Annotated in this window: 106 protein-coding genes; 27 read left to right on the forward strand and 79 right to left on the reverse strand. The window is 70.5% G+C overall.

The genetic code is table 11. From position 1 onward, the window contains the following. Nucleotides 1-146: 146 nt before the first annotated feature. Nucleotides 147-1,451, reverse strand: coding sequence for an aspartate aminotransferase family protein (locus VKT83_11910; protein ID HLY23158.1), 1,305 nt, complete (start codon nt 1,449-1,451; stop codon nt 147-149). An 82-nt stretch (nt 1,452-1,533) separates the two neighbouring features. On the opposite strand from VKT83_11910, the gene VKT83_11915 reads away from it, so the two are divergent. Beyond that, the gene (locus VKT83_11915) at nt 1,534-2,559 is read left to right on the forward strand and encodes a Gfo/Idh/MocA family oxidoreductase (protein HLY23159.1); all 1,026 of its coding nucleotides are present in this window, start codon (nt 1,534-1,536) and stop codon (nt 2,557-2,559) included. A 7-nt stretch (nt 2,560-2,566) separates the two neighbouring features. On the opposite strand, the gene VKT83_11920 is transcribed toward VKT83_11915, so the two are convergent. The 5 genes from VKT83_11920 to VKT83_11940 form a co-directional block, all read right to left on the reverse strand. Then, nucleotides 2,567-3,409 carry an ABC transporter permease gene (locus VKT83_11920; protein HLY23160.1) on the reverse strand — a complete coding sequence of 281 codons (843 nt, stop codon included), beginning with the start codon at nt 3,407-3,409 and terminating at the stop codon, nt 2,567-2,569. Continuing rightward, complete coding sequence (locus tag VKT83_11925; GenBank protein ID HLY23161.1) at nt 3,406-4,368, reverse strand: ABC transporter permease; 963 nt, start codon at nt 4,366-4,368, stop codon at nt 3,406-3,408. The genes VKT83_11920 and VKT83_11925 overlap by 4 nt, the downstream gene beginning before the upstream one ends. A 42-nt stretch (nt 4,369-4,410) precedes the next feature. Then, nucleotides 4,411-6,012, reverse strand: coding sequence for an ABC transporter substrate-binding protein (locus VKT83_11930; GenBank protein HLY23162.1), 1,602 nt, complete (start codon nt 6,010-6,012; stop codon nt 4,411-4,413). Between the two features lie 117 nt (nt 6,013-6,129). Next, a complete protein-coding gene (locus VKT83_11935; GenBank protein HLY23163.1) occupies nt 6,130-6,699 on the reverse strand; it encodes a hypothetical protein in 570 nt (189 codons plus the stop codon). Further along, nucleotides 6,696-8,216, reverse strand: coding sequence for a gluconokinase (locus tag VKT83_11940; GenBank protein ID HLY23164.1), 1,521 nt, complete (start codon nt 8,214-8,216; stop codon nt 6,696-6,698). Before VKT83_11940 ends, VKT83_11935 begins: the two co-directional genes overlap by 4 nt. Nucleotides 8,217-8,317: 101 nt before the next feature. On the opposite strand from VKT83_11940, the gene VKT83_11945 reads away from it, so the two are divergent. Together VKT83_11945 and VKT83_11950 are read left to right on the forward strand one after the other, a co-directional pair. Then, nucleotides 8,318-8,470: a hypothetical protein gene (locus tag VKT83_11945; GenBank protein ID HLY23165.1), complete on the forward strand. Its 153-nt coding sequence runs from the start codon at nt 8,318-8,320 to the stop codon at nt 8,468-8,470. Next, nucleotides 8,463-9,836: an amidase gene (locus VKT83_11950; protein ID HLY23166.1), complete on the forward strand. Its 1,374-nt coding sequence runs from the start codon at nt 8,463-8,465 to the stop codon at nt 9,834-9,836. Before VKT83_11945 ends, VKT83_11950 begins: the two co-directional genes overlap by 8 nt. A gap of 18 nt (nt 9,837-9,854) precedes the next feature. Here VKT83_11950 and VKT83_11955 read toward each other — a convergent pair whose 3' ends face one another. Further along, a complete protein-coding gene (locus tag VKT83_11955) occupies nt 9,855-10,349 on the reverse strand; it encodes a J domain-containing protein (GenBank protein ID HLY23167.1) in 495 nt (164 codons plus the stop codon). Nucleotides 10,350-10,483: 134 nt separating this feature from the next. Here VKT83_11955 and VKT83_11960 point away from each other — a divergent pair, with 134 nt between their 5' ends. Further along, entirely contained in the window at nt 10,484-10,624 is a 141-nt protein-coding gene (locus VKT83_11960; GenBank protein HLY23168.1) for a hypothetical protein, read from the forward strand. Between the two features lie 95 nt (nt 10,625-10,719). After that, nucleotides 10,720-11,673: an NAD-dependent epimerase/dehydratase family protein gene (locus VKT83_11965; GenBank protein HLY23169.1), complete on the forward strand. Its 954-nt coding sequence runs from the start codon at nt 10,720-10,722 to the stop codon at nt 11,671-11,673. 20 nt (nt 11,674-11,693) lie between these two features. On the opposite strand, the gene VKT83_11970 is transcribed toward VKT83_11965, so the two are convergent. The 11 genes from VKT83_11970 to pstS form a co-directional block, all read right to left on the reverse strand. After that, entirely contained in the window at nt 11,694-13,265 is a 1,572-nt protein-coding gene (locus tag VKT83_11970; protein ID HLY23170.1) for a long-chain-fatty-acid--CoA ligase, read from the reverse strand. Nucleotides 13,266-13,294: 29 nt separating this feature from the next. Then, complete coding sequence (locus VKT83_11975) at nt 13,295-14,494, reverse strand: dihydrolipoamide acetyltransferase family protein (GenBank protein ID HLY23171.1); 1,200 nt, start codon at nt 14,492-14,494, stop codon at nt 13,295-13,297. A 40-nt stretch (nt 14,495-14,534) separates the two neighbouring features. Continuing rightward, the gene (locus tag VKT83_11980) at nt 14,535-15,542 is read right to left on the reverse strand and encodes an alpha-ketoacid dehydrogenase subunit beta (GenBank protein HLY23172.1); all 1,008 of its coding nucleotides are present in this window, start codon (nt 15,540-15,542) and stop codon (nt 14,535-14,537) included. Continuing rightward, entirely contained in the window at nt 15,539-16,522 is a 984-nt protein-coding gene (locus VKT83_11985) for a thiamine pyrophosphate-dependent dehydrogenase E1 component subunit alpha (GenBank protein HLY23173.1), read from the reverse strand. Before VKT83_11985 ends, VKT83_11980 begins: the two co-directional genes overlap by 4 nt. Then, nucleotides 16,519-16,809, reverse strand: coding sequence for an Lrp/AsnC ligand binding domain-containing protein (locus VKT83_11990; GenBank protein ID HLY23174.1), 291 nt, complete (start codon nt 16,807-16,809; stop codon nt 16,519-16,521). The genes VKT83_11985 and VKT83_11990 overlap by 4 nt, the downstream gene beginning before the upstream one ends. A 27-nt stretch (nt 16,810-16,836) precedes the next feature. Beyond that, nucleotides 16,837-18,174: a M20/M25/M40 family metallo-hydrolase gene (locus VKT83_11995; GenBank protein ID HLY23175.1), complete on the reverse strand. Its 1,338-nt coding sequence runs from the start codon at nt 18,172-18,174 to the stop codon at nt 16,837-16,839. A gap of 92 nt (nt 18,175-18,266) precedes the next feature. Further along, nucleotides 18,267-18,932 carry a phosphate signaling complex protein PhoU gene (gene phoU, locus VKT83_12000; GenBank protein ID HLY23176.1) on the reverse strand — a complete coding sequence of 222 codons (666 nt, stop codon included), beginning with the start codon at nt 18,930-18,932 and terminating at the stop codon, nt 18,267-18,269. 1 nt (nt 18,933) lies between these two features. Next, nucleotides 18,934-19,752 (reverse strand): phosphate ABC transporter ATP-binding protein PstB, encoded by an 819-nt coding sequence (gene pstB, locus VKT83_12005; GenBank protein HLY23177.1) that lies wholly within the window; start codon nt 19,750-19,752, stop codon nt 18,934-18,936. 86 nt (nt 19,753-19,838) lie between these two features. Then, nucleotides 19,839-20,699: a phosphate ABC transporter permease PstA gene (pstA, locus tag VKT83_12010; GenBank protein ID HLY23178.1), complete on the reverse strand. Its 861-nt coding sequence runs from the start codon at nt 20,697-20,699 to the stop codon at nt 19,839-19,841. After that, nucleotides 20,696-21,628, reverse strand: a complete 933-nt coding sequence (gene pstC / locus VKT83_12015; GenBank protein ID HLY23179.1) for a phosphate ABC transporter permease subunit PstC — start codon at nt 21,626-21,628, stop codon at nt 20,696-20,698. The genes pstA and pstC overlap by 4 nt, the downstream gene beginning before the upstream one ends. A 52-nt stretch (nt 21,629-21,680) precedes the next feature. Further along, nucleotides 21,681-22,769 carry a phosphate ABC transporter substrate-binding protein PstS gene (gene pstS / locus VKT83_12020; protein HLY23180.1) on the reverse strand — a complete coding sequence of 363 codons (1,089 nt, stop codon included), beginning with the start codon at nt 22,767-22,769 and terminating at the stop codon, nt 21,681-21,683. A 153-nt stretch (nt 22,770-22,922) separates the two neighbouring features. Here pstS and VKT83_12025 point away from each other — a divergent pair, with 153 nt between their 5' ends. Genes VKT83_12025 through VKT83_12035 form a run of 3 tightly spaced genes read left to right on the forward strand, consistent with a single transcriptional unit; the run spans nt 22,923 to nt 24,082 of the window. Then, nucleotides 22,923-23,153, forward strand: coding sequence for an aquaporin (locus VKT83_12025; GenBank protein HLY23181.1), 231 nt, complete (start codon nt 22,923-22,925; stop codon nt 23,151-23,153). Nucleotides 23,154-23,170: 17 nt separating this feature from the next. Then, nucleotides 23,171-23,680, forward strand: a complete 510-nt coding sequence (locus VKT83_12030) for a hypothetical protein (protein ID HLY23182.1) — start codon at nt 23,171-23,173, stop codon at nt 23,678-23,680. Between the two features lie 15 nt (nt 23,681-23,695). Next, complete coding sequence (locus VKT83_12035) at nt 23,696-24,082, forward strand: arsenate reductase ArsC (GenBank protein ID HLY23183.1); 387 nt, start codon at nt 23,696-23,698, stop codon at nt 24,080-24,082. Between the two features lie 43 nt (nt 24,083-24,125). On the opposite strand, the gene VKT83_12040 is transcribed toward VKT83_12035, so the two are convergent. Together VKT83_12040 and VKT83_12045 are read right to left on the reverse strand one after the other, a co-directional pair. Beyond that, nucleotides 24,126-25,523: an ATP-binding protein gene (locus VKT83_12040; protein HLY23184.1), complete on the reverse strand. Its 1,398-nt coding sequence runs from the start codon at nt 25,521-25,523 to the stop codon at nt 24,126-24,128. Between the two features lies 1 nt (nt 25,524). After that, nucleotides 25,525-26,274, reverse strand: coding sequence for a response regulator transcription factor (locus VKT83_12045; protein ID HLY23185.1), 750 nt, complete (start codon nt 26,272-26,274; stop codon nt 25,525-25,527). 389 nt (nt 26,275-26,663) lie between these two features. Here VKT83_12045 and VKT83_12050 point away from each other — a divergent pair, with 389 nt between their 5' ends. After that, a complete protein-coding gene (locus VKT83_12050; GenBank protein ID HLY23186.1) occupies nt 26,664-27,038 on the forward strand; it encodes a reverse transcriptase-like protein in 375 nt (124 codons plus the stop codon). On the opposite strand, the gene VKT83_12055 is transcribed toward VKT83_12050, so the two are convergent. Together VKT83_12055 and VKT83_12060 are read right to left on the reverse strand one after the other, a co-directional pair. Next, nucleotides 27,019-27,636 (reverse strand): DUF47 family protein, encoded by a 618-nt coding sequence (locus VKT83_12055; protein HLY23187.1) that lies wholly within the window; start codon nt 27,634-27,636, stop codon nt 27,019-27,021. The genes VKT83_12050 and VKT83_12055 overlap by 20 nt on opposite strands. An 11-nt stretch (nt 27,637-27,647) precedes the next feature. Beyond that, nucleotides 27,648-29,456, reverse strand: coding sequence for a glycerol-3-phosphate dehydrogenase/oxidase (locus VKT83_12060; protein HLY23188.1), 1,809 nt, complete (start codon nt 29,454-29,456; stop codon nt 27,648-27,650). A 111-nt stretch (nt 29,457-29,567) separates the two neighbouring features. Between VKT83_12060 and VKT83_12065 the strand changes: the two genes are divergently transcribed. The 3 genes from VKT83_12065 to VKT83_12075 are packed head-to-tail and all read left to right on the forward strand — an operon-like array spanning nt 29,568 to nt 32,474. Continuing rightward, a complete protein-coding gene (locus tag VKT83_12065) occupies nt 29,568-30,935 on the forward strand; it encodes an aspartate aminotransferase family protein (protein ID HLY23189.1) in 1,368 nt (455 codons plus the stop codon). Between the two features lie 13 nt (nt 30,936-30,948). Next, nucleotides 30,949-31,533, forward strand: coding sequence for a peroxiredoxin (locus VKT83_12070; GenBank protein ID HLY23190.1), 585 nt, complete (start codon nt 30,949-30,951; stop codon nt 31,531-31,533). Continuing rightward, nucleotides 31,509-32,474 carry a DMT family transporter gene (locus tag VKT83_12075; GenBank protein ID HLY23191.1) on the forward strand — a complete coding sequence of 322 codons (966 nt, stop codon included), beginning with the start codon at nt 31,509-31,511 and terminating at the stop codon, nt 32,472-32,474. Before VKT83_12070 ends, VKT83_12075 begins: the two co-directional genes overlap by 25 nt. Nucleotides 32,475-32,498: 24 nt before the next feature. Here the strand turns inward: VKT83_12075 and VKT83_12080 are convergent, their stop codons facing one another. From VKT83_12080 to VKT83_12115, 8 genes are all read right to left on the reverse strand, one after another. Then, complete coding sequence (locus VKT83_12080; protein ID HLY23192.1) at nt 32,499-33,269, reverse strand: ABC transporter ATP-binding protein; 771 nt, start codon at nt 33,267-33,269, stop codon at nt 32,499-32,501. Further along, a complete protein-coding gene (locus VKT83_12085; protein ID HLY23193.1) occupies nt 33,266-34,039 on the reverse strand; it encodes an ABC transporter ATP-binding protein in 774 nt (257 codons plus the stop codon). The genes VKT83_12080 and VKT83_12085 overlap by 4 nt, the downstream gene beginning before the upstream one ends. Continuing rightward, nucleotides 34,036-35,022 (reverse strand): branched-chain amino acid ABC transporter permease, encoded by a 987-nt coding sequence (locus tag VKT83_12090; GenBank protein ID HLY23194.1) that lies wholly within the window; start codon nt 35,020-35,022, stop codon nt 34,036-34,038. Before VKT83_12090 ends, VKT83_12085 begins: the two co-directional genes overlap by 4 nt. Nucleotides 35,023-35,026: 4 nt before the next feature. Next, complete coding sequence (locus VKT83_12095; protein HLY23195.1) at nt 35,027-35,926, reverse strand: branched-chain amino acid ABC transporter permease; 900 nt, start codon at nt 35,924-35,926, stop codon at nt 35,027-35,029. A gap of 126 nt (nt 35,927-36,052) precedes the next feature. After that, nucleotides 36,053-37,300, reverse strand: a complete 1,248-nt coding sequence (locus VKT83_12100) for an ABC transporter substrate-binding protein (protein ID HLY23196.1) — start codon at nt 37,298-37,300, stop codon at nt 36,053-36,055. A 91-nt stretch (nt 37,301-37,391) separates the two neighbouring features. Beyond that, the gene (locus VKT83_12105) at nt 37,392-38,735 is read right to left on the reverse strand and encodes an aminotransferase class III-fold pyridoxal phosphate-dependent enzyme (protein ID HLY23197.1); all 1,344 of its coding nucleotides are present in this window, start codon (nt 38,733-38,735) and stop codon (nt 37,392-37,394) included. A gap of 151 nt (nt 38,736-38,886) precedes the next feature. Then, the gene (gene phnA / locus VKT83_12110) at nt 38,887-40,125 is read right to left on the reverse strand and encodes a phosphonoacetate hydrolase (protein ID HLY23198.1); all 1,239 of its coding nucleotides are present in this window, start codon (nt 40,123-40,125) and stop codon (nt 38,887-38,889) included. Further along, entirely contained in the window at nt 40,122-41,111 is a 990-nt protein-coding gene (locus tag VKT83_12115) for a cysteine synthase family protein (protein HLY23199.1), read from the reverse strand. The genes phnA and VKT83_12115 overlap by 4 nt, the downstream gene beginning before the upstream one ends. Before the next feature lie 142 nt (nt 41,112-41,253). On the opposite strand from VKT83_12115, the gene VKT83_12120 reads away from it, so the two are divergent. Genes VKT83_12120 through VKT83_12135 form a run of 4 tightly spaced genes read left to right on the forward strand, consistent with a single transcriptional unit; the run spans nt 41,254 to nt 44,837 of the window. Next, nucleotides 41,254-42,636 (forward strand): glutamine synthetase family protein, encoded by a 1,383-nt coding sequence (locus VKT83_12120; protein HLY23200.1) that lies wholly within the window; start codon nt 41,254-41,256, stop codon nt 42,634-42,636. After that, the gene (locus VKT83_12125; protein HLY23201.1) at nt 42,636-43,403 is read left to right on the forward strand and encodes a glucose 1-dehydrogenase; all 768 of its coding nucleotides are present in this window, start codon (nt 42,636-42,638) and stop codon (nt 43,401-43,403) included. Before VKT83_12120 ends, VKT83_12125 begins: the two co-directional genes overlap by 1 nt. A gap of 2 nt (nt 43,404-43,405) precedes the next feature. Beyond that, nucleotides 43,406-43,900 (forward strand): arsinothricin resistance N-acetyltransferase ArsN1 family A, encoded by a 495-nt coding sequence (locus VKT83_12130; GenBank protein ID HLY23202.1) that lies wholly within the window; start codon nt 43,406-43,408, stop codon nt 43,898-43,900. Between the two features lie 28 nt (nt 43,901-43,928). Then, a complete protein-coding gene (locus VKT83_12135) occupies nt 43,929-44,837 on the forward strand; it encodes a chromosome partitioning protein ParB (GenBank protein HLY23203.1) in 909 nt (302 codons plus the stop codon). 32 nt (nt 44,838-44,869) lie between these two features. Here the strand turns inward: VKT83_12135 and VKT83_12140 are convergent, their stop codons facing one another. After that, entirely contained in the window at nt 44,870-46,393 is a 1,524-nt protein-coding gene (locus VKT83_12140) for a PQQ-binding-like beta-propeller repeat protein (protein ID HLY23204.1), read from the reverse strand. 180 nt (nt 46,394-46,573) lie between these two features. Between VKT83_12140 and VKT83_12145 the strand changes: the two genes are divergently transcribed. Beyond that, nucleotides 46,574-47,530, forward strand: coding sequence for a YihY/virulence factor BrkB family protein (locus tag VKT83_12145; GenBank protein ID HLY23205.1), 957 nt, complete (start codon nt 46,574-46,576; stop codon nt 47,528-47,530). 96 nt (nt 47,531-47,626) lie between these two features. Here VKT83_12145 and VKT83_12150 read toward each other — a convergent pair whose 3' ends face one another. Genes VKT83_12150 through VKT83_12170 form a run of 5 tightly spaced genes read right to left on the reverse strand, consistent with a single transcriptional unit; the run spans nt 47,627 to nt 53,755 of the window. Continuing rightward, on the reverse strand, nt 47,627-48,580 hold the full coding sequence (locus VKT83_12150; GenBank protein ID HLY23206.1) for a branched-chain amino acid transaminase: 954 nt from the start codon (nt 48,578-48,580) through the stop codon (nt 47,627-47,629). Nucleotides 48,581-48,628: 48 nt separating this feature from the next. Continuing rightward, nucleotides 48,629-51,463: a non-homologous end-joining DNA ligase gene (gene ligD, locus VKT83_12155; GenBank protein ID HLY23207.1), complete on the reverse strand. Its 2,835-nt coding sequence runs from the start codon at nt 51,461-51,463 to the stop codon at nt 48,629-48,631. Continuing rightward, on the reverse strand, nt 51,460-52,191 hold the full coding sequence (locus VKT83_12160) for a DUF72 domain-containing protein (GenBank protein HLY23208.1): 732 nt from the start codon (nt 52,189-52,191) through the stop codon (nt 51,460-51,462). The genes ligD and VKT83_12160 overlap by 4 nt, the downstream gene beginning before the upstream one ends. Nucleotides 52,192-52,196: 5 nt before the next feature. Continuing rightward, the gene (locus tag VKT83_12165; GenBank protein HLY23209.1) at nt 52,197-53,033 is read right to left on the reverse strand and encodes an ABC transporter permease; all 837 of its coding nucleotides are present in this window, start codon (nt 53,031-53,033) and stop codon (nt 52,197-52,199) included. After that, nucleotides 53,030-53,755, reverse strand: coding sequence for an ABC transporter ATP-binding protein (locus VKT83_12170; protein HLY23210.1), 726 nt, complete (start codon nt 53,753-53,755; stop codon nt 53,030-53,032). Before VKT83_12170 ends, VKT83_12165 begins: the two co-directional genes overlap by 4 nt. 26 nt (nt 53,756-53,781) lie before the next feature. On the opposite strand from VKT83_12170, the gene VKT83_12175 reads away from it, so the two are divergent. Next, nucleotides 53,782-54,699, forward strand: a complete 918-nt coding sequence (locus tag VKT83_12175) for a DMT family transporter (protein HLY23211.1) — start codon at nt 53,782-53,784, stop codon at nt 54,697-54,699. Nucleotides 54,700-54,732: 33 nt separating this feature from the next. On the opposite strand, the gene VKT83_12180 is transcribed toward VKT83_12175, so the two are convergent. Both VKT83_12180 and VKT83_12185 read right to left on the reverse strand, forming a co-directional pair. Next, the gene (locus VKT83_12180) at nt 54,733-55,563 is read right to left on the reverse strand and encodes an arsenite methyltransferase (GenBank protein HLY23212.1); all 831 of its coding nucleotides are present in this window, start codon (nt 55,561-55,563) and stop codon (nt 54,733-54,735) included. Nucleotides 55,564-55,622: 59 nt separating this feature from the next. After that, entirely contained in the window at nt 55,623-55,994 is a 372-nt protein-coding gene (locus tag VKT83_12185; protein HLY23213.1) for a helix-turn-helix domain-containing protein, read from the reverse strand. Between the two features lie 147 nt (nt 55,995-56,141). On the opposite strand from VKT83_12185, the gene VKT83_12190 reads away from it, so the two are divergent. Further along, complete coding sequence (locus VKT83_12190) at nt 56,142-56,834, forward strand: helix-turn-helix transcriptional regulator (protein ID HLY23214.1); 693 nt, start codon at nt 56,142-56,144, stop codon at nt 56,832-56,834. A 36-nt stretch (nt 56,835-56,870) separates the two neighbouring features. Here the strand turns inward: VKT83_12190 and VKT83_12195 are convergent, their stop codons facing one another. Together VKT83_12195 and VKT83_12200 are read right to left on the reverse strand one after the other, a co-directional pair. Then, the gene (locus VKT83_12195) at nt 56,871-57,257 is read right to left on the reverse strand and encodes a RidA family protein (protein ID HLY23215.1); all 387 of its coding nucleotides are present in this window, start codon (nt 57,255-57,257) and stop codon (nt 56,871-56,873) included. A 33-nt stretch (nt 57,258-57,290) separates the two neighbouring features. Next, nucleotides 57,291-57,812, reverse strand: coding sequence for a DinB family protein (locus tag VKT83_12200; GenBank protein ID HLY23216.1), 522 nt, complete (start codon nt 57,810-57,812; stop codon nt 57,291-57,293). Nucleotides 57,813-58,016: 204 nt separating this feature from the next. Between VKT83_12200 and VKT83_12205 the strand changes: the two genes are divergently transcribed. Next, nucleotides 58,017-59,132 (forward strand): alanine--glyoxylate aminotransferase family protein, encoded by a 1,116-nt coding sequence (locus VKT83_12205; protein HLY23217.1) that lies wholly within the window; start codon nt 58,017-58,019, stop codon nt 59,130-59,132. A 22-nt stretch (nt 59,133-59,154) separates the two neighbouring features. Here the strand turns inward: VKT83_12205 and VKT83_12210 are convergent, their stop codons facing one another. The 10 genes from VKT83_12210 to VKT83_12255 all read right to left on the reverse strand — a co-directional run bounded on the left by VKT83_12210 (nt 59,155) and on the right by VKT83_12255 (nt 70,322). Further along, complete coding sequence (locus tag VKT83_12210; GenBank protein HLY23218.1) at nt 59,155-60,033, reverse strand: ABC transporter permease; 879 nt, start codon at nt 60,031-60,033, stop codon at nt 59,155-59,157. Further along, on the reverse strand, nt 60,030-60,833 hold the full coding sequence (locus tag VKT83_12215) for an ABC transporter ATP-binding protein (GenBank protein ID HLY23219.1): 804 nt from the start codon (nt 60,831-60,833) through the stop codon (nt 60,030-60,032). The genes VKT83_12210 and VKT83_12215 overlap by 4 nt, the downstream gene beginning before the upstream one ends. 12 nt (nt 60,834-60,845) lie before the next feature. Further along, entirely contained in the window at nt 60,846-61,868 is a 1,023-nt protein-coding gene (locus VKT83_12220; GenBank protein HLY23220.1) for an ABC transporter substrate-binding protein, read from the reverse strand. A 91-nt stretch (nt 61,869-61,959) separates the two neighbouring features. Continuing rightward, nucleotides 61,960-63,447, reverse strand: coding sequence for a M81 family metallopeptidase (locus VKT83_12225; protein ID HLY23221.1), 1,488 nt, complete (start codon nt 63,445-63,447; stop codon nt 61,960-61,962). A gap of 45 nt (nt 63,448-63,492) precedes the next feature. Then, complete coding sequence (gene opp4C / locus VKT83_12230) at nt 63,493-64,443, reverse strand: oligopeptide ABC transporter permease (protein HLY23222.1); 951 nt, start codon at nt 64,441-64,443, stop codon at nt 63,493-63,495. After that, a complete protein-coding gene (locus tag VKT83_12235; GenBank protein ID HLY23223.1) occupies nt 64,443-65,417 on the reverse strand; it encodes an ABC transporter permease in 975 nt (324 codons plus the stop codon). The genes opp4C and VKT83_12235 overlap by 1 nt, the downstream gene beginning before the upstream one ends. Nucleotides 65,418-65,439: 22 nt before the next feature. Further along, nucleotides 65,440-67,137 carry a peptide ABC transporter substrate-binding protein gene (locus tag VKT83_12240; protein HLY23224.1) on the reverse strand — a complete coding sequence of 566 codons (1,698 nt, stop codon included), beginning with the start codon at nt 67,135-67,137 and terminating at the stop codon, nt 65,440-65,442. Nucleotides 67,138-67,213: 76 nt separating this feature from the next. Then, nucleotides 67,214-68,182 (reverse strand): quinone oxidoreductase, encoded by a 969-nt coding sequence (locus tag VKT83_12245; protein ID HLY23225.1) that lies wholly within the window; start codon nt 68,180-68,182, stop codon nt 67,214-67,216. 33 nt (nt 68,183-68,215) lie between these two features. Next, nucleotides 68,216-69,637: an aldehyde dehydrogenase family protein gene (locus VKT83_12250; protein ID HLY23226.1), complete on the reverse strand. Its 1,422-nt coding sequence runs from the start codon at nt 69,635-69,637 to the stop codon at nt 68,216-68,218. A 34-nt stretch (nt 69,638-69,671) separates the two neighbouring features. Beyond that, a complete protein-coding gene (locus VKT83_12255) occupies nt 69,672-70,322 on the reverse strand; it encodes a DUF3105 domain-containing protein (protein ID HLY23227.1) in 651 nt (216 codons plus the stop codon). Nucleotides 70,323-70,556: 234 nt separating this feature from the next. Here VKT83_12255 and VKT83_12260 point away from each other — a divergent pair, with 234 nt between their 5' ends. Then, on the forward strand, nt 70,557-71,072 hold the full coding sequence (locus tag VKT83_12260) for a hypothetical protein (protein HLY23228.1): 516 nt from the start codon (nt 70,557-70,559) through the stop codon (nt 71,070-71,072). 95 nt (nt 71,073-71,167) lie between these two features. Here the strand turns inward: VKT83_12260 and VKT83_12265 are convergent, their stop codons facing one another. The 4 genes from VKT83_12265 to VKT83_12280 form a co-directional block, all read right to left on the reverse strand. After that, a complete protein-coding gene (locus tag VKT83_12265) occupies nt 71,168-71,908 on the reverse strand; it encodes an SDR family oxidoreductase (protein HLY23229.1) in 741 nt (246 codons plus the stop codon). Further along, complete coding sequence (locus VKT83_12270) at nt 71,901-73,049, reverse strand: mandelate racemase/muconate lactonizing enzyme family protein (GenBank protein ID HLY23230.1); 1,149 nt, start codon at nt 73,047-73,049, stop codon at nt 71,901-71,903. The genes VKT83_12265 and VKT83_12270 overlap by 8 nt, the downstream gene beginning before the upstream one ends. Beyond that, the gene (locus VKT83_12275) at nt 73,046-73,954 is read right to left on the reverse strand and encodes a polysaccharide deacetylase (protein HLY23231.1); all 909 of its coding nucleotides are present in this window, start codon (nt 73,952-73,954) and stop codon (nt 73,046-73,048) included. The genes VKT83_12270 and VKT83_12275 overlap by 4 nt, the downstream gene beginning before the upstream one ends. Before the next feature lie 124 nt (nt 73,955-74,078). Next, a complete protein-coding gene (locus tag VKT83_12280; protein HLY23232.1) occupies nt 74,079-75,470 on the reverse strand; it encodes a mercuric reductase in 1,392 nt (463 codons plus the stop codon). Nucleotides 75,471-75,596: 126 nt separating this feature from the next. Between VKT83_12280 and VKT83_12285 the strand changes: the two genes are divergently transcribed. Next, a complete protein-coding gene (locus VKT83_12285; GenBank protein ID HLY23233.1) occupies nt 75,597-76,685 on the forward strand; it encodes an isocitrate/isopropylmalate family dehydrogenase in 1,089 nt (362 codons plus the stop codon). Between the two features lie 2 nt (nt 76,686-76,687). Here VKT83_12285 and VKT83_12290 read toward each other — a convergent pair whose 3' ends face one another. After that, nucleotides 76,688-77,539 carry a helix-turn-helix domain-containing protein gene (locus VKT83_12290; GenBank protein ID HLY23234.1) on the reverse strand — a complete coding sequence of 284 codons (852 nt, stop codon included), beginning with the start codon at nt 77,537-77,539 and terminating at the stop codon, nt 76,688-76,690. Nucleotides 77,540-77,630: 91 nt separating this feature from the next. On the opposite strand from VKT83_12290, the gene VKT83_12295 reads away from it, so the two are divergent. Both VKT83_12295 and VKT83_12300 read left to right on the forward strand, forming a co-directional pair. Then, the gene (locus tag VKT83_12295) at nt 77,631-78,062 is read left to right on the forward strand and encodes a glyoxalase superfamily protein (protein ID HLY23235.1); all 432 of its coding nucleotides are present in this window, start codon (nt 77,631-77,633) and stop codon (nt 78,060-78,062) included. 90 nt (nt 78,063-78,152) lie between these two features. Further along, nucleotides 78,153-78,848, forward strand: coding sequence for a peroxiredoxin-like family protein (locus tag VKT83_12300; GenBank protein HLY23236.1), 696 nt, complete (start codon nt 78,153-78,155; stop codon nt 78,846-78,848). A gap of 37 nt (nt 78,849-78,885) precedes the next feature. Here VKT83_12300 and VKT83_12305 read toward each other — a convergent pair whose 3' ends face one another. Beyond that, nucleotides 78,886-80,634: a M28 family peptidase gene (locus tag VKT83_12305; protein HLY23237.1), complete on the reverse strand. Its 1,749-nt coding sequence runs from the start codon at nt 80,632-80,634 to the stop codon at nt 78,886-78,888. A 195-nt stretch (nt 80,635-80,829) separates the two neighbouring features. Here VKT83_12305 and VKT83_12310 point away from each other — a divergent pair, with 195 nt between their 5' ends. Further along, nucleotides 80,830-82,500, forward strand: coding sequence for a M28 family peptidase (locus VKT83_12310; protein ID HLY23238.1), 1,671 nt, complete (start codon nt 80,830-80,832; stop codon nt 82,498-82,500). An 18-nt stretch (nt 82,501-82,518) separates the two neighbouring features. Here VKT83_12310 and VKT83_12315 read toward each other — a convergent pair whose 3' ends face one another. The 12 genes from VKT83_12315 to VKT83_12370 all read right to left on the reverse strand — a co-directional run bounded on the left by VKT83_12315 (nt 82,519) and on the right by VKT83_12370 (nt 96,457). Further along, entirely contained in the window at nt 82,519-83,664 is a 1,146-nt protein-coding gene (locus VKT83_12315; GenBank protein HLY23239.1) for a benzoate/H(+) symporter BenE family transporter, read from the reverse strand. Between the two features lie 52 nt (nt 83,665-83,716). Beyond that, nucleotides 83,717-84,619 carry an ABC transporter permease gene (locus VKT83_12320; GenBank protein ID HLY23240.1) on the reverse strand — a complete coding sequence of 301 codons (903 nt, stop codon included), beginning with the start codon at nt 84,617-84,619 and terminating at the stop codon, nt 83,717-83,719. After that, a complete protein-coding gene (locus tag VKT83_12325; GenBank protein ID HLY23241.1) occupies nt 84,612-85,532 on the reverse strand; it encodes an ABC transporter permease in 921 nt (306 codons plus the stop codon). The genes VKT83_12320 and VKT83_12325 overlap by 8 nt, the downstream gene beginning before the upstream one ends. A gap of 18 nt (nt 85,533-85,550) precedes the next feature. Further along, on the reverse strand, nt 85,551-87,182 hold the full coding sequence (locus VKT83_12330) for an ABC transporter substrate-binding protein (GenBank protein HLY23242.1): 1,632 nt from the start codon (nt 87,180-87,182) through the stop codon (nt 85,551-85,553). Between the two features lie 19 nt (nt 87,183-87,201). Further along, complete coding sequence (locus tag VKT83_12335) at nt 87,202-88,803, reverse strand: thiamine pyrophosphate-binding protein (protein ID HLY23243.1); 1,602 nt, start codon at nt 88,801-88,803, stop codon at nt 87,202-87,204. A 185-nt stretch (nt 88,804-88,988) separates the two neighbouring features. Then, nucleotides 88,989-90,206, reverse strand: a complete 1,218-nt coding sequence (locus VKT83_12340) for an ABC transporter permease (GenBank protein HLY23244.1) — start codon at nt 90,204-90,206, stop codon at nt 88,989-88,991. Next, nucleotides 90,203-90,994 carry an ABC transporter ATP-binding protein gene (locus tag VKT83_12345; protein ID HLY23245.1) on the reverse strand — a complete coding sequence of 264 codons (792 nt, stop codon included), beginning with the start codon at nt 90,992-90,994 and terminating at the stop codon, nt 90,203-90,205. The genes VKT83_12340 and VKT83_12345 overlap by 4 nt, the downstream gene beginning before the upstream one ends. Next, nucleotides 90,994-92,628, reverse strand: coding sequence for an efflux RND transporter periplasmic adaptor subunit (locus VKT83_12350; protein ID HLY23246.1), 1,635 nt, complete (start codon nt 92,626-92,628; stop codon nt 90,994-90,996). The genes VKT83_12345 and VKT83_12350 overlap by 1 nt, the downstream gene beginning before the upstream one ends. Next, complete coding sequence (locus tag VKT83_12355; GenBank protein HLY23247.1) at nt 92,625-94,067, reverse strand: TolC family protein; 1,443 nt, start codon at nt 94,065-94,067, stop codon at nt 92,625-92,627. Before VKT83_12355 ends, VKT83_12350 begins: the two co-directional genes overlap by 4 nt. Then, on the reverse strand, nt 94,064-95,251 hold the full coding sequence (locus VKT83_12360; protein HLY23248.1) for a HAMP domain-containing sensor histidine kinase: 1,188 nt from the start codon (nt 95,249-95,251) through the stop codon (nt 94,064-94,066). The genes VKT83_12355 and VKT83_12360 overlap by 4 nt, the downstream gene beginning before the upstream one ends. Further along, a complete protein-coding gene (locus tag VKT83_12365; GenBank protein ID HLY23249.1) occupies nt 95,244-95,987 on the reverse strand; it encodes a response regulator transcription factor in 744 nt (247 codons plus the stop codon). The genes VKT83_12360 and VKT83_12365 overlap by 8 nt, the downstream gene beginning before the upstream one ends. Beyond that, the gene (locus VKT83_12370; GenBank protein ID HLY23250.1) at nt 95,984-96,457 is read right to left on the reverse strand and encodes an SHOCT domain-containing protein; all 474 of its coding nucleotides are present in this window, start codon (nt 96,455-96,457) and stop codon (nt 95,984-95,986) included. Before VKT83_12370 ends, VKT83_12365 begins: the two co-directional genes overlap by 4 nt. Nucleotides 96,458-96,658: 201 nt before the next feature. On the opposite strand from VKT83_12370, the gene VKT83_12375 reads away from it, so the two are divergent. Next, on the forward strand, nt 96,659-98,407 hold the full coding sequence (locus VKT83_12375; protein HLY23251.1) for a hydantoinase B/oxoprolinase family protein: 1,749 nt from the start codon (nt 96,659-96,661) through the stop codon (nt 98,405-98,407). Continuing rightward, nucleotides 98,404-100,614, forward strand: coding sequence for a hydantoinase/oxoprolinase family protein (locus VKT83_12380; GenBank protein ID HLY23252.1), 2,211 nt, complete (start codon nt 98,404-98,406; stop codon nt 100,612-100,614). Before VKT83_12375 ends, VKT83_12380 begins: the two co-directional genes overlap by 4 nt. Here the strand turns inward: VKT83_12380 and VKT83_12385 are convergent. The 11 genes from VKT83_12385 to VKT83_12435 form a co-directional block, all read right to left on the reverse strand. After that, nucleotides 100,611-101,477, reverse strand: a complete 867-nt coding sequence (locus tag VKT83_12385) for an NAD(P)-dependent oxidoreductase (protein HLY23253.1) — start codon at nt 101,475-101,477, stop codon at nt 100,611-100,613. The genes VKT83_12380 and VKT83_12385 overlap by 4 nt on opposite strands. A 571-nt stretch (nt 101,478-102,048) precedes the next feature. After that, on the reverse strand, nt 102,049-102,870 hold the full coding sequence (locus VKT83_12390) for an SDR family oxidoreductase (GenBank protein HLY23254.1): 822 nt from the start codon (nt 102,868-102,870) through the stop codon (nt 102,049-102,051). After that, a complete protein-coding gene (locus tag VKT83_12395) occupies nt 102,867-104,363 on the reverse strand; it encodes a tagaturonate epimerase family protein (GenBank protein ID HLY23255.1) in 1,497 nt (498 codons plus the stop codon). The genes VKT83_12390 and VKT83_12395 overlap by 4 nt, the downstream gene beginning before the upstream one ends. Before the next feature lie 16 nt (nt 104,364-104,379). Then, nucleotides 104,380-105,798, reverse strand: coding sequence for a DUF362 domain-containing protein (locus VKT83_12400; GenBank protein ID HLY23256.1), 1,419 nt, complete (start codon nt 105,796-105,798; stop codon nt 104,380-104,382). Further along, nucleotides 105,777-106,574: a 5-deoxy-glucuronate isomerase gene (gene iolB, locus VKT83_12405; protein HLY23257.1), complete on the reverse strand. Its 798-nt coding sequence runs from the start codon at nt 106,572-106,574 to the stop codon at nt 105,777-105,779. Before iolB ends, VKT83_12400 begins: the two co-directional genes overlap by 22 nt. A 47-nt stretch (nt 106,575-106,621) precedes the next feature. Beyond that, nucleotides 106,622-107,866 (reverse strand): enolase C-terminal domain-like protein, encoded by a 1,245-nt coding sequence (locus tag VKT83_12410; GenBank protein HLY23258.1) that lies wholly within the window; start codon nt 107,864-107,866, stop codon nt 106,622-106,624. 5 nt (nt 107,867-107,871) lie between these two features. Further along, complete coding sequence (locus VKT83_12415) at nt 107,872-108,675, reverse strand: ABC transporter permease subunit (protein HLY23259.1); 804 nt, start codon at nt 108,673-108,675, stop codon at nt 107,872-107,874. After that, on the reverse strand, nt 108,672-109,589 hold the full coding sequence (locus tag VKT83_12420; protein ID HLY23260.1) for an ABC transporter permease subunit: 918 nt from the start codon (nt 109,587-109,589) through the stop codon (nt 108,672-108,674). Before VKT83_12420 ends, VKT83_12415 begins: the two co-directional genes overlap by 4 nt. A gap of 6 nt (nt 109,590-109,595) precedes the next feature. Continuing rightward, on the reverse strand, nt 109,596-110,720 hold the full coding sequence (locus VKT83_12425; GenBank protein HLY23261.1) for an ABC transporter ATP-binding protein: 1,125 nt from the start codon (nt 110,718-110,720) through the stop codon (nt 109,596-109,598). Continuing rightward, a complete protein-coding gene (locus VKT83_12430; protein ID HLY23262.1) occupies nt 110,717-111,928 on the reverse strand; it encodes an extracellular solute-binding protein in 1,212 nt (403 codons plus the stop codon). The genes VKT83_12425 and VKT83_12430 overlap by 4 nt, the downstream gene beginning before the upstream one ends. Before the next feature lie 170 nt (nt 111,929-112,098). Then, nucleotides 112,099-112,799 (reverse strand): LarC family nickel insertion protein (locus VKT83_12435; protein ID HLY23263.1); only part of this gene is annotated, 701 nt, incomplete at its 5' end.

Here is a 112,799-nt window from a genome sequence, read left to right on the forward strand (position 1 = left end):
GGATCCGTCGGGTGCCGCGCACCAGGCTCTGGTGAATCTGCATGGGGCCAGTATAGCCATGGCCCAGCGGTTGATAGCGCCGAGTCCGTCGCGACACCCTTCAACGAGGGTCTTTCGGATCTATCTGAACCTGTACAGGCGCGGGGCTATCGCGCGGCCGCGCGCACCTCGCCGAGGGCCTCGCGCGCGGCGGCCACGGTCCGACCGACGTGGTCGGCCGTGTGGGCCGTGGACACGAGCCAGCGGCCGCTCGGCAGCACGCGAACGCCGCGCCTGCGCATCGCCGCGGCGAACACCTCGTACGCGGCGGCGCCCGCCGTCCGCGCGGTGGGCGCGTCCGCGATGCACGTCCGATCGGTGATCCACATTTGGAACACGGGCCCCGGGCCCTGCGTGAGCACCGGCACGCCGTGCTCGGCGCCCGCCTCCCGCAGGCCCGCCATGAGGGTCTGCGCGGTCGCGGTGAGGCCCGCGTACGGTGCGCCGCCGTCCGCGGCGAGCGCGTCGAGCGTCGCCCGGGCCGCCGCCATCGCCGGCGGGTTTCCATTATATGTCCCGCCGTGCAGGGTACCGCCGCGAGACAGCACCGCCATCAGGTCGCGCCGGCCGCCCACGACGCTCAGCGGGAATCCGTTCCCGACCGCCTTCCCAAAGACCGTGAGATCGGGTGTGACGCCGAGCAGAGACTGCGCGCCGCCGAGCGCCACGCGGAAGCCCGTGATGACCTCGTCGAAGATCAGCACCGTCCCGTCGCGGGTGCACCACTCACGGATCGCCGCCAGCAAGCCGGGGGCGGGCGGAATGACGCCGGTGTTGCACAGAATAGGCTCGAGGATCACCGCGGCGATCTGGCCGCGGTACCGCGCCGCGGCGTCACGAACCGCGGCGACGTCGTTCCACGGCAGCACGAGCAGCTCCCGAACCGCCGACGGCGGCTGCCCCGCGCTGCCGGGGCGCGCCGGGGCGATCGGCTCGTCGGTGTCCGAGCGGTCAGCGACGTGAATCGCGTCGAACCAGCCGTGATAGTGGCCGTCGAAGCGCACGACCGGCCAGCGGCCGGTCGCGGCGCGGGCGATCCGCAGCGCCGCGTGCGCCGCCTCGGATCCCGAAGACGTGCAGCGGATGACCTCCACCGAGGCCACCGCCCCGCTGATCCGCTCGGCGACCTCCGCTTCGAGCGGATGCTGCCCGGCGAACACCAGCCCCTCGCGCACGGCGCCGGCGATCGCCTCCGTCACGCGCGGATCGGCATGGCCGAGAATCACCGCGCCCATGCCGAGGACGTAGTCGATGTGCCAGCGTCCGTCGGCGTCCTGGACTTCGGCCCCCCGGCCCCGCGTCACAACGAAGGGCGCGGGGCGCTCGGCGAGCCGAATGTTGCTGTTGACGCCACCGGCGAGGTGGCGCCGGGCCCGTGTCATGTACTCTTCCGACCGGTCGGGCCGCTCCATACGGCGCTCCTTCCATCCGGCGGCGCCCGGCGCCTGCGTTCGCGCGGAGGACTGCCCCGGTCGCGCCCCGTATGTCAGCCGCATGACACCCTCACGGCTCGGCGTGGGCATCCACGGCGCGGGAAACGTGAGCACCCAGTACATCGAGGCGTTCACGCGCAACCCCCACACCGAGATCCGGATGATCACGAGCCGGACGGCGGATCAGGCCCGGCGCCGGGCGGCGCAGTACGGCTTGGCGTGCGACGCCGGCGACCGGCTCGACGCGCTGCTCGAGCGCGACGACGTGCACATCGTCGCGATCTGCACGCCGAATCACCTCCACGCGGAGGAGGCGATCCGCGCGGCCCGCGCCGGCAAGCACCTCGTCGTGGAGAAGCCGATCGCGCTCACGCTGCCGGAGCTGCGCGCGCTGGTGAGCAAGGTCGAGGAACACCGCGTCAAGGCCACGGTGGGCTTCGTACTGCGGTGGAACCCCCTCGTCCGGATGGCGCGCCGGCTCGTGCACGACCGCGCGCTTGGCGACCTCATGCTCGTCGAGGCGGACTACATTCACCGCGTCGACCCCGCGCGGCCCGGCTGGGAGTGGAAGGGCCGCGCGGCGACGAGCGGCGGCACGCTCATGATGGGCGGCTGCCACGCGGTCGACGTGCTGCGGTTCTGCGCCGGCGAGATCGAGAGCGTCTCCGCCTACGCGACGCAGGTCGCCCGCCGGGACTTCGACTACCCGCCGACGATCACGGCGTCCCTCCGCTTCGCCAACGGGGCCGTCGGCAAGGTCAGCGTGACGTTCGAGGCGTTCAGCCCGTACCTGTTCAACCTCAGCCTCTACGGCAGCCGCGGCACCCTCCGGAACAACCGCCTGTTCGCGGCCGCCCTCGACGGACAGACCGATTACGTGACGATTCCGACCGTGCTGCCCGACAGTGCCGACGTGGCCCACCATCCGTTCCAGGCGGAGGTGGACGACCTCGTGGCCGCGATCCTGGAGGACCGGCCGCCGCTGGCCGCGCTCGCGGACGCCGCCCGCAGCCACGAAGTCTGCCTCGCGATCGACCGCGCCTGGACGGAGGAGCGCCGGGTCGCGCTGCCGCTGCCGCCGGAGTAGACGCGACTTAGCGGTTGTGGCGGCGGGGATCGAGGAGATCCCGAAGCCCGTCGCCGACGAGGTTCAGCGAGAACACCAGCACGAAGATGGCCGTCCCGGGAAAGAACGCGTACCACGGCGCCTGGAACAGGAAGTTGCGCGCGCTCGCCAGCATGACGCCCCACTCCGGGGTCGGCGGCTGCGCGCCGAGCCCCAGGAAGCTGAACGACGCCTCGTACAGCACCGCGTACGCGAACCCCAGCGAGACCAGCACCACCAGCGGCCCGATCAGGTTCGGCAGCAGCGTCCGCACGATGATGTAGGGCACCGGCGCGCCGATCGCGTGGGCCGCCACCACGTACTCGCGCTCCCGCTCCGCGATGATCGCCGACCGGGCCACCCGCGCGAAGTTCGGCAGCGACGCGATCGCAATGGCGAGCACCACGCTCGGCTCGCCTGGGCGGAGCACGGCGACGATCGCGATGCCGAGCAGCAGCACCGGAAACGAGAAGAGCACGTCGATGACCCGGCCGGCCAGGCTGTCGTAGGCGCCGCCGAAGTAGCCCGTCGTGAGGCCGAGGGCGCTGCCGGCGACTGCCGCGAGCAGCACCGAGACGCTGCTGGCGAGGAGGGTCAGCCGGGCTCCGAAGAGCAGCCGGCTGAGGACGTCCCGGCCGAACTCGTCCGTGCCGAGCGGGTGCGCGGCCGACGGCGCCGCGAGTGTCGTCTCCATGTGCTGCGCGTCCGGCGGGTATCCGGCGAGGAGGCCGGCGCCGAGCGCCGCGAGGCACAGTGCGACCACCGCGCCGAGGCCGAACGTCAGACTCCAGCGCTTCGTGAGCCAGCGCAGGGCCCGGGCGGGCTGCCTCACTGCGAGAGGGTCGCCCGGCCCAGGCGCACGCGCGGGTCGAGCACCGGGTAGAGCAGGTCCACGATCAGGTTGACCAGTACGAACGCCGTGGCGATCAGCAGGATGATCCCCGTGGCCACCTGGTAGTCCCGGTTGAGGATCGCGTTCAGCACGAGGCGCCCGATGCCCGGCAGCGCGAAGACCGATTCGGTGATCACGGTGCCGCCGAGCAGGTAGCCCATCTGCACCCCGAGGACGGTCACGAACGGGATCAGGGCGTTGCGCATCGCGTGGCGCACCAGGACGACCGGCTCGGTCAACCCCTTCGCCCGCGCGGTGCGGGTGAAGTCCGCCCCGAGCACCTCGAGCATGCTGGCGCGGAGATACCGCATGAACTGCGTCGAGGCGAAGGTGCCGAGCGCGATCGCCGGGAGGATCATACTGCGGAGGTTCGGGACGAGGCCGCTCGCGAGCGGGGTGAAGCCGCCCGCGGGCAGCCATCGGAGATACACGCTGAACACATAGATCAGCATGATGCCGAGCCAGAACCCGGGGATGGACAGCCCGCCGAAGCCCACCGCGGTCGCGGTCAGATCAAACCAGGAGCCGGGCCGCACCGCCGACACGATGCCGGCCGGCACGGCGATCGCGACCGCGACGAGAAGCGCCAGCACGGCGAGCTCCACCGTCACGGTGGACGCCCGCGCGACCAGCTGCAGCACGGTCAGATGGCTGAAGTACGACTCGCCGAGGTTGCCGCGGAGCGCGTTCGCCGCCCACAGCGCGTACCGGACGTAGATCGGCCGATCGAGTCCCCACTGGTGGCGCAAACCGGCCACGACGTCCGGCGTCGCGTCGGTCCCCGCCATGATCTGGGCGGGATCGCCCGGGATGAAGTACGTGACCAGGAACACGAGCACGCTGACGCCGACGAGCGTGGGAACGACGCTCAGCGATCGCCACAGCAGATACTTGGCCACCTCGCGGGACGCCGCGGCCGGAAGGTCAGCCCGCTCGGCGCGTCACCGGGCGAGCCACACGTCGGCGAAGCTCTGCTGGAACGCCGCGTGCGGCACGAACCCTTTGACCGCCGCCACCGCGGCGTGCGCCGTCGAACGGTGGCAGAAGATCGCCCCCGGCAGGTGGTCCAGCCACATCTCCTGGACGCTGTAGTAGGCGACCTTGCGGGCCGGACGGGCGAACGTCGTCGCGCCGCGATGCAACTCGGCCACGTAGCCGGGAATGGCGTCCGGCGTGAGTCCGTTGTAGTTCGCCGGCACCGGCGGGAAGAAGAGGCCCGCCGAATAGGTCAACGCCGGATCGGCGGACCCGCGCGGCGGATAGTCCACCGCGGCGAAGTAGTCGTGCGACTGGTTGAGCCGCGCCGCCCACTGGCCGATGTCCACTTCCTCGATGGCCGGCCGGTAGCCGAGCGACGCGAACGTGGCCTGGACCATCGTCGACAGCTGCGTGAACTCCGGGTACCCCGACGGCGTGAGCAGGCTGAAGTTGAGTCCCTGCCCCTTCGGGTAGCCGGCCTTTTCCAGCAGGCGCCCCGCCTGGTCGGGATTGTACGTGTACTTGTGCTCCGTGCGGGGGTCGAACGCCCAGTGCGACGGGGTAAACGGGCTGTTGTCGACGCGCCCCTGCCCGGCCAGGAAGTTCTTGATGAACGCGTCGCGGTCGAGCGCATACGCCACCGCCTGCCGCGCCTCGAGCCGGTTGAACGGCGGCTTGCGGGCGTTGAGATACATCACGAACATCTGGTCAACCGGCGGCACGACGGTCACCGCGACCCGCCGGTCCGCGCGCAGCCGCGGAACCTCCAGCAGGCTGAAGTCGTACACCATGTCCACGTCGCCGGCGAGCAGCTGCGAGATCCGCGTCTGCAGCTCGGTCACCGGCTTGAGCACGATCCGGTCCACGTGGCCGGCGCCGGCCTCGTTCCAATAGCTCGGGGCGCGCTGCAGCGTCACGTGGTCGTTGGGCACCCACTCGACGAAGCGGTACGGCCCCGACCCGACCGGAGTCTTCCGCGCCAGATCCGTGCCCTGGCTGCGCGGCACGATGTCCACGTACGCAAACGCCGGGATCACTTGGTTTTCGACGGTATCGGTCTTGATCTTGAGGTGCGTCGGATCGAGCACCTGCACGTCCTGGATCGGCGCGATGAATCCCCGCAGCCACGACCCGGTCTTGGGGTCGCGGATGCTGTCCAGCGTGAACTTGACGTCCGCGGCCGTCAGCGTCTCGCCGTTGTGGAACTTCACGCCGCTCGGCAGGGTCACGACGAGGCCGGTGTTCCCGTCCGTCCATTCGAACGATTTCGCCAGCTTGGGCTTGAACTCGAGCGTGGCGGGGTCCTGGTACGAGAGCTGGTCGTAGACGTTGGTTTTGATGACCTTCCAGACGTTGAGCGTGCCGGTCCACGGATGCAGCGTGTTGATGTCCACCGATTGGCTGATCGTGAGGGTGCCGCCGTTTTTGGGCGCGGGGGCCGCCGCCAGCGCCCGGCTGAGGCCGGCCCACCCGGCGACATTGCCCGCCGCAATCCCCGCGGCCGCCCCGGCCGCCGTCCGTCCCGTGCGGCGAAGTAATTCGCGGCGTGTCAGCGACCGGGTCATAGGCATCCCCCTCCGGCTCAACGCAGATGGCTGGCGTGCACAGGTTCGCGCCTCACCTGCACGGTCCTGCGGCGCGGCGGATCGGCATCGCGCGACCCGCGTGGACGGCTCCCGTCGCTACGGGCGATTGTCCGCGGGCGTGTCGAGCCTGCGCAGTACCAGAAACACGACGAGGTCCCACGCGTTGCGCACGCCGATCACGAGGAGCAGAACGCTGGCCGCGGCCAGCGCGTTGAGCGCCTGCCCCCGCGGCGGTCCGCCCGCGGCCGCCCTCAGCAGTCCGATGCCGGCGTCGAGGTACAGCACGTATCCCACGGAGGGCATGAGCGAGTACCAGAACAGGTCGCTCCGGTCGATGGTCCTTACCCGGTATCGCTCGCGAACGAACGACAGGTTGCGCGCGATGTGCCCGAGGCTGCCGAGGCCGGTGAGCGCCAGCAGTCCGCCCAACACGCCCTCGCTCAGCGTGGGCACGAAGACGATGACCGCGGTCACCAGCACGTACACGAAGTGGATGAACGTCGGGCTCAGGAACGCGTTGAAACTCGCGGTGAGAATCGGCCGTTCCTCGGGCAGCCACCGGCTCGACCCGAGGGAGATCGCGATAAACATCAGGCCGACCAGCGTGGCCGACGCGCCGCCGAGCAGCATGTAAAAGTTCTGCCAGGGCTGTAGCTGCGCGATCATGTCTGCGTCCCCTCCCCGGCCTGCAGCGGCTCAAGCGCCCGCTCCAGGCGGACATGGCGCGCCCGCGCCCGTTCGTAGACGGCGTGGCGGGATGCGTCCGCCCGAACCTCCGGTCCCCGGGGCACCGGCATCTCCTCGATCCGGACCGCGCCCAGCGACTCGAGCGCGAGCAGCGCGGCGCCGCGGCTGCTGCCTTCATCCTCCGCGGACCGGATCATGTCGCGCCCGAAGACGTCGGCGAAGATCTGCAGCCACGCCGGAAGATGGGAGAACGCGCCGCCGCTGGCGACGATCTCACGGATCTCCGGGACCACCGTGCGTAGGGCGTCCCACACGAGCGCGAGCCGGTACGCCACCGACTCGAGCCCCGCCTGCAGCAGGTCGATCGGCCGCGTCGACGCCGTGAGGCCGAAGACCGCGCCGCGCGATGCGGCCGGCCAGAACGGACTGCGCTCGCCGGAAAGAAACGGCAGGACGGCGAGGCCGTGGGCGTCCGGCGCCCGCTCGCGCAGCGCGGCGTCGAGGCCGGCCGGATCGCCGAGCGCCAGCGTGTCGAGCAGCCACCGGTACAGGGCGCCGCCGTTGGTCACGGCTCCGCCGGTAAGCACCCGCCGCCGGTCGGCGCGGTACACCCACAGCGCCCGCGGCACGTCCGGCACCTCGCCGGACCACATCGCCCTGATCGCGCCGGACGTCCCGAGGCTCAAGGCCGCCCGGGCGCGGGCCACACAGCCGGTGCCGATGTTGGCGAGCGCGCCGTCCCCCGCCGCGGGGAGCCAGGGAATCTTGGCGAGGGCCGGCCAGCGTTCCGCGTAGTCGGCGCGCAGGCCGCTGAACGGCGCGTCGAGATCGACAAGCGGGGACAACCGCTCCGGCGACAGCCCGAGGGCGCCGAGGACTTCGCCGTCCCATTCGCAGCGGCGGAGATCCAGCATCCCGGTCCCCGACGCCATCGAGATGCTGCAGGCGGCGCGCCCGAAGAGATGCAGGGTTAGGTATTCGCCGATGCCCATCCACGTGCGCGCCGTGCCGAACACGTCGGGGCGGCTCGTCCGAAGCCACAGCAGGCGCGCCGGGAGGTAGCTGGTGTGGAAGACGCAGCCGGTGCGCCGCCGCACCGGCTCTTCGTCGAGCCGCTCTCGAAGGAGGCCGACCGCGCCGCGGCTGCGCCCGTCGGCCCACGAGTAAAGTGGCGTGACGGGGCGGCCGGAAGCGTCGACCCCGAGCACACTGTGCCAGAACGTGGAGATGCCGGCGGCGCGGATTTCGGGCGCGATCGGCCCCGCGGCGGCGAGCGTCTGGTCCACCGCCGCGCACGCCCCGGCCACCAGCGCGTCGGCGTCGGCTTCGACCCCGCCGTCCGGCGTGTACCGCCATTCCGTCGGCGCGCGCCCTTCGGTACCGGCGACCTCACGGCCGAGGCGGTCGTACACGATGGAGCGAAGCGACCCGCTTCCGAGGTCGAGGGCGAGCACGAGCGGACGCTCCGCGTCACGCGGACCGGCAACGATGGGCACGGAAGGAGGTTTGCGCCCTCCGGGCCAACACCTTTTGTGTGTCTCCGCATTCGTCCGATCACAAAGGCGATCATCAAGGGCACGGCCACAAGACCGGCGGCGTGCACGCACTCCTGCGCCTTCCCGATCACGGCGAGCGGTTCGAGGAGGAGTGGGCCGTGACGCAGCGCCGCATCGAACACGTCGCCGCCGCGCCGGTCCCCCGCGAGACCGAGCCGGCGGGCGCCCCGCGCTTCGTTCGCGGCGATGCCTGAGCCCTGGGAACTGTCCCTCAGTGACGCCGCCGCCGCGATCGCGGCGGGGCGTCTGTCGCCGCTCGAACTGATCGACAGCACCCTCGACCGACTCGAGCGCGTCGAGCCCCGCGTGCAGGCGTGGGCCCGCGTCCGCGCGGACGACGCACGCGCCGCGGCCAAGAAGATGACCGATCGGCCAGGGTCCGGAACGTCCGGTCCGCTCCGCGGCATTCCCGTCGGCGTCAAAGACATCTTCTACACCGAGGGCGTGGAGACGTCGTGCGGCTCGAAGATCATGGCCGGCTTCGTGCCCTCCTACGACGCGACGAGCGTCGCCCGCCTGCGCCAGGCCGGCGCGGTGATCCTCGGAAAGACGCACACGACCGAGTTCGCGTCCTTCGATCCCTCGCCGGCGCGCAACCCGTGGGCGCTCGACCACACGCCGGGCGGGTCGAGCAGCGGTTCCGGCGCCGCACTCGCCGCGCGGATGTGCCACGGCGCGCTCGGAAGCCAGACCTCGGGCTCGATCTGCCGGCCGGCCGCGTTCTGCGGGGTCGTCGGCCTCAAGCCGACGTTCGGACGGGTGAGCCGCCACGGCGTGCACCCGCTGGCGTGGACGCTGGACCACCCGGGACCGATGGCCCGCACGGTGCGCGACGTCGCGATGCTGTTCGATGCGGTGGCGGGACCGGATCCCTATGATCCGAGCACCGTACCGGCGCCGCCGGTGTCCGGCGCGGCCGCCGCCCTCGACGACCTCCGTGGACGCGACGCCGCGGCGCGGGGACTGCGCGTCGGGGTTCCCGACCGCTACTTCACCGACGGCCTGGACCCGGAGGGGGCGGCCGCCTATCGCGAGGCGCTGCGCGCCCTCGGCGATCTCGGGTGCCGGGTGGAAAACGTGCGGCTCCCCGAGCTCTTTGAAGCGGCGATGGACGCGCACGAGATCATCCACAACGTCGAAGCCGCGGCCGTCCACGCGGACACGTACCGCGCGCGTCCCGGCGACTACGGCCACAAGCTCCGGGCGATCATCGAAACGGGGTTTCACGTGCCGGCGCCGGCGTACGTGCGGGCGCAGCAGATCCGCACGCTGCTGATCGAGACGATACGCGAGGTGTTGCGGGACGTGGACGTGCTGGCGACGCCGTCGGCGCCCGGTCCGGCGCCGGCAGGCCTCGCGAGCACCGGGTCGCCTGTCTACAATCGCCCGTTCAGCTTCCTCGGCTTCCCGAGCATCACGGTGCCCTGCGGGTACACGAAGAGCGGGCTGCCGCTCGGACTGCAGTTCGGCGGCCGCCCGTTCGACGAGATCACGCTGCTGCGCCTCGCCGCCGCCTACGAGGCCGCGACGTCGTGGGGGTCGCGCGCGCCGGCCCTCTAAGCCTTCCTCGATGACGGCCTAGCGTCCGCCGCCGGCCTGCTGCCAGATCCGAAACAGCACGACCAGCGTCGCGACCATATCGGCCAGGTCGATCGCCGGACTTTTGATGAGACGCGCGATCATCATGCCGGCCACGACGACGATCGCAGAGTACAGCACCTTGGTCACAAAGACGGCCCACCGTTCGAGCTCGCCGCCGGGACCGCGTCCCGCGGCCGATGAATCGGGCCATATCGGCCGGCCCGTGCCCGGCATTCCGGGGCCGAGTCCCCCATCACTCCCCCTCGGCGCCATCCGGGCGCGGGCCTGGTCATATGCCCGCCGGATGTCCGGATCGCCGAGCACCGAATAGGCCTCGTTGATTAGTTTCGCGCGCTCCTCGTCGCCGCCGAGATCCGGGTGACCGCCCATCTCCCCCATCAGCGTGCGGTAGGCCTTGCGGACCATTTCCACGGAGGCACGGGGGTGCACCTGAAGGATTTCGTAGTAGTCGACTTCCGGCCGGAACCGCATCGGGCTCTCATTGTAACATCTGCGCGCGGAGGCTCAGGGTGTCGCGTACGCGGCAGGAGTTTCCTGTAACATCACGAACGGCGTCCGCAGACCCCACAACACGTCCCCCGGGGTTCGTAGAAGGGAGGCCGAAGATGCTCAGACTGCTCACGGCCCTGATCGCGGTTGCCGCGGTGGCAATCGCGGCGACGGCCGCGTTCGCGTGCAACGACCAAGTCTACACGCCGCCGCAGCCCCAGGTGCAGACACCGCCCGACGGAGGCAGCGGCTCGTAGCTCACTAGCCCACCGAGCGAGAATGACTACGGCGGCCGGGGAGTTCCCCGGCCGTCGTGCCGTCTGAACCCGATATGCAGGCAGGGGAGCGCGCCGTGGCCACATCCGAGGCTGTCGTCCTGGGCGCAACGGGGGGAGCGGGAAGCGCCGTCGTGCGCGAACTGGCATCGCGGGGACTGCTCGTACGCGCGGTGAGCCGCAGCGGCGCCGGCCCCTCGCTGCCCGGCGTGACGCCCGTGAAGGGCGATGCCACGAATCCCACAAGCCTCCGGGACGTGTGCCGCGGAGCCCGTGTAGTGTACCACTGTGTCAACGTACCCTACCCGCAATGGACCTCGCACCTCATCCCCATCGCCGAGGCGATCATCGCCGCCGCCACGTCCGCCGGGGCCAAACTCGTCGTCATGGACAATCTCTACATGTACGGCCGTCCCGACGCACCGATGACCGAGACCACGCCGCGAAATGCCCGCGGCAAGAAGGGCCGTCTTCGCATCCGGCTCGAGCACCTGCTGTTGGACGCTCATCGCGCCGGAACGGTGCGGGTCGCGATAGGGCGCGCGTCGGATTTCTACGGCCCGCAGGCCAACAGCGCCGCCACGATGCTGGTGATCCGGCCGGCAGTCTCGGGACACAGGGCGTCGTGGGTGGGCAGCCTGGATGCCCCCCACACGTTTGGTTACCTGCCGGATGTCGCGTGGGGACTGGTGACGTTGGCCGACCACGACGAGGCCTTCGGCGAAATCTGGCACCTGCCGGCCGCCGAACCCCTGACGGGGCGGGAGTTCGCCGCACTCGTTTTCGAGACACTCGGCGCGCCGCCGCGGATCGGCCTCATCCCGAAGCCGCTGATGCTGCTCGGCGGTCTTTTCTCACCCATGATTCGCGAGAGCCGCGAGGTGCTCTACCAGTTCGAATATCCCTTCGTCATGGACGCGGGCAAGTTCTCGCACGCGTTCGGCAGCCGGATCACGTCGCACCGCGCGGCGGTTCGGCACACGCTCGACGCGCTGCGCCAAACTACGCCTTCGACCGCGCGCCTCAGCTGACCGGCCGCACTTCCAAGTCTTTACTGCCGCGCGATCCCGGCGTGCGTCCCCCGTAGCACGAACTTCTGAATCTTACCGGTCGCCGTCCTCGGCAGATCGTCGACAAAGTGGAACCCTTTCGGCACCTTGAAATGCGCGAGCACCCCGCGGGCGAACTCCCGGAGGTCCGATTCGCCGGCCGCCTCACCGGCTTTGCGGACGACGAACGCGTGCGGCGCTTCGCCCCACTGCTCGTCGGGCAGGCCGACCACGGCCACCTCCTGCACCGCCGGATGCCGGAGCAGCGCCGCCTCGACCTCCACGGATGAGATGTTCTCGCCGCCGCTGATGATGATGTCCTTGATCCGGTCCCGAATCTCGACGTACCCGTCGGGGTGCACGACCGCCGCGTCGCCAGTGTGGAACCAGCCGCCGGCGAACGCCCGCGCCGTGGCCTCAGGATCGTTGAAATAGCCCTTCATCACAACGTTGCCGCGCACGACGATCTCGCCGACCGTCTGCCCGTCGTGCGGCACCTCGCCGCCCGAGGCGTCGACGACCCGCAGCTCGCCGGACGAGAACAACTCCACGCCCTGCCGCGCCTTGACGGCCGCGCGCGCCTCCGCGGAGAGGGCGGCGTGCTCGGGACGCGGCTCGCAGATCGTGATGAACGGCGACGTTTCGGTGAGCCCGTAAACGTGAACGATCTCCCAACCGAGATCGCCTTCGATCCGGCCGATCGTGGCCGCCGCCGGCGGCGCGCCCGCCGTCAGCACCCGGAGGCCGGACGGAACGTCCCGCCGGAGGGACTCGGGCGCGTTCGCCAGCCGGATCAGCACCGTGGGCGCGGCGCACATCATCGTCGCGCGCTCCTCGCGGCACAACGCGAAGACCTGGTCCGGTTCGACCCGGCGCAGGCAGAGATGCGTGCCGCCGACCGCCGTGACGATCCACACGAACGTCCAGCCGTTGCAGTGGAACATCGGCAGCGTCCAGAGGTAGCGCTCGGCCGGCGTCATGTGGATGTGGGCCAGCGTGCCGAGGACGTTCATGTAGACGTTGCGGTGGGTCATCATGACGCCTTTCGGCCGGGCCGTGGTGCCGCTCGTGTAGTTGATGGTGAGCAGATCGTTCTCCGCGATCTCCGGCCGCTCGTACTCGCCGGACGACTGCTCGAGCAGGTCGTCGTAGTCCAGCCATCCCTCGCGCCCGCCGTCGAGCGCGACGAACTGCCGGACGTTCCCGAGGGACGCGCGGATCCCGTCGATCGCGTCGAGATGCTCGGCCGCCGCGGCGACGACGCGGGCGCCGCTGTGATTGATGATGTACTCGAAGTCACCGGGAGCGAGCCGGTAGTTGATCGGCACCAGCACCGCGCCGATCTGCGGCACCGCGTAGAACGCCTCGAGCAGCCCGGAGATGTTCGGCGCGACGTAGGCGACGCGGTCTCCCGGCCCCACGCCGAAACCCTGCAGCCGGGCGGACCAGCGGTCGCACCGCCGGAAGAACTCCTCGTAGGTGAGCCGGCGGCCGCCGTCGACCACCGCCTCGCGCTCCGGATAGAGGGCCCGCGCCCGGCGGGCGAATTCGAGCGGGGTGAGCGGCAGTTCCATCGAGTCCCTCCCGGCGCGCGGCGCCCCGGCTACGGCAGCAGGAGCAGGTACGGGTGCTCGAGCACGTGCTTCACGCGCTGCAGGAACTGCGCCGCGGGCGCGCCGTCCACCACCCGGTGGTCGAATGTCAGCGACAGCGCCATCACGGGACGCACCTCGACGCGGTCGCCCACTGCGACCGGACGGCGGTGCACGCGGCCGGCGCCGAGAATCGCCGCTTCCGGCGGATTGAGGATCGGCGTGAAGGCGTCGACGTCGTACATGCCGAGGTTGGTGACGGTGAACGTGCCGCCTTCCATCTCCGCGGGCGCAAGCCGGAACGTCCGCGCGCGCTCGGACAGGTCGCGCAGCGCGGCGGAGATCTCCGCGAGAGCGGTGCGGTCGGTGTGACGGATCACGGGAACCACGAGGCCCTCGTCGAGGGCCACGGCCACCCCGACGTGGATATCCGGCAGCTGCCGCGCACCGCCGTCGGCCCACCGCGCGTTCAGGCGCGGATGATCGCGCAGCGCGATCGCCGCCGCGCGGACGATCAGGTCGGTGTAGGTCGGCCGCACGCCGCCGCGCCGCTCGAGTTCGGCGCCGACCTCGTCGCGAAGCCTCGCCGCCTCGACCATGTCCGCTTCGGTGGTGAGCGTCAGCTGCGCCGTGCTCTGCAGGCTCTCGGTCATGCGCCGCGCGATGACCGCGCGCAGCCGCGCAGAAACGGCCGCCGGAACCGCGGAGACGGAGCGCGCGGGCGCGGCCGCGGCGGTCCCTCGGGTTTCCGCCTCGACCACCCGCTGTACGTCGCGCTCGATGATGCGGCCGTCGGGTCCGCTGCCCCGAAGCGCCCGCGGGTCGATGCCGTGCGACGCGGCCAGCACGCGCGCCCGCGGAGAGATCCGCACGCGTCCGTCGCGCGGCGTGACCGTGCCGGCGGCCGCGCCGGCCGAAGCCGCCGTCGCGGCCGGTGCCGCTGCCGGCGGCGCGGCCGCGGCACCCCGTTCCCCGGGTTCGCCGATCAGGGCAATGGGCGTGGCCACCGGGGCAGTCGTACCTTCGGGGACGAGGATGCGGAGCAGCACGCCGGAGGCGGGCGCTTCCACTTCGATCGTAGCCTTGTCGGTCAACACCTCGAAGAGCGGCTCGCCCTTGGCGACGCGGCTCCCCTCGGGCTTGATCCAACGCACGATCGTGCCCTCCTCCTGGGTCAGGCCCAGTTTCGGGAGCACAACCTCCGTCGCCATCAGACGCCCCACCCCGGCGCGGACAGGTGCCCGGCCGGCATCACGCCATCAACTCGCGCGCCGCGGCGACGATGGTGTCAACCTGCGGGAGCGCAGCCATCTCCAGCGTCGCGGCGTACGGAACCGGGACGTTCGCGGCGCACAGCCGCACGGGCGGGGCGTCCAGCGCGTCGAAAGCCTGCGCGACAACCTGCGCGATGATCTCGGCGCCGATGCCGCAGCGTTCGTAGGCCTCGTGCGAGACGATGAGCCGGCCGGTCTTGCGGACGGACGCGACGATCGTCTCCAGATCGAACGGCACCAGCGTGCGCGGATCGATGACCTCGAGCTCGATGCCCTCCGCCGCCAGCTGCTCGGCCGCCTGCAGCGCCTTGTGCACCATCGTGTGGATGCCGACGACCGTAACGTGCCGGCCTTCCCGCTTCCGGTCCGCGACGCCGAGCGGCACCGTATGCTCGCCGGCAGGGACGGGGCCCTTCGTGTTATAGAGCATCTTGTGCTCGAGAAACACGACCGGGTTGTCGTCCCGGATCGCGGAGACGAGCAGGCCCTTGGCGTCCGCGGGCGTGCTCGGCGTGACGACCTTGAGGCCCGGGATGTGGCAGAACCACGCTTCCAACGACTGGGAGTGCTGCGCGGCGTTGCCGCGGCCGGCCCCTTCCTGCGCGCGGAAGACGGCCGGCACGCGGGCCTTGCCGCCGAACATGTAGCGGATCTTCGCCGCCTGGTTGACGACCGGCTCCATCGCCAGCGTCATGAAGTCGGCGTACATGAACTCCGCGACCGGCCGCGCCCCGGCCATGGCCGCGCCGACCGCGAGCGCGGCGATCGCCTCCTCGGAGATCGGCGTGTCGCGCACCCGCTCGGCGCCGAACTCCTCGACGAGCCCTTTCGTCACCCCGAATACCCCGCCGCCGCCCCAGACCGCGACGTCCTCGCCCATCACGAAGACCCGGGCGTCCCGGCGCATCTCCTCGCGCAGCGCCTCGTTGAGCGCCTCCGCGTAGGTCAGGACCCGCGTCCCGGCGTGCGTCTCGACCGCGCTCATGCGTACACGTCCTCGGCGAGCGTGCTCGGATCCGGCTCCGGGCTCGCCTTCGCGAACGCGACGGCGTCGTCGATCTCCCGCTCGACCTCCGCGCGCAGTCCGTCGGCCTCGGCCGCGGTGAGCACCCGCCGTTCGAGGAGCGCAGCGCGGAGCCGCTCGATCGGGTCCTTGGCGCGCCAAGTTTCGACTTCGGCCTTGTCCCGGTAGTTGAGCGGATCGCCGACGTGGTGGCCGAGGTACCGGTAGGTCACGCAGACCACGATGGACGGGCCGCCGCCCGCGCGCGCCCGCGCCACCGCTCCGCCCACCGTCTTGTAGACGGCGAGGGCGTCCATGCCGTCGCAGGAGAGGCCCGGAAAGCCGTACGACCCCGCGCGCACGGACGGATCGGGCACCGACGTGAAGCGGTCGGCGCGCGCCGACATCGCGTACTGGTTGTTCTCGCAGACGTAGACGACCGGCAGCCCCCAGATCGCCGCCATGTTGGCGGCTTCGTGGAAAATGCCCTGATTCAGGGCGCCGTCGCCGAAGAAGCAGACCGCGACCTCGTTGCGCCCGGCCAGCTTCGTCGCCAGCGCCGCGCCGGTCGCCAGGCCCATCCCGCCGCCGACGATGCCGTTCGCGCCGAGGATGCCGGCCTCGACGTCGGCGATGTGCATCGAGCCGCCCTTGCCCTTGCAGTAGCCCGCGGCGCGGCCGAGCAGCTCCGCCATCATGAGCCGCGGGTCCCCGCCCTTGGCGAGGCAGTGGCCGTGGCCGCGGTGCGTGCTCGTGATCCGGTCGGCCGGCCGCAGCGCCGCGCAGGTCCCGACCGCGACCGCCTCCATCCCGATGTACGGGTGCGTGGTGCCGCGCATCACGCCCTCGCGGTACAGCTCGAGCGCGCGCTGCTCGAACTGGCGGATGCGCAGCATCATGCGCAGCATGTCGACGAGCTGCGCGGAGCTGAGGTCGGGAGGCGAGCTGACGGCCGCACTCATTCCGGCTTCTCCTCCAGCCCGAGCGAGAACGGCCGCTCGAGCAGCGACTGCGGGAACGCGCGGAACGCGAGGTGGGTGTTGGTGCGGACGATGCCCGGCACGTCGGTCATCCGGCTCGTCACGCAGTCCGCGAGCTCCTCGTAATTGTGCAGCTTGAGGACCGCGATGATGTCCCACTCGCCGGTAACCGAGTAGACTTCTTCCACCCCGGGGATCTCGGCCAGCCGGCGCGCGACGTCGGCAATCCGCCGGCGCTCCGCCTGGATCATCACGAACGCGGTAAACATCGATGCGCTCCTCTCACGCCGCCGCGGTCACGCCGCGACGGCGGACCGGTAGGCGAGGTCGAGATACACGGCGGTCTGCAGCACGAGATCGCGGATCGCGACGGCCTCGTTGGGGCCGTGCGCGTGGTGGCGTCCCGGATCGCTGTCGGGATGGCCCGGCGCGAACCCGTACGCCGGCACCCCGGTCTCGCGGACGAACCGCGAATCGGTGAAGCCGCCGCTGAGGCTCGCCACAACCTCGGCCGGGCGCCCGAGCGCCCGGTGCAGCACGTCCGTCAGCATCGCGAGCAGCGGCTCGCCGGCCGGCGAGGTGTTGGCCACCGCGGTCTGGTCGACGCGCACGTCGGCCTCGCCCAAGAGGCGCCGCACCTGCGCCTCCACGTACGACGGCCCCTGGTGGGGGAGCGCCCGCACGTCGCACGTGAGGCGGCAGACGTCCGGCACGCTGTTCGACTTCACGCCGCCGGCGATCAGCGTCGGGGTGACGAGCATCCGCGAGACCTGGCGCAGGTGGTCGGCCAGCCGCGGGCTCGTCGCGTTGAGGCGTGCGATCACCGCGTCCACGTTCGACGGGATCACGGGCCCGGTCAGGCGGCTCACCGCCGTGAAGATGGGACCGCTCGTATCGCGCTCCGGCTCGTACGCGCGCAGGCGCTCGAGCGCGGCCGCGACCTTGTAGAACGCGTTGTCTCCCTGCCACGGCCGGGCGGCATGGGCGCCGCGCCCGTGGAAGGCGGCGCCGATCTCGAACCGCCCCTTCTCCCCGACGCCCAGCACGCACCAGTCACGCCCGTCGACCGGGATGAAGAAGCCTCCGCCTTCGTTCAGGCACAGCCCGCCGCGCACCCACTCGGCGCGCTCGCGCGCCACCCAGCCCATCCCGTACGCGCCGCCGGCCTCCTCGTCCGCCACGCAGACGAAGTTGACCCCGTGGGCGAGCGCGGCGCCGGACCGCTTGAGGAGAATGAGGGCCATCGTCTGCGCCGCCACGGTGCCCTTCATGTCCGCCGCCCCGCGGCCCAGCAGGTGGCCGTCCTCGACGTCGCCCTCGAACGGCGGATGGGTCCACTGCTGGGCGTCGCCGGCCGGGACGACGTCCGTGTGAGAGGCCAGGACGAGCGCCGTCCGCCCGCTGCGGCCGCTCATGCGCGCGACGAGGTTGCCGCGCTCGGGCACGCGCCCGTCGATCTCGGACTCGATCCCGGCCGCGCGCAATACGCGCGCGAGGTGCGTCGCGGCCTCGGTCTCGTTCCCGGTCGGCATGACGCCGGTGTTGGTCGTGTCGATGCGGACGAGGTCGCGGGCGAGCCCGGCGAGCTCGTCCTGGTGCTCTTCGGCGAGGCGTCGGCAGTCCGGCGTAGGCATGGGACAATCTCGTTCCCGGCGGCCCGGAGGGCTTCCTTCCGCGCCGCCGGCCCGGCCGGCGGCCCCCCGCCGGCCGCCGGCGGCGATACCGCCTAGAGGTTCAATTCCTTCAGCGTGCCCGTGACCATGTAGATCACGCGCTCGGCGATGTTCGTGGCGTGGTCGCCCATCCGCTCGAGCGCCTGGGCGGAGAAGAGCAGATGCGTGGCGCGCTGGATGTTGTGGGGATCCTCAATCATGTACGTCAGCAGCTCGCGAAATACCTGACCGTAGAGATGGTCCACCTCGTCGTCGGCGGCCGCCATCTGCTGCGCGAGGTTGACGTCGCGCTGCACAAAGGCGTCCAGGCCGGTGCGGAGCATCTGCTGCACCATTTCGGCCATCCGCGGAATGTCGATGAGGGGCTTGAGCAGCGGTTGATCGGCCATCCGCTTGGTCGCCCGCGCAATGTCCTCCGCGTGGTCGCCGATGCGCTCGAGGTCCATCGTCATCGCCCATACCGCGGCGATGGTGCGGAGATCTTTGGCCATCGGCTGCTGGGTGGCCATCAGCATGAGGCAGCGCTCTTCCAGCTCGAGGTGCAGCGCGTCGATGGCGTTGTCGGCGGCGATGACGGCCTCCGCGCCCTCGACGCTGCGGGAGCGGAGCGCTTCGACCGACCGGCGCACCGCTTCTTCGACGAGCGCGCCCATGCGGAGCAGATCGTCCCGGAGGCCCGCCAGTTCCCGGTCGAACGCCTCCCGCGTCTGGACGGTCATCTCACCCGAACCTGCCGGTGATGTAGTCTTCCGTCTGCCGTTCCTTGGGCCGCGTGAACAGCTCCGCGGTGGGGCCGTATTCGATCAGGCTGCCGGCCAGCATGAACGCGGTGCTGTCGGACACCCGCGCGGCCTGCTGCATGTTGTGCGTGACGATGACGATCGTCAGCGTCTCGCGCAGCGTCTTGGCCAGCTCCTCGATCTTCAGCGTCGACGCCGGGTCGAGCGCCGACGCCGGCTCGTCCATCAGCAGGACTTCGGGCTGCACCGCGAGCGCCCTGGCGATGCACAGCCGCTGCTGCTGGCCGCCGGATAGGCTCGTCCCGGGCCGGGCCAGCACATCCTTGACCTCGTCCCACAGCGCGGCCTGGCCCAGACTGCGTTCGGCCACCTCATCCAGGACCCGGCGGTCGCGAATCCCGTTCAGCCGCAGTCCCACCACGACGTTGTCGTAAATCGACATCGTCGGGAATGGGTTGGCCCGCTGGAACACCATGCCGACGCGGCGCCGCACCTCGACCGGATCCACCGACGGCGCATAGATGTCCTCGCCGTCGAGCAGCACGCGGCCCTCCCTGCGGGCGCCGGGGACGACCTCGTGCATCCGGTTGAGACAGCGCAGGAACGTCGACTTGCCGCAGCCGGACGGGCCGATGATGGCGGTGATCCGGTTCGCGGCAATGTCGAGCGACAGCCCCTTCACGGCGTGCGTGCGCCCGAAGTAGGCATGGAGGTCTTCAACGACGAGTTGCGACGGAACGCCGGTCTCGATGGCCTCCCCCTTCGCGAGTGCGGAGGCTATCGCGTGGTCCCACAACATCATGCTGGGAGCTTCCTTCGCGATGACTTCGGACCCCCCGATGGTCCTACCTCCCGCCGGTCGACCGCCGCCCGGCCGCCATGAAATTAACGCCCCACCGTGAACCGCTGCCGGCCCGCCGCCCGCGCGGCTATATTCAACAACAGCGTGATCGCCATCAACACCAGCGCCGCCGCCCACGCCTGGCGATGCCAATCGTCGTACGGCGCGATCGAGTAGGTGAACAGCTGCACGGTGAGCGACGAGATCGGCTGATCGAGCCCCGCCTGCCAGAACTGGTTGTTGAAGGCGGTGAACAAGAGGGGCGCCGTCTCACCGCCGATGCGCGCCACGGCCAGCATGATGCCGGTGATCACGCCCGCCGTCGCGGTGCGAAGGACGATTCGGAGGCTTGTGATCCACCAGCGGATGCCGAGGGCGAGCGACGCCTCGCGCAGCGACGACGGCACGAGCCGGACCATCTCCTCGGTGGTCCGCACCACCAGTGGGATCATCATGACGCCGAGCGCGAGCCCCCCGGCCAGCGCCGAAAAGCGGTGCATCGGGACAACGACCAGCGCGTAGACGAAGACCCCGACGACGATGCTCGGAAGGCCGTTGAGGACATCCGCGGTAAACCGTATCCACCAGCCCAGCCGGCCGTCGCCGGCCTCCGCGAGAAAGAGCCCGCCGAGGATGCCGACCGGCACGCCGACGCCGGATGCGAGCCCGATCAGCGTGAGCGTGCCCAGGATCGCGTTCGCCATGCCGCCTCCGGGCTCGCCCACCGGCGCCGGCAGGTGGGTGAAGAACGCCCAGTTGAGCGCCGGCGCGCCCTGGACGACGACGTAGCCGAGCAGGCTCGCCAGCGGGGCGATCGCGACGAGAATCGCGGCAAGACAGACCCACCCCATGACGCGGTCCGTCAGCCGCCGGCGCGCGCCCGCGCGGGAGCCCGGCGCGATCACCGGACCACCCGCGTATGGGACGTCACGCGCGCCACGAGCCACCTCGCCAGCGCATTCACGATCAGCGACACCGCGAAAAGCACGAGCGCCATCTCGATGAGGGCGGACAGGTACAGGTCGCTGGTCGCCTCCGAGAATTCGTTGGCCAGCACCGCTGCGATCGTATAGGCGGGCTGGAACAGGGACGTTGGAATCTGCGGGCGGTTGCCGATCACCATTGTGACGGCGATCGTCTCGCCGAGCGCGCGGCCGAGGCCCAGGATGACGGCGCCGATGATCCCGACCCGGCCGTACGGCACGACCGCGCGGCTGATGACCTCCCAGCGGGTCGCGCCGAGCGCATACATCGCCTCGCGCTGCTCCGGCGGCACGGCGCGCAGGACGTCGCGCGACACCGACGACACGATCGGGATGATCATGATCGCGAGGATGATGCCGGCCGCGAGCAGGCCGATGCCGTACTGCGGGCCGCTGAACAGGGGGAGCCAGCCCAAGACCGCCGCGAGCGCCGGCTCGACGGCCGCGCGTACCCACGGCGCCAGCACGAAAATACCCCAGAGGCCGAGGATGACGCTCGGGATCGCGGCCAGGAGCTCGATGACGAACGACAGCGCGACCGACATCTGCGCGGGGGCGATCTCGACGAGATAGACCGCGACGCCGAGACTGATCGGCACCGCGATGAGCAGCGCCAGCGTCGACGAAGCCACCGTGCCGAAGACGAACGGCAGGGCCCCGAAGACATTGTGCACAGGATCCCAGCGCGACGTCCAGAGAAACGCCGGGCCGAACCGCCGGATCGACGGCATCGCCGCGCCGATGAGCACGCAGGCGATCGCGGCGACCAGCACGATCACGGCCACGCCGAACACCGTGAGCAGGACGCGAAAGCCGACGTCGCCGCCGCGGCCGCCCCGCGATCGAGGCACGGCCGGGAGAGGCGCGCCTCTCCCGGCCGGCAGGGCATAGGACATGGATGACTTACTGCGCGACGAGCAGCGCCTTGCCCTGGTACGTGACTTGCTTCACCAGCCCTTCGTCGATCTTGACCACGGCCGGCGGCGCCTGCGCGTACAAGAGCTGCGCGGCATCCTTTTCTCCGTCGTGGATGGCCCACCACAGAAAGTCGACGAGCGCGCGGCCTCTCACCGCGTCCTGCTGTTCTTGCGGAACCAGCAGATAGGTGAACCCGGCGATCGGATAGTTCATCGCCCCGGGCGCGTACGCGATCGAGACGCGCACGTCACGCGTCTTCACCATCTGCTCGGCGCCGCCCGCCGCGGCCAGCACGGTCGCGGCGAGCGACGGCGCCACCCAGTGCCCGTCGCGGTTCTTCACCACGGCGTACGTGAGGTTGTTCTGCTTGACGTAGGCGAGCTCGACGTAGCCGATGGCGCCGGGCGTCTGCTTGACCGCGCCGGCGACTCCCTCGTTTCCCTTCCCGCCGATGCCAACCGGCCACTCGACCGACGTGGCGTGACCGACCTTGTTGGACCACTCCGGGCTGACCAGCGACAGGAACGACGTGAAGTGAAACGTGGTGCCGCTGCCGTCGGACCGGTGCACGACCGTGATCGGCAGGTTCGGCAGCTTCATGCCCGGATTGTCGGCCGTGAGCTTCGGATCGTTCCACTTGGTGATGGTGCCCAGATACAGCGCGGCGATGTTCTGCGACGACAGGCGCAGCCCCGTGCCGACGTTCGGGATGTTGTAGCTCATCGCGATCGCGCCGGCGACCGTGGGAATCAAGACGATCGGCCGGCCCATCGCTTTGAGCTGGTCGTCGGACAGCGGCGCATCGGACGCGCCGAAATCGACCGTGCGGTTCTTGACCTGCTGGATGCCGCCGCCGCTGCCGATGGACTGATAGTTGATCCGCACGTCGGGATGAGCGCGATTGTATTCGGCGAACCACCGCGAGTAGAGCGGGAACGGAAACGTGGCGCCCGCCCCGTTCAACGTGACGATGCCGGCGCCCTTCGCCGGCTGCACGGCCGGACTCATCCCCACGAGCAGGGCGCAGATGGCCGCGGCCGCGAGCAAAGAACGCCAATGTGGCGTTGTCCTCATCGAGTCCCCCTTGTGAATCTGTCTCATCCGTTCAAGGGTAGATTAGCGGGCGTGTATTAATCCTCCGGCCGGCGCGGATTAAGAGATTATTAAGGCGCCGTTAACGATGTGCGAGCAGGGACAATCGCCGGCCGCTGACAACTCCTTGAGAGAATGTCTTCGCACGGGACCGCGTCCACGCTCCCGCGGCGCGCGCTGGCCGAATTCATCGGCACCGCGTTGCTCGTCGCGGCCGTGATCGGATCGGGCATCGCCGCGGCGCGACTCAGCCCCCACGATGCGGGCCTGCAGTTGTTCGAGAACGCCGCGGCCACCGCCGCCGCCCTCACCGCGATCATTCTGGCGGTGGGTCCGGTCTCGGGCGCCCACCTGAACCCCGCGTAACCCTGGCCGATTGGCGCTTGGGCGGGATCAGCGGATACGATGGAGTCTTCTACGGGCTCGCGCAAATCGGCGGCGGCGTCTCGGGCGCTGTCGCCGCCAATATGATGTTCGCGCTGCCGGCCGTCGAAATCTCATCCACGGCGCGGTGGGGAGCCCATCTCTGGTTCAGCGAGGTGGTGGCGACGTTCGGTCTGCTGCTGGTGATCTTCGGAGGCGCGCGCTCGGGCCGAGGCGCGTTCGTTCCCGTCGGTGTCGGCGCCTACATCGGCGGCGCGTATTGGTTCACGTCATCGACGAGTTTCGCCAACCCCGCGGTGACGGTCGCCCGCACGCTCTCCAACACGTTCGCGGGCATCGCCCCCGGTTCTGCGGGGCCGTTCCTGGCGGCCCAGGTTGTCGGGGCGCTGCTGGCGGTCGCCGTCGTCCGGCTGCTCTACCCTACGATCGCCGAGGTCGCCGCGAGCGTCGTGGTGCCGCACACGGGATCCACCGGGCATCCGGAGAATAGTGGCGGCCGCTCAGGGTAGGGGGAGCGCGCGCTGATGGCCCGTGTGCTCTTCGTCTGCCTCCACAACGCGGGCCGCTCTCAGATGAGCCGCGCCTTCTTCGAGCAGATCGCGCAGGGCACCCACGAAGCGCGCTCGGCCGGCACGTCGCCGGCGGAACGGGTCCATCCTGAAGTCGTCGACGCGATGCGGGAGGTCGGCATCGATTTGTCCGCGCGGACGCCGCGGCGGCTGACGGACGAGCTGGCGGGATGGGCCGACGTCGTCGTCACAATGGGCTGCGGCGACCAGTGCCCGTATATCCCGGGAAAACGATACATCGATTGGGATCTCCCGGATCCCAAGGGGATGCCGGCGGCCGACGTGCGCCGCGTGCGCGACGAGATCCGCCGGCGCGTGCGGGAATTGGCGCGAGACCTGTGACCTCGGCGCCGGCGCGGGACCGCGGGCCCCGGTCCGCGGCGGTTCATTCCTGGGCGCGCGGCAGCACCAGCGTGAAACGGGTGCCCTGCCCTTCCACGCTCTGCACCTCGACCTCGCCTCCGTGCGAGGTGGCGATGTGCTTGACGATACTGAGGCCCAGGCCGGTGCCGCCGAGCGCCCGCGACCGAGACCGGTCCACGCGATAAAATCGCTCAAAGATCCGGGGAAGGTGTTCCGGCGAGATTCCAATCCCCGTGTCCGCCACGGAAATCGTGACGGTACTTTCCCGGCGCCCCGCCTCCACAATGACCGTTCCGCCGTCGAGCGTATACTTGATCGCGTTGTCCACGAGATTCGCGACCGCCTGTGTGATACGGGTGCGGTCGGCCCACGCCCGCGGCAGCCCGGGCGCGCCGTCGCCGCGCAGCGCGATCCGCCGGCGTTCCGCCATGGGCCTGAACTTTGTGATCACGTCGTCGACGACGTCGTCGAGGGCGACGGGCTCCATCTCCAGTTTGGCGCTGCCGCTCTCGATCGCCGACAGATCCAAGAGATCGTTGACGAGGAGGGTCAGGCGGTCGATCTCCGCGACGATCCGCTCGAAGAACCGGGGCCCGGCCTCACGATCCTGCGCCGCTCCTCCGGCCAGCGCTTCGGCGAGCGCCCGCACAGACGCGAGCGGCGTGCGCAGCTCGTGCGAGACATTCGCGACGAACTCACGGCGCACAATGTCGGTGCGGCGCTGCTCGGTGACGTCCTGCGCGACGACGACCACGCCCAGGAACTCGCCCCGCGGCCCCCTCACCGGGTTCGCCTGAACGCGCAGCAGCCGCCGCTCGGGATGGTGCAGCTCGATCTCGCGGGTGCAGGGCCGGCGCTCCCGCTCGGCCTGCCGGACGAGGGCGTCCAGCTCGAAATGGCGGAACACCTCGATCAGGGGGTGCCCGATCACGAAGGGCGCCACGATGCCGAAGAACCGCTCCGCCGCGGGGTTCACCAGCGTCAGCGCGCCTCGGCCGTCGAGCACCAGCAGCGCGTCGCTCATGTGGGCCAGCACGGACTCGAGCGTGGACTTCCGGAACTCGAGGGCGGCGATGATATGGCTGGTTTCCAGGACCATGGCGTTGAAGGCGGCGACGGCTTCGTGCACCTCGTAGAACGACGTGCCGCGCGGCGGCTCGTGCGCCGGACGAAGGCGGCCCTCGATGCCGGACCACGCCGCGGCGGCGAGATCGCGGAGCGGCCGGCTCAGCGCGGCGGCGAACCGTGCGGCGACGAGCGTCGCCGCGGCGGCGGCGACGAGCGCCGTGCCGAGCAGAGGAGTCAAGACGTCGGGGAAGTGCCGCGGCCATCCCGCGGCGGCGAACAACACCGCGGCGCTGAGCGCGACGAGTGCCGCGTAGAGGACCAGCGCCGCCATCACCGCGCGGTGGAGGCGCATCTTACGTTCCGAGCTTGTAGCCTACACCCCGGACCGTTTCGATGGTGGTCTCCGAGCCGGCTTCCTGCAGCTTCTGCCGGAGCCACCGGACGTGGACGTCGACCGTCCGGTCGTCGCCGGTGAAATCGTAGCCCCACACGTGCTGCAGCAGCGCCGCCCGCGTGAGGACGCGTCCGGGATTGGCGAGGAACGCGCGCAGCAAATCGAATTGCCGAGGCGGCAGCGTCATCGCCTGCCCGCGAACCGTCACCTCGTGCCGCGCAACGTCCATCGCCACCTCGCCGACGGACAGCAGCTCTTCGCGCTCGCGCACCCCGCGCGCGGCCGACTGGGCGCGTCGCAGCGCCGCGCGCACGCGCGCCAGCACCTCGCGAAGGCTGAACGGCTTCGTGATGTAGTCGTCGGCGCCGAGATCGAGGCCGACCACGCGATCCGGTTCGTCGCCGCGCGCAGTCAGCATGAGGATCGGCACCGTGGACTCCTGGCGGAGCACACGGCAGATCTCGAAGCCGCTCATTCCCGGCAGCATGATGTCGAGCAGCACGAGGTCCGGCGCCACGCGGCGGGCCAGCTCAAGCGCCTCGCCGCCCTCGCCGGCCTCGAGGACGTCGTAGCCTTCTTTTTCCAACGCATAGCGGAGGGATTCCACGATCGCGCGCTCGTCGTCGACGAGAAGAATTCTCGGCTTCTGACTCCGGCGGGAGCCTGCATCATCCGCCTTGCGCGCGTCGTGAGCGTCGTGCGTCAGCATCGCTTGACACGAGCATAACATGGAACCGGGTCAGCGTCACGCAATCTCTGCCGCGCACGCGCCGCGAAAGTATCGGCGAAGTTTTTGGCGGCCTCGCGCGGATGTTAACCTGTCCTTAATCTTGGGACGGTACGCTTCGGCAGGCGGCAGGCCGCCGGGGACCGGGAGGGGTACTCGGGCGGCGCCGGGGAGCGAACGTGGACGCCCGTTCCGCCTCGACAGGACGAGGATCGCAGGACCCGACGGCCGCACCAAGGAGCGACCCCAGGCCGGCGGCCCATCCGCGACCCCTCGCTTTCCCAAGGGCGGGACGCCGGTTACAGCCCCGGCTCCTCCATGTCTACATCGCGACGGCGCCGCGACCCAACGCGGCGCCGTCGCTCGTTTTCATGGACGAGGCCGCCCGCGTGCTCGAGCGGATCCCGTTTGACCGGATTCCCCATGGCCCGGCTGTGCGCCCGTCCACCCACGCGTCGGCGCGGTCGCGGCTCACCTTTCGGGCGCTCGTCTACGCTTTGTGGAACGCCCGCCGCCTCGGCTTTCGCCGGATCGCGCTGCACAGCGACGATCCGGGCGCGGTCGCGCAGATGAACGGAGAACGGCGCGTCGATCCGGAAGCGGTGGGATTGTACCTCGAGGCGCGCGCGCTGATGCATCTGTACAAGAGCGCGACGATCGACGTCGGAGAACTGCTGCCGTCGGTGCTCGAGCCGTGGGCGCCGTCACCGGTCGCGGCCGGGTGCCCTACGCCTGTTTCGTCTTGATCGTTTCGAGAACGTTCGCGACGTCCTCGGCCTGATCGGTCGCCTCTTCGAGCGTCTCGTAGATTTCCTTCCACTTCATGATGTCGATGGCGTTAGCGGTGCTGGCAAACAGCGCCGCGACGGCGTCGCGCTGGACATGATCGGCGAGGTTCTCGAGGCGGTGGATCTCCCGCACCGGCCCGTCGAGCCTGTCGAGCCGTTGGAGGTTTCCGACCGCATCGACAATCGCCTGCGCCGCGTCGACGATGATGTGGGTCATCTCCTGTCCTTCGCGGGTCGGCCGGGGAATCCGATAGACCGCCATCCGGGCGGCGGCGGCCTCGATCCAGTCGATCACGTTGTCGAGCTGGCGCGCGAGCTCGTGGATGTCTTCCCGGTCGAACGGCGTGACGAACGTCCGATTCAGCCGGTCCATGATCTCGTGGGTGATCTCGTCGCCGCGGTCTTCGAGCTCTTTGATCGCCGCCGCGCGCGCCTCGACGTCGCGGTAGTCATCAAACAGGTCCCGCAGCAGCGTGGCGCTCTGCAGAATGTTCTCGGCGGCGCGGTTGAAGAGCACAAAGAAGCCTTCCTCGCGCGGGAACAGCCGGAGCACCATAGCGGTCCCTTCTACGGCGGCGCCGGGGTCTCCTGACCCGCGCCATCCCGGACGGCGCTGCCGACGGGCGGCGATGATTTCATCCCGGCCGGCGGGGCGAGCGCGGAAACCGCGCGCCGGTAGGCGTCGTTCTGCGCGGCCTCGACGCCGGCCGGCCACCCCAGCGCGTCGGCCATGAGCGCCGCGACGGCCGGCGCCGCCGCGCGGCCCTGGTCCGGCAGCAGATGGCCGAGGCGCATGCGCCGGAGCAGGACGTCCTCCACGCACACCGCCATCTCTTCCCGCACCGCGAGCACGACCTCGGCCGCGACGTGTGGATGGCCGGCGGCGATCGGCGCCCGGAGCGCCGGGCGCTCCTCGATCAGTTCGAGCACGCGCGCGGCGCGCGCGCCGTAGGCCCGGAGCAAATGCCGCAGCGTCCGGTCGCCGACCCCGTCGCGGCGTGCGCGGGCCCGCACCGACGAGATGATCCCCGTGAACCCCTCCGCCCCGTCGAGCGCAAGATCCCGCGTCGGCGACGGCGTCCCCTCGGGACGCCCGAGAACGTGATTGATCGTATCCTCGGCCATGCGCCGGTACGTGGTGAGCTTGCCGCCGGCGATCGTGACCAATCCAGCCGGACCGGAATAGATTTCGTGACGGCGGGACAGCCGGGCCGTATCGCGGCCGGCCGCGGACGCCGCCAGCAGGGGGCGTAGACCGGCGTACACGCTCACGACGTCCGCCGTGGTGAGCCGGACGGTGAGAAATCGCGCCGCGTGCTCGAGGAGATACGACACGTCGGCCGGATCGGCCGTGGGATGCGACGCGGGACCGGTCCACTCGGTATCGGTAGTGCCGACGAGCGCAGCCCCCTGCCACGGCACCACGAAGGCGACGCGCCCATCGTCCGTCTCGGGCAGCACAAGCGCGGCGCGGCCCAGCCGCAGCCGGTCCGCGCGCACCACCAGATGGGCGCCCTTGGCCCGCCGCAGGTGAAACCGCGGCGGGCCCGCGAGCGCCGCCACCTCTTCGGCCCATACCCCCGCCGCGTTGACCGTCGTGCGCGCGGACACCGTGACGGTCTCGCCGCTCGGCAGGTCGACGACCCGAGCCCCGGCGATGCGGCCGTCCCGTTGGACGAGTTCGACGGCGCGGGCGTAGTTGAGGGCCACCGCCCCGCGCGCCTGCGCCGCGCGCAGCACGGCGATGACGAGGCGCGCGTCGTCGGTCTCGGCGTCGTAGTACAGGTAGGCGCGGCGAAGACCGTCGAGACGCAGCGCGGGCAGCAGACTTCGCGCGGCGTCGTGCGACAGCGCCCGGTGGGGCCGGTTCGCCAGGCGGCCGGCGAGCCGGTCATATGCCCACAGGCCGGCCGACGCGCCGAGCGGCGCCAGGGCGCTCAACATCCGCGGCAGGCGGATGCCGAGCGGCCGGCGCGCGTCCGCGTAGAGCGGCAGGACAAACGGCAGCGAACGCACCAGATGCGGCGCGTTGCGGAGCAGCCGCTCGCGCTCGGCGAGGTCCTCCCGGACCTGCCGGAGATCCCCGAGCGGCAGGTAGCGCAGACCGCCGTGCACCAGTTTCGTGGAGCGGCTGCTCGTCCCGCCGGCGAAATCGCCCTGCTCGACGAGCGCGACGGACAGTCCGCGCGCCGCCGCGTCGAGCGCGACGCCCGCGCCGGTAATCCCGCCCCCGATTACGAGCAGGTCGAACGGCCCCGCCCCGAGACGCCCGCGGCAGGCCCGCCGCACGGGGTCTCCCACGGCGTGATCCAGCGAACGATCGGGCGGCGAGTTGTCCGGCGGGCTCAACACGGCCTGCACTTGGCGGCGCGGCACGGCGGGTCCTGTCGTCGTCGGCCGCCCGGCGCCGGAGTGCTCTCCGGCATGACCGTCTCGACGCGGCGCAGAAGTATGTGCCTCGCGGCCAACGTGTCCGGGGGTGGAGAGATGAGCGATCTTGCGCGACTGGGGTCCGAAGGGGACCTCAACCTCTCGCCGCGGCGCGCGCGGTGGCAGGCCGAACACCTGGACGCCGAGACGCGCGCGCTGCTCGCGGAAGACGCGCGGTACTTTCTGCACCAAGCCCTCTCCACGCCGTGCCTCAACGCGCTGCGCGGCTGCGGCGGCGCGTCGATCGAAGACCTGCAGGGCCGCCGGTACCTCGACTTTCACGGCAACTACGTGCACCAGGTCGGCTTCGCCAACCCCGCCGTCATCGAGGCGATCAAGGCGCAGCTCGACGAGCTGCCGTTCTGCACGCGCCGCTACACCAACCGGACGGCCGTGGCGCTGGCCCGCCGGCTCGCGGCGCTCGCGCCCGGGGATCTCAACAAGGTGCTCTTCTGTCCGGGCGGCACCGGCGCGGTCGGCATGGCGCTCAAGCTCGCCCGCGCGGCGACGGGCCGGCACAAAACGATCTCGATGTGGGAATCGTTTCACGGCGCCTCCCTCGACACGATCTCCATCGGCGGCGAGCGCATCTTCCGTGAAGGCGCCGGGCCGCTGCTGCCCGGCGCCGAACACGTCCCGCCCCCCGATCCCTACCGCTGCGTGTGGGACTGCCACGCCCGCGGGGGCTGCGATCTCAAGTGCGCCGCGTACATCGAGTACGTGCTCGAGCGGGAAGGCGACGTCGCGGCGGTGGTCGCGGAGACGGTGCGCGCGACGCCCGTCGTGCCGCACCCGGAGTTCTGGCGCACGGTCCGCCGGGCGTGCGACCGGCACGGCACGCTCCTGATCCTCGACGAGATCCCGACGGCGCTCGGCCGGACCGGCACGATGTTCGCGTGCGAGCAGTTCGGCGTGGTGCCGGACATGCTCGTCATCGGCAAGGGCCTCGGCGGCGGAATCTTGCCGCTCGCGGCGCTGATCGCCCGGGAGGACCTCGACGTCGCCGCCGACCGGGCGCTCGGCCACTACACACACGAGAAGAATCCGGTCGCCTGCGCCGCCGGCCTGGCAACGCTCGATTATATTGAAGAGCACGGCCTGCTCGCGCGCTCGCGCGAGCTCGGCGGCTACCTGCTCGGCCGGCTCGAGGCGATGAAGGCCCGGCACCCGCTGATCGGCGACGTGCGGGGGATCGGGCTGCTCGCCGGCGTCGAGCTCGTCGCCGACCGCGCCTCGCGGACGCCCGCGGCGGACGCCGCCGACGCGGTCATGTACGCGGCGCTCGCACGGGGCCTCAGCTTCAAGCTTACGGGAGGCAACGTTATCCTGCTGGCGCCCCCGCTCACGGTAACCAAGGAGGAGTTGGACCGCGCGGTGGCAATCCTCGATGAGAGCCTCTCGGACGTAGAACGTCAACGACGCTGACGGAGGGTGCGCAATGTCCGTGCATAATCCCCTGGATCTTCCCGCCGACCTGCCGGTGCCCGTGGACGACGGTGCAACCGCCCATCTCACCGGGATGCGCCTGCCGTCGATCGCGCTCGTGTCCACGGCCGGCGGGGCGGTCGACCTGTCGGCGCTGGCCGGCCGGACGGTCGTGTACTGCTTCCCGCGCACGGGCCGGCCGGACCAGGCGGTGCCGGACGGGTGGGACCAGATCCCCGGCGCGCGCGGCTGCACCCCGCAGTCCTGCGCGTTCCGCGACCGCTACGCGGAGTTCGAAGCCCTCAAGACCCGCGTCTTCGGCCTCAGCACGCAGACCACCGACTACCAGCGCGAAGCCGTGACGCGCCTGCACCTGCCGTTTGCGCTGCTGAGTGATGCGGATTTCAAGCTCACGCGCGCGCTGCGGCTGCCGACGTTCGAGTTCGCCTGGAGCTTCGGCAATCAGCCCGCGGAACTGATCAAACGGCTCACGCTGGTAATCCGCGACGGCCGGATCGAGCACGTCTTCTATCCGGTGTTTCCGTCCAACATGGACGCCGAACGAACCGCGGCGTGGCTCGCGCAGCATCCCGCGTAGATCCGGCGGCGGGCCCGGGAGCCGCGGCCGGGCCGCGGCATCCGTCCCAGACGCATCGCGAGACCCCGGGCCAGCACGCCCTCGGCCTCGCGCTGAACCTCGCCTCGGCCGTCGCCTACAGCACCTCCGGGTTCTGGACGCGCCTCATCCCGCTCGACACCTGGACGATCCTGTTCTGGCGCGGCCTCTTCGCGGGGATCTTCATCGGCGGCGTTATCGTGTGGCGCTACGGGCGGCGCACCCTCGAGATCGTCCGCGGCATCGGCGCCCCCGGCATCGCCGCCGCCTGCCTCTCGACGTTCGCCACCATCATGTACATCAACGCCTTCCGCCTCACGTCGGTCGCGGACGTCATGATCATGAACGCGACCACGCCCTTTATCGCGGCGGTGGCCGGATGGCTGTTGTTCAAAGAATACGAGCGCTGGAGCACGCTCGTCGCGAGCGGCGTCGCCCTGTTGGGCACCGCGGTCATGGTCGGCGGGTCGGTGCGCGAAGGCCACCTCGCGGGCGACCTCCTGGCGTTCGGGATGGCGCTGTGCATGGCCGGGATGATGCTGTTGATCAGGCGGCACCGCGAGACGCCGATGATGCCCGCAGCCTGCCTCTCCGCGCTGCTGTGCCCCCTGTTCGTGTGGCCCCTGGCCCACCCGGCCGCCGCGACCGGCACGAACATGCTCTATCTCGTTCTCTTCGGGGTGACGCAGTTTGGGCTCGGCCTGCTGCTGCTCACGCTCGGCGCGCGCCTCATCTCCGCGACCGAGACGGCGCTCATCCAGGCCGTCGAAGTGCCGCTCGGACCGCTGTGGGTGTGGTTCGCGTTTCGCGAGGTGCCGCCGGTGCCGACCTGGATCGGGGGCGCGATCATCATGGCCGCGGTGGCCGGCCACGTCTACAGCAGCCGGCGGCCTTCCGCCTCCGGGCCGGCACCCGCCGCGTAGGCGATCGCCGGCACAGCCTGCCGGCTAGGGGTGTCCGCTTTCGTACAGCCAGCGCGCGACGAGAGCCTCTGTGTCGCCGCCGAACGACTCGCGCGATCCCTCCGAGAGCACGGTCCCGGTCCGCATCACGTAGACATAGTCCGCGATCTCGAGCGCCCGCTTGATGTTCTGGTCCACCAGGAGCACGGCCTTGCCCTGCGCGGCGAGCTCTTTGATGAAGCGGTAGATCTGCGTCGCCACGCGCGGCTCGATGCCGGCGGTGGGCTCGTCGATGAGGAACACGGCCGGATCGTGCATGAGGCTGCGCGCGATCTCGAGCTGACGCTGCTGGCCGCCGCTCAGCGTGCCGGCCGGCTGGCGCCGCTTCTCGGCGAGGATGGCAAACTGCTCCAGGGCGCGCTCGACAAGCGCGTCGACGCGGGCGCGATGCCGCTTGAGCCGCCACGCGCCCAGGCGCAGATTCCACTCGACGGTCAGGTGGGGGAAGATGCTCGGCCGCTGCGGCAGATAGGCGATGCCGTGGTCGCCCATCTGGTGGGGCGCGACACCCCGGATCGAGCGGCCGTCCAGGGTGACTTGGCCTTCCATGGGCGGCAGAAATCCGAACAACACTTTGAGCAGCGTCGACTTCCCGGTGCCGTTTGGACCGAGGACGCACCGGACATGGCCGCGCGGCGCCTCGACCGACACGCCGCGCAGGATGTTGATCCCGGGCAGGTAGCCCGCCACGAGATCGCGCGCGGCGAGACAGTGTGCCGTGGCAGCGGCCGCCGGGACGGCCGGCCCGTTCGTCATTCCAGTCCCGAGTACGCGGCTAGCACGGTCTGGTCCGCCCGTACGACGGCCGGGAGGCCGTCCGCGATCTTGCGCCCCCGAGCCATGACGACCAGCCGGCGCGCGATGCGAAGAATCGATTCCATGTCGTGATCCACGACGACGAACGTCCGGCCGGACTGGTGGAGCTCCTGAATCCGCTTGATCAACTCATCCCGCAGGCGCGGATGGACGCCGGCGAACGGCTCGTCGAGGAACAGGACGGCGGGCTCCAGCATGAGCGCGCGCCCGAGCTCCAGGAGCTTCTGCTGGCCGCCGGAAAGGTTCTTCGCGTCGAGCCCTTCGAGGTGAATGAGGTTGAGAAAGCTCAGGTACTTCCGTGCCTGCCGCACGGCGGAGTCCCGGGCGGACCCCGGCCGGGTCAGGCCCGGGACGAGCATGTTCTCGAGGACGGTCATCCGGCCGAACAACTGCGTCAGCTGAAAGGTTCGCGCCACGCCGCGCGCGGCGAACTCGTGCGCCGGACGCGACGTCATGCGGTGGCCGCGCACCACGACATGGCCGGACTCCGGACTCAGGTGCCCCGTCAGCACGTTGATGAGCGTCGTCTTGCCGGAGCCGTTGGGCCCGATTAGCCCGATCAGGTCGCCCGCCGCGACCGAGAAGTCGACGCCGTCGACCGCGGCGATGCCGCCGAAGTGCTTCGCGAGCCCGGCGCCCTCGATCAACACGCCGTTCGGCGACGCCTGCGCATCCCGCAGGCCCGTTCCCGCGGAGGGGCCCGCCGTCATTCGCCGGACCCGCCCTGTCCGACTTCGCCGACCACGGACTCCGCGGCGGCCACGGGCCGCCGGACCTCGCCGAGGCGCATGAACTGCTGCCACAGCGGGGTCAAGAGACCGTTCCTGGCAAAGCGCATTGTCAGGAGCAGTACGATGCCGAAGATCTCCAGCCGCCAGATCCCGAACCGCCGCAGATACTCCTCGAGGAACTCCACGCCGATGGCCCCGCCGACGGCCGTCGGAATGCGCTCCATGCCTCCGATGACGGCCATCACGACGATGAGGGCCATCCGATCGAGATCCCCCAGGTCCGGGGTCAGCACGGGGATGTAGTGCGCGAAGAAGGTGCCGGCCAGTCCGGCAAACGCGCTCGCGACCGCGAAGACCAGAATGCGGAAACGCGCGACCGCCACGCCCGACGCCGCCGCGGCCTGTTCGTCCTCGCGGATCGCTCTGAGAAACAACCCCCAGCGCGAGTGCACCAGGAGCCCCATGAGGGCGAGCGACCCGGCAAGCAGGCCGAAGACCGTGTAGAAGTACGGCAGCCTCGACGCCGTGTTGAACAGCGGCACGGTGTGCAGGCCGGTCATGCCGCGCGTGACCTGGTCCTCGGTCGACACCGTGATCCGGACGATCTCCGAGAACGCGAGCGTAAAGATCGCGAGATACGGGCCGGTGAGCCGGAGGCAGACCGCGCCGATGCCCGCCCCGACGAGGCCGCAGAGGACCACGCCCGTCGCCATCCCGAGCGGCACCGGAATCCCCGACCACTGCACCAGGAGGGCCGACGAATAGGCGCCCACCGATGCGAACGCCACGTGGCCGAGCGAGAACAAGCCGGCGTAGCCTGCCAACAGCGACCAGCTCGCCGTCAAGATCGCGTAGAACATGGCGATGATGAGGATGTGCATCCAGTAGGAGTTGAGGAGATGGCCGTAGCCGAGCAGCAGCGCCCCGGCGGCAAAAAGCAGAACGGCGGGCAGGCCGCGCACCGGCCTAGTCCATGCGGAGGTGGCGCCGGCCAAAGAACCCCGTCGGCCGGAACATCAGCACCACCATCAGCACGAACACGGAGAACGCGTTGGAGTACGACAGCGCGCGCGTGACGTCGGGCAGGAACGCCGTAAACAGCGCCTGGGCTTCGCCGAGCGTGATGCCGGCGAGCACGCTGCCGGCGACCGACCCCATGCCGCCGAGGATCACGATCACGTACGACTGGACGTTGGGCAGGACGCCCATGTCCGGCGACAGCGAGAAGATGGGGCCGATCAGCGCCCCCGCGGCGGCGGCGAGCGCCGCGCCGACCGCGTACGCCAGCGTGTTGAACCGGTGCGGGTTGATGCCGACGATCGAGGCCGAGTCGCGCGACTGGCTGACCGCGTCAAGGGCCTGCCCCCAGATCGTACCGTTCATGAAGTAGAGGAGCGCGAAGATCAGCAGCAGGCCGACGACGCCGGCGACCAGCCGGTCATTCGTCACGACGAGGGCGCCGATCCGGTGAACACCGGCCACAAACGACGGCGGCCGGAGGGGGAACACGCCGAAGGCGATGATCGCCGCGTTGCGCAGGAAGAACGCCAGGCCGAACGTGACGAGGATGCCGTACTCGTCCTTGCGCTCCGTTCGCTCGCTGTACAACGGGGTCAGCAGCAGCCGCTCCAGCACGACGCCCAGGGTGAAGATGGCCGCCATCGCGATGAACATGGCGGCGAACGGCGGGACGCCCGCCAGGGTGATCGCGTAGTACGCCGTATAGCCGCCCAGCATGTAGAGATCGCCGTGTGCGAAGTTGACGATCTTCAGGATGGAAAAGATCAGCGTAACGCCGACGGCCACCAGCGCGTAGATGATGCCGATGACGAGACCGTTGGTAGCCTGGATCAGAAAATAATCCATCGGTCGGCCGCGAAGACGCCGGGGTCAAAAAACGGAGGAAGGCGCGTCGCGGCGCACGCCGCAGGCCCAGCGGTACACTGCGACGGCCTTCCCCCGAACGGTCTCGCTATCCCGCCGCGCGCCGCATCACTGCGCCGGCTTCTTGTAGGTGTACGGCACGGTCGCGAGGCTCCGCGGCCAGATCACCGGGGCGTCCTCGGGCTTCTGTCCGACCTTGTCGTACTGAAGCAGGTAGAGCGGCGCGTCGACGTACTGGTGATAGGCCCAGTCCGGGCTGTGGCTGGTCGAGAACGCGTAGGCGCCGCGCGTGCCGCTCCACTTCGACGTCTCGAGCGCGTGGATAATCGCCTTGGGATCGGTGCTGCCGGCGCGCTTGATCGCATCGACCACGATGTACGCCGCATCATAGCTCTCCATGGATTGCGGCGTGGTCCCGGACTTGAAGCGGGCTTCGAACGCGGCCACGAACGCCTTGGTCTTGGCGTTCCACTTGGCCTTCGGCAGGCCGGGGTTCTCGGTGATCAGGCCGACGCCGGCCTCCCTTACGTTCTTCCAGAAGGCCTCGGTGGTCGCCGGGCCGCCGGAGTTGTATGTGCCGGTGTGCGCGCTCGGGGCGAGCCCGAGGCTCTTCGCCTGGTTCACCACCGCGAACGCGCCCGCGTCCTCGCTGATCGCGACGGCGAGAAAATCATAAGGCGGATTGTGCGCCAGGATGCGCTGCAGCTGTGCCGTGAACTCCGTCTGGTTAAGGTCCGCACCGACGACATCGTAGTGGATCCCGTGCTTCTTGAAATTCTCGACCAGCACGTCGCGGTGGCCCTCGCCGCCGTCCGTCTTCTCGTACAGCAAGAGGACGTTCTTGAACCCCGCGGCGGCGATCCAGTCGCCGTAGCGGTTCGCGATGATCGCCTGGCACGGCGCGACCCGGAAGACCTCGGGGTAGCCCTTGGCCGTGATCTTGTTGGCCCAGACGTCGACCGCGACGATCGGCGTGCCGGTCTTGTGCGCGACCTCCATCTCGGCAAGGAACACACCGCTGTGGAACTCGCCGAAGATGGCGGCGACGTGCTCCTGCGCCGTCAGCCGCTCGGCGCCCGCGGTGCCCTCTTCCGGCTTCCCGCGAGTGTCGGCCTCAACGATCTTGATCGGCCGGCCGAGTACTCCACCGGCCTTGTTGATCTCGTCTTGGGCCATCAGCGCCGCGTCCAACATCAGCTTGCCGTCCTCGTAGCCTCCGGGCGGCGACAGCGGTCCGACTTCCCCGATCTTGATCGGCTCAGCCGCGCTCCAGCTCATCTGGATCGGCACGAGCAAGAGTCCTGCCAGTGCCAGCACGGCGAGACCGGTAAACGCCCCACGTCTCGAGATCCTCATTACGTCGTGCCCCCCTTCGTCTCGGATGTCCTGTCGGTGATGCCCGCTGTCATCTCCCGGGTTCGTTCGGACCGCTCCCGCGGCACCCCCCTTATGCACCGATGTCCGTCAGCGCGCCGTCGATCGCCTGCACGCCGGCTTCGATTTCCTCTTCGGAGACCACCAGCGGCGGCGCCGCGAGGAACACGTTGTAGCGGCCCATGATATTGGCGCCGCGCTTGCGGGCCGCGGCCACGAGCGACTTCATCGGGCTGGGCCCCGCGCCGCGCTTGGCGAACGGCTCGAGCGGCTCCTTGGAGGCGCGGTCCTTGACCAGCTCGAGCCCCCAGAACAGGCCCAGGCCGCGCACGTCGCCGACCTTCGGGTGCCGCTCCGCCATCTTGCGCAGCTTCGGACCGAGTACTTCGCCCATCCGGCGCGCCCGCTCCACCAAGCGCTCCTCTTCGAACACCTCGAGGTTGGCGATGCCGGCCGCGCACGCGAGCGGGTGGCCCGAGTAGGTCAGGCCGGCCCACAGCACATGGTCGTCGAAGTGGCGCGAGACCTTTTCGTTCACCAGCACGCCGCCGAGCGGCACGTACCCGGAGGTGACGCCCTTCGCGAACGAGATCATGTCCGGCAGCGCGTGCCAGTGCTCGCACGCGAACCACTCGCCGGTCCGGCCGAATCCCGTCATCACCTCGTCGAAAATCAGCGCGATGCCGTAGCGGTCGCAGATCTCCCGCACGCCTTTGAGGTAGCCCTCCGGGTAGATCACGAGACCGCTGCCGCCGATCATCGCCTCGATCAAGATCGCGGCAAAGCTGTCCGGCCCTTCGTACATCAGCACCGTCTCGAGGTGTTCGAGCGCCGCGGCCGTCTCGCGCTCCGCCGGCACCGCAAACGGGCTCCGGTAGGGGTAGGGCGTGAGGAAGCGCGTCACGCCGGGGATGCCCGGCTCGACCGGCCACCGCCGCGGGTCGCCGCTCAGCGTGATGGCGCCGTAGGTCGCGCCGTGATAGCCGCGGTAGGAGACGAGCACCTTCTGGCGCCCGGTGTACATCCGCGCCATCTTGACGGCGTTCTCGTTGGCGTCGGCGCCGCCGTTCGTGAAGAAGACCTTGGGATACGCCTGGTTGGGGGCGATGCGCGACAGCTTCTCGGCGAGGCGTGCGCGCGGCTCCGTCGAGAAGCTGGGATTGACGAACGTGAGACGCTCGGCCTGCCGCTGGATGCCCGCGATGATCTTGGGGTGACTGTGCCCCGCGTTGACGTTGATCAGGCCGGAGCAGAAGTCGAGGATCCGCTCGCCGTCCGCGGTGTAGAGATAGCACCCCTTCGCGTGGTCGATGGCAAGAGGTCCCGGCCCGCTCTGCGCCTCCCACGGGATCAAGACGTGCTCTCTGGTCAGCTGTGCGGTTGCCTGCGTCGCAGGCGTAGTCTTGGTGACCGCCATGAACTCCCCCCCCCGGGCCGGCCGGAACACGATCGGTCGTCCGATGCGATTGGTCCCCTTTCACCGCCGCCCGGCGGCCTCCCTGCGGCGGAGGATGATGGTCCGGTAACGGACGCGTTAACGTCCCGTGAAAATTCGCGCCGGGCGAACGTCAGTGCGTGCCGTTCAGGACGTACTCGAAGACGTCGAAGTTGCGCAGCGACGCGCGCGCCCGATCCGCATACTCGGCAGACAGGCGCCGCGAGACGAAGAACGGGACCGGCTGTTCGGCGAGGCTTCCGTGCGAGCGGAGGCGCTCCCCCGCCAGCTGCGAGAGGTCGTGATCGACGGCGCGCGCGCCGATCGCGCGGCCCCGCTCGCCGATGACCGCGACGTCGCCCTCGCGATCGAAGGGCAGCTCGAACCTCGCGCAGGCCTCCTCACGAACGAGCGCCAGGCCCACTCCCGGCAGCGACCGCACGTGGCGCAGCACCGCGTCGCGATCCACGCCGGGCCGCATGAGATGCACGCGCACGAAGCCGCCGAGAGCGCCGTGATGGCGTACGAACGGGTCGGTGATCGGACAGATGACGCGCGTCGCGCCCTCGCCGAACGTCTCGTCCAGACGGTCGCCGAGGTACAGCACGTTGGGCCGTCCGTCCGGCAGCGCCATGTCGGTCATGCCGTGATCGGCAACGACCCCCACCGTGGCGTCCAGGGCGGCCAGCACGCCGAGCCGCTCGTCGACCGCGCGCATGAACGCGTTGGCCTCCGGCGTGCCCGGCGCGTACTTATGCTGGACGAAATCCGACAGCGACAGGTACATGAGGTCCGGCCGGCGCGCCCGCAGCAGCGCGATGCCGGCGTCCAGCACGAACAGGGAGAGATCCGCGCTGTACGGGTCCGGCTCCGGCCGGCCGACGAGATCGAGCACCCCGGCGATGCCGTGCTCGGCCTCGGTGGCCGCGGCGGCGTGCTCCGCGGAAAACGCGATGCCGCGAAGATCCTTGCCGAGCGCCTTGCGGAGCTTGTCCTTGGCGGTCACCGCGATGACCCCGGCGCCGGCCTGGGAGAAGCACGCCAGAATCGTCGGGGCGCGCAGCGGCGTCGCGTCCGTCATCATGATCTCGCGGCCGGTGTCACGGTCGAGGTAGTAGTTGCCGGACACGCCGTGGACGGCCGGCGGCGCCCCGCACACGATCGACACGTTGTTGGGGTTGGTGAACGACGGCATCGCCGCGGCCGCGATCGCCGAGAAGCCGTCCCGCGCCATCCGGTCGAGGAACGGAATCACCCCGGCGGCGCGCGCCGCCTCGATGTACGACGGGTCGCAGCCGTCGAAGCAGACGACGACCGCCGGCCGCGCCGGCCAAGACAGCACGCGTCCGTTGACCTGCACCGGCGTCTTCACCGCCGCTCGGCCTCCGGCCGCCTGTCCCCCCTCGCGGGGGAAAAGACGTCCGTGCTCAGATAGCGGAGGCCCGAATCCACGATGATCGTCGCGACGACGGCGCCCGGGCCGAGCCGCTCCGCGACGCGCAGCGCGGCGACGACGTTGGCGCCCGTGGACGTGCCGGCGAAGATCGCCTCCTCCCGGGCGAGGCGCCTCGCCATCGCCTTCGCGTCGCCGGTGCTCACCGTCAGCACCTCGTTCACCTCGTCGGGTTTCCACAACGGCGGGATGAACCCGATGCCGATCCCTTCGATCTTGTGCGAGCCGGACGGCCGGCCCGACAGAACCGCCGACTCCGCGGGCTCCACCGCGACCACCAGAAGGTCCCGGTTGTGCCGCCGCAGCGCGGCCGCGGCGCCGTGAATCGAATGCGCCGTGCCGACCGCATGGACGAGCGCGTCCACGCGGCCGCCCGCCTGCCCCCAGAGCTCCTCGCCGAGCGGATGATAGCCGGCTTCGCCGTCGCGGTTGTTGAGCTGGTCCACCGACCAGTGCCCCGGACGCCGGCTGATCGTCCCGGCCGTCGCGATCATGGTCTTGATGAGCGCGGCGTTGATGGCGCCGCGCTCGCTCGGCACATCGGTGAGCTCGGCCCCGTACGCCAGCATCGTGAACCGCTTCTCGTCCGCGAACGCGTCCGAGAACACGAAATGGCTCTTGAACCCGAGCGCGGCGCAGACGAAGGCCAGCGAGACGCCCGTCGTCCCGGCAGTGTACTCGACCACAGTCCCGCCGGGCGGCAGGCGCCCGTCCGCGGCCGCGCGCTCGACCACCGCGCGCGCCATCCGGTCCTTCATGCTGCCGGTCGGATTCGCGGACTCGACCTTCGCGACAACGCGCGCCGCCCGGGCGGGCACCACGCGGCGCAACTCCACGAGCGGTGTGTTGCCGATCGCATCGAGCACGCGGTTTCCACGGGCGGTCTCCATGCGCCAGTAGTTCAAGGCGCGTCCGCGCCTTCCATCTAAGACGCGCGGCGCCGCCGGGCCCGTCCCGCCACGGGCGTTGACTCCATGACGGCCGGCCGCCTGTGGCCGGCCCGGCGCGTGGAGGGTTCGCGCGCGCGGCGCGGAAGAGGACGCTCCCATGAGCGGCACCGTGCGCGGCCTCTTGACGCTCGACGAGCTCCGATCGCTCGTCGCGTCCGGCGAGATCGACACCGTCATCGCCGCGATGGTCGACATGCAGGGCCGGTTGATGGGCAAGCGCGTCACCGGGCGGTTCTTCCTCGACCAGGTGGCGGAGAGCGGCGCCCACGCCTGCAGCTACCTCCTCGGCGTGGACGTCGAGATGGAGCCCCTGCCCGGCTACCGGCTCACGAGCTGGGACAGCGGCTATCACGACCTCCACATGCGGCCCGACTTCGGCACGCTCAGGCGGATCCCGTGGCTCGAGGGCACGGCGCTCGTCCTGTGCGACCTCGCGCACGACGACGGCGCGCCTATCGAGGAGTCGCCGCGACAGATCCTTCGCCGGCAGGTCGCACGCGCGCACGAGCGCGGGTATTCGGCGATGGTCGCGTCGGAGCTCGAGTTCTACATCTTTCGGGAATCCTACGCGAGCGCGCAGCGCAAGCAGTTCGTGAACCTGGAGCCGTACGGCCGGTACATCGAAGACTATCACATCCAGCAGGGCACCAACGAAGAGTGGCTCATCCGCCAGATCCGGAACGGGCTCGACGCCGCGGGCGTGCCGGTCGAGTTCAGCAAAGGCGAATGGGGTCCGGGGCAGCACGAGCTGAACCTCCGGTACGCGGCGCCGGTGGAGATGGCGGACCGGCACACGGTGTTCAAGCACGGCACGAAGGAGATCGCCGCGCTCAACGACGTGGCGATCACGTTCATGGCCAAGTGGCGGGCCGACCTCGCCGGCTCCTCGTGCCACCTCCACGCCAGCCTGTGGGACCGCGACGGGCGCCGCAACCTCTTCTGGGAGGAGGGGGCGCGGCCGCTCGGCATGTCGCCGCTGTTCCGGCACTTCCTCGGCGGGCTCCTCGCCGGGGCGCGTGAGCTGGCGTACTTCTTCGCACCCTACATCAACTCGTACAAGCGATACATGGCCGGGACGTTCGCGCCGGTCGCGGCGGTCTGGAGCCACGACAACCGGACCTGCGGCTTCCGTGTCGTGGGCCGCGGGGACGGCCTCCGCGTCGAGAACCGCATTCCCGGCGCCGACGCGAATCCGTACCTCATGTTCGCGGCGACGCTCGCGGCCGGCCTGTGGGGCATCGAACGTCGCATCGAGCCGCCCGAGATGTTCGAAGGCGACGCCTACCGCGCGCCCGATCTGCCGCGCATCCCCCGCACGCTCCGCGACGCGACGGCCGCGCTCGAGCGAAGCGAAATCGCGCGGGAAGCGTTCGGCGATCGCGTCGTCGACCACTACCTGCACACCGCGCACCTCGAGCAGGAGGCCTATGACCGCGCCGTGACCACCTGGGAGCTCGCCCGCAACTTCGAGCGGACCTGATGCGCCTCGACGGCAAGGTCGCCCTGATCACCGGCGCCGGCAGCGGCATGGGCCGGCTCGCGGCGCAGGTGTTTTCGCGCGAGGGCGCCCGTGTCGTCCTCGCAGACGTCTCGCAGGACGCGGGGGAAGCGGCCGCATCAGAGGTCGCGCGCGCCGGCGGCGAGGCCGTGTTCGTGCCGGCCGACGTCGCGCGGGAGCGGGACGTGCAGACGCTGGTCCGCCGGGGCGTCGAAGCCTTCGGGCGCCTCGACGTGCTGTATAACAACGCCGGCATCTTTCCGGCCGACGACGGCTCCGTGGTGGACGTCGCCGAAGAGGTTTGGGACCGCGTGATGGCGGTCAACCTCAAGGGCATCTACCTCTGCTGCAAGCACGCGATCCCGGAGCTGCTGCGCGCCGGGGGCGGCTCGATCGTCAATGTCGCGTCGTTCGTCGCGCTCGTGGGCTGCACCGTGCCGCAGGACGCCTACACGGCCAGCAAGGGCGGCGTGATCGCCCTCACCAAGTCGCTCGCCGTGCAGTTCGGCCCGAAGCACATCCGGACCAACGCGATCGCCCCCGGGCCCATCGAGACGCCGCTGCTCATGTCGTGGCTGCTCACCAACCCCGCCGAAAAGAAGAAGCGTCTCGACCGGATTCCGGCCGGCCGGTTCGGGCGGCCCGAGGATATCGTCAACATGGCGCTCTATCTGGCGTCGGATGAGGCGGCCTGGGTCAACGGCGCCGTGATGGTCGTCGACGGCGGCATCACGTCCAACTACTTCTAACCATGCTGCGGACACGCGCCGCCGTCCCGGACGACGCCGAGGCGATCGCGCGCATCTATAATGAAGGCATCGAAGACCGCGTCGCCACCTTCGAGACCCGGCCGCGGAGCGCCGAAGATGTGGGCGGCTGGTTCGACGGGGTGCATCCCATCGTCGTCGCCGAGGACGGCGGCCGGGTGCTGGCGTTCGCGTCCACATCGACCTACCGGCCGCGGGACTGCTACGCCGGGATCGCGGAGTTCTCGGTCTACGTCGCGCGGGAGGCCCGGGGCCGCGGCGCCGGGCGCGCCGCGATGGAGGCGCTGATCGCGGCGTCCGAGCGGGCGGGGTTCTGGAAGCTTGTCTCCCGGGTGTTCCCGCAGAACACGGCCAGCCTGCGGCTGCTCAAATCGTTGGGCTTTCGCGAGGTCGGGTACTACGAGAAGCACGCCAAGCTCGATGGCGCCTGGCTCGACGTGGTGATCGTGGAGAGGCTGCTGCCGGCGAACGTCCGCTGAGGGCGAGGCGCCGCCGAAGGGGGACCCGATGCCCGGTTGGACCACCTATCCCGAAGAATCACCGCCCGCGAAGGTCGCCTCACTCGCCGAGCAGATCGAGCGCGACGGCGGTCACGTGCTGGCCGCGTATCGCGAACCGGTCGGGGAACACTGGCAGATCTTCTGCCTCCTGCCGACAGACAAGGTCGACGCGACGCCCTACCAGCGCGACCTGTCCCCGACCCACGTCAAGCGTCTTCAGGCCGTCGTGAAGAAGCTGGACCGCGCCGTCGATCCGATCGTCGTGATGTCGCCGGAGCCCGGCACGTATTGGACGCCGAACGGCAACCACCGCCGCGAGGTGATGCGCAAGCTCAAGGCGGACATGATCCCGGCCATCGTCATCCCGGAGGCGGACGTCGCCTTCCAGATCCTCGCGCTCAACACGGAGAAGGCCCATAATCTAAAAGACAAGTCGCTCGAGGTCATCCGCATGTACCGCGGCCTCGTCGAGGCGCAGCCCTCGCGGGGCGAGGAGGACTACGCGTTCGAGTTCGAGGCGGCGTACTATATCACGCTCGGCCTCCTGTACGAGAAGAACAAGCGATTTGCCGGCGGAGCGTTCGCGCCGATCCTCCGGCGCGTCGACGGTTTTTTGAAGGGCTCGTTTCCCAAGACGCTGCCGCAGCGCGAGGAGCGCGCGTCGCTGGTGATGCAGGCCGACGAAGCGCTGGCCGGCGTGGTGGAGCGGCTGAAGAAGCGCGGCCTCCGCCACCCCTACGTGAAAAACTTCGTCCTGGCCCGGACCACCCCGCTCACGCGCGCGCGGAAGACCCTGCCCGGGTTCGATCAGACGTTCAAGAAGCTCGCCGCGAACATCGAAGCGTTCGACATCTCCAAAGTCCGCTACGAGGACATCCAGCGCGCCGCGATCATGGCGGTGCCGGCCGCGACCTAGTCCTCCGCGCCGGACACGGCGGTCCCCCCGGGCTACTTGAGCCCGTACGCAACGAGCGCGTGCGCGGCGCCGACGTAGACACGGCCGTCGAACACCGACGGCGTGACGAACCGGTGCGTGGCGCCGGGCCCGTCTCCGTTCGCCGACGTGTAGAGCGGCGCGCCGCTGCGGGCGTCGAAGGCGTGCAGCGAGCCGGTCCCGGTATCGATCACCCACACGATGCCGTTCGCGTCCGAGCCCGTCACGGCCGGCGCGCCGGGGTCTTGCATGGCGGGGCTGCACCACGCGACGTCGAGCGTGGAGGCGTGGGACTGCGCGGACACGCCGAGCCGCAGCGCGACGACGCCGCCCATATTCTTGCACGGCGCCGGCTGCGCGCCGCGGCCCGTTCCCGGCAGGTAGATGAACCGCCCGGCCGTCCCGCCGTCCCAGTAGGCGCCGGCGGAAAAGATCCGCGCGTTGCCGGACCGGCAGTCGCCGAAGACGCACCGGCTGTAGACGCCCTCGCCGCCGACCCCGTCGCCCTTGGCGACGCCGCCGAGGTTGTCGCGGTTGATCAGGTAGGCGACGCCCTGCTTCCCGGCGGCGAGCACGAGATGCGGCGTGGCGGTCCCCGGCTGATCCGGCAGCACGATCGGCGTCAGCGACCCGAGGTCGATGTCGCCGTTGTTGAGGGGCACGTAGTTGCTCGGCATGAAGTAATCGCGGGTCGAGCCGGAAAAACGCAGGGACGGCGACGTCTCGAGCCGCAGCACGGCCTCGCCGAAATCGATCCGCCCGCCGGAGTCGCTGTTGCCGGTCCCGGCGTACAGGCGCTCGCCGTCGGAGGAGATCCCGCCGGTCGCCCAGATCCCGCCCATGCGGCTCGTCGGGGTCGCGTAGCCTTCCTGGCGGCCGGGCGACCCGACCGGAACCGCCGCCACCCAGCCGTGATAGTCGCCGCAGTCGCCCCAATAGCCCCCAAAGGGAATGTAGACGGTGCCGCGCAGGAACGTGAGCGCGCCTCGCTGCTGCTGCGGCCGGGCGTCGAAGGTGAGGCCGTTGGACGCCGGGGGATCGATCGTCACCGGCCAGCCGGTGCGCACGGCACCCGTGTCGAGGCTGAGCGCGGCGATCCGGTAGGACCGCGTGCGCCCGCCGTCCGGCGTGGTCTGGGCCACCGCGAACAGCGCGCCGGACGCGCGGTCGGCGACCGGCGTGCCCGTAATCCCGACCGGGTCGATGTTGCCGCACGGCAGGCTCGATCGCGGCACGGGCGTGCCGAGCGAGACGGGACCCCACACGCGCGCGCCGCTCTCCGCGTCGAACGCGTAGACGGCGTCGTGCTCGGTCGCGACGTACACGACCGTCCGCGCCTGCCCGCGCACGGTGACCCCCGGCACCACGAGCGGCGACGCGTAGACGTCGCCGTCCACGGACTCGCTCCACAGGCGGCGCAGCGAGCGCGACCGGACCGCCTCGGGCGTCAGCAGGTGCTCGCCGGGATCCCATCCCGTGCGCGCGAGATCGTAGTGGAAGGTCTGGATGCCGGCCGGCCCGGCCGGAGCCGCAGGCACGGGCCCCCCGCCTGCTCCGAGGACAAGCGCGGCCGCCAACGGGACGAGGAACCACAGACCGGATCGTGAACGCTTAACCATCACACGTACCCCCGGTGTTGCTTCGCGGCGGCCGCTCTGGTTACATGGTGGCTGACCGGCGACGTCAGCCGGCGGTGCGGCCGGGGAAAAACGACAGGTATGGCGAGAGCGATGCGCATGCCGAGCCGGTTTCGAGCCCTGTACGAGCCCGCCAATGCTCCCGCCGCGCGGCGGGCCGGCCTCACGTTTGTGCGCGCCGTGCGGCGGTTCATCCGGCACGGCGATTTGTTCCCTGCCGCCGCGATCAGTTTTTACGCCATCTTCTCACTGCTGCCGCTGGCCATCCTGCTGCTGGTGAGCCTGCAGCTCATCTTTAACGTGCCCGCCGCCGCGATCAGCAAAAACATGGGCCGGCTCTTCGGCGGACTTACCGACACGGACATCCTGCTGCGGACGATCCGCGACGCCTACTCGCAGCACGCGCGTCTCGGATGGCTGGGAGCCGTGGCCCTGGTCGCGGCGGCCGCCGGCGTCTTCAGCGCGGTACAGGTCGCCCTGAACCGCGTCTGGGAAGTCCCGGGCCGGCACTTTCACCTGCAGTTCCTGCTCGGCATCGTGATGATGGCCACGTCGCTGCTGGTCTTTCTCGGCATGCTGATCCTCATCGTCAATACGATGCGATTTCTTCGGTTCAGCGAGGTCGGCGCGCTCCTCGGCCACCCCCGCCTGCCGCGCACCGGTCCGTTGAGCGGCCTGTCCATCACGACCGCGGTCGCCCAGTTCATGGTCTTCTGGGTCGGCTACCGGATGCTCCCGAACGTTCGCATCCGCTGGGGCGATGCCTGGCTCGGCGCGCTCGTCGGCGCCACCCTGTGGCACATCATCGCGATCGGGCTCGGTTGGTACCTCGCGGTGTTTTCGGACTACTCGACGCTGTACCACCAGGTCGAAGCGATCATGGTCCTGATCATTTGGGTGTACGCGCTGGCCTGCTGCTTCCTGTTCGGCGCGGAGTTCGTGGCGGAGTGGACGCCGTACCCGCACGTGATTCGCGAGGTGGAAGAACCCCACGCGGTCCCGTCGATAGCCGAGCGGCTGGCCGCCGGCGGCAGCTGACGGGGACGCGGCGGCCCGCCCCTGCGGGCTCCATAAGCATTCGGCGAGGGGCCTCGTTGAAGGCCCCTCGCCGTCATTCGCCCTCTTGCCGCGGGTTCAAGCCCGCGCGGTGACGGGCTTGTAGACCGGCGTGAGCCAGTGCCGGTACTCCGGCACCCGGCCTTCCGCGACGGAGAAGTAGACTTCTTGGAGCTTGCGGGTCAGCGGCCCCGGCCGGCCCGACCCGATCGGGTAGTGGTCAATGGAGTTGACCGGGGTGACTTCCGCGCCGCTGCCGCAGAAGAACGCCTCGTCCGCGATGTAGAGCTCGGTGCGGTCGACCTCGCGCTCCTCGACCGGTATCCGCAGCACGTCGCGCGCGAGCTCGAGCACGGTGGTGCGCGTGATCGATTCGAGGATGTTCGCCGTGATCGGCGGCGTGACGAGCCGTCCGCCGCGGATCATCATGAAGCACGCGCCCGGCCCCTCGGACACTTTGCCGCGCTCGTTCAGCATCACCGGCGACCCGTTGTAGCCGTTGAGGCGCGACTCCGTATAGGCGAAGCGTGAGTTGTGGTAGTTCGCGCCCGCCTTCACCCGCGGCGGAACGGAGTTGTCCGAGATCCGCGTCCAGCTGCTCACGCACGAATCGACGCCCTCCGTGATGCCCTTGGAGTGCGGCGCGAGCCGCGGCACGATGAAGCCGCCGGTCGGCTCCTTGCCGGCCTGCGCCGAGCTGGCGTGCTCCTCCTCGCCCACGTACAGCGTCAGGCGGAACCAGACGATCCCCTGGAACTTGTTGGCGCGGAGGACATCGATCTCGGCCTGGGTCAGCTCGTCGGCCGACCACGGAATCGGCATGCGCATGATCTTCGCGGAGTTCCACAGCCGGGCCATGTGATCGGCGTTGCGAAAGATGTAGAGCTCGCGCTCGCCGTCGTTCCAGTAGCCGCGGACGCCCTCGAAGATGTTGGCGCCGCGCAGCACCGTGGCAGTCGACACGTGGACCTTCGCATCCTCCCAAGGCACGATCTTACCGTCGAACCACACGAACTCCGCCCGGTCAGCCATTGATATCCCGCCTCCACCTGGTCCTGTGATTGTTTCACTATACCGCTTTTACCGGCCGCGCGCAGGGGCTCCGCCGCCGCCGCCGAGGCGCAGTTCCTGCGCCGCGTCGAGGAGCCCGGCCCACAGATCGCCGGTGCGCGCGAGCCGGTCGAACACCGTCTCGATCGTCCACCACAGGGGGTCGAACCCGGCCTCGAGCTCCTCCCACGTCACCGGCACGCTGACCGCCGCCTCGTGGATCGGCCGCAGGCTGTAGACGCCGGCGATCGTCTTGCCGCGCGCGTTTTGATTGTAGTCGAGGAAGACTTTGCCGACCCGCTGGTCCACCGCCCACGCGGTCGTGAGCTCGGCGGGATGCTGCGCCGCCAGCCACTCGACCAGCGTCTTGGCGAACGCGTGCGTCTGCGCGTACGTATACCGCCGCCGGATCGGCACGAAGACGTGCAGGCCGGTCTTGCCCGACGTTTTGACGAAGGCGCGCAGCCCCAGCCCGTCGAGCGCGCCGCGCACCCACAGCGCCGCGCGGCGCGCCGCCGCGAAGCCGGGACGGCTGTAATCGGGATCCTTCTCGCCGTGCCGCACCACCGGCTTCTGGCCCTCCGGAAAGATGAACGGGTCGATGTCGAATACGACGAAGTCGGGATAGTTGAGCGCGCTCGACTCAATCGCGGCTTCCGATCCGCCGAACGCCGCGGCCGGGGTCCGGAGGCCGCGCCCGGCCCGTCCCCCCGCGGGAACGATCGGTGTCACGCGGGAGAACCACGCGTGCATCTCGATGCAGCCCATCTGAGTCAGCCACAAAAGAACCGTCTCGTCCGCGCCGACGATCACCCGGATGTCGCGATCCCCCTGGTCGGACCAGACGCGTTCCGTTCGGACGAACGGCGGGGCGTCGGGCACGTCCTTCTGGAAGAAGTCGTCGCCGTCGATCCCGTCCGGCCACCGGCGCAGCGTGAGCGGCCGGTCGGCGAGGTGCTGGATGATGTACGGGGCGATGCGGCGGTAGTACTCGATCACGTCGCCCTTGGTGTATCCGGTGCCGGGAAAGTAGACTTTGTCGAGATTGGTGAACGCCAGGCCGGGCGGCGCGGACGGCGGCCGCGGCGACGGGACCGGGGCGGATCCCGGGGACCGCGCCGGGGCCCGCCGCGCGGAGGTGCGGCGGACGCCGACGGTGTCGCGTGCGCCTTCGGCGCCGGGGGATGCTCCCGCGTCGCGAATTCTCCCCGCGGGGGTGGCGGCCGCCGCCGCCGGACGTTCGAGGCGCACGTCCCCGGCCGCGACGTCGTCCCGCAGGCGCAGGAAAATCGGGAACCGCAGCAGGCCGTCCGGCGTCCACTCGCCGTATTCGACCTCGACGACGACCTCGGGGCGCAGCCACGTGATCGGGCCCGGCACCTGCGGCCGCTTGGCGAAGGGGCAGGTCTTTGTCTCGAGCGGCGCGAGCACCCGGCGGAAGCGCGCCAGATCGGCCTCGCTGAAGCCGCCGCCGGTCTGACCGATGTGCACGAGCGCGCCCGTGCCGTCGTACTGCCCCAGCACCAGCGCGCCGAACGACGTCGACCGCGCGCCGCGTCCGCGCGTCAGGCCGCCGACCACGGCCTCGAGCGTACGGCGGATCTTGACCTTGACCCAGTCGGCGCCGCGGACGCCCGGCCGGTAGGGGCTCGACGCCCTTTTTGCGACGATCCCTTCGAAGCCGTGCTCGCGCGCCGCCTCGAACAGCGCGGTGCCGCGCGCGTCGAGCACGTCGGCTTTGATGAGGCCGGCCGGAAGCGTGAGCGCGTCGAGGGCGGCCCGCCGCTCGGCGAACGGGCGCTGCCGCAAATCCCGTCCGTCGAAGTACAGGCAGTCGAACACCGCGTAGGCAACGTGCACCTCGCCGGCCGCCGGGCGCTCCCCCGATGCCGCGTTGAGGTGCAGCCGCTGCTGCAGCCGGTGAAAGCTCGGCCGGCCGTCGTCGTCGGGCGCGAAGATCTCGCCGTCGAGCACCGCGCTTTCCACGTCGAGCCCGGCGAGCGCGTCGACGATCTCGGGAAACTGCGCGTTGAGCCGGCGGAGGCTGCGCCCGTAGACGACGATATCCTGAGAGGGGCCCTCGCGGCGAATGAAGGCCAGCGCGCGCACCCCGTCCCATTTGACCTCGAACGACCACCCGGCGCGATCGAACGGCTGTTTCGCGGACTCGGCCAGCATCGGCTTGAACGGCTTCGGAAAGGGATCGGCGGCCGGCTTCGCGCGGCCCTTCGTGCCGCCGCCTGAGCGCGGGGCCACGCTCCGGGCGCCCGGCGGCCCCGACGTCCACCGCGCCCCCCGGTCGCCGGCGATTTCCTCGATCGTACGTCCGCTGGCCACCGACCGCCGCCCCGCCGCGACGAACCCCGGCTCGGTGTATTGATCTTTGCCCTTGAACAGCAGCCAGTCGCGCCCGTTGTTGCGTTTCGTGCGGACGAAGTGAAACTCGCCGCGGAGGCGCTCGCCGTCGACATCGAGCGTCATCTTGCCCGCCTCGAACGCCGCCACGGGATCGCCTTCGCGGCACGAATACGTTCCCCGGTCCCACAGCAGGACGGTCCCGGCGCCGTAGTTGCCCGGCGGGATGACGCCTTCGAACTCGCCGTATTCTATAGGATGATCCTCGACGAGGACCGCGAGCCGCTTGTCGGCCGGATCGAGAGAGGGTCCCTTCGGCACCGCCCACGAGCGCAGCACTCCCGCCATCTCGAGCCGCAGATCCCAGTGCAGGCGTGTGGCGTGGTGCTCCTGCACGACGAAGCGCGGCCGGGCCTCACGGGGCGGCGGCGTGGGGCCCGAGCCGGAACGTCCGCTCGGCTCGGGCGTCTGATCGAAGCGCCGCTTCCGGCGATACGTCTCGAGGGTCATCCGGCGGCCGAGACGAGGGCCATCAGCCGTTCGGCGTACGCGACGGCTTCCGGGCCCGTGTCGTGGGTGAAGTAGCAAAAGACCGGCGTCAGCGCAGGCACGCCCGCCAGGTGTTCCGCCCACGCGGCCAACTGCTCGTCGGTGTACCGGAGCCGGTGCAACCGGTAGTATCCCCAGGGCGCGGTGTGCACGAGGGGATCGGTCGAGTCGTCGTCCTCGGCAATGCAGAGCGCGGCCCGGTACGTCCGCAGGGTGTCGTAAACCGCGTCGTCGCGCCAGGTCTCGTGGCGGAACTCGAGCGCGACGTACGGCAGCGGCGGGAGGCCGGCGAGGAACTGCTGCAGCAGGGGCAGATCGCGCTTGAAGGTCGGCGGGAACTGAAACAGCACCGGCCCGAGGCGCGGGCCGAGCACGGTGACGCGCTCGTACAGCCAGCGCACGTTCTCATCGACGTCGCGGAGGCGTTTCATGTGCGTGATGCTGCGGTGCGCCTTGATCGTAAACCGGAACGACTCGGGCGTCTGGTTTTTCCACGTCTCGAACGTCTCCGCGGCCGGCATGCGGTAGAACGAGGCGTTGATCTCGACGGTCGGCAGCCGCGTCGCGTAGAACGACAGGAAGCGTTCGGCCGGCAGGTCCGCGGGATAGAACCCGCCCTTCCACTCCTTGAATCCGAATCCCGAGGTACCGGCCGCCACCCGGGCCGGCGTTCCCGGCGGCGCGGCCATCGCGGTCATCCCTCCGTGCGCATCAAGAGGCCGAGTTCCCGCGCGATCCACATCACGCGGGCGAAGACCGCGGCGGCGATGCCGAACAGCACGGCGTTCAGGCCCAGCGCCCCAGCGACATCGCCCCAAGGCACGGGATGTCCGCTCAGCACCGTCCGCATGCCTTCGAACGCGTACGTGGTCGGCAGCAACCATGCGACGCGCTGCAGCGCCGCAGGCAGGATCGAGACCGGATAGAACACCGCGGAGAAGGGCTGGAAGAGAAACGCTACGGCCCACGCGAGCACCTCGGCGCCCTGACCGTACCGGAGAATGAGCGCGGTTGTGATGATTCCCATTCCCCACGCCGACAAAATGAGGTTGGCGGCAAATGGCAGGAGGCCGAGCGCGTGCGGAAAGATGTTGAAAGTGTAGAGCGCCCACGCGATCGCCGACATCAATACGCTGATCACGGCGACCTTCATCACGCCGAGCACCATCGTCGCGCCAAGGAACTCGGCGGTGCTCACCGGGCTGACGAACACGTTCACGAGGTTGCGCGTCCAGATGTCCTCGAGGAACGAGACCGAGATCGCCTGCTGCACGCGAAAAAAGATGTCCCACAGGATCAACGCGCCGAGCAGGTACGCGATCGCGAGGGCCCCGCCGCCGCGCAGGCGGGCCACGTAAACGCTGAGGAAACCCCACATAAGCAGATCGAGCACCGGCCAGTACACGATCTCCAGAGACCGGATCGCGCTGCGCCGGTACAGGTACAGCTGCCGCAGCAGCAGACCCGACATGCGCGACACGCTGAAACCGGACACGCGAGGGGTCCCGCGGGCCGCCGCAACGGCGCTCACACCGGGCGCTCCTCGCGCGCGAGATCGAGGAACATCTGCTCGAGCGTCTCCTCGTCGAACCGGCGCAGCACCTCGCCGGGCGGCCCGTCTGCGATGATGCGCCCGCGGTGGAGAAAGAGAATCCGGTCGCTGAGACGCTCGACCTCCTGCATGTTGTGAGACGTGTAGAAGATCGTCATGCCCCGCTCGGCGCGGATCGTCCGCAGCGCCTGGCGTACGCGGTCGGCGCCGTCCGGATCGAGACTGGCGGTCGGCTCGTCGAGGAAGAGCACCTCGGGATCGTTGAGCAGGGCTTTGACGAGCCCGAACCTGGTCCCCTCACCGGACGACAATTGCCCGGTGCGCCTCCGCCACATGCCGGGCAGACCCATGCGGTCGAGCAGCCGCTCCATCTCCGCACGCGGCTTGTGCACGCCGTACAGCCGCGCGAACACAGCCAGGTTCTCGCCGACGGTGAGATTGCCCGGCAGCGAGACGTACGGCGACGTGAAGTTGACGCGGGCGAGAATCGCCTGACGCGCCGCGGGCATCGGCAGCCCCAGGATCTCGACGTGCCCGCGCGTCGGCCGCAGGAGGCCGAGCAGCATCCCGATCGTCGTCGTCTTCCCGGCGCCGTTCGGGCCGAGGAACCCGACGATCGTCCCCGCTTGCACGCCGAACGAGACATCGTCGACGACCACGGCGTCGCCGAAACGCTTGGTAAGGTGGCTGGCGACGATCACGGCTGCATTATACACTGGAGTCGACCGTGACCGCCCCCCAGCGCATCCTCCGCCGCGGCCAGTTCTACGCGATCGCCGCGATTGCCATCTGGAGCACCAATTTCGTCATCGGCCGGGAGCTGCGCGACGTGCTCACGCCGGGCACGATCGCCGCCTTTCGGTCGCTCGTCGCCGGCGTGCCGATGGGCATCTGGATTCTGGCCACCCACGAGTGGCCGCACGAGGGCCGGCGCGTGCTCGGCCCGATGGTGGGCCTCGGGCTGCTCGGCATCGTCGCGAGCCAGTACATGACGTATCTCGCGCTGCATTGGAGTCTCGCGACCAACGTGATCATCCTGAACGCCGCGAGCCCGCTCGTGACGGCGACGATCGCGGTCCTCGTCGGCGCCGCGCCGTTCTCGCCGGGGCTGTTCCGCGGGCTCCTCATCTCGGTAGCCGGCGGATTCCTGGTCACGGCGTTCGGCGCCAGCCACGGGGCGCGGCTGGAAGCCGACCCCGGCGCCCTGCTGATCATCGCGACGATGGTGACCTGGGGCTTTTACAATCTAGGGGTGCAGCGGTTGAGCCTGACGCTGTCGCCGCTCGTCGTCACCTCGGGCGCAATGCTGACGGGGTTCCCGTTCCTGCTCGCCGTCGTGGCGATCGAGCATCCGCCGCACCTATGGGCGGCGATCGGCGCGCACCTGCCAATTTTGGTGTATCTCGCGATCGGGCCGTCGGCGATCGCCTACGCCTGCTGGAGCGCCGCGGTGCGTGACCTCGGCGCGGACTACGCGATGTTGTTCAACAACCTGCTGCCCGTATTCGGGATGGTCCTCGGCAGCCTCGTGCTGCACGAGCGGATCGCGCTCGTGCAGCTGGCCTCGTCCGCCCTGATCATCGCCGGCATCCTGGTGGCGTTCCGCTCGCTTACGAGCAGCACGCCGGCGGGCAGCACGAGCTGACCGCCGGCGTGCCCCCGCCGGCACCCGTGAAATCTACGCCGGCTTGCGGGCCCGGACGAACGCGCTCATGAACTTCCGGTCGACCAGCGGCGCCACCGCCTCCACGTCGATCCCGTGCCCGGAGAGAAACTCCCGGGCGTCGTCCACGTCGTAGACGCGCGTGGGCTCGAGGGCGACGCCTTCGAAGCCCGCCTTGGCCAGCCTTGCCGCGTAGTCGGATTCTTCGAGCGCGCCGGCCACGCATCCGATCCAGAGCTCCATGTTGCGCCGGATCGCCTCCGGGACTTCACCGCGCACCACGACGTCGGAGACGGCGAACCGGCCGCCCGGCCGGAGCACCCGGAAGGCCTCCGCGAAGACGCGGTCCTTGTCGCCGGAGAGATTGATGACGCAGTTCGAGATGATGACGTCGACGGAGTTGTCCGGCAGCGGGATCTGTTCGATTTCGCCCTTCAGGAACTCCACGTTCGCGAGGCCCGCCTTGCGCTGATTCTCCCGGGCGAGCGCGAGCATCTCGTCGGTCATGTCGAGCCCGTAGGCCTTGCCGGAGGGACCGACGCGCTTGGCCGACAGCAGCACGTCAATGCCGCCGCCGGAGCCGAGATCCAGGACCGTTTCGCCGGGGCGCAGATCCGCGAGCGCCGTCGGGTTGCCGCAGCCCAGGGACGCCGCGACGGCCTCTCTCGGCAGGTCCGCGACGTCCTGGCCGGCATACAGGTTGGACGTGATCACGTCGCCGCCGCCGTCGTCCGTGCCGCAGCCGCAGGCGCTCCCGCAGCAACCGGCCTCGCCCGCCGAGGCGCGCCGCGCCGCGTTCGCGTACTTCTCGCGCACCACCAGTTTGATGTCCGCCGTCTCCGCCATCTCCCCACCACCTCGTCCCAATGACATCGATGCCGCGCGACGGCCGGCCGCCGGGCGCGTTACCGCCGGCTCGGCGACCGTCCCACCCAGGCGATCTCTTTCGGATCGACCGCGCCGCTCCGCGTGCAGCATTCCGCGTACAAGAATCCCAGCAGCGCCCGAAGCGTCTCGGCTCCCGCGGCGTACCGGAGGAACGTCCCCTCCCGCCGCACGGTCACGAGACCTTCGTGACGGAGCTTTTCGAGATGATGCGACAGCGTGGACGCCGGAATGTCGAGTTCGGCCTGGATCTCGCCGGCGACGAGGCCGTCCGGATGCGCGGAGAGCAGCAGGCGCAGGATCCGCAGCCGCGGCTCCGTCCCGATCGCGGCGAACATGTCCGCGTACCGGGCGACGTCCTCGGTTCCGTCCCGCGCCGTCGACTCGCTCACCGTCCGCCCACCCCGTCCGAAGTCCGCGTAATTTCCGTATTTCGAATACTATAGAAACATGATCCGGCTGTCAAGTGCAGACCTGCAATTGACATTTCATGATCCGATGAAGTATCTGTGATGTAGGCTCTACCGCGGAGGTGCGTGATGCCGTATTCTTCCGACCCCGACGTGGCAGAAATCGCGTCGCTCCTCGGCGACCCGGCGCGCGCCGCCATGATGTACGCGCTGCTGGACGGCGGCGCGCTGTCCGCCACGGAACTGGCCCGGCGGGCGTCCGTGTCCGCCTCCTCGGCGAGCATGCATCTCCGGAAGCTCGTGGGCGGGGGGCTGCTGGCCGTGGAGCGCTCAGGCCGCCACCGTTATCACCGGCTCGCCAACCGCGACGTCGCGCACGCCCTCGAGGCCCTCGGCGCCGTCGCCAAACCGCCCGCGGTCGTGGCGTTGACGCAGGCCACCACCTTGGAGGCGCTGCGCGCGGCCCGCACCTGCTACGACCACCTCGCGGGCCGGCTCGGCGTCCAGATCACGGACTCCCTGGTCGAGCGCCGTGTGATCGTCGGTACGGGTCGCGAGTACCGTCTCGGGCGGTCCGCTCCCCGGTTTCTGGCGCGGCTCGGCATCGAGATCGCCGAGGTTCGGAAGCAGCGGCGGGCGTTTGCCCGTCAGTGTGCCGACTGGACCGAACGGCGCGCCCACGTGGCCGGCGCCCTGGGGTCCGCGCTGCTCGCGCGCTTCGTCGAAAACGGCTGGATCGAGCCCATGAAAACAAGCCGCGCGGTACGGATCACCGCGGACGGACGCCGGGCGTTCTCGGCGCACTTCCGCGTGACAGTGTAGCGCACACCACCGGGCCGGTCCGCGCGGCCGCCGCGCTCACACCGCGATCGCGTCCGCCTCGATCTCGACCAGCATCGCCGGGTCGACGAGCCGGCTCACGACGACGAGCGTGCAGGCGGGCCGGATGTCGCGGAAGACCTCGCCGTGCGCGCGCCCCACCGCCTCCCAATCGCCGGCGTTGGTGATGAAGATCCGCGTCCGGACCACGTCCTCGAGGCGGCAATCGAGTCCGCGCAGAGCCGCGCCGATGTTCTTCAGCACCTGCACGGCCTGCGCGTACGCGTCTCCAGGCCCCACGATCTTCCCGCTGGCATCCGTCGCCGTGGTGCCGGCCACGTGCACGGACTGCCCGACCCGCACGGCCCGCGAGTAGCCGACGATCGGCTCCCACGGCGTGCCCGACGAATAATTCCGGCGCTCCACATTCCACCTCCCAAGATACCGCCGCGGTGCGTTCTATCGCTCGAGCGGCGTCCGGACGAACGCGAGGAACGAATAATCCAGATTCTCCGCGCGGACGCCGCATTGGCGCAGCATCGCCATCACCTGCGCGCGGTGGTGCACCTCGTGCAGCACCATATGCAGCGCGATCTGTCCGGCCGTCGTGCGGGCGCGCATCGGCGGCCCCACGCGCGAGATGAACTCGACCGGGCGCGCGGGATCGCCGAGCGTTCTGATCGCCGCGGCGGTCCGGACGGTCTGCGCGTCCCACGCGCGCACGAACGGCTCGAGTTCGGGGAGCCGCTCCGGGGTAAACGGACTGTCGGTGAGCGGAAAGTCGCGCCCGGCCAGCCGCTCCACGTACGCCCACTCCGCGGCCGCCACGTGGAGCAGCGTCGCCCGGATCGAGCCGGGGCCGAATGGGAAGAACTGCGCGTACGCGCCGGGCCGCTCGGCCTCGAGGTTTCGCACCCATCCCAGCAGACGCCCGCGGGCGGCGGCAAGATACTCGAACACCCGCGGCATGTCGAGCTCCATCGGCATCGCTCCCGGCAGTGATTTCTTCGATCATGCCACGCGCGGCCGGCGAACGCCACCCGGGCATGCGCGAGCGCGCCGGTCCGAGGCGGAGTAAACGGAGGAGCGGTTCCGCCCCTCCCCGAAGGCGAATATTCGGGCGCCGTCCGGCCGCCGCGCCTCGACACAGCACTCGCCGGACCCGCCGAGGAGGTCGTCCACGCGATGGACCCGCGCCATATCGAACTGCTGATCCCCGGCCCGATCCCGGTCTCGGACCAGGTCCTGGAAGTCATGGGGCACCAGGTCGAGCAGCACTACGGTCCCGACTGGATGCCGCAGTACGAGCGGTTCGTCGCGCGGCTGCGCCGGGTGTTCGTGACCGCGGGGTCGGTCTATCCGATCCCCGCCTCCGGGAGCGGCGGCATCGACGCCGTCGTCGGCAGCCTCGCCGGTGCGGACGGCCGGATCGGCGTCGTCGCCAACGGCTTCTTCGGCAACCGCGTCGTCGAGATCGCCCGGTCCTACTCCAAGAACGTCGAGGTGCTCGAGGTGGCGTGGGACCGGCCGGCCGATCCCGACGACGTCCGCAAGTGGGTGCGGACGCACAAGCTGCCGCTGATCGCCGTCGTGCACAGCGACACGTCGACCGGCGTGCTCAACCCGGTGCGCGAGATCGCCGCGGCCGTCCGGCCCGAGGGCGCCGCCGTCGCGGTGGACGCCGTGTCGTCGCTCGGCGGCGCGCCGGTCGAAACCGACGCCTGGGGACTCGCCGCGGTGTCCACCGCGTCGCAGAAGTGCCTCGAGACCCCGCCGGGGCTCGCGCCGGTCGCGATCACCAAGGCCGGCTGGGAGGTCATCGACCGGCAGCCGGCCTCACACGGCTGGTACCTGAACCTCCGCACGTGGCGCCGCTTCGAGCGCGAGTGGGGCGCGCACCATCCGTATCCTGTGACCATCCCGAGCAACCTGATCCTGGCGCTCGACCGGGCGCTGCAGCTCATTCTGGACGAAGGGCTCGAGAAACGGTTCGAGCGGCACCGCCGCGCCCAGGCGGCGCTCCGCGAGGGCCTCGAGCGCATCGGCTTCCGGCTGTTCGTCGACGCGCGGTGGGCCTCGCCGACGGTGACCGTCGCCTATCCGCCCGAGGGGGTCGACGCGACCGCGCTGATCCGCAACATGCACACGCGCGGCTTCGCGATCTCCGGCGGCCTGGAACAGCTCGCCGGGAAGGTCATCCGGATCGGGCACCTCGGCACGCAGGCGCATCCTGAATTGATGCGCCGCGCGGTGGACGCGCTGGAGGCGTCCCTGCGGGAAGGGGCGGCCGCGAAGCGCTAGACCGCCCGGGGGTGCCTAGCCCTCAGCTCGACGTGTCGCGCCGCGTCCAGGGCGCGAGACGGTGCTCGGACCACTTCACCAGCTCGGTCACGGCGACGCCGAACAGCGAGACGAAGATCGCGAGCGCCAGCACCTTGGCGGTCGCCAGCCGGTTGCCGAAGTTCACCACCATGTAGCCCAGGCCCACGATCGCCAGGAACATCTCCGCGGTGATCATGCCGACGATCGCGTGCCCCAGCGCGAGGCGGATGCCCGCGACGATGAACGGGATCGAGCCGGGCAGGTACACGTCCCGGAACATCTCGAGCGGTCCGGCGAGAAACGCCCGCGCCGTCTCCGTGAACTCGTCGCGCATCGACCGCACGCCGGCGAACGTGTTGACGACCAGCGGGAAGTACGAGACGACGAAGATGTAGGCGATGCGCGCCTCGGTGCCGACCCCGAACCAGATGATGAACAGCGGGATCAGCATGATCTTGGGCGTGACGTACAGCGCGTCGAGGAACGGACCGATCGCGCGCTCGACCGGGCGCGACACCCCGGCGAGAAAGCCGAGCACGATGCCGGTCGGGATGGCCAGGCCCAGCCCGATCAGCAGCGACTGGATGCTCGTCGCGAACGCGCGCGCGAGGTTGTCGCGCGCGAAGAGGTCCCACAGCGCGCCGAAGGTCGCGGCCGGTCCGGGCAGCAGGATCGGCGGGTAGAAGCGCGACAGGATCTGCCAGACCGCGAGGAACACGAGGAGCGAGCCGGCGGTGGGCAGCCACGCCGCCGCGGGAATCAGCGGGCGGCCCCCCGGCCGGCGGATGCCCGACGCCCAGCGCGGACGGGCGGCTTCAATTTCATGGTGGCCGGCCGCTGGCCGGCCGGAAGCCGGCACCGCGCCGGGCTGGTCGCTCACGCCTCCGCCCCCATCACCAGCGCCTTGATCTCCGCGCGCAGCCGCGTGAACTCCGGCACCGCGTAGATGTCGTGCGCCCAGCGCGGCTGCGGGAAGCGCGGCTCGATCTCGAGGGTCACCCGCCCGGGGCGCGGCGAGAACACCAGCACCCGGTCGCACAGGTACAGGGCCTCGTCGATGTTGTGCGTCACGAGCACCATCATTTTCGCCGCCTGCGACTGGATCTTCAACAGCTCCTCGCGCAGCCGCTCGGCGGTCTGGTAGTCGAGCGCCCCGAACGGCTCGTCCAGCAGGAGCAGCGCGGGGTCGATCGCGAGCGCGCGGGCCAGGCCGACCCGCTGCTGCATCCCGCCCGACAGCTGATGCGGGAAATAGCGCTCGAAGCCCGCGAGGCCGACCATCGCGACCAACCGCGCCGCCCGCTCCCGTCGCTCGGGGGCCGGCACGCGCTGCATCTGCAGACCGAACTCCACGTTGCCGAGCACCGTGCGCCACGGGAACAGGTTGAACAACTGGAAGACGATGGCGATGTCCGGCCGCGGACGCGTGACCGCGGAGCCGTTGAGCGTGGCCGCGCCGGCGTCCGCGGTCTCGAGCCCGGCGAGAATCTTGAGGAGCGTCGTCTTGCCGCAGCCGCTCGGGCCGATGATGCCGACGATCTGCTCGGGCTGAACCGCGAAGCTGATCTCGTGCAGCACGCGCAGGTCCCGGCGGCCGGTTTCGCCGCCGTTCCGGCCGGCGCCGGCCGCGGGGGATCCGCGGAACGCCTTCGAAACCCGATCGACGCGCAGTCCGGGCACGGCGCGGACGGACTACCGCCGTCCGATCTTCGCGAGCACGGCGTCCTGGATCTGGAACACCGCCACGTCGCCCGGCGCCGGGATCCGCGAGAGGTCGCCCGTCAGCCTGGCGATCTCGAACGTGGAGTTGAGCGCCGCGGGCGTAAGCCCGCCGTTGACCGGGAAGATGTCGTCCTGGATGTAGCGGTCGTACGCCCACTCGACCACATCGCGCGGCAGCGGCTCCATGCCCGGCCACCGGGCGCGAAGGGCCTCGTCGATGAACGCGATCCTGTTGTGCGCCCACCGGTTGGCCTCGATCTGCGCCTGCACCGCGGCCAGCACGGCCTCGCGGTGCGTGTCGATGTACGGCTGACTCGCCATCCACACGGCGATGAGGAAGCCCGGCACCGCCTTGGCCACGGAGATGTTTTCGAGGACGTGGAAGCCGCCTTTCTTGATCAGTTCGTAGGCGTAATCGTAGCCGAGCCACGCGGCGTCGGCCCGCCCCGACTCCAGCGCCGCGGCGCGCGCGCCGGTCGCCCCGACGCGCGCCATCGTGACGCGGAGGCGTTCCGGGGTGAGGTTGCGGGTCTCCAACAGCCGGCGGAAGAGAATGTCCGTCGGGGAGCCCGGAGACGAGATGGCGACCGTCCGGCCGGACAGGTCGTTGATCGTCGCGATGCCCTGCCGGGCGACGAGGACCCAGTCCAGCGTGGCCCAGGCGACGGTGATCATGCGAACCGGCGCGCCCTGCTCGTTGGCGTGGGCCGCCGCCACGGGCGTCGCGATCGCGAAGTCGAGCGCGCGCCCGGCCATCGCCTGAATGATCGCGCCGTCGGACTGGAAATGCTGCCACTCGACCCGGTACCCGCGCCGGCTCAACAGGTCGCCGGCCATGAACTCCGGCAGGCTGGCGAGGCGCGGCGAAATCGCGCCGACGCGCAGGACGGCGGGCGCGGCCGCGGACACGCCGGGGCCGCGCGGAACGAGCAGCGCCGTCAGCACGAGCGCGGCAGCGGCGGCGGCAATGGAGCGGCTCCGACCGAGCGACATTCGCTTCCCTCCCGCAACGACCGCGCGAACGGCCACGCTGCGGTGGCCGACCCGCGGAACCCTATTTCGAGATACGCCCCGATCTCCTGCCCTACGGCCGGCGGAACACCTCCGGGGCCGGCGAGAATGCGACCTCGTCGTCCAGGGGGAACATCGGCCGCCGGCAGATCCGGTGTCCGAGCGATCGGAGGTTCGCGCTCGTCGCGCCGGGCGCGTCGATGTTGAAGTCCTTCTCCGCCCATTCGTCGAACATGTGCGGCTCGCAGTGCGGCGACTTGACGACGACCAGGCTGTAGGCGCGGGGATCGCGGCCGTGCGCGAGAAACATCGCGCGGTCGAAGAGGCTGACGGACCGCGTCATCACCACGATCGTGATCGCGCCGGCGAGGAGCACCGCGGTCGGCCCCGCGTTCAGCTCGCCGCCGCTCGTCTCCAGGACCGCGCGGCCGGACGAGAGCATGTCGACCGTCGCCGCGACCTCGACCGGCGTGAAGCGCTTGTCGAGGACGCCGCCGAGCCGCACGCGGACGGTGCGCCCGACGCCGGCGCGGTGCGCTTCGGCGGCCGCGGCCGGATCGACGATCGGCACGAGCGCCGGCCGGTCGTACCCGCTCTTCAACAGCGCGGCCAGGATCGCGTTGCTGTCGCCGGTCGCTCCCGACGAGGTCGCGTCGGCCGCGTCGGTAAAGATGACGGGACCCCGCATCTGCCCGGCCTGGGCGATGGCCCGGTCGAGCGCGATGAGCTTGCCCTGCATCCGGAACCGGTTGGGCCAGAACTCGCCGGCGAGGCGGGTCGCCTCGCCGGCCGCGAGCTCCGCGTCGCCGTCGGTGACGACGACCGCCTGGCTGCACAGCTCCGGCACGTCGGTGAAGGGGTTGCCGATCATCATCGCGGCCGCGAGGGCCCGGCCTTCCCGTTCGAGCCGCTGCGCTTCCCGGATCACGTCGCCGTAACAGCCCGACTTGGTGATCAGTTCGTCGCCCCGGACGAGCGCGGGCACCGTGACGCGGGCGATGACCGGCCGCGCGCGCTCGTCGAGAACGCGCAGCAGCAGCCGCGCGGCGCGGGCGCCGGTATCGGCGAAGTCGACGTGCGGGTAGGTGTGGTACACGGCGAGCCCGTCGATCTGCCGCAGCATCCGCGCGGTGAGGATGCCGTGGAGGTCGAGCGAGACGACGATCGGGATCTCCGGTCCGACGATGCCGCGCACCCGCTCGAGCAGGAACCCTTCCGGATCGAGCTCGCCGTCGGCGCCCATCGCGCCGTGCATCGAGACGTAGACCGCGTCCGCGCCCTTCGCGCGGGCGGCGGCCTCGGTCAGGAACTCGGTGGACAGCCGCTCCCACCCCGCGCGCGAGAGAAGGCCGGCGCTGCCGGCGCGGGCGCTGTAGGCCGGCACGACCTCGAGGTCGGGCCGTTCGGCGAAAACCGCGAGCGCGCCGCCGACGGCGCTGTTGCGGCCGCGCTGGGCGAACAGCTCCTCTCCGCGCCGGACGGCGAAGTTGTCATACTCGCTCGGCAGCGGGTTGAAGGACGAGATCTCCTGCATGCACTCCGCGACGAGAATCCGCGGCATCGGCGTGGCACCTCGCTCGGCGCCGGGCGTCCCCGGCGGTGCGCCTTACTTGATGTGGTGCGGGTCCACGGCGTCCCGCAGGCCGTCGCCCACGTAGTTGATGGCGATCACCGTCAGGAAGATCATGAGCCCCGGATAGACGGCCGTCCACGGGGCGCTCGTCATCTGGTCCTGCGCGGCGTTCAGCATGTTGCCCCAGGTCGGCGTCGGCGGCTGGACCCCGAACCCGAGAAAGCTCAGCCCGGACTCCGTGATGATGGAGCTCGCCACCCGCAGCGTCGCCGCGACGATGATCGGGCCGAGGCTGTTCGGCAGGACGTGGCGCGCGATGATCCGGCCGTTGCGGACTCCGAGTCCCCGCGCTGCTTCCACGAAGGTCGCCTCGCGCAGCGACAAAAACGTGGCGCGCACGAGCCGCGCCACCGGCATCCACGACGTCACGGCGATGACGAGCACGATCGGCAGCACGCTGCCCGCGCTGCCGCGCAGCAGCGGCAGCGCCAGGTTGCGCAGCACCAGCGCGAGCACGATCAGCACGAACAGCTGCGGGAACGACAGCACGAGGTCGGTGAAACGCATCAGCACGTTGTCGACCCACCCGCCGTAGAATCCGGCGAGCGCGCCGACCGCGGTCCCCAGCGTGACCGCGAGCGCCATCGCCGCCACGCCGATCGTCAGCGAGACCCGGCCGCCGTACAGCACGCGGGTGAGCAGGTCCCGGCCGAGGTCGTCGGTGCCCATCGGATGCGCCCAGGTGGGCGCCGCGAGCCGGTGGTCGAGGTCGGCCGTCTGCGGATCGTACGGCGAGGCGAGCCGCGGCGCCGCCGACGCGAGCGCGAAGACGGTGAGGACCGCGAGGCCCGCGAGCGCCATCCGGTGGCGCCGGAAGCTGTCCCATGCCAGGCGCGCGGCCGTGCGGTGGCGGCGGCGGTCTCCCGCCCCGCCGGTCCGCGCCGGGGCCGGGTCCAGCGCCACGGCCGGCACGGGACGGCTCATCAGCCGTACCTGATCCGGGGATCGAGGTAGGCGTAGCCGACGTCCGCGGCCAGGTTCGAGAGCACGATCAGGATCGCCGTGATCATCACGATGCTCATCAACAGCGCGTAGTCGAACCGCAGCGCGGAGTCGTAGAACAGCCGGCCCATCCCCGGCCAGCTGAAGATCGTCTCGGTGAACAGCGCCCCGCCGAACAGGACGGGCAGGTCGAGCGCGATGATCGTCACGACCGGGAGGGCCGCGTTCTTCAGCGCGTGGCCCCAGACGACGCGCCGGCCGCTCGCGCCCTTCGAGCGCGCGGTCCGGATGTAGTCCGCGTGCAGCACCTCGATCATGCTGGCGCGCACGTATCGCACGATCGCCGCGCAGTTGGCGAGCGTCAGCATCGCCACCGGCAGGATGAGGTGCTGAATCCGATCGCCGGCCGAGAACGGCTCGCCGATCGTGTACATGCCGCCGGCCGGCAGGAGCGGCAGGCCGCTCAGCGGGTTGCGGAGCGTGACGTGGAACACGATGATCAGGATCAGCCCAAACCAGAAGATCGGGATGGACTGGCCCATGAACGCGACCGTGGTGGTGGCGTGGTCGAACACCGAGTACTGCCGCACCGCCGAAAGCGTGCCGGCCGGGATCGCGATCGCGAGCGTCACCAGGTATTGAATGCCGATCAGGTACAGCGTGTTGGGAAACCGCTCGCCGATCTCCACCAGCACCGGCCGCTTGGTGACGAGCGAATAGCCCCAGTCGCCGTGGGCGACGGCCCCCAGCCACCGAAGGTAGCGGACGTGAATCGGCTGGTTGAGGCCGAGCTCCGCCTCGATCCGCGCGATATCCTCCGACGTCAGCCGGGGGTTGTTCTCGTAGGCGGCGGTCGGGCCGCCCGGCACGATGTTGATCAGGAAAAACACCGCGGCGCTCACGAGGAGCAGCAGCGGCAGCGCCTGCAGCAGGCGCCGGGCGAGGTAGCGGATCATGCGGCCGGCGCCGGACGCGCCCCTATCGCGCCACCGACCACGCCTGCGCGTTCCAGGCGAGATTTTCCCAGACGTTCGTGACCCAACCCTGCAGCCGGTCGCGGTAGGCGCTGATCGTGGTCCGGCTGTAGAGATAGATATGCGGCCGGTCCGCGACGATCTGATGCATCGCGTCGCAGTACGCCGCGCGCCGCACCCCGAGATCCGCCGACGAGGCCGCCTTCTTCACGTCCGCGTCCACCTGCGGGTTCGCATAGCGCGCGTAATTGAAGCCGTCGCCGCCGTTCTGCGCCGTCGGCATTTTCCACGAGGCGAAGTAACCTTCGACCTGCGACTGCGGGTCCACGTCGGGGTTCGTCGTGTACATGACGACGTCGAAATGGCCGTGCTTGCGGAACGCGCCGCTCGCCCACGACCCGAACAGCACCGGCGACGGGACGTTCTCGATGTAGAACTCGAGGCCGATCGTCCGCATGTACTCGATGATCAGCTGCTCGGCCTCTTCGCGGAGCTTGTTGCCGGTCGTCGTCTGCAGCTTCAGGCGGAGCCGCGTGCCGTCCTTTGCGTAGCGCGCGCCCTTCGCGACGCGGATGCCGTCCGGACCCGGGACCCAGCCGGATTCTTGTAAGAGTGCCCGCGCCCGCGGGGGATTGTACGTGCTGATCGGCGTATCGCACTCCGCCCAGCCGATGTGCAGCTCGTTGGTCCCGACGGTCGCCAAACCGTAGAGCAGCTTGCTCGTGATCTCACGCTTGTTGATGCCGAGCTCGATCGCCTCGCGCACGCGCGGGTCGCCGAGGATCGGGTGCGGATGCTGCTTCACCGCGGCGGCGTCCGGGCCGTCGAGGGACGGGTCCGCGAAGTTAAGCAGAAGACGCTCGGCGAAGGGACCCGGCGCGGCGGCGATCTTCACGCCCGACGCGCCCTTGAGCTCCGGGACGTCCGATTCAATCAGGTCCCAGACAACGTCGACGTCGCCCGTCTTGATCAACTGCTTGCCGACTTCCCGGCTCGGCACGACGCGGATGATCACGCGGTCGAGGTAGGGCTGATCTTTGACGCGGTAATTCGGGTTGCGGACCAGCGTGATGTGGTCTCCGGACGCCCACTCTGTGACCATGAACGGCCCGGTACCGACCGGCTTGCGGTTGTACGGCCACTTCGTCATGTTGGCGGGATCGCCGGTGGCGTGCCGAGGCAGAATGTCGCCGAAGCGCGAGAGAAACGGCGCGTACAGCTGCTTGTACCGCACGACGGCGGTCTGCGGATTGGGACAGTCGACGCTCTGGATCTGGTCGTAGCCGCTGGTGTAGATCGCGCCGCTCTTCGGGGTCGTGAGCACCTGCCACGTGAACTTCACGTCGTCGCAGGTCATCGGCTGCCCGTCGGACCACAGGACGCCGGGCCGCAGATGGTAGGTGATCGTCTTCCCGTCCGGGGACACCCCGCCGTTCTTCTGGTCCGGGACCTCGGCGGCGAGCTGCGGAATATACTTGCCGTCGGGCCCGACCCGCAGCAGCCCCTCGACCGTGAGAATCGTCACCTCGAAGGCGGCGGTCTGCGACGCGATCAGCGGGTTGAGGAGTTCGGGTTCCTGATAGAGGGCGATCGTGACCGTCCCGCCCCGCCGCGGCTGCTGCGACACGGCCGGCTGCGCGAGCAGCGCGACGACCGCCGCGAGAACCGGCCATGCAAGAACCGAGATGCTCCAGCGTCTCATCCGAACGTCACCCCTCCGAAAAGTGGAGGTTCGCGTTCGGTGCGGCGGGGGTGTTTCCTTCAGACCGGCCCGGAATCTAGGGGATCAACAGCACCTTCCCGGCGGTGACCCGGCTCGCGAGCGCCTTGTGCGCCTCGGCCGCCTGGACCAGCGGGAACGTCCGGTCGATCCTGACCTTGATCCGGCCCGCGGCGATCCACCCCAGCACATCGCCGGCCCGCTTCGCGTACTCTTCGCGCGTCAGCATGTAATCGCGCGACGTCGGCCGCGTCAGGAACAGCGAGCCCTTTTGATTGAGCACCTGGATGTCGACCGGCGGGACCACCCCGCTCGATTGGCCGAACGCGACGAGATAACCGCGGGGCGCGAGACAGTTCATGCTCTTATCGAACGTGGTCTTGCCGACGGAATCGTAGACGACCTGCACGCCGCGCCCGCCGGTGATGCGCTTCGTCTCCGCCTCGAAGTCCTGCTGCTCGTACAAGATCACGTGGTCGGCGCCGGCCCCGCGCGCGAGCGCCGCTTTCGCCTCGGTCGAGACCGTACCGATGAGCTTGGCGCCGCGCATCTTCGCCATCTGGGTGAGCAGCAGCCCGACGCCCCCGGCCGCGGCATGAAGCAGCGCGGTGTCCGCCGGCCCGAGCGGGTAGGTCGAGTGGGTCAGATAGTGGGCGGTGATGCCCTGGAGCATCGCGGCGGCCGCCGTCTTGGTCTCGACGCCGGCGGGCAGCTTCACGAGGCGCGCCGCGGGCGCCACGGCGTGCGTCGCGTAGGCGCCGAGCACGCCCGTGTAGGCGACCCGGTCGCCGGGCTTGACGTCCGCGACCTCGCGGCCGACCGAGTCCACCACGCCCGCCGCCTCGCTGCCGGCCGTGAACGGCAGGGACATTTTGTAGATGCCCTCGCGCTGATAGATGTCGACGAAATTGACGCCGATCGCCTCGATCCGGACGAGCGCCTCGGCGGGACCGGGCGCCGGCGTGGGCAGTTCTTCGAACGTCAAGACCTCCGGTCCCCCGGACTGATGCACGCGGACGGCGTTCATACGTATCGCTCCTCGATCATGCCATCGCTCCGCCTACGACAGGTGGAACACCACCATCTTCAGCTCGGTCATCTCCTGAACCGCGTACTTGGGGCCTTCCTTGCCGAAGCCGCTCTCCTTGAGGCCGCCGTAGGGCATGAGATCGACCCGCCACTGCGGACCCCAGTTGATGTGGATGTTGCCGGACTCGACCTCGCGGGCGAACTTCATCGCCCAGTTGACGTTCTGGGTGAAGACGCCGGCCGAGAGCCCGTAGTTGCTGTCGTTCGCCATCGCGATCGCGTCGTCGATGGTGTCGACCGGCGTCACGGCGACCGCGGGCCCGAACAGCTCGCTGCGGGAGACGCGCATGTCGGGCTTCACGTCGGCGAGGATGGTGGGCGCGTACACGGCCCCCTGCCGCTCGCCGCCGGTCACGAGGCGCGCGCCCCCGGCGACCGCCTCCTTGACCCACGACTCGACGCGCTTCGCGTCGGACTCGCGGACCATCGGCCCCATCTTCACGCCTTCCGAGAGCGGGTTGCCGGTGCTGATCGCCGAGACCTTCGCCTTGAGCGCGTTGAGGAAGTCGCCGTAGATCGCCTTCAATGGTATGACGCGCTGCGTGCTGATGCAGACCTGGCCGGCGTTGGCGTAGCCGGTCGCGGCGATCGCCGCGGCGACCTTCTCGAGATCGGCGTCGGGCATGACGATCGCCGGGGCGTTGCTGCCGAGCTCCATCGTCACCTTCTTGAGGCCGGCGGTCTTGCAGATCCGCTCGCCGACGTCGCGGCTGCCGGTGAAGGTGATCTTGCGCACGCGCGGATCCGCGCAGAGCTTGTCGCCGATCTCACCGCCGCTGCCGGTGAGGCATTGGATTCCGTCCGCCGGCACGCCGGCGTCGAGCAGTACCTGCGTGAGTTTGAGCGCGGACAGCGGTGTGTCGGTCGCCGGTTTCAAGATCACGGCGTTCCCGCCGGCGAGCGCCGGTCCCACCTTGTGCGTGACCAGGTGCAGCGGGAAGTTGAACGGGCTGATGCCGACGACCACGCCGCACGGCACCCGCAGCGTGAAGCCCATCTGGGTGGCCGAGGTCACGCCGGGCGCGCCGTCGAGCGGCACCACCTCGCTGCCGAGCCGCTTCGCCTCTTCCGCGGAGAGGACCAGGATCTCCGTGGCGCGCGCGACCTCGACCCGCGACTCGGCGAGGATCTTCCCCTCCTCGAGCGTGATCGTCTTGGCGAAGTCCTCGGTCCGCGCCGTCAGGAGCTCCGCCGCCTTCTTGAGGATCTGCGCCCGCTGGTAGCCGCTGAGCGCCCGCATCGCCTTGGCCCCGCGCGCCGCCGTCTGCAGGGCGCGCTCAACGTCGTCGGCGTCGCCCTTCGGGACCGTATCGACCGTCGAGCCGTCGAACGGGTTGATGACGGGGATGGTCTGACGCTTGTCGATCCATTCCGTGCCGACGTACATCTTCATGGCTGGCCTCCCAAGATGGGGCGGTAACTGCCCGTTACGGGATGTCTTCCCGGCCGTGATCCACGTGTTCCTTGTAGAACCGGAGCGCGGTCGCGCGGTCGTACGAATCCATCTGCAGCCGCCAGTCCCATGACAGGACGGCATAGGGGTGGGGCATGTCCGGATAGGACACAATCAAGAGCTTGACGTTGCCGTACTTGCTCTTCGGGAATTCCTTCACCATCCGGTCGAACTCCGCGAGTCGCTCGGCCGGGACCGGCGGCTTGTACAGCAAGACGATGTAGCCGTGCTCGAGGCTGTGCACCCAAAAACCGGTCTGCAGGCCGTTCGGGTAGACGCCGGCCGGCGCGGGAAACGGGTAGTGTGGACCGGATGCCGGCGGGTTCGCCTTGTAGTGAATTTGCGACCCCACGGCGACGTGATCGTATCCCTCGTCGGGAAGCTGCTGGCCGAGCATCGGGCCGGCCGGCGTCTGCGACTGCACGTGCCTGGCCGCCGTCCACCACACGCCGGCGGCGCCGAAGATCACGACCGCCGCGCCGGCGATCCACCAGCTGGACGACCGCCGCGGCCGCGCGGGATTCTGGGCGCCCGGGGATCCCCGGCCGGCGCGGGACGCTCCGGCGATCGCCGCGCGGCGCTGGACGCGGGAGAGGTGCGTCGGACTCTGCGACAGTTTCGTCACTCCTTTGAAAGAACCCGGTGTGGTGAGAAGCGGTGCCCTTCAATATTACTATGCGGCGGCCGTCTACGGCGCCGCGTCGCGTTCGATCGCAGGCGGCGCCGGCGGCCCGGCTGGAGCCTCGCGAGGCCCTCGCTGTAGATTGTGAAGATGCGGAGGTTCATGAGGTTTACAGGCGAGGACGGGGTAAATACGCGGCACAACATTTCACGCCAATCGCATAAGGGGGTAGAAGCAATGCGTCGCCTCACGAGCTACGTGCTCGCGCTGGGCGCGGTCGTCGCGCTGGCCACGGCCGGGGCAGCTCAGGGCTCGGCCGTCGTCCCGGGGAAGGGAGTCGGCGACTACCAGCTCGGGCAGGCGCTTGATCCGCTGGTGTCCTCGCTCGGACCGCTGCACTCATCGGACGATCTGCCGTCGGGGACCATGACCGGCTACTACTGGCCGCTCAAGCGGATCGGCGTCATCGCCCAGAAGGATTCCAAGCGGGTCGTCGCGCTGGTCGTCTCCCTCGATGACACCTATAGAACCGACCGCGGCGTCGCGATCGGTTCGGACATCAGCGCCTTTCGCAACGCGTACGGCAAGGAAGACAGCATCGACCAGCATCAGGACGACAGCACGTATGTCTACAACAAGCTCGGCATCGCGTTCGTGGTAGACGACGGCGGGGCGCTGGATCAGCGGGTCTCGCTGATCTACGTCTTCGCGCCCGGCCAGTACACCAGCATCTTCACCACGCAGGGCGACTAGAGGTTCGCGAAAACCGCGCACCCCGCCGACCGGTGCCGGCGCGGCGGGGTCAATACGAGAAGCCGCCGCGCCGGCGGCTTCTTGTGTTCGAGACCTCAGTACAGCCCGCCGTTCGCGTCCAGAATCGCGCCGTGCACGTGCCGGGCGCGCGGCGAGGCGGCAAAGACAATCACGTCCGCGATGTCGTCGGGCCGCGCCAGCCGGCGAAGCGGCGTGCGCTCCACGATGGCGCGGCGCTCCGCCTCGTTCGTGTACCGGTCGAGCAGATCCGTTTCGGTGGGTCCCGGGCAGACGCAGTTGACCCGCACGCCCGTGCCGGCCAGCTCCGAGGCCAGGTGGCGCGTCAGTCCGATGAGCCCGTACTTCGAGCACGTGTACTGCGCGCCGTTGACGAGGCTGAGGCGCCGCCCGGCGATCGACGACACGAAGACGAGCGTGCCGTCGCGCCGCGCCAGCATCGCCGGCAGCAGGGCCTGCGCGCAGAAGAGCGCGCCCCGGAGGTTCACGTTGAGCACGCGGTCCCAGCGCTCTTCCGTGATCTCCAGCACCGGATCCGGAAAGCCGATGCCGGCGTTCGAGACGAGGACGTCGACGGCTTCGAATTCGCGCGCGGCCGCCTCCGCCATCGCCCGCACGGCCTCCCGATCCGCGACGTCGGCCGCGACCGCGAGCGCGCGCCCGCCCGCGGCCCGCACCGCCGCGGCGGTCTCCTCCGGCGGCGCGAGGTCGGCGGCGACGACGGCGGCGCCTTCGGCCGCGCACCGCACCGCCACGGCGCGGCCGATGCCGCGCCCCGCGCCGGTCACCAGCACCGTTTTCCCGGACAGGTCAGCCACGGCGCCCTCCGGCCGCGTCTGAGCCTGCGGCGCGGGCCAAAGATGCCCCTCCTGCGCGCCACCGTGCAAGCGCGTCCCAGTTGAACCGGACGCCGTGTCCGGGCCGGGCGGGCGGCGTGAAGTACCCGTCCGCGGTGCAAATCGGCTCGTCGAGCGCCTCGAGCTCGGTCAGGTTGCCGCCGTCCAGGTCCTCGATCATCGAGGCGAGCCGGATCGCGCAGCAGAGCTGCCCCGACAGCTCGAGCACGAGATGCGGCGCCGTCGGGATGCCGTACCCCTCCGCGAGGTGCGCGATCTTGAGGAACGGCGTGATCCCGCCGACGCGCACGACGTCCGGCTGCACGACATCGACGGCGCCGTGGCGGAGAAACTCGTTGAACGCCGCGGGGGAGAACAGGTTCTCGCCGAGCGCGATCGGGCACCGGACCTGCGCCCGCAGCCAGGCGTGCCCGGCGACGTCCTCCGCGGGGAGCGGCTCCTCGATCCAATACGGATCGTACGGCTCGAACCCGCGGATCCGCCGGACGGCCTCGCCCGCGGTCCACTTCTGGTTGGCGTCGAGCATCAGGATCGGGTCCGGGCCGATCTCCTCCCGCACCGCCCGCACGCGTTCGACGTCGGCGCGCGGATCGTCGGACCCCACCTTCATCTTGAAGGCCCGGAACCCGCGCGCCCGCCACCGGCGAAACTGCGCGAGCAGATCGGGGATCGGGAGGTTCAGGTTGATGCCGCTGCCGTACGCCTCTGCGCGGTCCCGGCTCCCGCCGAGCAGGCGGTAGAGCGGCTCGCCGGCCGCCTGAGCCTTGAGGTCCCACAGCGCGATGTCGACCGCGGACAAACCGAGCAGCGCGAGCCCGCCGGGCGCGGCGTCGCGCACCGTGCCGTGGAGGGTGTGCCACGTGCGCTCGACCAGCGCCGGGTCGAGCCCCGCGACGACCGGGAGGAGATCGTCGGTCAGGAACGCGGCGATCGCCGTCCCGCCCGCGCCGACGGTAAAAGCCCACCCCACGCCCTCCTGCCCGGTGTCCGTGCGCAGGCGGGCCGTGATCAACTCGAAGACGCTGATCGTGTGGCTGGAGCTCTGCCAGGGTTCCCGCAGCCGGATCCGATAGCACGCCGCCTCGCCGCCGGTGACTTTCATCGCGCCGTCCCCGGGACGCCGGCCGCCCCGGCCCCGGGCCCACGGCGTGAGCCGGAGTCGCCAGACGGGGCGGCGCCGCGGTCGCGCGAGGCGAATTCGTCGGCGGCCTCGTCCATCCGCAGAAAGGCCGCGCCGAGGTCGCGCGTGGCGTCGATGAGGCGCTCGAACGTCAGCATACGGTGGCCCCGGCCGGTGACCTGAGGGTGGAAGGTGTAGGTCAACACACCCCAGTCGGCGGCGCGCGCCATATACCGGAAGTCGTCGACCCAATTGTCGAGCACCCCGGCGGCGTGCATGAGCCCCGGCTGCAGACCGTTCGGACCGGACGCCCGCTCGAAGTGCGGATAGTCGTCAAGCGACCACGACACCGGCATCTCGATCAGCGGCGTCGGATCCCCCCAGCGCACCGCGCCGTCGGAACCGACCTCGTCGCCCTGCCGGGCGCGATACGGCAGATGATCGTGCGCCATCATGCTGGAGTCGTAGACGAAGCCGTGCGAGAGCAGCAGGGGAATCGTGTGCGGACTCAGATCCCACGCCGGCGACCGGTAGCCGCGCGGGGCGCCGCCCGTGACCCGGGCGATCGCCTCCAGGCCGCGGACCAGCACGCGCTCCTCGTCGTCGCGAGACAGCGTGGCCGGCGGCTCGTGCAGGTACCCGTGATGCGCGATCTCGTGGCCCTCCGCGTGAACGCGCCGGCACGTCTCTGGATAGGTATCGAGCGTGTGGCCCGGGATGAACCAGGTCGCGGTGATGCGGCGGTCGCGCAGCAGATCGAGGATGCGCTCGGCGCCGACGACCCCGAACTCGCCGCGCGAGAGCGCGGTCGGCGTCGTCTGACCGCGCCGGATCCAGATCGAGATCGCGTCGAAGTCGAACGTCAGGCAGACCAGGTGCCGCGCCATCGCTGCGCCCCCTTGAACAAGCCGCGTCCTGAAGTAACGCCCGCCTCAAGCATTCGCCGGGAAGAGGCGAATTCTTGGGGCCCCGGGGCGGTGCCGTCGCCCGCCCGGGGCGCGAGCGCCGCGCCTACTGGTCGAAGAGGTTGTTCAAGGACTCCGCGACCGTGGGATGCGCAATCGCCGCGTCCCGCAGCGCCGTATACGGCAGCCGGCCCATCATCGCCGCCTGGACGACGGTCATCACCTCGCCGCCCATCACCCCGAGGATCGCGCAGCCGAGGATCTGCCCCGACCCGGCGTCGACGACCGCCTTCATGAGCCCGCGCGTCTCGTCCATTTCGATCGCCCGGGCCGCGCTCTTCATCGGCATCGTGAACACCCGCACCGGCCGCCCCCGCCGGCGCGCCTCGGTTTCGGTGAGCCCGACCCGGCCGAGCTCGGGGTCCATGAACACGCAGAACGGAACGAGCCGGTTCGCGATGCTCGCTCCGCCGCCGTTGAGGAGGTTCGCCTGCACGACGCGGAAATCGTCGTAGGAGATGTGCGTGAACGCGGGCCCGCCTTTCGCGTCGCCGAGGCAGTAGACGCCCTTCACGCTCGTCTCCAGCCGGTCGTCGACCCGGACGAAGCCGCGCGGGTCGGCCTCGATCCCGGCCGCGGCGAGATTGAGCCGGTCGGTGTTGGGCGTGCGCCCCACGGCCACGAGAAGGTGCGAGCCGGTCAGCGTTCCCTCGGTGCCGCCGTGTTGCCGGACGGTCAGCCGGATCGCGCCCTCCGCGCCGCGCTCGACCCGGCACGCCTCGGCGCCCAGCAGGATGTCGATGCCGTCGTCGCGCAGGATCCCCTCCACCGCCTGCGCCACGTCCGGATCTTCGCGCGCGCACAACTGCCTGCCGCGCTGCACGAGCGACACACGGCTGCCGAAGCGCCGGAACATCTGGCCGAACTCGATGCCGATGTATCCGCCGCCCAGTATCAGCAGGTGATCCGGCACGGCGTCGACCTCCATCATCGAGGTCGAGTCGAGCGCCGGCACGCCGTCCAGTCCGGGCAGCGACGGCCGGGACGGCCGCGCGCCGGGGTTGAGGAAGATGAGATCGCCGGAGAGCGCGCGGGTCCCGCCGTCCCGCAGCGCCACGTCGATCTCGTGCGGCCCGGTGAAACGGGCTTCGCCCCGGATGAGTTCCAACGCGGCGAGCTTCGCCAGCCCCCGCTCGCTGCCGCCGCGAAACTTCTCCACCACCCCCCGCTTGCGTTCGCGGACCTTCGTCATGTCCACGGACACCGGGCCGGTGCGCACGCCGTAGTCGGCGCCGCGGCGGGCGAGATACGCGACCCGCGCGCTCGCAACCATCGTCTTCGTCGGCGTGCAGCCCTCGTTGACGCAGGTGCCCCCGACGTGCTCGCGTTCGACCAGCGCCGTGCGGCGCCCGGCGCCGGCGAGCGCCCGCGCGAGCGGGGTGCCGGCCTGACCGGATCCGATCACGATCGCGTCGTAGTGGGCCGCGGCGGGTACCATGCGGACCTCCTTGGACCGGCGGATGCTCCCGGCCGGCTTTGATTTGGCGGTGGCTCGGCCCGAGGCGGCCGGCGTCGGGGTTCTTTTTCCCGGGAACCGCCCGTCCTGCCGTTGAACCACCCGCCCGTGGCTCCCAGATCAACGGCGCACACGGTTGCCCTCATCGAGGGCGACGGCATCGGACCGGAGATCGTCGCGGCGGCCCTGCCGGTGCTCGAGGCCGCGGCGGATCGGGACGGCGCGCGCCTCGAATGGCGGCGTCTCGACGCGGGCACGCGCGCGTATGCCCGGACCGGGCGCAGCGTTCCTCCCGACGTGCTCGAGGCGTGCCGCGGCGTGCGCGCGATGCTGAAAGGCCCCGCCGGATTGCCCGGCGTGCGCCACGCGGACGGCACCGAGGCCGGAACCGTCGCGGGGCCGCTGCGCAAGGCGTTTACGTTGTTCGCCAACGTCCGGCCGGTGCGGCGGGTTCCCGGCGTTTCGGCGATCGCGGCCGGCGGCACGGATTACGTGATCGTCCGGGAGAACACCGAGGGCGCGTACGCGACCCGCGGCGCCGGCGAGCTCACCGGCGACGGGGTCGAGGACCGCATTCGGATCACGCGCGAGGGGACGACACGGGTCGCCCGCCTCGCGTTCGAGCTCGCGCGCCACCGTGCCGCGGCGCGGGCGGTGTCGCCCGCGGGGACCGGCGGCAGCGCCGCGGCGCGCGTCACGTGCTGCGACAAGGCCAACGTGCTGCGGTCGTTCGCGTTTTTCCGGCAAGTGGCCGGCGAGGTCGCGGAGCAGTACCCCGACGTGGCCTTCGATGCCGTGTACGCCGACGCCGCCGCGGCGGCGATCGTCGATCAATCGCGGCGGTTCGACGTGCTGCTGGCGGAGAATCTGATCGGCGACATCCTCAGCGACGTCGCGGCCGCCACGATCGGCGGTCTCGGCTTCTGCCCCGCCGCCAACCTCGGGGAGCGCCACGGCCTGTTCGAGCCGGTCCACGGCTCGGCGCCGGACATCGCCGGCACCGACCGCGCCAATCCCGCGGCGATGCTCCTCGCGGGCGCGATGATGCTGGAATGGCTCGGGCTGCCGGCGGCGGCGGACAGCGTCCGGCGCGCGGTGGACCGTGCGGTTGCCGCCGGCGTCCTCGGCCTCGAGGCCGACGGACGGGTGGCCTCCACTCGCGGCGCAGGACGGGCCGTGCTCGACGCCCTCTCCTAGTCTCAGTCGGAACGAGGAACCGGCTGAAAGCCGACCTCGCTCACGTCCCGCATCGCCTTGCGCCACAGCGTATCGAATCCGCCCGCCAGGCTGCCGGCGAGGTCGCGATCCCGCACCAGGAGCGACGCGAAGCGCCCTTCCGGGACAAACGGATGGTCCAGCGGCAAGACCACCGTTTCGTCGTCCACGACGTGAAACGGATGGCCGAGCTCGCCGGAGTAGCGCACGCCGGTGAGATGCCGGATCTCCCCCCGGTGGCGCCGGAGGAACTCGATCAACACCGGCGCGCTCTGATAGGAAAACCCGAACACGACTCGATGCTCGATCTTCCGCTCGGCCGCGTTGCGCGCGATGCGCCGCAGGATCGGGAAGCCCGTCGCCACCGCCTGATCGATCGCCGCGAGGTCGCCCCGCTCCATGTACGAGAGGATGCGCGTGGCGGCGCTCGCGAGATGCACGAGATGCCGCCGCGCGTGGCTCTCCATGCCGAGCGCGAGATCGACGAACGTCTGCCGGCCGCGGAGGCGCGCGGGAAGGGCCGCCAGCGTCCGCCGCAGGCCCTCGGTCCCGTGCGCAAAGCGCTCCGCCCGCTCGCGGGCCAGCTCTACCGTCCGGTCGACGACGGCGTCGGCGGGGAGGGCCGCGTACTGCTTGGGACGCGTGGGCTGGACCTGGACGAGGCCGAGTTCCGCGAGTTTCTCCATCGCCCGGTAGATCTTCGACGAGGCGATGTCGCCCTCGCGGCACAGCGTCGCCGCATCGGCAACGCCCAGCGCCATCAGCGCGGCAAGGGCGGAGCGCTCGTCGCGCGAGAGGTTGAGCTCCTCGAGAAGGTCCAAGTCGGGCAGCCGCATTGCTCATTTTCTACTACAAAAAGTAGTTGAAACGCAATCCCCGCCGGCCTTAAGATCGAGCCGTAAACCGCATCGCCAAGGAGGCGCGACAATGGCCAAGCAAGCGGCCAAGACCGTGATGCCGATTATCGCCGTCGATTCCATCGACGAGCTGCATGACTTCTACACCGAGAAGCTCGGATTCAAGCGCGTCATGGGGGTGGTTGGAAAAGACGGACAGTTTGACTTCGTCTCGTACGATCTCGCCGGGGCGCAGATCACGTTCACGCGGACGCGCGAGCCGATGGACGCGACGAGTCCGTCCGCCGGCAAACGTTCTGTGGAGATCTACCTCGAGGTGGACGACGTCGACGCCTATCATCGCACCGTCACGCAGCACGGTGTGAAGGTGACGAATCCGCTCACCACCCAGTGGTGGGGCGACCGGACCTTCAAGGTCATCGACCCGTACGGCTATCAGATCTGGTTCCACCAGAAGCAGGTAGCTGAGATGAAGCCGCCCGTGGGCGCCAAGCTCGTCTAGCACAGAGGGGGACACGCGTACGCACCAAGTTCACCGACTCGAACAGTCGGCGGACGAAGCCGTCACGTAAGAACAACCGAGGAGGCAATCATGAACAACAATGTCAGCGCCACCAGCTTGAGGGATCGCATCGCGGAATTCACCACCAACCTGGCGAAGGACGCGCCACCAGAGGTGATTGCCACGCTCGGTACGGAGTTGAGGAGGCTCGCCGAGTCCGGCATCGCTAAGGGCGCGCTGCAGGTCGGCGCGAAAGCTCCCGATTTCTTGCTGCCTGAGACGCGTGGAGGCACGGTGAGCTTGTCCTCGCTACTCGCGAAGGGACCGACGGTTGTCACTTTCTACCGGGGAGGGTGGTGTCCGTTCTGCGATCTCCAGCTTCGCGCATACCAGCGGGTGCTCCCTGAGATCCACCGACTAGGCGCTGAGCTCGTCGCTATCTCCCCGCAGACCGCCGACTACGCGATCGCCGACGTTGAGAAGAAGCAGCTCGACTTCCTTGTACTCAGCGACGCACACAATGCAGTCGCGCGCCGGTACGGCCTCGTCTTCGTGCTCAGCGACGCGTTGAAGGGGCTGCAGACCGCGTTCGGCAACCCGATTCCGAAGTTCAATGGTGATGAGTCCTGGGAGCTTCCAATGCCGGGCACGTTCGTGCTGGATCGAGGCGGCGTCGTGCAGCTCGCCCACGTCGATCCCGACTATACGCGGCGGCTCGAGCCTGCAGCGATTCTCGCCGCTGTTCGTGGAGCGCGATCGCGGATGACTGACGGGACCTACGCATGAGCCTGAATAGACGCGGCGGCCGTGCGGCGGGCGGCCCCTATCGCCGCGCCAACGCCTCTGCGACTCCGGCGGCCAGCCCCGCCCCTTCCCGGAGCGCCGCCCGCACGCGGTTGCACTCCCGCAGCAGCTGCGCTTTCAAGAATCCGTAGTCGCGGGTGCCGGCGAGCGAGGCGAGGGCGCCGGCGGCACTGAGGCCCGGCAGCACGTACCGGCCGCTCGCCCGCATGATCGGCGACCACTCCGCCGGGTCGTGGAAGAACCGGCCGCGGCGGCTGTACACGACCGGGTTCATGATGCGGCTGAGGCGCAGGAGCGCGGCGTTGAGACGGCGCGCCGCCGTGGGATCCGTGGCGCTGGTCCGCCTCTCGTCCAGGCTTCGCGACGCCGCGATGAACGCGTCGGCGTCCGCGACGAGCGGACCCAGATCGAGATGCGAGGCGAGCGACGGCTGGAGCTCCACGGCCGCCTTCCGGATCTCCTCGCCGGTGTCGCCGGGCGCGAGCGGCAGGACGCGCGCGTTCACGAGCTCCCCCACCGCGGTCACGCCGATCCTCGTGTCGGTCGCGAGAATCCCGGTGTCCGCCTTGTCGAGCGTGTCGAAGTCGGTGTGCCACCACCACGCGTTCGCGGCGCCACCCGTCCACGGGCGGAAGTCGGGGTGGTCCTCCGGTAGAAACGGATAGATCGAAAACGACGAGACCCCGTTCGGCAGGAACGACTGGTCGGCCGCGCGCGCCGGCCGATGCGCCGGGGGATCGGCGACGCCCGTGGTGCGGGTGATGATCTGCTTCGCAAACCGCTCGAGGTCGGCCGTCGTGTTGCGGGCGACGTAGCGCGTCGCGCCGCGCACGCCGGGCGAGTCGACGTTGTAGTAGGCGAGGCATCGCTCGGCGAGGTCGAAAAAGCGCGTGTCGGCGTACCACGTCGACCCGCTGTACCGGCCGTGCGAGTGCCCCGGCCACCAGCAGACACGCACGCCGCGCGCGAGCGCGGCGCGATGATCCCACAAAGCCCGCGCCATCTCCAGTAGGCACGCGTCGCCCGTCGCGTTGTCCGTGATGCCGGCGTTCCAGGAACAGTAGTGCGCGCCGACCAGCACAAACTGGCCGGGGTCGGCGCCGCCCGCCCCCGTTCCCGGAATCGCCGCCTCCGGCAGCAGCGAGCGCAGCCATTCCGTCTTCACCTCGGCGACGATCCGCACCCGGACCGGCCCGCCGCGATCGAGAAGGCCGCGCAGCGTCCGCCCGCCCTCGACGTCGACGGAGATCGCGGGGCATTGGGGCAGCCGGTCCGCCTGATCGAGATCGGGCGTGCCCCAGATCGTCGTCCCAATCATGTTGTGGATGACGCGGTCCTGGTTCGTAAACACGACCGCGGCGCATCCGGCGCGGCTCGCCCTCAGCACCGTCACCGGCGTGGCGAGCCCGCCAACGAGCGCGGCCCGGCCGGCCCCGCGCTCGACCTGGCCGTCCGCGATGTCGGTCAGGTCGGCGACGATCCCGTCCGGTCCGGTGGATCGCGCGAACGAATGCGTCAGGCACGGCAGCGTGAGCCGCTCCGGCTCGAGCACCTCGAGCGTCGCGCGGATCGGGTAACTGAGGAACGCGTCGAACTCGTGGACCTCGACCGGCACGCCGGCGCCGTGAAGCCGGTCGGCGATGTATTCGGCCGCCCGCCGCTCGCCGGGTCCGGCGGTGTCCCGGCGCACGCCCGCAAACCACTCGAGATGACTCGCCAGCCGCTCCGGACTGACCGCCGCCACCGCCGTTTCCAAGGGATTCGCCAAGATCGCCACCTCCGCCGTGCGCGCCGCGGTCGACCATGGCCGCCGCGCGGTATGCTCTCGCCGACCTTCCCTGCAGTTCGAAGCGCGCAGGACGCGCCCCTGGTGGCCGCGAGGGCGGCGCCCGGTGCGGGTCGAAGAGCGTTTTCGCCGAACTCACCCGAACGCGGGGGGAGATTTCGCGCGAGGAGGCGCACCGTGGTTCCGCTCAATGCTGTGTCGCAGGACCATCTCACCGAGTTCAACCGCACGATCGCCAAATGGACGCGGCTGTCGGGCTCGCGAGACGAACGCGAGGCGGCCGCGTACGTCGAAGACCGGCTGCGGTCGTTCGGCTACGCCGCGCAGACGATCGTCCACGACGCCTACATCAGTCTGCCGGGCGCCGCCTCGCTGCGCGTCACGAAGCCGGAGCCGCGCGACCTTCCGTGCATCACTCACTCCATGGGCATCCCCACCGGCGGGCGCGCCGTGTCCGCCGAACTCGTCTACGCGGGCAAAGGCACCCCGGAAGAGTACGCGAAAGCGGGCGCCGCCGGCAAGATCGCGCTCGTGGAAGGCCGGGCGACGCCGGCGCACGCGGTCAACGCCACGCGGGCCGGCGTGCTCGGCATCATCTGTATCAGCGGCCGGCACGCCCACGAGATGTGCTGCTCGCCGGTCTGGGGCAATCCGGCCGAGAGCACCAAAGACGCTCTGCCGCGCGTGCATCTCCTGTCGGTGCCCAAGGCGGACGGCGAAGCCCTGCGCGCCTTGTGCGCGCGCGGCCGCGTGGACGTGGCGTTCACCGCGGAGGTCGAGACGGGGTGGACGAAGACGCCGATCGTGATCGGCGACCTCGCCGCGGGTCATCCGGACGCGGACGGAACGTTCGTCCTGTTCTCAGGCCACCTTGACGGCTGGTACCTCGGCGCGATGGACAACGGCAGCGCCAACGCCGCCATGCTTGAAGTCGCCCGCGTCCTAGCGCCGCGCAGAGAGTCGCTCCGGCGCGGGCTGCGGCTCGCCTTCTGGTCCGGACACTCGCACGGCCGCTACTCGTCGTCGGCCTGGTACGCCGACGCCCACTGGTCGGAGCTCGCCGAGCGCTGCGTCTGCCACGTCAACGTCGATTCGCTCGGCAGCATCGACGCCGACACCTTCGCGACCAACTCGATGCCGGAGACGGCGCCCCTCGGCATCTGGGCGGTGCAGGAGGCCGCGGGCGGGACGCTCGACGCCAAGCGCGTCGGCCGCAACTCCGACCAGTCGTTCCTCGGCGCCGGGATCCCGTCGCTGCTCGGCTCGGTGTCGCACCAGGTGGACGGCAGCCTGGGATGGTGGTGGCACACGCCGCACGACACGCTTGACAAGATCGACCCGGCGCGGCTCGTCCGGGACACCAGGATCTTCGCGCTGGCGATCTCGCGGCTGCTCGAAGATCCGGTAGTGCCGCTCGACTACGGGGCCGCGGCCCGCGACCTGACGCAGAGCCTCGACGAGCTGCAGGCGGCGGGACGCGACTTCGACCTCGGTCCGGCGCGCTCGGCCGCCGGCCGGCTCGACGAACTGTGCGCCCGCCTCGCCCGCGCGGCGGCCGGGGTCACCGGCGGGGCGCCGGCCCGGCACATCAACGCGTGCCTGCGCCGCGTGGGCCGGGCGCTGATCCCGGCGACCTACACGTCGACCGGGCCGTACGCGCACGACCCGGCGCTCGAGACGCCGTTCCTGCCGCGCCTGGCCGCCGTTCGCCGGCTCGCGGCGCTGCCCGCGGACGGCGACGAGGCGAAATTTCTGCGCGTCGACCTCGTACGCGGCCGCAACGCGGTCACCGCCGCGATCGAGGAAGCGTGCCGGCATGTGGAGGCCTGCCTCGAACGGTTGGGATAATCCGCGTCGTAACCGGTGCTACCCTCCGGCCGGCCCGCGGGCGTTGAGCGCCGCCAATTGCTGTCGCTCGAGCACGGCCGACGCGGCCGTGCCGATCGCGAGCGACCAGAAGAGCGGACCGATCCCAAAATACGAGAGATGGGACACCGCCACCGCGAACGCGAACAGCGGCCCAAGCACGAGCGGCCCCCGCAGCGCGTCCTGCAGCGTTGAGCTGAGCGCGCCGATCAGCGCGAGGCCCGCGAGCGCGAGCAATACCGGGAGCGGCACGACGCGCAGCAGATCCGCGGCGACCCCGGCGAGGGCGGCGATGACGAGGAAGCCCGCACCCGAGAAGTACACCGACCAGTGGCGCACGTCGTGGTCGCCCGCGTCCGGTCCCGCGGTCGGCGCGGCGAGAAACGATGCCATGCAAAACGGCGTGAACCCGAAGAACGAACCGGCCACCGAGGCGGCGCCCGTGATCATGTCGATCGCGCGCAGCGATGCCGGAAAGCGCTGGCTTCTGATGTAGACAACCGACGCGAGATTGGCCGAGGTGCTCATCAGGACGGCCAGCACCGGCGCAAACGCCACCACCGCCGTCCATGAGAACGCGGGCGGCGCGGCCTGCAGCGCCGGCGCCACCCACCGGAACCGGCTGAGGCTCAGCATGCCGGTGAGGCTCGCCGCCGCCGCCCCGACGACGACCGCGGGCAGGATGGCCGGTATCCGCGGCGGCAGGAGCCGGCGGCCGAGGACGTAGGCGAGGAAGGCGCTTCCAACGACGGCGGGGGCGGTTCCCGCCTCGGTGAACATACCCGCCACGTACGGCAGGATCGCCCCGGCCACCATCGCCATGACGATCGGGGCCGGGACCCATCGCGCGACGCGCTCGCTGAGGCCGACGGCGCCGAGCAGGAAGACGAGCAGCCCCGCGATGAGCGAGGCTCCGCGGAGCTCGGCGTAGGCGGCATGTCCGACGAGCGTCGCCGCGGCCACGGTTCCGAGGGTGCTGTAGGCGGCCAGCAGCGGCTGCCGGTACCACCACGTCAGGAGCAGACTCAGCACGCCGGGTCCGCCGTACAGCACGGCGATCCACGATGTGGTCGCCGCTCCGGAGACGCCGAACAGCCGCGCAACGGTCAGCGGAAAGCTCAGCGCCGCGATGGCGAAGATGGTCACGGGCAGCGCCATCGTGAGCGGCGGAATTAGGCGCGACAGCGGCCGCGGCAACCTACAGCTCTCTCGGGTCCAGCGCGTCGCGCACGGCGTCCCCCACCACGTTGAACGCCAGCGTCACGACGAGAATCGCCATCCCTGGAATGACGACCAGCTGGGGGCTGCTGGTGATGTAGTTCCGGCCGACGCTCAGCATCGCGCCCCACTCCGCGGTCGGCGGCTGGACGCCCAGCCCGAGGAAGCTGAGGCCCGACGCCGTCAGGATCGCGGTGGCGAGGCGCAGCGTCGATTGGACGATGAGCGGCGAGAGGATGTTCGGAAAGATGTGCCGCGCCATGATCGTCCGCTCCGCTGCCCCAAGCGCCTGCGCCGCCTGCACGTACACCTCCTGCCGCGCCAGCAGCGTCGAGCCGCGCGCGATCCGCGCGAACGGCGGAATCGAGTTGATGCCGATCGCGACGATCACGTTGCCCATGCCGACGCCGAGCGCCGCGATCACGGCCACCGCGAGCAGAAACCCCGGAATCGCGAGCAGGACGTCCATCGCGCGCATGATCACGGTGCCGCCGGCGCCGCCGTAGTATCCGGCGACGATGCCGAGCGCGGAACCGGCGGCAAAAGCGAGCGCCACGGCGCCGAGCGTAATCAGCAGCGTGTTGCGTCCGCCCCACAGGAGGCGGCTTGCGATGTCGCGGCCGAGCTCGTCGGTACCGAGCGGATGCGTCCACGAGGGCGGTGCGTCGGGGTTGGCGACGTCGACGAGGTTGGGCGGATGCGGCGAGAGCCAGGGCGCGGCCGCGGAGAGGCCCACGGCGAGAAGCAGCACGGCCAGTCCCGCCACCGCCACCCGCCGGCGCGAGAACTGCTTCGCGGCGCGCCTCCACGGGCTCGCCGGAGCCGCAGCCGCCGGCGCGGCGGGCGCGCGCGCAACGGTTCCACGGGCCGCCCGCTCAGTCAAAGCGGATCCTCGGGTCGAGGTACGCGTAGAGGAGATCGACCGCGAGGTTCACGGCGATGAAGGTGACCGAAAACAGCATGACGGTGGCCTGCACGACGGCGATGTCCCGCGTGCGAATCGCGTCCACGACGAGGCGGCCGAGGCCCGGACGCGCGAACACCGTCTCGGTCAGCACCGTCCCGGCGAGGAGATACCCGAGCTGAAGCCCGAGCACCGTGACGATCGGGATGACCGCGTTCCGGAAGGCGTGCCGCATCACGAGCGTGCCGCGGGCGACGCCTTTGGCCAGCGCGGTGCGCAGGTAGTCCTGCCGCAGCACGTCCAGCATGGCCGCGCGGGCCTGGCGCGCCACCGTCGCGGCGGACGCGGCGCCCAGGGTCAGCGCCGGCAGGATCAGCTGCGCCGCCGTGCCGGCCCCGGTGCTCGGCAGCCACCGCAGCGACACCGAGAACAGCATCATCAACATGAGGCCGAGCCAGAAGATCGGAACGGAGATGCCGAGCGCCGTGGCGAGCGACGTCACGGCGTCCCACGTCGAGTGCTGGTGGGTGGCGGCCGTGATGCCCGCCGCGAGCCCGACCGCGACCGCCAACGCCATGGCGGCGACGGCAAGTTCGGCGGTCGGCCGGACCCGGGTTGCGATCTCATAGGTGACCGGCCGCCGGGTGACCGCGGACCGGCCGAGATCGAACCGCACAAAGCGCTCCAGCCACCGCGCGTACTGGACGTACACGGGCCGATCCAGGCCGAGTACCTCGCGGATCGCCCGGACGTCCGCGGCGCTCGCGTCCGGCCCGGCCATCACCAGCGCGGCGTCGCCCGGGATCGCCTTGAGAATGCCGAAGACGATGAGCGAGACGCCCAGCAGCACCGGGACGGCCCACAAGAGGCGCTCCGCGATGTGGCGGAGCATCGCGCCCGGCGGCGACCCTCAGCGCTGCAGCCGGCCGGGCACGAAGTCGCCGGTCGGCAGCACGGTGAAGCCGGACACCCCGCTGCGCGCGCCCCAGATGTTGACCAGCTGCAGCAGAAAGATGATCGGCTGGTCCTCCCAGACGAGACGCTGGGCCTCCTTCAGGATCGGCAGGCGCGCCGCCGGATCGAACGTGCGCCGCTCGGCCGCGATCAGCGCGTCAACCTTCGGATTCGCGTAGCCGGTCCGCTGCTGCGTCGCGGGGACGTTCGTCGCCGCGGAGTCGTACATCCGGTAGAGATGGTAATCGATGTACGGGCTGCCTTTGAGAAGGCACGTGGCCGTGCCGGGGCGGGTATCCGGATCGGACGAGCTGAACGCGAGCAGGTCTGCAAAGGCCATTTCGCGGATCGTCATCTGCACGCCGATGTTGGCCCAATAGCCCTGGACGGCCTGGACCACCTGCGCGTCGCCCGCCCACCGGCCGCTGGTAAGGTTGACGGTGACGCGCATCCCCGAACCGTAGCCGGCCTCGGCGAGCATCCGCTTCGCGCGCTCGGGATCGTAGCGGAGCGGCGGAAAATCAACGCTGCCCCACAGGCCGGGCACCCCGGGGCTGTTCAGCGGCCGGGCGAAGCCCTTCATGATCCCCTTGATGATCGCGTCCTTGTCGATCGCCACGTTGAGGGCCTGACGGACGCGCACGTCGGAGAACGGCGGCTTGGTGTCGGCGGTCTCGAGCTCCGCGATCGTCTGGCTCGGCGTGGCGCGCACGGTGAGCCCCGGCGTCTGCCGGAGCCCCGGCACGTCCGCGGGCGGCAGGTTCAGCACCGCGTCCGCCTCGCCCGTCTTCAGCACGACCACCCGGGCGGCGGGCTCGGGAATCGGACGGTAGACAAAGCGCCGCACGCGAGGCTTCGGCCCCCAGTAGTCGGGGGTGGCCTCCGCGGAGACGTGATCGTTCGGCACCCACTCCTCGAACGTGAAGGGGCCGGTCCCAACCGGATGCCGCCCGAAATCCTGCCCGTACCGGCGCACCGCCGCCGGGCTGATGATCTTCGCCGAGACGTCGGCCATCAACAGCGGAAAATCCGGGTTGGGTGGATCGGTGGTGAAGCGCACGGTGCGGTCGTCGACCGCGGCGACGTCTTTGATCAACAGATAGTTGCCGCGCCGCGTCGCAGGCACGCTCTTGTCGAAGATCCGGTCGAACGTGGCGCGGACCGATTCGGCGGTGAGCGGCGTCCCGTCGTGGAACCTGACGCCCGGCCGCAGCGTGAACGTCCATGTCCGCCCGTCCGCGCTCGGTTTCCACGCGGTCGCGAGCGCCGGGACCACCTGCCCCTTGTCGTTCCAGGTGACCAGGCCGTCGTACATCGCGTTCATGATGGCCTGAAACGGCCCGGTGCCGACGGCCGGCTCGAGGCTGTTGGGCTCCGTGCCGTCGACGACCACAAACGTCTGCTCCCGCGGCACCGCGGCCGCCGCGGACGCCGACTCCGGCGATCGCAGAATGGCGAGCGGTCCCGCGCCGAGCGCCAGGGCGGCCGCGGCCGAACGCACCGCGCCCTCTTTCAGAAATGCCCGACGCCGCAGCACCGTCTTGCGCAGTACCTCCGGCCGCCCCCCGGCGGCCTCCGGTCGCTTCATCGCCGCCTCCCCATCCGTGTCAGCAATAGGTATCGTACTCCCGGCCGTCGACCGGCACGGCGATGACCGTGGGGCGCCCGGACCCGAGCGCCGTCCCGGCCGCACGGCGCAGGGCGTCCAGAGACTCGACGCGGACCCCCTCGATCCCGAAGCCCCGCGCGATCGTCTCGAACTGCGGCGCCGGAAAGTCGACGCCGTAGGGCTCGAAGCCGCGCCGGCGCTGGCCCACGCGGATCAAACTGAGACTGGCGTCCACGAAGCAGACGATCGTCACCGGCACCTCGTACTGGCGCAAAAACGTGAGGTTGTGGAGCATCATCAACAGCCCGCCGTCCCCCACCACGGAGAGCACCGGCCGGTCACGGAACTCCAGCTTCGCGGCGATTGCGGCCGGCACCCCGTAGCCCATACCGGAAAGACCGTTGGACATGAAAAACGTGTGGGGCTCGTAACTCTCCCAGAACTGGCCGCAGTAGTACTTGTGCGATCCGACGTCGCAGGTCAGCACGGTGTCGCGCGGCGCGGCGTCGCGCAGCGCGCGCATTGCCGCGAGCGGGCTGAGCCCCGCGCCGCCCGACGATGCAAGCGGCTCGGGCCGGATCCGCGCGCGGGCGGCCGCCAGCATCGGCTCGGGCCACCGGCGCAGACGGACCGCGCCCAGTGATGCGAGCGACTCCGCGATGTCTCCGAGCGGCTCGACCGGGCGGTACGCGCCCTCCGCGGTCGAGGCGCGCGACAGGTTGACGATGCGGCGGCCCACGTACCAGTCCTTGTCGCACTCCACCGGGTCGAAGCCCACGCCGAGCAGCACGTCGGCCTGCTCGACCGTCTCCATGACCGCCGCGTCGACGGCCATGCCGCCGACCACGCCGAGGAACCCGGGCGCGTCCTCGGGAAGCATCCCCTTCGCCTTCGGCGTCGCGATGAACGGCCATCCGGTGCGGTCGATGAATGCCCGCAGGGCGGGCGCGTCCTGTGGCGCGCAGCCGACGCCCACGACGACGAGCGGGCGCTCGGCACCGTCGAGCAGATCCCGGGCCTCGGCGAGCGCTCCCACCGAACCCCCCGCCGGCGCCGCCTGGGACTGCGCCGCGGGGAGATCAACCGGGGAGGCGCCGGGTTCGGCCGGCGCGGCCGCGAGGTTGCTCGGAAGGGCCAGGTGGATCGGGCCGGGCAGCGGGCTCACGGCGAGCGCGATCGCGCGGCGCACGAGATCGGCGGTCCCCCGCCCGTCCACCGCCGCGCTCGCCTTCGCGATCGCGCCGAACAGCCGGCCGAGCGGCAGACGCTGGTGCGGAAAGTGGGGCGCGAGCGCGGTCGAGAGGTCCGCGCTGATCGCGAGCACAGGAGACCGGTCGAGCAGCGCGTTCGACACGCCGAGGCCGAGGTTCATCGCCCCGGGCCCGAGCGTCGCCATGCACACGCCGGGACGGCCCGTGATCTGCCCGGTGACGTCGGCCATGAACGCGGCGCTGGCTTCGTGCCCGGTGAGGTAAAAGCGGATCCCCGCGCGGCGGCACGCCTCGATGAGGACGGTGATCTCGCCCCCGGGCAGCCCGAAAGCGTGGTCGATGCCGGCGTCCGCGAGAGCCCCGGCGATTGCCTCAGCGTTTGTGGCCATTCGTTCCTCCGCTGCCGCGGTCAGGGTGACCGTCCCGGCGCTGGTAATGGTGTCAATGGATGATTCTCGGCCGGAGCGACTCGCCCCCTGGCCGCCGCCGGGCCCCAAAAGCGAACGCCCGCCGGCTGTCCCGGCGGACGTTCTTCGCGAATGGCGGCGGAGCGCCGCGGGTGTTGGCGCGCCTCTTATTCGTACCGCAGCGCGACGATGGGGTCGAGGGCCGCGGCGCGCAGCGCCGGATAGTACCCGAAGACCACGCCCACCGCGAGCGACGACACGAAACCCATGATGACCGACATCGGCGAGATGAGCGTCGGCCAGTGCGCCATCACCGAGGCCCCCTGCGCCGTCGCGACCCCCATGATGATGCCGATGACGCCGCCGAGGCAGGCGAGGGTCAGCGCCTCGACGAGGAACTGCATCAGGATGTCATGCCCGCGCGCGCCGACCGCCATGCGCAGGCCGATCTCGCGCGTGCGCTCGGTCACGGACACCAGCATGATGTTCATGATGCCGATGCCGCCGACGACGAGCGAGACGACCGCGATACCGGCGAGGAGCAGCGCCTGGGTCTGTGAGGTGGCGAGCCGGACCTGCTGGATGTCGGCGATGTTCCGGACCGAGAAGTCGTCGGGCTGGACCGCCGTGAGGTGATGGCGCAGCCGCAGCAGCCGCTCTGTCGCGTCGATCACCCCCGGCACGTCTTCCGGGGTGGCCGCAGACACGAGAATCTGTCCGACGTAAGCCTGGCCCGTCAGCCGGTCGAGAAGCGTGGTGATCGGCACCATCACGAAATCGTCCTGGTCGCGGCCGAAGCCGGACTGCCCCTTCGAGGTCATCACGCCGAGCACGCGGAACGGCACGTTCTTGATGACGACCGTCTGGCCGACCGGCGAACCGCTCGGGAACAGGTTCTGCGCGACGGTCGAGCCGAGAACCGCGACCTTGGCCTCCTGGTCGACCTCCGCCTGCGTGTAAAACCGCCCGGACGCCACGTCCCAATTGCGCACGGTGGTCCACGACGGCGTACTGCCCTGGATCTGCGTAAACCAGTTGTCGCCGCCCGCGACGACCTGTGCGTTCGTCTGCGACTGCGGCGCCGCCGCGCCCACGGACGGCACTTCGGCCGCGATCGCCGTCGCGTCGGCGAGCTTCAGCGTCGTCCGGCTGCCGCCGCCGAGGTTGACGCCGCCCTGGCTGGTGGCGCCGGGAATCACGACCACGAGGTTGGCGCCGAGACTCTCGATCTGCGCGAGCACCGCGGCCTGCGCGCCGGAGCCGATCGCCATGGACGTGATCACGGCCCCAACGCCGATGATGATGCCGAGCATCGTCAAGAGCGACCGGGTGGCGTTGCGCCGAAGCGCCTGCCAGGCGACGCGGAACAACAGGCCGAGACTCATACGCGCACCTCCTGCCGCACCGCCGCGTGCGTCTGGTCGACGGCCGCGCGGACCGCTTCCGGCACCGCATCCGCCACGCCCTGGTCGGAAAGCACCAGACCGTCGCGGAATGTCACCACCCGCTTCGACCACGCCGCCACGTTCATGTCGTGAGTCACCACGAGCACCGTCAGGCCCTGCTGGTCGTTGAGACGCCGGAATAGGGTCATGATCTCGGCGCTGCTCTTACTGTCGAGGTTCCCGGTCGGTTCGTCCGCCATCAGGAGCGGCACGCCGTTCGCGAGCGCGCGGGCAATCGCGACGCGCTGCTGTTGCCCGCCGGAGAGTTCGCTCGGCTTGTGATCGAGCCGGTTGCCCAACCCGACACTCTCCAGCAGTTCCTTGGCCCGCGCCGTCCGTGTCTCGCGGGCGATCCCGGCGTAGAGCATCGGCAGCTCCACGTTCTCGAGCGCGGACGTCCGCGCCAGCAGGTTGAAGCTCTGAAAGACGAACCCGATCTGGCGGCTGCGCACGATCGCGAGCTCGTCGGCCGAAAGGCGCGAGACCTCCTGGCCGGCCAGCCGGTACGAGCCCGACGTCGGACGGTCCAGGCAGCCCAGCAGGTGCATGAACGTCGACTTTCCGGACCCCGACGGGCCCATGATCGCGACGAACTCGCCCCGGCGCACGTCGAGGTTCACGCCCCGGAGCGCGTGCACAGCCATGTCGCCGGTCCCATACACCTTCGTCATGTCACGGACTTCGATCAGCAGGTCCGACTTGGTTTCCGGTGTCCGCCGGATCGCCATCACGGAGTGCCTGCCGGCGTCGTGCCCCGGCCGCCGCCGGTCGTCCCACCGCCCGTCGTCCCGCCGCCGGTCGTCCCACCGCCCGTCGTCCCGCCACCCGTGGTCCCGGCACCCCCCTGGCCCCCGCTGGCGCCGCCTTGGCCGCCGCGCTGGCCGGGCCTGCGGTTGCCGCGCAGGGCGGCGACGATTACCTGCTCGCCCTCCTGAAGACCCGACCTCACCTCGACGTTCTTGTTGTCGGACGCGCCGATGACGATGCGGACCGGCGCCGGCTGGCCGTTGCGCAGCACCCACACGGTCACGGTCGACCCGGGCGCGCCTGCCACCGGTGCGCTGCCCGCGCCGCCACCCCCACCACCGCCGCCGGGACCGCCGAACCCGCCGCCGCCGAGCGGCCCGCCCGAAGGCGCGCCGCCTCCTCCCGCCGACGTCGGCCGCGCGCCCTGCTGAAGCGGACGGAACAGGAGTGCCTGGAGGGGGACGGCGAGCACGTGCGTGCGCGTCGACGTATTGATGATCACCTGCGCCGTCATGCCGGGGAAGAGCCGCCCGGAATCGTCGTGGACGGCGACCACCGCGTCATAGGTGACGACGTTGGAAACGATCGTCGGATTGACCCGCACCTGCTGGACGGTGCCGTTGAAGGTCACGTTGGGATAGGCGGTCACCGTGATCACCGCGCTGTTGCCCTGCTTCACGCTGCCGACGTCGGCCTCGTCGACCGACGTATCCACCTGCATATCGGTGAGGTTCGTCGCGATGGTGAAGAGCGTCGGTGTCGATAGAGACGCGGCGACGGTCTGCCCGACGCTGACGTTGCGCGCCATCACGACGCCGTCGACCGGACTTGTGATGATGGTTCGCGACAGGTTGTACTGCGCCGTCTGCAGCTGCGCGGACGAGGCGGTGACCTGGTGCGATGACGCCGCCGCCTGCGCGGAGGAGGTTTGGACCGCCTGCTGGGCGCCCCGCACTTGGGAGAGGTTCGAGGCCACCTGCGCCTGCGCCACGCCGATCGCGGCCTGCGCCGCGGCGTAGTCGTCCTGGGCCGCCTGCGCCGCCGTCTGGTCCGTGTCCATCTGGCTCTGCGAGATGTAGCCCTGCCCGAGCAGCGACGCGTCGCGCTTCACCGTGGTTTGCGCGAGGGCGAGTTGGCTCCGCGCCTTCGTCGCGCCGGCCTGGGCGTTGCGGAGGTTGGCCAGCGACTGCTGGTAGTTCGCCTGCGCGGTCTGCACCGCCACCTGTGCCTGCTGCATGCTGCTCGCCGACGCGGCCGCGGTCGACTGGGTGGCCGCCAGCGCCGCGCTCTGCTGCTCCACCGCGGCCTGGAACGACGTCGGATCGAGGGTCGCCAGCACCTGGCCCTTCTTGATGCGCGAGTTATAGTCGACGCCGAGCGTGGCGATCGTGCCGGACACCTGCGTGCCGACCTGAATCTGGTCAACCGGGTTCACGGTGCCGGTCTCGGTCACCGTCGAGGAAATGTCCGCGTACTGCACGGGGCGGGTGATGTAGCGCACCGCGGTCCGGCGCTGGCCGAGACGCTGCACCGTCACGATGCCGCCCGCGGCGAGCGCCGCGACCACGGCCAGCGCGATCGTCCGGCGGACGGTGAACCAACCTAGGAACTTCATGGAGTGCCTCCCCCGGCGCTGGCCACGATGGGCGCGCCCTCGGCATGCTGCAGCGTCGCCAGCGCGGATTCATAACTGTACTGGGCGGATGCGGCGTTGACGTCGGCCTGCGCCGCCGTCGTCTGTGCCTGGATCACCGCGATGATCGTGCCGACCCCCGCACGGTACTGGCCCTGCGTCACGGCTAGCGCCTGGTCGGCGGCCGCCTTGGCGGCCTGCGTCGCCGTCACGTTCGCGGCCGCCTGGACCGCCGAGAGGTACGCCTGGTACGCGTCCTGGCGAATCGCGAGAATCTGCGAGGCGAGCGACGCCTGCGCGCTTTTCAGGGACGCCTGGCCCCCCGCGATCTGCGCGCGGCCCCGGCCCGCGTCGAAAAGCGGCAGGCTGATCGTGCCCGTCAGGCCGTACGACGAAGTATTGTTGAGCGCCGGCTCGGTGCTGTACGGCGTGAAGCCGGCGCCGAGTCCGATGTTGACTTGGGGACCGGCGTTCACGTACGCGATGTCGAGTCCGGCCTGCGCGGACTGCACCGCCGCGTTCGCCTTCGCGATTTCGGGCCGGTTCGCGAGCGCCGCGGCGATAACCTGATCCGACGTCACGGTAACCTGGGGCGCCGGGGGGGTGGGAGTCGCCACTTCGATCGGCGTCGTCGTGTCGATCCCCATCGTGCTGGCCAGGTTGGCCTTGGCGGTCAGGATCTGCGCGTCCGAGTTGAGCGCCGCGACCTGGGCCTGAGCGACCTGGGCCTGCGCCTGGATCACGTCGGCCTGCGGCGCCACGCCGGCGCGCACCTGCGCCTGGACCAGTGCCAGCTGTGCCTGCGCCTGCGTCAGCACCTGCTGGTTGGCGGCGGCGACCCCTTCATTGCTGAGGACCGTGAAGAACTGCGTAGCCGCCTGGAGGGCGAGGTCCTGCTCCGTTTGCCGCAGGGCCGCCTCGGCCGACGCGACGCCCGCCTGCGCCGATTCGACGAGCGCCTTGGTGCGGCCGTTGTCGAATACGGTGACCGTGCCGGCGACCGTGGTGGTCCCGGTCGCGGTCACGTTCCCGAGCGGCGCCGACGCGAAGTTGGCGTTCGATGAGTTGGTGGTACCGAGCCCGCCGTTCGCGTTGAGCGACACGGTCGGCGCGTAGCCGGCGCGGGCCAGGATCAGGCCTTGCTGCGCCGCCTCGAGCGTCTGTTGGGAGGCCACAACCTGCGGGTTGTGGGTCAAGGCCGTCTGCACGGCCTGCGCCAGCGTAAACGTCTGGACCGTCGAGCCCGGCTGCCCGGTCGACGGGACGGGCGCAGCGGGCGGCGGAGCGACCGGCGGCGGGCTCCCCGGCGGTGCCGGAGGAGCCTGCGCGAACGCCGCGCCGGGCCGAGGCGCCGCAAACGTCGCCGCGCTCAGCGAGAGCGCGATGACGATCACGGCGACCTGACGGACCAGTCCGTTCATACCATGGCCTCCTGAGCCTTGGCGGCTTCCTGCCGCCGCGGGAACGTGACCGTGAACGTGCTGCCCCTGCCGACGGCGCTCTCGACGGCCACCCGGCCGCCGTGCGCCTCCACGAGCGACTTGACGATGGCGAGCCCGAGCCCGGTGCCGCCGCTGCTGCGCGCGCGAGATTGATCGGCGCGGTAAAAGTGTCTGAAGATGTACGGCAGATCGGCCGCGGCGACCCCGATACCGGTGTCCGACACGGCGAGCCGCACGTCGGCCTCGTCCGCCTGCATCGACACGTGGATCTCGCCGCCCGCCGGCGTATACCGCACCGCGTTCTCGACTAAATTCTGCACGATCTGCCGGAGGCGGTCCGGATCCGCGTCGATCCGCGGCAGCCCCTTGAGAATATCGGCCTGCAGGACGACACTCCGTTCGTCCGCGAGCGGCGCGAGCGCTTCGAGTGTCTCCCGCACGACCGGCCCGGCGTCGATCGGCTGGACGTTGAGCTGCAGCTGCCCCGCCTGCGCCAACGAGAGATCGCGCAGGTCGGTGATCAGACGCGCGAGCAGCAGCGACTGGCTGTGCAGCGTGGTGATCCGCTCCGGCGTCGCTTCCAACACGTGATCCAGCATGCCCTCGAGGGTGCCTTGAATCACCGAGAGCGGAGTGCGCAGCTCGTGCGCGACCCCGGCAAACAGCCTGCGGCGCTGCTCCTCGTCCGCCGCGAGCCGTTCCGTCATTTTATTGAAGGCGCGCGCGAGCTCGGCGACCTCGTCCTGCCCCCGAACCGGCACCGGCGGCGGAGTTCCTCCCCGCGCGATCACCCGCGCCGCCGACGTCAGATCGGTGATGGGACGCACCAGCCGGTGCGTGAGCCACAGCGTGAGCAGCAGGCCGAGCAGAACCGCGATGCCTGTGCCGCCCCAGATCGCGTTGCGAAACCGGCTTTCGAACAGAATCTCGCGCGCGCCGAGCGGCGGACGCCGCCGCTCGGGCTGCGACGCGACGTTGGCCGGCCGCTCCCCCGGACCCGGTGAGACCGAGCCCCCCGGCACCGGCGCAGGCGCCTCCCGCCGCTCCACGTACTGCCGGAACGTCTGGCGCGCCGTATACGAGCTGAACGTCGCGGAAAGCACGGTCGTCAGCACGGCAACCGCGATGACCGCGACGCTCAGCCGCGTCCCGAGACTACGCATGGGCGGCCTGCTGCCGCCGATCGTCCTCCGGACGCTGGAACTTGTAGCCGACCCCGTACACGGTAAGGATAAAGCGTGGGTTGCGGGGGTCATGTTCGATCTTGCTCCGAAGGTTTTTGATGTGCGCGTCCACCGTGCGCTCGTAGCCCTCGAAGGCGTGGCCGTGGACGCGGTCGATCAACTGCATGCGCGTGAACACCTGGTTCGGATGGCTCGCCAGCGTCTCGAGCATCCGGAACTCGGTGGGCGTGAGGTCGATCGGCCGCCCGGCCAGAGTGACCTGATGGCCGCGCAGATCGATGATCATCTCCCCGAGCCGGAGTACCTCGGGGGTCTCGTGGCTGCCCCTTCGAAGCACCGCGCGCACGCGCGCGACGACCTCGCGGGGGCTGAACGGTTTGGTGATGTAGTCGTCGGCGCCCAGCTCCAGGCCGAGGAGCTTGTCCGACTCCTCGTCCCGGGCCGTCAGCATGATGATCGGCGTGCGGGCGTGTTCGCGGATGCGCCGGCAGACCTCGCGGCCGTCGAGCTTCGGCAGCATCAGATCCAGGATCACGATGTCCGGGCGCACGCGATCGTGCTCCTTCAACGCGGCGTCCCCGTCGGCGGCCACGGTCACGCCAAAGCCTTCCCGCTCCAAATAGGTGCGGAGCAGCTCGACGATCTGCGGCTCGTCATCGACGACCAGCACGGTCGGCACGGCCTTCAGTCCCCTCGTATTGGCGGCGGCGTTCATGACAGGGCCACCAGCCGCTTCCGGTATTCTTCCTCGTTGATCTCGCCGCGCGCAAATCGCTCGCGCAGGACCTGCAGGGCGCCGTCCGGGCGGCCCCAGAGGGAGCGCAGCGTGATGACCTTCCAGGCGATCACGAGGAGCGCGATCAGGAGCAGAAACCTAAGAAGCGCGCCGAGCGCAAACACCGCCGCGCCGACCCGGGGGCGCCGGGCAAAGCCGCGCCGGCCACTATACATCATCCGCCCGGGACCGAACCGGGGCCCGTACCCGGGAGTGCCGGGACCGTACCCTGGAGTCCCCGGGTTTCCAGGCGTCCCGGGCGCCGGGGCGCCCTGGGCGTGTAACTGGGAAACCTGCTGGGCCAATGCCGCGGTGGTCGAAACGCCCGGCAGGGCCCCGCCGCCAAGTACGCCGACGAGCGCCACAACGCCTGCCACAGCCACGAGGGCCGCGAACCGCCGGTTTCGCATGTGCTGCCTCCTTGGTATTCCCACTATTAAATCGCTTACTTACCGCTGACTTAGCGGGTCTGATGTCCTCAATGTAGCCGGGCCGGATATGTGAATTGTGAAGGACTCATAGAATGATTGTGAACCCGGTTTCGGACCGTCCGGGGCGGCGGCGGCCCGCTCCCGGGGGACCGCCGGACGGCCGCAGCGAACTGTCGGGGCGTGCCGGAAGCCCGCCCCGCCCCAGACCGCATCACCGTCTCCGTCGTCCAGCACCGGCTCACGGCCATCGTCGCCGAGATGGGCGAGGCGATGCTGCGGACCGCGTACTCCCAGATCCTCAACTCCAGCCGCGACTTCTCGACGGCCCTGTGCGACGCGGAGGGCCGGCTGCTGGCCCAGGCCGAGCACGTCCCGATCCACGTCGGCGCCCTGCCGTGGTCGGTCCGGTCGGTCCTCGAGTTCTTCCGGGGCCGGATTCGCGCCGGTGACCTGTACCTGGTCAACGATCCCTACCACGGCGGCAGCCACCTCCCAGATCTAACCGTCGTCCTGCCGGTGTTCGCGGACGGGCGGCTCGTCTGCTGGGCGATCAACCGCGCGCACCAGAGCGACATCGGCGGCGCGACCCACGGCAGCTACAACGCCGCGGCCACGGAGATCTGGCAGGAAGGCCTGCGGATTCCCCCGCTCAAGCTGTACGACGCCGGCGCGGAGCGGGACGACGTGCTCGCGATGGTGGCGACCAACGTCCGCCACTCGCGCGATTTCCTCGGGGACCTCCGCGCCTCGATGGGCTCCGCGCGCCTCGGCGAGCGTCGCCTCCTGCGCCTGGCCGAGGAATACGGCACCGGGGTGCTGCTCGAGGCGGTGCGCGAGGTGCTCGACGGCACCGAGCGGCGGACGCGCGCGTGCATCCGGCCGTGGCGCGACGGCGTGTACCGCGGCGAGGCCGTTCTCGACGACGACGGCCACGGGGCGACGGACATCGCCGTGCGCGCGACCGTGACGAAGCGGGGCGACGCGCTCACGGTCGACCTCCGCCGCAGCGACCCTCAGGTCACGGGCTTCGTCAATTCCTCATTCCCGAACACGATGTCCGCGGTGCACATGGCGGTCGCGTATCTGGTCGACGCCGACATCCCGAAGAACGACGGGACGTTCCGGCCGGTGACCGTGCTGACCACCGAAGGCACGATCGTGCACCCGCGTCCGCCCGCGCCGGTCACGCTCTGCACCAACCACTGCGGTCAGGAGATCGCCGAGTCCGTGCTCAAGGCGCTCGCGCCGGCCTGTCCCGACCGCGCCGTCGCCGGATGGGGCCGGCGGTTCCGCATCGCGATCCGCGGCACGGACCCGCGCAGCGGGCGTCCCTTCATCTGGCACATGTTTCACGCGCGCCCCGGCGGAGGAGCGTCCGCGGCGGGAGACGGCTGGCCGACCGCGGGCGAGGGCCAGGCCGCGGGCGGCCTCAAGTTCGGCAGCGTCGAAGTCACCGAAGTCCGGTTTCCGCTGTTCATGGAGCGGCACGAGTTCCGGCCGGACTCGGCCGGCGACGGACGGTTTCGCGGCGGGGTGGGCGCCCATCTCGTGATGCGCGCCGAGATCGGCGCCCCCGCGGTCGCCAACACCGCGGGCGACGGCGTCCGCCACGCGCCCTACGGGCTGCTCGGCGGGCAGGACGGCGCGGTGCACCGGTACCGGCTGGTCTCGCACGGGCGGGCCCGCGTTCTGCGCACGAAGGAAGTCGGCATCCCGGTCCGGCCCAACGACGTCTTTCTGATCGACTCGTCGGGCGGCGGCGGCTACGGTCCCCCGGCGAAGCGCGACCCCGCGGCCCGGGCCGCCGACCGCGACAACGGCTTCGTGACCTCGCGCGCGCCCGCGCCGCGCCGGGAGGAGTCCCCGCGCACAAAAGCACGGCGCCGCGCATCCGCGGCACGCCGCCGTGTGAAGGGCCGGCGCCGGTGAGCGCATCCTACCGGATCGGCATCGACGTCGGCGGCACGTTCACCGACGCGGTCTGCGTGGACGGAGCCGGCGGCGTCACGCTCGCCAAGGCGGCCTCCACGCCGGCCGATCCGTCGATCGGCGTGCTCGACGCGATCCATTCACTGGCCGAGCGGCTCGGCGTCGACGGCCGCGCGCTGCTCGCGGCCACCTCGCAGATCGTCCACGGCACGACGGTCGCGACCAACGCCCTGCTGGAGCGCCGCGGCGCGCGGGTGGGCCTGCTCACCACGGACGGCCACCGGGACGTGCTCGAGATGCGCGAGGGCCTCAAACCGGAGCGCTACAACCTCCGGATGCCGCCGCCGGTGCCGCTCGTTCCCCGCGCGCTGCGCCTCGGCGTGCGCGAGCGCACGCGCGCGGACGGGACGATCTCGGTCCCGCTCGCGCGGACGTCGCTCGATCGCGCGATCCGCGCCCTCGAACGCGCCGGCGTGGACGCGGTCGCGATCTGCTACCTTCACGGCTACCGCAACCCGAAGCACGAGCTCGCCACGCGGGACGCGGTGCGGCGCCGGCTCCCCCGCGCCTACGTCTCGCCGTCGTGGGATGTGCTGCCGCAGATCAAAGAGTACGAGCGCGTCTGCACGACCGTGATCAACGCGTACGTGGGGCCCGTGCTGGGGCGCTACCTCACCCGGCTGGCTTCGCGCCTGCGCGCGGCCGGCTACCGGCGGCAGGTGCTGGTGATGCAGTCGCACGGCGGGGTGGCCGCGATGGCCGAGGCCGTGCGGCTGGCCGCGGGCGCGGTGCTGTCCGGCCCGGCCGGGGGCATCGCCGGCGGACGCTACGCCGCGCAGCTGCTCCGGGACGGCAACCTCATCACGTTCGACATGGGCGGAACGAGCACGGACATCGCGCTGCTCGAAGACGGGCGCCCCCGGGTCACGAGCGACCGGCGGCTCGGCGGCCACACGCTCGCGCTTCCGAGCATCGACATCCACACGATCGGCGCGGGCGGCGGCTCGCTCGCGCGCGTGGACGCGGGCGGGATCCTGCACGTCGGGCCCGAAAGCGCCGGCGCGGAGCCCGGGCCGGCCTGCTACGGGCGGGGCGGCGCCGGCGCGACCGTCACCGACGCGAACGTCGTGCTCGGCTACCTCGACCCGGAGACGTTTTGGGGCGGACGGCGGCGGCTCGACGCGGCCGCGGCGCGGCGGGCGGTGGACGCGATCGCCGCCCGGCTCGGCGGATCCGCGGTCGACGCCGCGCGCGGCATCTACGAGGTCGTCAACACCGCGATGGCGGAAGGGATCCGCGTCGTCTCCGTCCGGCGCGGAATCGACCCGCGCCGCTTCGCCCTGCTCGCGTTCGGGGGCGCGGCCGGCCTGCACGCCACCGCGGTCGCCGCCATGCTCGACATCGGACGGGTGGTCGTCCCGCGCCAGGCCCCGGTGCTGTCCGCGTGGGGCATGCTCGCCGCGGATCTCCGGTACAACGTCGTGCGCACCCAGGTCGGCGAGATCCACAAAATCGGCGCGGCGCGCCTTCGCCGTCTCTTCGCGGAGATGGAGCGGGAAGGGCGGCGGCGGCTCGAGCCGGCGGTCGCGGCGGCGGTCGGCAGCGGAAGGAACGGCGGCGGAGCCGGCGGGCCGCTCGGGAGTGGGGGCGCGTTTGGGGCGATACCGGGGCGCAACGGCGAGGAGGCCGGACCGCACCTCGACGTGGTGCGCTCGCTCGACCTGCGCTACGGCGAGCAGATATTCGAAATCGACGTGCCCCTGGACGGCATCCCGCTCGAGGCGGAGGACCTCATGGACCGCGTGGTGGAGCGCTTCCGCCGCCGGCACGAGGAACTGTACACCTACAGCGCGCCGGATCAGGAAGTCGTGCTCGTGAACGCGCGGCTCGCCGTGATCGGCCGCCTCGCATCCCTGCCGGTCGAGCCGGTCCTCGAGCCGCGGGAGGCGCACACCCGCACGGCGCCGCCCGGGGCCCCGGCGTCACCCGGCGCCGCCCCGCGCGGGCGCGAGCCGCGCGGCACCCGCCGGATCTATCTCGGCGGCTGGCGGGACGTGCCGGTGCAGCGGTGGGACGAGATCGCGGCCGGCGCCCTCATCGAGGGCCCGGCCATTGTCGAGTCCGAGGCCACGACCGTGCTCGTCCGGACAGAAGAGCGCGTCCGCGTGACTCCGCACGGGTGGCTCGACGTGACGGTCGCCCGCTAGCGCTTTTCTGTCTTCCCCTTCACGATCGCCGCGATCTTGTCGGCGAACAGCGTCTGGCTGTCGTCCTCGGGGACGTAGCCGAGCCGGTCGCGGGCGTTCGCGATGCTCCAGAACCGATGGGTGTTGCCGCTGATCCCATAGACGATCAGGAACGGCACGCCGTGCTCGTCGGCGATGTGCTCGGTCTCGACCATGCGGATCGCCTGCTGGATCTGGTCGCGCCGGGAGAGATAGGCGCCGAGCGCGCGGTGCATCGTCGCGACGTCGCCGGGGCTCACATGGTCGATGTCGGTCTCCCGCGGGCCGCCGATGCGCCACTGCACGACCTCGAGGTGCCGGTCGTCAACCCGGCCGGTCGCGAAGACGAATCCCAGCAGCTCGTACGCGGCCTTGGCCCATCCATAGAAATTGTCGGAGCGCGGCAGCATCTCCGGGGTGACCATCTCCATGCGGCCGGCCCAGATCAGCCGCTCGTAGTAGTCCGCCGCGTGGTTGGAGCTCGCCACGACGACCCGGCGCACACCCTCTTCCAGCGCCGTCCGGTAGACGTTATAGGCCAGCGCGATATTCTGGTGCTCCGCCCAGAACTTGGCGTCGGTGGTGTTCTGCCAATGGTCCGGGAGGCCGGCGGCCCGGACGAAGCCGCAGTGGATCACGGCGTCGGCGCCGCGGAAGTGCGCGCGGTACTGGTCGCGGTCCGGCTTGGTCAGATCGCAGATGACTATCCCGGGGACGGAGCGGCCGTCCCGCGTCGTCGCCGAGACGTCGAGCTGAAGGAGGTCCCACCGCTCCGCCAGCTCCGGCAGCATCCGCTGCGCGATGTAGCCCGCCGCACCGATCAGCACCACCCGGCGCTTCGCCATTCGAACAACCCCTTCGTCAGGAGAATAGACTGCGGTGAAACGGGGCCCATTCTTCGCGCCGCGACGGCCCCGACTCCTCGGACAGACGTTCGAGAATTGCGTGGTTGGCGCGGCGCGCAACAGGGAAAGACTAAGGCTGAACCTCCAGTCTCAGGTCTACGAGGAGGTGGGTTGTATGCCGCTGTGGCTGGTTGCGTTCCTGACCGGCGTAGCGTTCACCGTCGTCGTGACTTCTGTCGGCGGCGGAAAGTAAGCAAGGATACACCATAGCAGGACAACGGTGAGGGGCCGGGGCTCTCGCGCTCGGCCCCTCGCGCTTAGGCACGATCGCCCGCGCTCGATTGCACGCGAGACAGACGTTTGCGCAGAGGCGATCGGGGAAGAACAGTTCTGAGCCCGCCACTCTATAGGAGGTGAGCCGCAATGCCTGAATGGCTCGTCTGGGTGCTGGCCGGCATCGTCGTTACCGCCGCGGTTATCAACTCGGGCGGTAAGTAGCCGGAACCACACATCGAACGGCGAGGGGCCAGGTCGCGATGACTGGCTCCTCGTCTTTTTGGCTCGACTCCTGCTACACCCCGCTGAACACGCTGAACCCGCCGTCGACGGGCACGACGACGCCGTTGACGAACCGGCTGCCCGGGCCGCACAGCCAGAGCACCGTGCCGATGAGGTCGTCCGGCTCGCCGAACCGGCCGGCCGGCGTGTGCTCGATAATTTTGGCCCCCCGTGGGGTGAGGCTGCCGTCCTCGTTGGTGAGCAGGCGCCGGTTCTGATCGCCGATGAAGAAGCCGGGCGCGACGGCGTTGACCCTGAGGCCCTCGCCGTGCTTGCGCGCCAGATCCACCGCGAGCCACCGCGTCAGGTTCTCAATCGCGGCCTTGGCCGCCGAATAGGCCGGGACGCGCGTCAGGACGCGCTGGGACGCCATCGACGAGATATTGACGATGCTGCCCTGCCGCGCCGCGGCCATCGTCGGGCCGAAGACCTGGATCGGGAGCAGCGTCCCGGTGAGGTTCAGGTCGACCGCGGTCCGCCACGCTTCGACCGGCAGATCGAACACCGACGCGCCGTCGGCGAGCGTCGCCTGCGGCAGATTGCCGCCCGCGGCGTTTATCAGAATATCGACACGCCCCCACCGTCCGACCACCGCGTCCCGCGCCCCGGCGAGCGCCGCCGGGTCGAGCACGTCGGCCGCGACCGGCATCGCCTCGCCGCCGGACGATGCGAGCTGCGCCGCCACCGCCTGCGCGCGATCGAGCCGCCGCCCGAGGATGGCGACCCGCGCGCCGGCCGCCGCGAGGCCCCGCGCCATCGCGGACCCCAGCACGCCGCTCCCGCCGGTGACGACCGCGGCCCGGCCGCGCAGATCGAAAAGCTCTTCGGGCTTCATCCGCGCGGCCTCGGCGCGCGCGGCTCCCGCTCGGGGGCCCCGAACGCCGCGAGGTGGCGGATGAAATGGCGCTCTACGTTCGCGTCGTACGCGTCCGGATTGGCCCGCAGCAGGGCGTGGAGCCGCGGTCCGTACGCGGCGAGCGCCGAGCCGAACGTGACGTGCAGCATCTCCCGTGCGTCGAAGTTGTCGAGGAGCGACGCGAGGTCGGGGTCCGCCACCTTCCCGGGCGCCGGCGCCCGGGAGGCGTCCGCCGAGACGTGGTAGCTGGCGCGGTCCTGCTCGTAGCGCTCGTGCGCGAGCACGTAGATCGCGCGAAACAGCGCCGGGTCGAGCGGCGCCGCGGTCCGCAGCGCCTCGAGATAGCTCGTCCCGGCGGTCTTGATGTGCGCGAGCGTTCCGGCCCGCCGGCCGAAGGCGCCGTAGACGCTCAGTTTGTCGGATCCGGAGTGGAGGCTCAGCTTGTACGGCCCGAGGCGGCGCGCGATCGCCGCGTGCACCGCCGCGTCCGCGTCGAACGCGGCCGGGTCGCCGATGTAGTCCACCCCCTTCTCGAAGCGGCCGACGAAGCGCGGGGCCAGGCTGACCCACTCCACGCTGAGGCGGCGCAGTTCGGTCGCGACGTACGCGTGCTGCACCGGCGTCGTCGGCGTGTCCGTCTCGTCGACCGAGATCTCGACCTCGACGTCGCGGTTCCGCGCGCGGAGATGCCGGTAGAGGGCGGCGACGTGCGCCACCGCCCGCCCGTACTTGACCGCCGCGCGTGCGATGCCGTCCTCGTCGTACGCGAGGGCCTCGCGGTCGAGCTCGAGCGCGCGCCCATGGTACCGCCGCCGCATCGCGTCGCGGCTGTCGTCGAGCTCGTGCCACGGCAGCGCGTCGAGCGCCGCGGCAACCTCGGCGGCCGGCCGCGCATCCGCGGACGGGTCGACGTGCGCGCCCGGATCGAACGTGAAGAACGTGTACCCGGCCGCGAGGCACGAGTCGACGTCCGCGGTGGTCTTGAGGTGGTCCGCGTCGGCGCCGAAGCCGTCGCGCCACCCCTCCATGAAGACGCCCCAGCACGCGTCGGTCAGCACCTGCACGGGCGTCCGCCGGGTCCGCTCCATCTCACGTATGGACTGCTGCGCGAAGATCGGCGCCACCCCCGCGCCCGCCTCACGAAGCGCCCGGATGTGGCCCGGCGTGGCGAGACCCAGGCGGTCCCCGAACCCAAACGAACGCGCGAGCCCCAACGGACGGGGCGCGAGCCACGGCAGGGCCCGCTGCAGCACGGCGAGGTTCGCGGCGCCGGCCGGCCCGACCAGAAGCCACCGGCCGTCGAAGGTGCTCGTCTCTCCCTCGAGGTCCCGCAGCGCCGGCGGGGGACTCGCGGCCAGCGCCACGACGCGATTGTGCGGCGTGCCGCGCGAGAGCGCGACCTCCGCCTCGCCGATCTGAACCACGGACCGAGGGCGGACGTCCAGCCCCGGGACGGACTGCAGTCGCGTCATCGATCGACCTCCCGGATCAGAAAATGCCGGGGTCCGGCCGGCCGGCGGCCTGTCCCGCCGGCTTGGCGTGCGCCGGACCGAGCGGCGGGCGAAGCGTCCCGTCGCTCGTAAACGACAGCGCCGCGGGCGCGGCGCCCGGTGCGACGGCCGCGTGCGGCAGCAGATCGGGCACGAGTGATTCGGACACGGCGACTTCGCGGACCGCGAGTGTGTTACGGATGTAGACGAGGCGCGCTTCGCCGCCGTCGATCCGCGGCGCCGTGATCACCGCCGCGTCCAGGACGTCGCGGTCGGTCGCGAGCACCATCGGCAGGCGGACGGAGTCGATGACGGTGGACGTGAGCGCGTTCATGTAGGTCGCCCGCAGGTCCATCTTCTCCAGTACCCGCTGCGCGATCAGGTCCGCCATGCCGACCCCGTTGGCGTTCCCCTGCGTCTCATCGGTCAGATCCAGCACGGCGATCTTCCGGATCGCGGGACCCCCGGAGGCGAACGGCGTAGGGTAGCGGCCGGTGAGGTTCGGATCCATACCGTCGCCGCTGATGTTCTTGCCGATCTCCTGCACGACCAGCACGTCCGCCGCCTCCACCGGCAGCCGGGCCATGAGGCTGCGCGCGTGATCCAGCAGCGCGGGCTCGCGCTCGAGAAACGCCTCCGGCGGCACCACCGCCACCTGCACCGGGACGTCGTACGCATCCTCGACCGTCGCGACCCCGAAGAGCAGCGGCGCCCGCTTGACGACGATGCCGTAGGCTTCGACAAGCCGGTCGGCGAACCCGCCGAACCCGGGCGCGTGCATCGACTGCGCGCCGCGCTGCTTGCCGATGCCGATCACGGCCATCTTCACAAGGCCGCTTTCAATCGTGCCGCGGAACGCGGTGTGCGGCTTCACGCGGCCGACCGCGACCGCGGCGCCGGCCTCGTGCGCCTCGCGGTCCCAAAAGACGCCCGAGCCGTCGGCCAGCCGCCCGAGCTCGACGACGTCCATCGAGGACACGATCGGCGCGCCGGCCGACGCTTCGGTCACGCCGAGGCCGGCGAGCACCTCCCGCTGGCCCTCCGCCGTCGCGCCGCCGTGGCTCCCCATCGCCGGCACGACGAACGGCTGCGCGCCGTGGCGGCGCAGGGCGTCGACCACGGCCTTGGTGACCCTCGGAATCTCGGCGACGCCGCGGCTTCCGACCGCGACCGCGACCCGGCCCCGCGGAATGCGGCGCGCGATGTCGGGTACCTCGATCTGGCGGTGGATCTCGGCCTCGACGTCGCACCGGCCGGGCGTCGGGAACTCCTGATGCACGCGGACGACGCGGGGCAGCGGGACCGTCGCCGGCGCCCGGATGCCTTCGACCGCGACGGCCGCGCCCCGGCCGCCGTGCGCGCGGCCGTCGTCTCTCCGATCGCCGTCCGTGCCGATCACCCCTTTCGCGTCACCCATGCGTGGGCCGGATCCTCGCTGGCCATCAAGCGCCGTCCCTCACCGGCGAGCGCCCAAAGATAGTACAGCCGATAGCCGGGGGCGGCGACAACGGGATGATACCCGTACGGAATAACCACGGTGTCCCCGTCCTCCACCACAAACGCGGAATCGACGTGCCGCTCCGGCGAGTAGAGCCGCTGGAACCCAAAGCCGTCTTTGGGTTTGACGCGGAAGTAGTACACTTCCTGGAACACGGCCTCCCGCGGCGGGTCGTGGCGGTCGTGCTTGTGCGGCGGGTAGCTGGACCAGGCCCCGGGCTCGTTGAACGTCTCCCCGGCCACGAGGCGCTGCGCGGGTCTGGACTCGTCGAGGATCGTGTGCACGGTTCGGCGCCACGCGCCCTCGCCGCGCACGGCGACCGTGACGTCCGGCGGCCGGATCACGTACGCTTCACCGCCCGCCGGCGCCGGCGCCCGCCATACGGCGATCTCCGCCGGCCCGGCCGCGGAAATGCGATACGACACGCCGGCCGGGATGTAGACCGACGTCGGAACCCCGTCGAAGACGTCGGCGCGCCCGCCGAGGTTGTCCCAGGCGTCCATGCCCTTCACGGCGATCGAGCACGTTCCGCCGAGGATGACGAGCAGTGACTCCCGCCCCGGCGAGACGGCGTCCACGGGCCGTCCGGGCGCCGGCCGGAGGATCGCGAGCTCGAGGCCCTCCGAGTCGGAGTTCTTCGGGTTCACGATCTCCTGGTCGCCGTCCGCGGCGCGGCGCTTGAAGAACACCTTCATGGCGACACCTCCGATTGCGTACCTGCTGCTGCGCGAGCCGTGCCCGGCTAGAGGCGATCTTTGAGCGACACCGATACCGCGGGATCGGCCCAGCGGGTGTTGGGAATGAGCGGATACCAGTCCGGCCGGCCGGGATCCCGGTCGTACGCGTAGCCCCCGAGCTTCCGGTACAGTTCGGCGTAGCGGCCGACCTTGTCGCGGTCGAGCCGGACGCCGAGTCCCGGCGCGGTGGGCACGGCGATGCGCCCGTTGCGGTAGGCGAGCCGGCCGCCCTCGATCACGTCGTCGGTGAGATGGTGGTAGTGGGCGTCGGCCGCGAACGTGAGGTTCGGGATCGCCGCGCCGAGGTGCAGCATCGTCGCGAGCTGGATCCCCAGCTCGCCCGACGAGTGGACGGCCACGCCGAGCTGGAACGTCTCGCAGACCGCGGCGGCCTTCACGCACGCGCGGATGCCGCCCCAAAAGGTGGTGTCGAGGAGCACCACGTCCACGGCCGGCCGGAGCACGTTCGCGGCCAGGTCCTCGAAGTTGATCACGACCGTGTTGGTCGCAAGCGGCACGCGCACGCGCTCGCGCAGACGGCGCATGCCGTTGAGCCCCCACGTAGGATCCTCGAGGTAGTCATTCCGGAGGTCCTCGATCGCGCGGCCGAACCGGATGCCCTCTTCCACGCTCAGCACCGAGTTCGGATCGTAGCGCAGCGCGTCGTCCGGAAAGGCCTGCGCGAGGGCGCGGTAGCACTGGAGCTCGTAGTCCGGCGGGAAGACCCCGCCCTTCAGCTTGTGGGTGCGGAAGCCGTGCGAGCTGCGCAGCGCCCGCGCGTGCGCGACGAGCTGCTCGACCGTCCGGACCTCGCCCGTCCCGGACTCGGGATCGGCGTAGCGGAAGAAGAGGTAACTGGCGAACGGCACCTCCTCGCGCAGCGCGCCCCCGAGCAGATCGTAGACCGGCACGCCGAGCGCCTGTCCGATGATGTCGAGGCAGGCGAACTCGATCGCGGCATGCAGCTGCGTGCGGTTGTTGTAGAGGCTCGCGGTGGGGTTGCAGATCTTGAAGCGCAGCGCCTCGAGATCGAAGGCATCGTGCCCGACCACGTAGGGCTTGAGGCCGAGCAGCGCGGCCTCGGCGGCCTCGCCGCCTCCGCCCAGTTCCCCGAGCCCGACCAGCCCGTCCGCGGTCTCGAGCTCCACGATCGTGCGCACGAACCGTCCCCAGTGCGCGCCGTTGCTGTGCCTGAGCGGCGCTTCGAGCGGCACCGTCACCGTGGTCGCGCGGAGGTCCGCGATCGGCAGCCGCTTCACCGGCGCACGCGGATGACCATGTTCACCGGGTTGATGAACCGCAATGCCGTGAGCAGCAGAATGAGGCCGGTGACCATGTACACGACCGCCATCGCGTCGATCGCCTGGCTCGGCCGGATGCCGGCCGCGAACGCGGTGTAGTAGAGCGCGACGACCAGGGTCTGGCTCTTGGCCCCCGACACGAGGAAGGTCAGCTCGAACAGCGCGATCGCCCGCACGAGGATGAGGAGCCCCGCCGCGAGCACGCCGGGCAGAACGATCGGCAGCAGCACCCGGCCGAACATCCGCAGCGGCGACGCCCCGAGCGTGCGCGCCGCGTTTTCCAGATTGGCATCGATCTGCTCGAAGAACGGCGTCATGATCAGCACGACAAACGGCATCGCCGGCACGATGTTCGCGACGATCACGCCGGCGAGCTTGCCGCCGAGCCGGAGCTTATAGAGCATCGCGGCGAGCGGGATGCCGTAGGTGATCGGCGGCACCAGCATCGGAAGCACGAGCAGCATCAGCAGCGCCGCCCGTCCGGGAAAGGCGCGGCGGGCCAGCACGTAGGACGCCGGCACGCCGAGGGCAAGACTGATCAACGTCACGGTCAACCCGACGAAGATCGTGACCCCGAGCACATAGGCGAGGTCGAATTCGGCGAGCGCGAACTGGTACCACTTCGCGGTGTACCCGTCGGGCAGCCACCCGCCGAACCACGTCGACGCGATCGAGTTCAGGAACGCCGACAGGAAGATGCCGGCCACGAGCAGCGCAAACAGCCCGACGATCGCGTAGACCCACCACGCCCGGCTCATCCGCGGCCGCCGATCGTCGGACCGCGATAGGCGCGGTTCCGCGCGACGAGCACCAGGGTGACGAAGACGAGCTCGATCGCCGCCATCACCATCGCGATCGCCGACGCGCGCGGATAGTCGAACTGCTCGTAGGCGGCCTGCCACGCGGCGAGCGCGATCACCCGCGTGGAGCCGGCCGGTTCGCCGACGAGCACCGCCGACGGGAACACCGAGAACGTGGCGACGAACGACAGGGCCGCCGCCGCGGCGATTCCCGGGGCGAGCAGCGGGAGCGTGACCCGCCGGAGGCGCTGCCACCAGCCCGCACCGAGGGTCCGCGCCGCCTGCTCGAGGCGCGGATCCAGCCCCGACGCGTACCCCAGCAGCACGAGGAAGACCGCCGGAAAGTCCGAGATCGTCAGCGAGAGGAAGACGCCGGTGTAGTTGTGGACGAACTGCACCGGAAACTTGACGAGATGGAACGCGAGCAGCGTCTTGTTCACCCATCCCGCGGGCCCGAAGAACTCGATCATGCCTTCCGCGAGCAGCACCGTGCCGAGCGTCATCGGGATCACCAGCAACCCGGTGATCACGCGCTGGCCGGGAAGCGGCCGCCGCAGCCGGTAGGCCAGCGGAAGCGCGACGCAGAGGTCGAGCAGCGTGACGGGAACGGCGAGCCGCAGCGTGTTCCAGATCGAGAGCCGCTCGCGCGGATCGCCGAAGAAGGCGGCGTAGTTGGCGAGCAGGCCGCCCTTGGCCAGCGCCGGGAGCGGCGAGAGGGACAGCTGCAGGCCGTAGATGAAGGGGTAGACGAAGAGCGTCAGGACCACGAACAGCGCCGGCGCCAGCGGCAGCAGCGGCCCCCACTGGAAGGCCGCGCGCGGCGTGACGGGTGCTGTGCCTCCCCCCGCGCGCATGCCGGCGGTCCGCTGCATCCCGGCCTACTCCGGCGGAAACACGAGAAGCCGTTCCGGATCGGCGTTCAGGAGCACGGACGCGCCGCGCTCGAAGCGCGACGGCGTGCGGACGACGAACGGATCTCCGGCGTCCGCCACCATGCTGCACTCAAACGCGTCGCCGATGAACTCCGCGAACTCCACCTTCGCCGGGATCCCCGGCCCGCTTCCCGCCGGGCGCGCCTCGACGTCTTCCGGCCGCACCGCGGCCACCGCCTCGGCCCCCGCGGCCACGCCGTCGCGCACCGTCCCGGTGAGACGCAGTCCCCCCGAAGTCGCCACCTCCGCGCGAGTCCCGCGCACGCTTTCGACCCGCACCCGGAACAGGTTGCGGTAGCCGAAGAAATTGGCGACGAACGCCGACTGCGGACGGAGGTACACTTCCTCGGGCGTGCCGACCTGGCGCAGCATCCCGTCTTTCATCAGCCCGATGCGGTCGGACAGCGAGAGCGCTTCTTCCTGATCGTGGGTCACATAAATCGTCGTGAGCCCGAGCGTCTGGTGAAGCCGGCGGATCTCGAGCCGCATCTCGAGCCGCAGTTTGGCGTCGAGGTTGCTGAGCGGCTCGTCCATTAGAAGAAGACGGGGCTCGATAACGAGCGCGCGGGCGAGCGCCACGCGCTGCTGCTGGCCGCCGCTCAACTGCGCCGGATACCGGTCGATCGTCTCCTCGAGGTGCACCAGCGCGAGCGTCTGACGCACACGGCGGGCCACGTCGGCCGGCGGCGTGCCCATCATCTCGAGGCCGAAGGCCACGTTCCGCCCGACGGTCAGGTGCGGGAACAGCGCGTAGCTCTGGAACACGACGCCGAAGCCGCGGCGCTCCGGCGGCACCGGCCCGAGATCCTGGCCGTCGAGGAGGATCTGCCCCGCGTCGGGCTCGAGGAGGCCGGCGAGCAGGTTGAGCGCGGTACTCTTGCCGCAGCCGGACGGGCCGAGGAGACTCACGAACTCGCCGCCGTGCACGTCGAGGTCGAACGCCGTCAGCGCGGCGACGTCGCCGAAGTGCTTGCTGAGGCCGCGGATCTCCACGCGGCCGATGGTGTGCCGGCGGGCCGCCAGGCTCCCGCCTGGCGGCCCGGGCGGCTCTACTCGGGTCTCCGCGCTCACTTGAGCTTGTTCGCGCCGACCTTCTGGTCCCAGAGCGTGAACGCCTGCACCAGCTTGTCGGGGTCCAGGGGAATCTCGATCGGCCGGGTCTTGATCAGATCGTCGAACGACGCCCGCCGCACCGGGGCGACCTGGTCCTGGCTCGCCTTCGGCGCCATTTCGAGCGTCACGCCCTTCACGGCCGGCCCCGGATAGAAGTAGCCGGTATCATAGGTCTTCGCCTGCTGGTCCGGCTTCAGCGCCCACGCGATCAGATCGAGCACCAATCCCAGCATCTCCGGCGAGTTGCCCTTCGGCACGCAGATGTACTGCGTGTCCGCGATCAGGTGCTCGTTCGCGAACGTGAACGCCCCGAAGTTCTTCGGCACCACGCCGAGGGCGCGGACGTTGAGGTCCCAGCCCATCGTCGAGGCCGCGATCGTGCGGGCACCCTGGCCCAACTCCTGGAACGTCCCGGCTGTGCCGGTCGGATAGTACTGGATGTATTGACCGAGTTGCTGGTAGTACGGCCACACCTTCGTCCAGGACTGCGGGTCGCGCGGCGACGCCTCGCCGAGCAGGTACGGCAGCCCCATCATGAAGCTGCGGCCCGGACCCGAGTTGGCGGGCCGCGCGTAGATCAGCTGACCGGGGTTGCTCTTCGCCCACGTCAGCAGGTCCTCGGGCGTCTTCGGCGGGCTCGGCAATTTGGCCGGGTTGTACGTGAACGTCGGGCCGTAGTTGCCGAAGACGTCGAGAATGCCGTAGCCTTGGGCGAGCCCCTGGGCCTTGGGCTGAATGTAGTTCCCGATCAGGTTGGGCCATTTCGCCTGGAAGTCGGGCAGGAGCGGCTGCCAGATCTTCTGCACGATACCCGCGGACAGCGCGTCCGACCCCGTGAGCACCATATTGATCTGCAGTTGGTTGGCCTGCTGCTGCGCCATGATCTTCGACGGCAGCTCCGGCGCCGTCGCCTGCTGGTAGCTCACGCCGCTGACATACTGATGGTGCGACCCGACGTAGTCCTCGATGATGGCTTTGGTCAGCTGCAGCTGACCGGCGACGTCGATGATGGTCAGTTGAAGCGGACGCGACGGCATCGGCGGCAGCGCCATTCCCGCTGCGCGGGCGACGCCCGGACGGCCGGCCAGGAGCCCGGACCCCGCCGCCGCGGCTGCCCCGGCGCCGATGAGGAACGTCCTGCGGTCAAAAGAGTGCGACTTACTCACGTGCCACCCCCCAATTTGGCAATCTGGACACTCCTTACATTAAGGTACATCACCCCACGTTATGATGACGGTCCAGGGTTCCATTTGTATATCCGACCCGCATCCGATTCGCGGGTAGGGTGCGCTCTCCTCGTAGTAGCCGGGCGCGGCCGGCCTGGGAGCGGGGCCGGTTAGATGGGCCGCGCGCGCCCCACGGGCTTCGAAGAAGGCGCCGCGGTGAGGGGCGCAGCCGCGCGCTGCGCGGCGGCGATGACGTGCTTGAGCGGGACGCCCCGGCGTTCGGCGATTGCGCGGCAGGCCTCGAACTCCGGCGCCACGTTCAGGACGGCGGCGCCGTCCGCGGCGATCTTCACCGGGATCGTCCCGTACTCCGTGTCGACGTCCACGGTCCGCCGCGACACGGCCAGACGCGCGACCTCGTACGCGCGCACGCCGAGCGTCGTCGTCTCCGCGAGCAAGACACCGGTCAACTCCCGCGCCCGATCCGGGGACACGAGCACGCGGAGCACGTGGCCGGGCCGGCCCTTCTTCATCACCGCCGGCACCGCGGCGACGTCGAGCGCGCCCGCCTCCATTAAACGCGCCGTGACGTGCGGGTACAACTGCGGATTCATGTCGTCGATCGACGTCTCCAGCATCACGAGCCGCTCGGTCCGCGCCGCGTCGCCGAAGAGACCCGCGCCGTCGCCGGCCGGGCCCGCGTGGCCATCCGTCCCGTGGACATCACGGGCCTCTTCCGTTCGCTGCGCCTCGCCGACGAAGAGCCGCAGCACGTTCGCCCGCTCGGGATCGTCGCGGCCGGCGCCGGCGCCGACCCGCTCGACGCGCATCAAGGGCAGCGGGCCCCACGCGGACACAATCTCTCGCAGCA

Source organism: bacterium, assembly GCA_035308905.1.
Lineage (GTDB): Bacteria > Sysuimicrobiota > Sysuimicrobiia > Sysuimicrobiales > Segetimicrobiaceae > DASSJF01.

What these genes read in the sequence shown, in the direction of transcription:
- VKT83_12080 (HLY23192.1), bottom strand. Translation starts at nt 33,269, where the DNA reads ATGACGAACGGGCCGGCCGTCCCGGCGGCCGCTGCCACGGCACACTGT.
- VKT83_11980 (HLY23172.1), bottom strand. Translation starts at nt 15,542, where the DNA reads ATGAGCGCGGTCGAGACGCACGCCGGGACGCGGGTCCTGACCTACGCG.
- opp4C (HLY23222.1), bottom strand. Translation starts at nt 64,443, where the DNA reads ATGAGCCGTCCCGTGCCGGCCGTGGCGCTGGACCCGGCCCCGGCGCGG.
- VKT83_12035 (HLY23183.1), top strand. Translation starts at nt 23,696, where the DNA reads ATGGCCCGTGTGCTCTTCGTCTGCCTCCACAACGCGGGCCGCTCTCAG.
- VKT83_12130 (HLY23202.1), top strand. Translation starts at nt 43,406, where the DNA reads ATGCTGCGGACACGCGCCGCCGTCCCGGACGACGCCGAGGCGATCGCG.
- VKT83_11950 (HLY23166.1), top strand. Translation starts at nt 8,463, where the DNA reads ATGCCTGAGCCCTGGGAACTGTCCCTCAGTGACGCCGCCGCCGCGATC.
- VKT83_12085 (HLY23193.1), bottom strand. Translation starts at nt 34,039, where the DNA reads ATGACGGCGGGCCCCTCCGCGGGAACGGGCCTGCGGGATGCGCAGGCG.
- VKT83_12300 (HLY23236.1), top strand. Translation starts at nt 78,153, where the DNA reads ATGAACAACAATGTCAGCGCCACCAGCTTGAGGGATCGCATCGCGGAA.
- VKT83_12335 (HLY23243.1), bottom strand. Translation starts at nt 88,803, where the DNA reads ATGGCCACAAACGCTGAGGCAATCGCCGGGGCTCTCGCGGACGCCGGC.
- VKT83_12400 (HLY23256.1), bottom strand. Translation starts at nt 105,798, where the DNA reads ATGGGTGACGCGAAAGGGGTGATCGGCACGGACGGCGATCGGAGAGAC.
- VKT83_11930 (HLY23162.1), bottom strand. Translation starts at nt 6,012, where the DNA reads ATGACCCGGTCGCTGACACGCCGCGAATTACTTCGCCGCACGGGACGG.
- VKT83_12390 (HLY23254.1), bottom strand. Translation starts at nt 102,870, where the DNA reads ATGAAGCCCGAAGAGCTTTTCGATCTGCGCGGCCGGGCCGCGGTCGTC.
- VKT83_12180 (HLY23212.1), bottom strand. Translation starts at nt 55,563, where the DNA reads ATGGCGGAGACGGCGGACATCAAACTGGTGGTGCGCGAGAAGTACGCG.
- VKT83_12290 (HLY23234.1), bottom strand. Translation starts at nt 77,539, where the DNA reads ATGCGGCTGCCCGACTTGGACCTTCTCGAGGAGCTCAACCTCTCGCGC.
- VKT83_12355 (HLY23247.1), bottom strand. Translation starts at nt 94,067, where the DNA reads ATGAACGGACTGGTCCGTCAGGTCGCCGTGATCGTCATCGCGCTCTCG.
- VKT83_12055 (HLY23187.1), bottom strand. Translation starts at nt 27,636, where the DNA reads ATGGTGCTCCGGCTGTTCCCGCGCGAGGAAGGCTTCTTTGTGCTCTTC.
- VKT83_11935 (HLY23163.1), bottom strand. Translation starts at nt 6,699, where the DNA reads ATGATCGCGCAGCTACAGCCCTGGCAGAACTTTTACATGCTGCTCGGC.
- VKT83_12095 (HLY23195.1), bottom strand. Translation starts at nt 35,926, where the DNA reads ATGGATTATTTTCTGATCCAGGCTACCAACGGTCTCGTCATCGGCATC.
- pstS (HLY23180.1), bottom strand. Translation starts at nt 22,769, where the DNA reads ATGAGGACAACGCCACATTGGCGTTCTTTGCTCGCGGCCGCGGCCATC.
- VKT83_11975 (HLY23171.1), bottom strand. Translation starts at nt 14,494, where the DNA reads ATGGCGACGGAGGTTGTGCTCCCGAAACTGGGCCTGACCCAGGAGGAG.
- VKT83_12200 (HLY23216.1), bottom strand. Translation starts at nt 57,812, where the DNA reads ATGGAGCTCGACATGCCGCGGGTGTTCGAGTATCTTGCCGCCGCCCGC.
- VKT83_12125 (HLY23201.1), top strand. Translation starts at nt 42,636, where the DNA reads ATGCGCCTCGACGGCAAGGTCGCCCTGATCACCGGCGCCGGCAGCGGC.
- VKT83_12385 (HLY23253.1), bottom strand. Translation starts at nt 101,477, where the DNA reads ATGGCGAAGCGCCGGGTGGTGCTGATCGGTGCGGCGGGCTACATCGCG.
- VKT83_12415 (HLY23259.1), bottom strand. Translation starts at nt 108,675, where the DNA reads ATGAGCCGGGCGTGGTGGGTCTACGCGATCGTCGGGCTGTTTGCGCTG.
- VKT83_12370 (HLY23250.1), bottom strand. Translation starts at nt 96,457, where the DNA reads ATGCGAAACCGGCGGTTCGCGGCCCTCGTGGCTGTGGCAGGCGTTGTG.
- ligD (HLY23207.1), bottom strand. Translation starts at nt 51,463, where the DNA reads ATGACCCTCGAGACGTATCGCCGGAAGCGGCGCTTCGATCAGACGCCC.
- VKT83_11990 (HLY23174.1), bottom strand. Translation starts at nt 16,809, where the DNA reads ATGTTTACCGCGTTCGTGATGATCCAGGCGGAGCGCCGGCGGATTGCC.
- VKT83_12340 (HLY23244.1), bottom strand. Translation starts at nt 90,206, where the DNA reads ATGAGTCTCGGCCTGTTGTTCCGCGTCGCCTGGCAGGCGCTTCGGCGC.
- VKT83_12395 (HLY23255.1), bottom strand. Translation starts at nt 104,363, where the DNA reads ATGACGCGACTGCAGTCCGTCCCGGGGCTGGACGTCCGCCCTCGGTCC.
- VKT83_12295 (HLY23235.1), top strand. Translation starts at nt 77,631, where the DNA reads ATGGCCAAGCAAGCGGCCAAGACCGTGATGCCGATTATCGCCGTCGAT.
- VKT83_12050 (HLY23186.1), top strand. Translation starts at nt 26,664, where the DNA reads ATGGACGAGGCCGCCCGCGTGCTCGAGCGGATCCCGTTTGACCGGATT.
- VKT83_12150 (HLY23206.1), bottom strand. Translation starts at nt 48,580, where the DNA reads ATGGCTGACCGGGCGGAGTTCGTGTGGTTCGACGGTAAGATCGTGCCT.
- iolB (HLY23257.1), bottom strand. Translation starts at nt 106,574, where the DNA reads ATGAAGGTGTTCTTCAAGCGCCGCGCCGCGGACGGCGACCAGGAGATC.
- VKT83_12345 (HLY23245.1), bottom strand. Translation starts at nt 90,994, where the DNA reads ATGGCGATCCGGCGGACACCGGAAACCAAGTCGGACCTGCTGATCGAA.
- VKT83_12120 (HLY23200.1), top strand. Translation starts at nt 41,254, where the DNA reads ATGAGCGGCACCGTGCGCGGCCTCTTGACGCTCGACGAGCTCCGATCG.
- VKT83_12270 (HLY23230.1), bottom strand. Translation starts at nt 73,049, where the DNA reads ATGAAAGTCACCGGCGGCGAGGCGGCGTGCTATCGGATCCGGCTGCGG.
- VKT83_11910 (HLY23158.1), bottom strand. Translation starts at nt 1,451, where the DNA reads ATGGAGCGGCCCGACCGGTCGGAAGAGTACATGACACGGGCCCGGCGC.
- VKT83_12245 (HLY23225.1), bottom strand. Translation starts at nt 68,182, where the DNA reads ATGAACGCCGTCCGCGTGCATCAGTCCGGGGGACCGGAGGTCTTGACG.
- VKT83_12275 (HLY23231.1), bottom strand. Translation starts at nt 73,954, where the DNA reads ATGGCGCGGCACCTGGTCTGCCTGACGTTCGACTTCGACGCGATCTCG.
- VKT83_12100 (HLY23196.1), bottom strand. Translation starts at nt 37,300, where the DNA reads ATGAGGATCTCGAGACGTGGGGCGTTTACCGGTCTCGCCGTGCTGGCA.
- VKT83_11985 (HLY23173.1), bottom strand. Translation starts at nt 16,522, where the DNA reads ATGAGTGCGGCCGTCAGCTCGCCTCCCGACCTCAGCTCCGCGCAGCTC.
- VKT83_11970 (HLY23170.1), bottom strand. Translation starts at nt 13,265, where the DNA reads ATGGAACTGCCGCTCACCCCGCTCGAATTCGCCCGCCGGGCGCGGGCC.
- VKT83_11960 (HLY23168.1), top strand. Translation starts at nt 10,484, where the DNA reads ATGCTCAGACTGCTCACGGCCCTGATCGCGGTTGCCGCGGTGGCAATC.
- VKT83_12190 (HLY23214.1), top strand. Translation starts at nt 56,142, where the DNA reads ATGCCGTATTCTTCCGACCCCGACGTGGCAGAAATCGCGTCGCTCCTC.
- VKT83_12205 (HLY23217.1), top strand. Translation starts at nt 58,017, where the DNA reads ATGGACCCGCGCCATATCGAACTGCTGATCCCCGGCCCGATCCCGGTC.
- VKT83_12145 (HLY23205.1), top strand. Translation starts at nt 46,574, where the DNA reads ATGGCGAGAGCGATGCGCATGCCGAGCCGGTTTCGAGCCCTGTACGAG.
- VKT83_12070 (HLY23190.1), top strand. Translation starts at nt 30,949, where the DNA reads ATGTCCGTGCATAATCCCCTGGATCTTCCCGCCGACCTGCCGGTGCCC.
- VKT83_12045 (HLY23185.1), bottom strand. Translation starts at nt 26,274, where the DNA reads ATGCTGACGCACGACGCTCACGACGCGCGCAAGGCGGATGATGCAGGC.
- VKT83_11955 (HLY23167.1), bottom strand. Translation starts at nt 10,349, where the DNA reads ATGCGGTTCCGGCCGGAAGTCGACTACTACGAAATCCTTCAGGTGCAC.
- VKT83_12325 (HLY23241.1), bottom strand. Translation starts at nt 85,532, where the DNA reads ATGCTCCGCCACATCGCGGAGCGCCTCTTGTGGGCCGTCCCGGTGCTG.
- VKT83_12360 (HLY23248.1), bottom strand. Translation starts at nt 95,251, where the DNA reads ATGCGTAGTCTCGGGACGCGGCTGAGCGTCGCGGTCATCGCGGTTGCC.
- VKT83_12040 (HLY23184.1), bottom strand. Translation starts at nt 25,523, where the DNA reads ATGCGCCTCCACCGCGCGGTGATGGCGGCGCTGGTCCTCTACGCGGCA.
- VKT83_12420 (HLY23260.1), bottom strand. Translation starts at nt 109,589, where the DNA reads ATGCAGCGGACCGCCGGCATGCGCGCGGGGGGAGGCACAGCACCCGTC.
- VKT83_12025 (HLY23181.1), top strand. Translation starts at nt 22,923, where the DNA reads ATGTCTTCGCACGGGACCGCGTCCACGCTCCCGCGGCGCGCGCTGGCC.
- VKT83_12225 (HLY23221.1), bottom strand. Translation starts at nt 63,447, where the DNA reads ATGCCGCGGATTCTCGTCGCGGAGTGCATGCAGGAGATCTCGTCCTTC.
- VKT83_12330 (HLY23242.1), bottom strand. Translation starts at nt 87,182, where the DNA reads ATGAAGCGACCGGAGGCCGCCGGGGGGCGGCCGGAGGTACTGCGCAAG.
- VKT83_12160 (HLY23208.1), bottom strand. Translation starts at nt 52,191, where the DNA reads ATGGCCGCGCCGCCGGGAACGCCGGCCCGGGTGGCGGCCGGTACCTCG.
- VKT83_12105 (HLY23197.1), bottom strand. Translation starts at nt 38,735, where the DNA reads ATGGCGGTCACCAAGACTACGCCTGCGACGCAGGCAACCGCACAGCTG.
- pstB (HLY23177.1), bottom strand. Translation starts at nt 19,752, where the DNA reads ATGTTGTGGGACCACGCGATAGCCTCCGCACTCGCGAAGGGGGAGGCC.
- VKT83_12260 (HLY23228.1), top strand. Translation starts at nt 70,557, where the DNA reads ATGCGTCGCCTCACGAGCTACGTGCTCGCGCTGGGCGCGGTCGTCGCG.
- VKT83_12135 (HLY23203.1), top strand. Translation starts at nt 43,929, where the DNA reads ATGCCCGGTTGGACCACCTATCCCGAAGAATCACCGCCCGCGAAGGTC.
- VKT83_12220 (HLY23220.1), bottom strand. Translation starts at nt 61,868, where the DNA reads ATGTCGCTCGGTCGGAGCCGCTCCATTGCCGCCGCCGCTGCCGCGCTC.
- VKT83_12250 (HLY23226.1), bottom strand. Translation starts at nt 69,637, where the DNA reads ATGAAGATGTACGTCGGCACGGAATGGATCGACAAGCGTCAGACCATC.
- VKT83_12240 (HLY23224.1), bottom strand. Translation starts at nt 67,137, where the DNA reads ATGAGACGCTGGAGCATCTCGGTTCTTGCATGGCCGGTTCTCGCGGCG.
- VKT83_12280 (HLY23232.1), bottom strand. Translation starts at nt 75,470, where the DNA reads ATGGTACCCGCCGCGGCCCACTACGACGCGATCGTGATCGGATCCGGT.
- VKT83_12065 (HLY23189.1), top strand. Translation starts at nt 29,568, where the DNA reads ATGAGCGATCTTGCGCGACTGGGGTCCGAAGGGGACCTCAACCTCTCG.
- VKT83_12235 (HLY23223.1), bottom strand. Translation starts at nt 65,417, where the DNA reads ATGATCCGCTACCTCGCCCGGCGCCTGCTGCAGGCGCTGCCGCTGCTG.
- VKT83_11995 (HLY23175.1), bottom strand. Translation starts at nt 18,174, where the DNA reads ATGCCTACGCCGGACTGCCGACGCCTCGCCGAAGAGCACCAGGACGAG.
- VKT83_11915 (HLY23159.1), top strand. Translation starts at nt 1,534, where the DNA reads ATGACACCCTCACGGCTCGGCGTGGGCATCCACGGCGCGGGAAACGTG.
- phoU (HLY23176.1), bottom strand. Translation starts at nt 18,932, where the DNA reads ATGACCGTCCAGACGCGGGAGGCGTTCGACCGGGAACTGGCGGGCCTC.
- VKT83_12365 (HLY23249.1), bottom strand. Translation starts at nt 95,987, where the DNA reads ATGAACGCCGCCGCCAATACGAGGGGACTGAAGGCCGTGCCGACCGTG.
- VKT83_12350 (HLY23246.1), bottom strand. Translation starts at nt 92,628, where the DNA reads ATGAAGTTCCTAGGTTGGTTCACCGTCCGCCGGACGATCGCGCTGGCC.